This is a genomic window from Streptomyces sp. 5K101 (assembly GCF_046506645.1).
Lineage (GTDB): Bacteria > Actinomycetota > Actinomycetes > Streptomycetales > Streptomycetaceae > Streptomyces.
Genome location: NZ_JBKFFO010000015.1, coordinates 1 through 112,669 on the forward strand (window position 1 = coordinate 1; position 112,669 = coordinate 112,669).

The 112,669-nt window shown below is 71.8% G+C and carries 102 protein-coding genes and 2 pseudogenes (1 of these 104 cut by a window edge); 64 read left to right on the forward strand and 40 right to left on the reverse strand.

Annotated features, from left to right (window positions below):
• Positions 1-321 precede the first annotated feature (321 nt).
• The 5 genes from ACLB9X_RS25845 to ACLB9X_RS25865 all read right to left on the reverse strand — a co-directional run bounded on the left by ACLB9X_RS25845 (position 322) and on the right by ACLB9X_RS25865 (position 7,478).
• Positions 322-1,998: an HNH endonuclease gene (locus tag ACLB9X_RS25845; protein ID WP_410362797.1), complete on the reverse strand. Its 1,677-nt coding sequence runs from the start codon at positions 1,996-1,998 to the stop codon at positions 322-324.
• Between the two features lie 1,093 nt (positions 1,999-3,091).
• Positions 3,092-3,643, reverse strand: a complete 552-nt coding sequence (locus tag ACLB9X_RS25850) for an ATP-binding protein (protein WP_410362798.1) — start codon at positions 3,641-3,643, stop codon at positions 3,092-3,094.
• Between the two features lie 550 nt (positions 3,644-4,193).
• A complete protein-coding gene (locus ACLB9X_RS25855) occupies positions 4,194-4,604 on the reverse strand; it encodes a DUF779 domain-containing protein (RefSeq protein WP_410362799.1) in 411 nt (136 codons plus the stop codon).
• Positions 4,604-6,121 (reverse strand): aldehyde dehydrogenase, encoded by a 1,518-nt coding sequence (gene adh / locus ACLB9X_RS25860; RefSeq protein ID WP_410362800.1) that lies wholly within the window; start codon positions 6,119-6,121, stop codon positions 4,604-4,606. The genes ACLB9X_RS25855 and adh overlap by 1 nt, the downstream gene beginning before the upstream one ends.
• Before the next feature lie 118 nt (positions 6,122-6,239).
• Positions 6,240-7,478: a transcriptional regulator gene (locus tag ACLB9X_RS25865; protein WP_410362801.1), complete on the reverse strand. Its 1,239-nt coding sequence runs from the start codon at positions 7,476-7,478 to the stop codon at positions 6,240-6,242.
• A gap of 234 nt (positions 7,479-7,712) precedes the next feature.
• Here ACLB9X_RS25865 and ACLB9X_RS25870 point away from each other — a divergent pair, with 234 nt between their 5' ends.
• Genes ACLB9X_RS25870 through ACLB9X_RS25880 form a run of 3 tightly spaced genes read left to right on the forward strand, consistent with a single transcriptional unit; the run spans position 7,713 to position 11,038 of the window.
• A complete protein-coding gene (locus ACLB9X_RS25870) occupies positions 7,713-8,987 on the forward strand; it encodes an iron-containing alcohol dehydrogenase (RefSeq protein WP_410362802.1) in 1,275 nt (424 codons plus the stop codon).
• Positions 8,988-8,997: 10 nt separating this feature from the next.
• Entirely contained in the window at positions 8,998-10,383 is a 1,386-nt protein-coding gene (locus ACLB9X_RS25875) for a MadS family sensor histidine kinase (RefSeq protein ID WP_410362803.1), read from the forward strand.
• Positions 10,373-11,038, forward strand: coding sequence for a MadR family response regulator transcription factor (locus tag ACLB9X_RS25880; protein ID WP_410362804.1), 666 nt, complete (start codon positions 10,373-10,375; stop codon positions 11,036-11,038). Before ACLB9X_RS25875 ends, ACLB9X_RS25880 begins: the two co-directional genes overlap by 11 nt.
• 57 nt (positions 11,039-11,095) lie before the next feature.
• Here ACLB9X_RS25880 and ACLB9X_RS25885 read toward each other — a convergent pair whose 3' ends face one another.
• From ACLB9X_RS25885 to mdo, 5 genes are all read right to left on the reverse strand, one after another.
• Positions 11,096-11,776, reverse strand: coding sequence for a GPR1/FUN34/YaaH family transporter (locus tag ACLB9X_RS25885; protein ID WP_410362805.1), 681 nt, complete (start codon positions 11,774-11,776; stop codon positions 11,096-11,098).
• A 77-nt stretch (positions 11,777-11,853) separates the two neighbouring features.
• Positions 11,854-12,819 carry a mycofactocin oligosaccharide methyltransferase MftM gene (gene mftM / locus ACLB9X_RS25890; RefSeq protein ID WP_410362806.1) on the reverse strand — a complete coding sequence of 322 codons (966 nt, stop codon included), beginning with the start codon at positions 12,817-12,819 and terminating at the stop codon, positions 11,854-11,856.
• Between the two features lie 34 nt (positions 12,820-12,853).
• Positions 12,854-14,389: a VWA domain-containing protein gene (locus ACLB9X_RS25895; RefSeq protein ID WP_410362807.1), complete on the reverse strand. Its 1,536-nt coding sequence runs from the start codon at positions 14,387-14,389 to the stop codon at positions 12,854-12,856.
• Positions 14,390-14,420: 31 nt separating this feature from the next.
• Positions 14,421-15,626: an AAA family ATPase gene (locus ACLB9X_RS25900; RefSeq protein ID WP_410362808.1), complete on the reverse strand. Its 1,206-nt coding sequence runs from the start codon at positions 15,624-15,626 to the stop codon at positions 14,421-14,423.
• A gap of 74 nt (positions 15,627-15,700) precedes the next feature.
• Positions 15,701-16,993 (reverse strand): NDMA-dependent methanol dehydrogenase, encoded by a 1,293-nt coding sequence (gene mdo / locus ACLB9X_RS25905; protein ID WP_410362809.1) that lies wholly within the window; start codon positions 16,991-16,993, stop codon positions 15,701-15,703.
• 384 nt (positions 16,994-17,377) lie between these two features.
• Between mdo and mftA the strand changes: the two genes are divergently transcribed.
• From mftA to ACLB9X_RS25955, 10 genes are all read left to right on the forward strand, one after another.
• Entirely contained in the window at positions 17,378-17,503 is a 126-nt protein-coding gene (gene mftA, locus ACLB9X_RS25910) for a mycofactocin precursor MftA (RefSeq protein ID WP_410362810.1), read from the forward strand.
• 13 nt (positions 17,504-17,516) lie between these two features.
• A complete protein-coding gene (gene mftB / locus ACLB9X_RS25915; protein WP_410362811.1) occupies positions 17,517-17,834 on the forward strand; it encodes a mycofactocin biosynthesis chaperone MftB in 318 nt (105 codons plus the stop codon).
• Positions 17,831-19,045, forward strand: coding sequence for a mycofactocin radical SAM maturase (gene mftC, locus ACLB9X_RS25920; protein ID WP_410362812.1), 1,215 nt, complete (start codon positions 17,831-17,833; stop codon positions 19,043-19,045). The genes mftB and mftC overlap by 4 nt, the downstream gene beginning before the upstream one ends.
• Positions 19,046-19,097: 52 nt before the next feature.
• Positions 19,098-20,270 (forward strand): pre-mycofactocin synthase MftD, encoded by a 1,173-nt coding sequence (gene mftD, locus ACLB9X_RS25925; RefSeq protein WP_410362813.1) that lies wholly within the window; start codon positions 19,098-19,100, stop codon positions 20,268-20,270.
• Between the two features lies 1 nt (position 20,271).
• Positions 20,272-21,051 (forward strand): mycofactocin biosynthesis peptidyl-dipeptidase MftE, encoded by a 780-nt coding sequence (mftE, locus tag ACLB9X_RS25930; protein WP_410362814.1) that lies wholly within the window; start codon positions 20,272-20,274, stop codon positions 21,049-21,051.
• The gene (locus ACLB9X_RS25935; protein WP_410362815.1) at positions 21,048-21,833 is read left to right on the forward strand and encodes a mycofactocin-coupled SDR family oxidoreductase; all 786 of its coding nucleotides are present in this window, start codon (positions 21,048-21,050) and stop codon (positions 21,831-21,833) included. Before mftE ends, ACLB9X_RS25935 begins: the two co-directional genes overlap by 4 nt.
• The gene (gene mftF / locus ACLB9X_RS25940) at positions 21,830-23,386 is read left to right on the forward strand and encodes a mycofactocin biosynthesis glycosyltransferase MftF (RefSeq protein ID WP_410362816.1); all 1,557 of its coding nucleotides are present in this window, start codon (positions 21,830-21,832) and stop codon (positions 23,384-23,386) included. Before ACLB9X_RS25935 ends, mftF begins: the two co-directional genes overlap by 4 nt.
• Positions 23,387-23,472: 86 nt before the next feature.
• Complete coding sequence (gene acs, locus ACLB9X_RS25945; protein WP_410362817.1) at positions 23,473-25,368, forward strand: acetate--CoA ligase; 1,896 nt, start codon at positions 23,473-23,475, stop codon at positions 25,366-25,368.
• Positions 25,369-25,408: 40 nt separating this feature from the next.
• Positions 25,409-26,083, forward strand: a complete 675-nt coding sequence (locus ACLB9X_RS25950) for an SDR family NAD(P)-dependent oxidoreductase (RefSeq protein WP_410362818.1) — start codon at positions 25,409-25,411, stop codon at positions 26,081-26,083.
• A gap of 140 nt (positions 26,084-26,223) precedes the next feature.
• Entirely contained in the window at positions 26,224-26,775 is a 552-nt protein-coding gene (locus ACLB9X_RS25955; RefSeq protein WP_410362819.1) for an adenylate kinase, read from the forward strand.
• A gap of 195 nt (positions 26,776-26,970) precedes the next feature.
• Here the strand turns inward: ACLB9X_RS25955 and ACLB9X_RS25960 are convergent, their stop codons facing one another.
• Positions 26,971-27,318 carry a hypothetical protein gene (locus ACLB9X_RS25960; protein ID WP_410362820.1) on the reverse strand — a complete coding sequence of 116 codons (348 nt, stop codon included), beginning with the start codon at positions 27,316-27,318 and terminating at the stop codon, positions 26,971-26,973.
• 1,026 nt (positions 27,319-28,344) lie between these two features.
• Here ACLB9X_RS25960 and ACLB9X_RS25965 point away from each other — a divergent pair.
• Complete coding sequence (locus ACLB9X_RS25965; protein WP_410362821.1) at positions 28,345-29,115, forward strand: ArsR/SmtB family transcription factor; 771 nt, start codon at positions 28,345-28,347, stop codon at positions 29,113-29,115.
• A 197-nt stretch (positions 29,116-29,312) separates the two neighbouring features.
• Complete coding sequence (locus ACLB9X_RS25970; protein ID WP_410362822.1) at positions 29,313-29,801, forward strand: YbaK/EbsC family protein; 489 nt, start codon at positions 29,313-29,315, stop codon at positions 29,799-29,801.
• On the opposite strand, the gene ACLB9X_RS25975 is transcribed toward ACLB9X_RS25970, so the two are convergent.
• From ACLB9X_RS25975 to ACLB9X_RS25990, 4 genes and pseudogenes are all read right to left on the reverse strand, one after another.
• Positions 29,790-30,407: a LysE family translocator gene (locus ACLB9X_RS25975; protein WP_410362927.1), complete on the reverse strand. Its 618-nt coding sequence runs from the start codon at positions 30,405-30,407 to the stop codon at positions 29,790-29,792. The two genes, ACLB9X_RS25970 and ACLB9X_RS25975, sit on opposite strands and share 12 nt — an antisense overlap.
• 150 nt (positions 30,408-30,557) lie before the next feature.
• Positions 30,558-30,698: pseudogene (locus tag ACLB9X_RS25980) on the reverse strand (2OG-Fe dioxygenase family protein); the annotation flags it as partial.
• 116 nt (positions 30,699-30,814) lie between these two features.
• Positions 30,815-31,240, reverse strand: a pseudogene (locus ACLB9X_RS25985) (2OG-Fe dioxygenase family protein); the annotation flags it as partial.
• 213 nt (positions 31,241-31,453) lie between these two features.
• Complete coding sequence (locus ACLB9X_RS25990) at positions 31,454-33,994, reverse strand: polysaccharide lyase family 8 super-sandwich domain-containing protein (protein WP_410362823.1); 2,541 nt, start codon at positions 33,992-33,994, stop codon at positions 31,454-31,456.
• Between the two features lie 775 nt (positions 33,995-34,769).
• Here ACLB9X_RS25990 and ACLB9X_RS25995 point away from each other — a divergent pair.
• The 9 genes from ACLB9X_RS25995 to ACLB9X_RS26035 all read left to right on the forward strand — a co-directional run bounded on the left by ACLB9X_RS25995 (position 34,770) and on the right by ACLB9X_RS26035 (position 44,212).
• Entirely contained in the window at positions 34,770-35,306 is a 537-nt protein-coding gene (locus ACLB9X_RS25995) for a hypothetical protein (protein ID WP_410362824.1), read from the forward strand.
• 324 nt (positions 35,307-35,630) lie between these two features.
• Entirely contained in the window at positions 35,631-36,854 is a 1,224-nt protein-coding gene (locus ACLB9X_RS26000) for a 3-deoxy-7-phosphoheptulonate synthase (protein WP_410362825.1), read from the forward strand.
• 218 nt (positions 36,855-37,072) lie between these two features.
• Positions 37,073-37,858 (forward strand): 2,3-dihydro-2,3-dihydroxybenzoate dehydrogenase, encoded by a 786-nt coding sequence (locus ACLB9X_RS26005; protein ID WP_410362826.1) that lies wholly within the window; start codon positions 37,073-37,075, stop codon positions 37,856-37,858.
• Between the two features lie 36 nt (positions 37,859-37,894).
• Entirely contained in the window at positions 37,895-38,554 is a 660-nt protein-coding gene (locus tag ACLB9X_RS26010; protein ID WP_410362827.1) for an isochorismatase family protein, read from the forward strand.
• Entirely contained in the window at positions 38,551-40,434 is a 1,884-nt protein-coding gene (locus ACLB9X_RS26015) for an anthranilate synthase family protein (protein ID WP_410362828.1), read from the forward strand. Before ACLB9X_RS26010 ends, ACLB9X_RS26015 begins: the two co-directional genes overlap by 4 nt.
• Positions 40,435-40,618: 184 nt before the next feature.
• Complete coding sequence (locus ACLB9X_RS26020) at positions 40,619-40,951, forward strand: hypothetical protein (protein ID WP_410362829.1); 333 nt, start codon at positions 40,619-40,621, stop codon at positions 40,949-40,951.
• Positions 40,935-41,498: a shikimate kinase gene (locus ACLB9X_RS26025; RefSeq protein WP_410362830.1), complete on the forward strand. Its 564-nt coding sequence runs from the start codon at positions 40,935-40,937 to the stop codon at positions 41,496-41,498. The genes ACLB9X_RS26020 and ACLB9X_RS26025 overlap by 17 nt, the downstream gene beginning before the upstream one ends.
• A 5-nt stretch (positions 41,499-41,503) precedes the next feature.
• The gene (locus ACLB9X_RS26030) at positions 41,504-42,613 is read left to right on the forward strand and encodes a 3-dehydroquinate synthase family protein (RefSeq protein WP_410362928.1); all 1,110 of its coding nucleotides are present in this window, start codon (positions 41,504-41,506) and stop codon (positions 42,611-42,613) included.
• A gap of 399 nt (positions 42,614-43,012) precedes the next feature.
• Positions 43,013-44,212, forward strand: coding sequence for an IS701 family transposase (locus ACLB9X_RS26035; protein ID WP_410362831.1), 1,200 nt, complete (start codon positions 43,013-43,015; stop codon positions 44,210-44,212).
• 189 nt (positions 44,213-44,401) lie between these two features.
• On the opposite strand, the gene ACLB9X_RS26040 is transcribed toward ACLB9X_RS26035, so the two are convergent.
• The gene (locus tag ACLB9X_RS26040) at positions 44,402-45,283 is read right to left on the reverse strand and encodes a shikimate dehydrogenase (RefSeq protein WP_410362832.1); all 882 of its coding nucleotides are present in this window, start codon (positions 45,281-45,283) and stop codon (positions 44,402-44,404) included.
• Between the two features lie 422 nt (positions 45,284-45,705).
• Between ACLB9X_RS26040 and wrbA the strand changes: the two genes are divergently transcribed.
• The 9 genes from wrbA to ACLB9X_RS26085 all read left to right on the forward strand — a co-directional run bounded on the left by wrbA (position 45,706) and on the right by ACLB9X_RS26085 (position 57,318).
• Positions 45,706-46,323, forward strand: coding sequence for an NAD(P)H:quinone oxidoreductase (wrbA, locus tag ACLB9X_RS26045; protein WP_410362833.1), 618 nt, complete (start codon positions 45,706-45,708; stop codon positions 46,321-46,323).
• Between the two features lie 914 nt (positions 46,324-47,237).
• Positions 47,238-47,981, forward strand: a complete 744-nt coding sequence (locus ACLB9X_RS26050; protein WP_410362834.1) for an SDR family NAD(P)-dependent oxidoreductase — start codon at positions 47,238-47,240, stop codon at positions 47,979-47,981.
• The gene (gene aroA, locus ACLB9X_RS26055) at positions 47,981-49,243 is read left to right on the forward strand and encodes a 3-phosphoshikimate 1-carboxyvinyltransferase (RefSeq protein ID WP_410362835.1); all 1,263 of its coding nucleotides are present in this window, start codon (positions 47,981-47,983) and stop codon (positions 49,241-49,243) included. Before ACLB9X_RS26050 ends, aroA begins: the two co-directional genes overlap by 1 nt.
• 170 nt (positions 49,244-49,413) lie before the next feature.
• Entirely contained in the window at positions 49,414-50,628 is a 1,215-nt protein-coding gene (locus tag ACLB9X_RS26060; RefSeq protein WP_410362836.1) for a 3-hydroxybenzoate 6-monooxygenase, read from the forward strand.
• A 2-nt stretch (positions 50,629-50,630) separates the two neighbouring features.
• Positions 50,631-51,815 (forward strand): chorismate synthase, encoded by a 1,185-nt coding sequence (gene aroC, locus ACLB9X_RS26065; protein ID WP_410362837.1) that lies wholly within the window; start codon positions 50,631-50,633, stop codon positions 51,813-51,815.
• A 746-nt stretch (positions 51,816-52,561) separates the two neighbouring features.
• On the forward strand, positions 52,562-53,650 hold the full coding sequence (locus ACLB9X_RS26070) for an LLM class flavin-dependent oxidoreductase (RefSeq protein WP_410362838.1): 1,089 nt from the start codon (positions 52,562-52,564) through the stop codon (positions 53,648-53,650).
• A gap of 296 nt (positions 53,651-53,946) precedes the next feature.
• Positions 53,947-54,693, forward strand: coding sequence for a DsbA family protein (locus ACLB9X_RS26075; RefSeq protein WP_410362839.1), 747 nt, complete (start codon positions 53,947-53,949; stop codon positions 54,691-54,693).
• 139 nt (positions 54,694-54,832) lie between these two features.
• Entirely contained in the window at positions 54,833-55,930 is a 1,098-nt protein-coding gene (locus tag ACLB9X_RS26080) for a phenazine antibiotic biosynthesis protein (protein ID WP_410362841.1), read from the forward strand.
• On the forward strand, positions 55,930-57,318 hold the full coding sequence (locus ACLB9X_RS26085; protein WP_410362842.1) for an aldehyde dehydrogenase family protein: 1,389 nt from the start codon (positions 55,930-55,932) through the stop codon (positions 57,316-57,318). Before ACLB9X_RS26080 ends, ACLB9X_RS26085 begins: the two co-directional genes overlap by 1 nt.
• Before the next feature lie 95 nt (positions 57,319-57,413).
• On the opposite strand, the gene ACLB9X_RS26090 is transcribed toward ACLB9X_RS26085, so the two are convergent.
• Positions 57,414-58,325, reverse strand: coding sequence for a ScbA/BarX family gamma-butyrolactone biosynthesis protein (locus tag ACLB9X_RS26090; protein WP_410362843.1), 912 nt, complete (start codon positions 58,323-58,325; stop codon positions 57,414-57,416).
• 224 nt (positions 58,326-58,549) lie between these two features.
• Here ACLB9X_RS26090 and ACLB9X_RS26095 point away from each other — a divergent pair, with 224 nt between their 5' ends.
• Complete coding sequence (locus ACLB9X_RS26095) at positions 58,550-59,236, forward strand: ScbR family autoregulator-binding transcription factor (protein WP_410362844.1); 687 nt, start codon at positions 58,550-58,552, stop codon at positions 59,234-59,236.
• Positions 59,237-59,449: 213 nt separating this feature from the next.
• Positions 59,450-60,214 (forward strand): SDR family oxidoreductase, encoded by a 765-nt coding sequence (locus tag ACLB9X_RS26100; protein ID WP_410362845.1) that lies wholly within the window; start codon positions 59,450-59,452, stop codon positions 60,212-60,214.
• A 57-nt stretch (positions 60,215-60,271) separates the two neighbouring features.
• On the opposite strand, the gene ACLB9X_RS26105 is transcribed toward ACLB9X_RS26100, so the two are convergent.
• The gene (locus ACLB9X_RS26105; RefSeq protein WP_410362846.1) at positions 60,272-60,991 is read right to left on the reverse strand and encodes a ScbR family autoregulator-binding transcription factor; all 720 of its coding nucleotides are present in this window, start codon (positions 60,989-60,991) and stop codon (positions 60,272-60,274) included.
• Positions 60,992-61,275: 284 nt separating this feature from the next.
• On the opposite strand from ACLB9X_RS26105, the gene ACLB9X_RS26110 reads away from it, so the two are divergent.
• On the forward strand, positions 61,276-62,184 hold the full coding sequence (locus tag ACLB9X_RS26110) for a zinc-binding alcohol dehydrogenase family protein (RefSeq protein WP_410362847.1): 909 nt from the start codon (positions 61,276-61,278) through the stop codon (positions 62,182-62,184).
• A 620-nt stretch (positions 62,185-62,804) separates the two neighbouring features.
• On the opposite strand, the gene ACLB9X_RS26115 is transcribed toward ACLB9X_RS26110, so the two are convergent.
• Together ACLB9X_RS26115 and ACLB9X_RS26120 are read right to left on the reverse strand one after the other, a co-directional pair.
• Positions 62,805-64,463 carry a bifunctional 3'-5' exonuclease/DNA polymerase gene (locus ACLB9X_RS26115; protein ID WP_410362848.1) on the reverse strand — a complete coding sequence of 553 codons (1,659 nt, stop codon included), beginning with the start codon at positions 64,461-64,463 and terminating at the stop codon, positions 62,805-62,807.
• 48 nt (positions 64,464-64,511) lie between these two features.
• A complete protein-coding gene (locus tag ACLB9X_RS26120) occupies positions 64,512-65,072 on the reverse strand; it encodes a sugar O-acetyltransferase (RefSeq protein ID WP_410362849.1) in 561 nt (186 codons plus the stop codon).
• A gap of 112 nt (positions 65,073-65,184) precedes the next feature.
• Between ACLB9X_RS26120 and ACLB9X_RS26125 the strand changes: the two genes are divergently transcribed.
• The 3 genes from ACLB9X_RS26125 to ACLB9X_RS26135 all read left to right on the forward strand — a co-directional run bounded on the left by ACLB9X_RS26125 (position 65,185) and on the right by ACLB9X_RS26135 (position 69,138).
• Positions 65,185-65,853, forward strand: a complete 669-nt coding sequence (locus tag ACLB9X_RS26125; protein WP_410362850.1) for a lipoprotein — start codon at positions 65,185-65,187, stop codon at positions 65,851-65,853.
• Positions 65,854-66,014: 161 nt separating this feature from the next.
• The gene (locus tag ACLB9X_RS26130; protein WP_410362851.1) at positions 66,015-67,817 is read left to right on the forward strand and encodes a SpoIIE family protein phosphatase; all 1,803 of its coding nucleotides are present in this window, start codon (positions 66,015-66,017) and stop codon (positions 67,815-67,817) included.
• Between the two features lie 190 nt (positions 67,818-68,007).
• A complete protein-coding gene (locus tag ACLB9X_RS26135; protein WP_410362929.1) occupies positions 68,008-69,138 on the forward strand; it encodes a DUF2786 domain-containing protein in 1,131 nt (376 codons plus the stop codon).
• Between the two features lie 41 nt (positions 69,139-69,179).
• Here ACLB9X_RS26135 and ACLB9X_RS26140 read toward each other — a convergent pair whose 3' ends face one another.
• The 4 genes from ACLB9X_RS26140 to ACLB9X_RS26155 form a co-directional block, all read right to left on the reverse strand.
• Positions 69,180-69,830, reverse strand: a complete 651-nt coding sequence (locus ACLB9X_RS26140; RefSeq protein ID WP_410362852.1) for a lactate utilization protein C — start codon at positions 69,828-69,830, stop codon at positions 69,180-69,182.
• A complete protein-coding gene (locus ACLB9X_RS26145) occupies positions 69,827-71,464 on the reverse strand; it encodes a lactate utilization protein B (protein WP_410362853.1) in 1,638 nt (545 codons plus the stop codon). The genes ACLB9X_RS26140 and ACLB9X_RS26145 overlap by 4 nt, the downstream gene beginning before the upstream one ends.
• Complete coding sequence (locus tag ACLB9X_RS26150; RefSeq protein ID WP_410362854.1) at positions 71,461-72,228, reverse strand: (Fe-S)-binding protein; 768 nt, start codon at positions 72,226-72,228, stop codon at positions 71,461-71,463. The genes ACLB9X_RS26145 and ACLB9X_RS26150 overlap by 4 nt, the downstream gene beginning before the upstream one ends.
• 132 nt (positions 72,229-72,360) lie before the next feature.
• A complete protein-coding gene (locus tag ACLB9X_RS26155) occupies positions 72,361-73,095 on the reverse strand; it encodes a FadR/GntR family transcriptional regulator (protein WP_410362855.1) in 735 nt (244 codons plus the stop codon).
• A gap of 178 nt (positions 73,096-73,273) precedes the next feature.
• Here ACLB9X_RS26155 and ACLB9X_RS26160 point away from each other — a divergent pair, with 178 nt between their 5' ends.
• Entirely contained in the window at positions 73,274-75,358 is a 2,085-nt protein-coding gene (locus ACLB9X_RS26160) for an FUSC family protein (RefSeq protein WP_410362856.1), read from the forward strand.
• A gap of 130 nt (positions 75,359-75,488) precedes the next feature.
• On the opposite strand, the gene ACLB9X_RS26165 is transcribed toward ACLB9X_RS26160, so the two are convergent.
• The 3 genes from ACLB9X_RS26165 to rpmB form a co-directional block, all read right to left on the reverse strand.
• The gene (locus ACLB9X_RS26165; protein ID WP_410362857.1) at positions 75,489-75,962 is read right to left on the reverse strand and encodes a hypothetical protein; all 474 of its coding nucleotides are present in this window, start codon (positions 75,960-75,962) and stop codon (positions 75,489-75,491) included.
• A 68-nt stretch (positions 75,963-76,030) separates the two neighbouring features.
• Complete coding sequence (gene rpsN / locus ACLB9X_RS26170) at positions 76,031-76,336, reverse strand: 30S ribosomal protein S14 (protein ID WP_410362858.1); 306 nt, start codon at positions 76,334-76,336, stop codon at positions 76,031-76,033.
• Positions 76,336-76,572 (reverse strand): 50S ribosomal protein L28, encoded by a 237-nt coding sequence (rpmB, locus tag ACLB9X_RS26175; RefSeq protein WP_410362859.1) that lies wholly within the window; start codon positions 76,570-76,572, stop codon positions 76,336-76,338. The genes rpsN and rpmB overlap by 1 nt, the downstream gene beginning before the upstream one ends.
• 72 nt (positions 76,573-76,644) lie before the next feature.
• Between rpmB and rpmG the strand changes: the two genes are divergently transcribed.
• The 5 genes from rpmG to ACLB9X_RS26200 all read left to right on the forward strand — a co-directional run bounded on the left by rpmG (position 76,645) and on the right by ACLB9X_RS26200 (position 78,861).
• Positions 76,645-76,809, forward strand: coding sequence for a 50S ribosomal protein L33 (gene rpmG / locus ACLB9X_RS26180; RefSeq protein WP_100568502.1), 165 nt, complete (start codon positions 76,645-76,647; stop codon positions 76,807-76,809).
• 3 nt (positions 76,810-76,812) lie between these two features.
• Positions 76,813-77,067, forward strand: a complete 255-nt coding sequence (locus tag ACLB9X_RS26185; RefSeq protein WP_410362860.1) for a type B 50S ribosomal protein L31 — start codon at positions 76,813-76,815, stop codon at positions 77,065-77,067.
• Positions 77,067-78,200: a GTP-binding protein gene (locus ACLB9X_RS26190; RefSeq protein ID WP_410362861.1), complete on the forward strand. Its 1,134-nt coding sequence runs from the start codon at positions 77,067-77,069 to the stop codon at positions 78,198-78,200. Before ACLB9X_RS26185 ends, ACLB9X_RS26190 begins: the two co-directional genes overlap by 1 nt.
• A gap of 1 nt (position 78,201) precedes the next feature.
• Complete coding sequence (rpsR, locus tag ACLB9X_RS26195; RefSeq protein WP_410362862.1) at positions 78,202-78,444, forward strand: 30S ribosomal protein S18; 243 nt, start codon at positions 78,202-78,204, stop codon at positions 78,442-78,444.
• Positions 78,445-78,624: 180 nt separating this feature from the next.
• Positions 78,625-78,861, forward strand: coding sequence for a DUF397 domain-containing protein (locus ACLB9X_RS26200; protein WP_215185943.1), 237 nt, complete (start codon positions 78,625-78,627; stop codon positions 78,859-78,861).
• An 81-nt stretch (positions 78,862-78,942) separates the two neighbouring features.
• On the opposite strand, the gene ACLB9X_RS26205 is transcribed toward ACLB9X_RS26200, so the two are convergent.
• The gene (locus ACLB9X_RS26205) at positions 78,943-79,437 is read right to left on the reverse strand and encodes an ATP-binding protein (protein WP_410362863.1); all 495 of its coding nucleotides are present in this window, start codon (positions 79,435-79,437) and stop codon (positions 78,943-78,945) included.
• 324 nt (positions 79,438-79,761) lie between these two features.
• On the opposite strand from ACLB9X_RS26205, the gene ACLB9X_RS26210 reads away from it, so the two are divergent.
• The 5 genes from ACLB9X_RS26210 to ACLB9X_RS26230 all read left to right on the forward strand — a co-directional run bounded on the left by ACLB9X_RS26210 (position 79,762) and on the right by ACLB9X_RS26230 (position 83,835).
• Positions 79,762-80,664, forward strand: a complete 903-nt coding sequence (locus ACLB9X_RS26210) for a helix-turn-helix domain-containing protein (RefSeq protein WP_410362864.1) — start codon at positions 79,762-79,764, stop codon at positions 80,662-80,664.
• Positions 80,665-80,755: 91 nt separating this feature from the next.
• Positions 80,756-82,213 carry an aldehyde dehydrogenase family protein gene (locus ACLB9X_RS26215; RefSeq protein ID WP_410362865.1) on the forward strand — a complete coding sequence of 486 codons (1,458 nt, stop codon included), beginning with the start codon at positions 80,756-80,758 and terminating at the stop codon, positions 82,211-82,213.
• A 112-nt stretch (positions 82,214-82,325) separates the two neighbouring features.
• A complete protein-coding gene (locus ACLB9X_RS26220; RefSeq protein WP_410362866.1) occupies positions 82,326-82,877 on the forward strand; it encodes a DinB family protein in 552 nt (183 codons plus the stop codon).
• Positions 82,878-82,919: 42 nt separating this feature from the next.
• Positions 82,920-83,138 (forward strand): hypothetical protein, encoded by a 219-nt coding sequence (locus ACLB9X_RS26225; protein WP_410362867.1) that lies wholly within the window; start codon positions 82,920-82,922, stop codon positions 83,136-83,138.
• Positions 83,139-83,193: 55 nt separating this feature from the next.
• Positions 83,194-83,835 (forward strand): PadR family transcriptional regulator, encoded by a 642-nt coding sequence (locus ACLB9X_RS26230; RefSeq protein ID WP_410362868.1) that lies wholly within the window; start codon positions 83,194-83,196, stop codon positions 83,833-83,835.
• Positions 83,836-83,844: 9 nt separating this feature from the next.
• On the opposite strand, the gene ACLB9X_RS26235 is transcribed toward ACLB9X_RS26230, so the two are convergent.
• A complete protein-coding gene (locus ACLB9X_RS26235) occupies positions 83,845-85,263 on the reverse strand; it encodes a glutamate decarboxylase (RefSeq protein WP_410362869.1) in 1,419 nt (472 codons plus the stop codon).
• Between the two features lie 85 nt (positions 85,264-85,348).
• On the opposite strand from ACLB9X_RS26235, the gene ACLB9X_RS26240 reads away from it, so the two are divergent.
• Entirely contained in the window at positions 85,349-86,107 is a 759-nt protein-coding gene (locus ACLB9X_RS26240; protein WP_410362870.1) for a MerR family transcriptional regulator, read from the forward strand.
• 202 nt (positions 86,108-86,309) lie between these two features.
• The gene (locus ACLB9X_RS26245) at positions 86,310-87,002 is read left to right on the forward strand and encodes a DedA family protein (protein WP_410362871.1); all 693 of its coding nucleotides are present in this window, start codon (positions 86,310-86,312) and stop codon (positions 87,000-87,002) included.
• A gap of 260 nt (positions 87,003-87,262) precedes the next feature.
• Here ACLB9X_RS26245 and ACLB9X_RS26250 read toward each other — a convergent pair whose 3' ends face one another.
• Both ACLB9X_RS26250 and ACLB9X_RS26255 read right to left on the reverse strand, forming a co-directional pair.
• Positions 87,263-88,930, reverse strand: coding sequence for a threonine/serine exporter ThrE family protein (locus ACLB9X_RS26250; RefSeq protein ID WP_410362872.1), 1,668 nt, complete (start codon positions 88,928-88,930; stop codon positions 87,263-87,265).
• Positions 88,931-89,069: 139 nt separating this feature from the next.
• Positions 89,070-89,564: an inorganic diphosphatase gene (locus tag ACLB9X_RS26255; RefSeq protein WP_017949744.1), complete on the reverse strand. Its 495-nt coding sequence runs from the start codon at positions 89,562-89,564 to the stop codon at positions 89,070-89,072.
• Between the two features lie 67 nt (positions 89,565-89,631).
• On the opposite strand from ACLB9X_RS26255, the gene dacB reads away from it, so the two are divergent.
• The 6 genes from dacB (at position 89,632) to folE (ending at position 97,250) form a co-directional block, all read left to right on the forward strand.
• Positions 89,632-91,086 (forward strand): D-alanyl-D-alanine carboxypeptidase/D-alanyl-D-alanine-endopeptidase, encoded by a 1,455-nt coding sequence (dacB, locus tag ACLB9X_RS26260; RefSeq protein ID WP_410362873.1) that lies wholly within the window; start codon positions 89,632-89,634, stop codon positions 91,084-91,086.
• 237 nt (positions 91,087-91,323) lie between these two features.
• Positions 91,324-92,478 (forward strand): zinc-dependent metalloprotease, encoded by a 1,155-nt coding sequence (locus ACLB9X_RS26265; RefSeq protein ID WP_410362874.1) that lies wholly within the window; start codon positions 91,324-91,326, stop codon positions 92,476-92,478.
• Between the two features lie 210 nt (positions 92,479-92,688).
• Positions 92,689-93,732 (forward strand): tRNA lysidine(34) synthetase TilS, encoded by a 1,044-nt coding sequence (gene tilS, locus ACLB9X_RS26270; protein WP_410362875.1) that lies wholly within the window; start codon positions 92,689-92,691, stop codon positions 93,730-93,732.
• 40 nt (positions 93,733-93,772) lie between these two features.
• Positions 93,773-94,312: a hypoxanthine phosphoribosyltransferase gene (hpt, locus tag ACLB9X_RS26275; protein ID WP_410362930.1), complete on the forward strand. Its 540-nt coding sequence runs from the start codon at positions 93,773-93,775 to the stop codon at positions 94,310-94,312.
• A gap of 187 nt (positions 94,313-94,499) precedes the next feature.
• The gene (gene ftsH, locus ACLB9X_RS26280) at positions 94,500-96,533 is read left to right on the forward strand and encodes an ATP-dependent zinc metalloprotease FtsH (RefSeq protein WP_410362876.1); all 2,034 of its coding nucleotides are present in this window, start codon (positions 94,500-94,502) and stop codon (positions 96,531-96,533) included.
• Between the two features lie 111 nt (positions 96,534-96,644).
• Entirely contained in the window at positions 96,645-97,250 is a 606-nt protein-coding gene (gene folE, locus ACLB9X_RS26285) for a GTP cyclohydrolase I FolE (RefSeq protein WP_410362877.1), read from the forward strand.
• A gap of 25 nt (positions 97,251-97,275) precedes the next feature.
• Here folE and ACLB9X_RS26290 read toward each other — a convergent pair whose 3' ends face one another.
• The 6 genes from ACLB9X_RS26290 to ACLB9X_RS26315 form a co-directional block, all read right to left on the reverse strand.
• Entirely contained in the window at positions 97,276-97,764 is a 489-nt protein-coding gene (locus tag ACLB9X_RS26290) for a DUF3180 domain-containing protein (RefSeq protein WP_410362878.1), read from the reverse strand.
• A 100-nt stretch (positions 97,765-97,864) separates the two neighbouring features.
• Positions 97,865-98,623: a 2-amino-4-hydroxy-6-hydroxymethyldihydropteridine diphosphokinase gene (gene folK / locus ACLB9X_RS26295; RefSeq protein WP_410362879.1), complete on the reverse strand. Its 759-nt coding sequence runs from the start codon at positions 98,621-98,623 to the stop codon at positions 97,865-97,867.
• Entirely contained in the window at positions 98,509-98,868 is a 360-nt protein-coding gene (folB, locus tag ACLB9X_RS26300; protein WP_410362880.1) for a dihydroneopterin aldolase, read from the reverse strand. Before folB ends, folK begins: the two co-directional genes overlap by 115 nt.
• Before the next feature lie 196 nt (positions 98,869-99,064).
• Positions 99,065-99,511, reverse strand: a complete 447-nt coding sequence (locus ACLB9X_RS26305; protein WP_410362881.1) for a nuclear transport factor 2 family protein — start codon at positions 99,509-99,511, stop codon at positions 99,065-99,067.
• A complete protein-coding gene (folP, locus tag ACLB9X_RS26310) occupies positions 99,508-100,365 on the reverse strand; it encodes a dihydropteroate synthase (protein WP_410362882.1) in 858 nt (285 codons plus the stop codon). Before folP ends, ACLB9X_RS26305 begins: the two co-directional genes overlap by 4 nt.
• A gap of 667 nt (positions 100,366-101,032) precedes the next feature.
• Positions 101,033-102,889: a phosphatidylglycerol lysyltransferase domain-containing protein gene (locus tag ACLB9X_RS26315; RefSeq protein WP_410362883.1), complete on the reverse strand. Its 1,857-nt coding sequence runs from the start codon at positions 102,887-102,889 to the stop codon at positions 101,033-101,035.
• A 188-nt stretch (positions 102,890-103,077) separates the two neighbouring features.
• Between ACLB9X_RS26315 and ACLB9X_RS26320 the strand changes: the two genes are divergently transcribed.
• Complete coding sequence (locus tag ACLB9X_RS26320) at positions 103,078-104,187, forward strand: alpha/beta hydrolase (protein ID WP_410362884.1); 1,110 nt, start codon at positions 103,078-103,080, stop codon at positions 104,185-104,187.
• A gap of 33 nt (positions 104,188-104,220) precedes the next feature.
• Here ACLB9X_RS26320 and ACLB9X_RS26325 read toward each other — a convergent pair whose 3' ends face one another.
• Positions 104,221-105,390, reverse strand: a complete 1,170-nt coding sequence (locus ACLB9X_RS26325) for an ABC transporter ATP-binding protein (RefSeq protein ID WP_410362885.1) — start codon at positions 105,388-105,390, stop codon at positions 104,221-104,223.
• A gap of 161 nt (positions 105,391-105,551) precedes the next feature.
• On the opposite strand from ACLB9X_RS26325, the gene ACLB9X_RS26330 reads away from it, so the two are divergent.
• The 4 genes from ACLB9X_RS26330 (at position 105,552) to ACLB9X_RS26345 (ending at position 109,168) form a co-directional block, all read left to right on the forward strand.
• Positions 105,552-106,250, forward strand: coding sequence for an ABC transporter permease (locus ACLB9X_RS26330; RefSeq protein WP_410362886.1), 699 nt, complete (start codon positions 105,552-105,554; stop codon positions 106,248-106,250).
• Positions 106,250-106,933 carry an ABC transporter permease gene (locus ACLB9X_RS26335; RefSeq protein WP_410362887.1) on the forward strand — a complete coding sequence of 228 codons (684 nt, stop codon included), beginning with the start codon at positions 106,250-106,252 and terminating at the stop codon, positions 106,931-106,933. Before ACLB9X_RS26330 ends, ACLB9X_RS26335 begins: the two co-directional genes overlap by 1 nt.
• 112 nt (positions 106,934-107,045) lie before the next feature.
• Positions 107,046-108,023 carry a glycine betaine ABC transporter substrate-binding protein gene (locus tag ACLB9X_RS26340; RefSeq protein WP_410362888.1) on the forward strand — a complete coding sequence of 326 codons (978 nt, stop codon included), beginning with the start codon at positions 107,046-107,048 and terminating at the stop codon, positions 108,021-108,023.
• A gap of 83 nt (positions 108,024-108,106) precedes the next feature.
• Positions 108,107-109,168: a hypothetical protein gene (locus ACLB9X_RS26345; RefSeq protein WP_410362889.1), complete on the forward strand. Its 1,062-nt coding sequence runs from the start codon at positions 108,107-108,109 to the stop codon at positions 109,166-109,168.
• Between the two features lie 54 nt (positions 109,169-109,222).
• Here ACLB9X_RS26345 and ACLB9X_RS26350 read toward each other — a convergent pair whose 3' ends face one another.
• Together ACLB9X_RS26350 and ACLB9X_RS26355 are read right to left on the reverse strand one after the other, a co-directional pair.
• Positions 109,223-110,365: an NADH-quinone oxidoreductase subunit D gene (locus tag ACLB9X_RS26350; protein WP_410362890.1), complete on the reverse strand. Its 1,143-nt coding sequence runs from the start codon at positions 110,363-110,365 to the stop codon at positions 109,223-109,225.
• Positions 110,362-111,396 (reverse strand): SAM-dependent methyltransferase, encoded by a 1,035-nt coding sequence (locus tag ACLB9X_RS26355; RefSeq protein ID WP_410362931.1) that lies wholly within the window; start codon positions 111,394-111,396, stop codon positions 110,362-110,364. Before ACLB9X_RS26355 ends, ACLB9X_RS26350 begins: the two co-directional genes overlap by 4 nt.
• Positions 111,397-111,483: 87 nt before the next feature.
• On the opposite strand from ACLB9X_RS26355, the gene ACLB9X_RS26360 reads away from it, so the two are divergent.
• A protein-coding gene (locus tag ACLB9X_RS26360) for a sensor histidine kinase (protein WP_410362891.1) crosses the window boundary here: on the forward strand, positions 111,484-112,669 show its 5' portion. Its footprint extends 14 nt past the window's final position; 1,186 of the gene's 1,200 nt are visible here — the first part of the coding sequence; it begins with the start codon at positions 111,484-111,486; the stop codon falls past the right edge of the window.

Here is a 112,669-nt window from a genome sequence, read left to right on the forward strand (position 1 = left end):
CACCCGACTCCACGGTGAGATAGGGCACGTCCCGCCCGCCGAATACGAAGCCAACCACTACCTGAGCGCCACGAAAGCCCAGGTCACAACCAACATCTGAGATCTCTACCGAACCCGGAACGGTTCACTACCGAACCCGGAACGGTTCAGGAAGCCTGTGGGCCATGCGTGGGCCAACGCTTTTGTTGCTCCCAGTGCTTGACGCATCGGTGCAGGTCAGAGCACTGCTTTTCCTGAACCCGCGACGCTCTTGAAAGCCGCTCCCGTCGTGCTTCGGTGCCTGCCCCTGGACTGTACGGGGCAGGCACCGAAGCAGGTGCGTCACTTGAGCTTCGCCTCATGAAGGCGGCGCGCAGTAACGGCGAGGAGGCGTCGAAGCTTCTCTCTGTTCTCGCCGTAGGTCTTGAGGGCGTGGCAATTCGGGCATAGAGCGATCATGTTCCAGGGGACGTCGGGTCCGCCTTTGGCCAGGTCCTTAACGTGGTCGACCTGCAGGATGGGCAGGCCGGCTGTGGTTCGCTCGGTGGGGTGGCCGGCGCACTCAGGGCTTTCGCATCTGTTCTGGCAGCGCTTGATGACTGCTGCCCTCGCGCTGGGGTCGCGGACGTACTTGTCGGCCAGCGTGGGCTTCTTCATCTTGGCCCGACGTTCGGCGTTCGCTTCTGCCTTCTGCGCCAAGCGCCTGTACGCGTCCTCGTCGCTCTCTCCGGTGTCGGGCGCTTCGGGATCGACGTCGCTGGGGCGGTAGTCGCCCGTTTCGTCGTGCAGCTCGCCCGTATCAATCTCCAGTGCCTCAAGAACCTCAAGGGGCCAGGTTCCGCGGTCCGGGGAGGGGACGGGCGCAAGCACCCAGAGGAACTCGCGGCGAGGCTGCTTGTCAGCTCCGGTGCCCCAGCGCAGCCGGCGTTGCACGATCACAGCCCAGGTTTCGAAGCTGAACTGTCCCTGGAACGGCTTGTGCCAGTAACGCAGCGGGCGGCCAGCGCTCTGATGCTCGGCCATGAGCTCATTGCCATCAGTGAGCTTCTGGTCACCCGAAAGACCGTCGCCGACATAGGCGATCCAGTTTGTATCCGGGATGCGTCCGTCGGCGTAGGGTCCCTTGTCGTCCGAAAAGACGCTCAAGATGCCGTCGGCGAGGCAGCCGATCCCAGCCATCTTCTGTCCGCCGTAGGTGCGCCAGATGGCCTCGCGGTCTTTGAAGGTTTCCCCGAGTCGAGGCCGCAGAGCATCCGGCCACCTGCCGGCGAGTAGCTCGTGGAGGCCGAAGTCTTCCAACAAGCCTGCCGGAAGGGGATGGAAGTAGCGGAGGATCAGCCCTGCCGCCGCTGAGGCTGCGGCATCAGGGTGCGAGCGGAGCAGGTTGTAATCGTCCTCGCGCAGGCCGCCAGAGGGGTCGACGCCGTTCAGAGATTCCAGAGTGGGGCGCCGCCCTCGACTGGTCAGGGTGAGTGCCTGTCCCTGCTCAATGGTCCAGAGCTCATCGCGGGTGAGTGCCCAGAACGGGTAACGGGTTCCGTCCGCACCGTCTTCGACCTGGCCGTACTTCACCATGAGCGGCGCGACGGCATCACGGGTGGCCGACCATGGCTGCATGCGGGGGGCTCCGGCCACGGCCTGCCCGATTGCCCAGAGCAGAAGAACGGGGCGGTGCAGGGCAGGGCCCGGTGCACGACGGGCCGGCCGGACATCTCCCACCCGCCGGTGGAAGGACTTGGGGGTCTCTACGACTGTGAAGCCCTCTCGCCTCAACCAAGCCACTGCGTGCTTGAGGCCACCACTGAGCCCTGGGGAAGAGGGCTTGAGCGCTACGCCGAAGTCGTACTTGTGGGCGACGCCGGCTATCGCTTTCGAGTCGTACAGATTCCCCTCGTGCTCAAGGAGATAGGTGGCCGCGGGCTGGAAGCCGTAGGTGTCCCGGAACGCCTCCGGGCCGAGCCGGTCATACTCTGCAATCGCCTGCAGGATGCCTGCACGAGTGATCTCAGACGGTGCCATGGCCGACACCGTAGGGCAGGCCACTGACAACGAGCCCTGGATGCCTCGTCCAGGGCACCGCCGACGGCTCATCCCGCCCGTTGCGCAGGTCTCAGTTCTGGTCTCACTCGCCACTGAATCCGTGGGCGTCCGAGGCGGTGTTGATGAGTCTGCAGACGCCGATCTCCAGCGAAGATGGGTCGTTGACGGACCAGCCCAGACGGTCTCGGAACTGGATCGGACAACTCGTAATGCGTAGGTCTCGGGTTCGAATCCCGAAGGCGGCTCTCGTGGAACCCCAGGTCAGGCCTCTGACCTGGGGTTCTCTATTATTCATGCTGCTTCGTCCGGCAGAGTTGCGGCTGTTGGCCTGCGCAGCCGTAATACGTAGGTCAGAGGTTTGATGGCGATGCCGATCCATCGTGTGGGTGTGCGGGAACGCCCCTGAACTGCTGTTTTCGTGGATCGGCTGATGTGTGGTCACTTCCAACGGTTGATGGCATGCGCGAGGGGAGCGTATCGGTGCACCGGTAGTGCCGCAGACAGTGTGGGCGGCGGGCGGTCGAGCGGGTTGACCCGACCGTGCTCGGATTGTCGATGCCGGACAGCCTGAGACGAGGCCGCCGATCTCCGAAGGGGCGCGTCGACCTGAGATGTGTCCGGCGTGAGCGTGGTGGTTGTGTCCGGAGGGAGCGCGGACTGTGTGCGGTCGCTGTCAGGGGCTCGACTCTCCTGGGCTCCGCTCGGTAAATGCCATCTGGCCTGCGGAAATGCGGTTCTAGAGGACGTTTTCGTGCCCATTCGTGGGCGCATCGGCGCCCACCAGGGAGTGGGGGAGCCGAGTGATTCCCAGGGGTTTGCCTGATTGTGTCTCCTCCGGGGATCCCCTGAGCCTCGGGGGAGATGAGGCGGGCGCAGGGCGCCTCTGCAGCAAGCCTGCGGCGGTATAAGTGTGGGGCTGTACAGTCGACGGCGGCCGGTGGATGCGCTCCAGGCGGTACGTCAGAGCGCGCACGCCGAGCGAGAGGCGGCGGCAGGCTCGGCGGCGACGCAGCGGTGGTCGAAGCACGCGGTGAGGCATGTCCCAGAGGACATGGCGGCCGGCGCGGGCCGCTCACGCAGCGGCTGCGTCGGAGCGGAGGACGACGTTGACCCGTCGGCCGCGGGTGTCCTGGTGGACATGGGTCTCGTGGGCGAGAAGCGCGACGAGGTCCAGTCCCCGGCCGTGCTCGTCGGGGTCCTGACTGCGAGGCGGCCGGGGCTCGGTGTCGTCACCGGAGTCGGTCACCGAGATCCGCAGGGCGCCGGCGGTCAGGGACAGACGGAGGGTCATGTCGCTGCGCCCGTGTTGGGCGGCGTTGGCGGCGAGTTCGCCGATGATGAGTTCCACGACGTCGCTTTCGGTGTCCGGAATGCCCCAGTGGGCCAGCACGGCGGCCGCGGAGCGGCGGGCGATGGGCACCCAGGGCACCTCGGCGGGAAGCGCCAGAATGGCGTCGTGAGTGTCGACAAGCTCGGAACTGGAGGGCGTGGTTCCAGGCTGCGGCGCGAGGGCGACGACCTCGTCCCCGGGCTCGGGCACCTTGTGCAGGGGCGGGACGGCGCGAGGGACGTGGCCGGCCTCGAAAGCCGGGGGCCGCTCCACGGCCAGAGTTGTGGTCTTCATCGTCGTGCCCTGTGACTGGAGGGGACTGGGGAGCGGTAGGGGGCGGACCTGTGCCCGGCGACCGGGATCGTGCGCAACGGGGGGAACGGCGTCGCCGCGCCACGGGCTGTCGGTCGTCCCCGCGTCGGCGTTCTCCGGCGCCGGCACTCCGGCGTGGACAGGGCCGGTGTCAGCCACGCGCGACCAAGGCACCACCGTGGGATTCCCGGGCTTCATCGCGGTGGCTATCGGGCACCCGTGGTCTGGAGAGGTCCCGCCGGGAACGGAACGCGGTTCCGAATGCGCCCCGCTGGTGAGGGGCTTGGCGAAACCCTGAGCGGAAGTGGTCCTCATGACGTGACCTCCTTCGGTGCCTTACGACCGACGCTATGCGGTGCTGTCACCGCCCGTAACTAAGCGGAGGGGCGGACCGCCCCCCTCCTTCTGGAGGGGCGGCACCCCACGGTGTGGCTGGGGGAAACGGGCAGCGGGGCCGGGCGCCGAAGCGCCCGGCCCCCCCTTGCCACCGCCTGCGCCGGCGCGGTGGCCGTCGGATGGCCGTTCAGTTCGCCTACGTGTGGACGGTCGCCTCTGCCCCGGTCGGCAGGGGCGGCTCCGCCTCGATGCGCTCCCACTCCTCGTCGGTGAGGGTCCGGGAACGGAGCAGGAAGCGCACGCCCTCGGGTGCTTCGAGGGAGAAGCCGCTTCCCCGGCCCGGGACCACGTCGACGGTGAGGTGGGTGTGCCGCCAGTACGCGTACTGGTCGGCACTCATCCAGAAGGGGGTGTCGCCGGCGACCTGGCCCAGGAGCACGTCCTGGGCGCCGACCCGGAACTCGCCGCGCGGGTAGCACATCGGGGCGCTGCCGTCGCAGCAACCGCCGGACTGGTGGAACATCACCGGTCCATGACGGTCCGTCAGGCGCCGCACCAGGTCCTCGGCGGCCTCGGTCAGCTCGACCCGCCCGGTGCGGGCGTCCATCAGAAGAACCCGAGCTTCTGCGCCGAGTACGACACCAGCAGGTTCTTCGTCTGCTGGTAGTGGTCGAGCATCATCTTGTGGGTCTCGCGGCCGATGCCGGACTTCTTGTAGCCGCCGAAGGCCGCGTGCGCCGGGTAGGCGTGGTAGCAGTTGGTCCAGACCCGGCCCGCCTTGATCTCCCGGCCCAGGCGGTAGGCGGTGTTGGCCTCCCGCGTCCACACGCCGGCGCCCAGGCCGTACATCGTGTCGTTGGCGATCTTCAGGGCCTCGTCGACCGAGTCGTATGTCGTGACGGACACCACCGGGCCGAAGATCTCCTCCTGGAAGATCCGCATGTCGTTGGTGCCGCGGAAGATCGTCGGCTCGATGTAGTAGCCGCCCTCCAGACCGCCGACCGAACGGGGGCCGCCGCCGGTGAGAAGTTCGGCGCCCTCCTGCTTGCCGATGTCGATGTAGGAGAGGATCTTCTCGTACTGGTCGTTACTGGCCTGGGCGCCGATCATGGTCGCCGGATCCAGCGGGTCGCCGCTGACGATGGCCCTGGTGCGTTCGACGCAGCGGGCCATGAACTCGTCGTAGATCGACGAGTGGATCAGCGCGCGGGACGGGCAGGTGCACACCTCGCCCTGGTTGAGCGCGAACATCACGAAGCCCTCGACGGCCTTGTCCAGGAAGTCGTCGTCGGCGGCCATGACGTCGGGCAGGAAGATGTTCGGGCTCTTGCCGCCCAGCTCCAGCGTGACGGGAATGATGTTCTCGCTCGCGTACTGCATGATCAGCCGGCCCGTCGTGGTCTCGCCGGTGAACGCCACCTTGGCGATGCGCGGGCTGGAGGCGAGCGGCTTGCCCGCCTCGACGCCGAAGCCGTTGACGACGTTGAGCACGCCCGGCGGGAGCAGATCCGCGATCAGCTCGATCACGTACAGGAGGCTGACCGGGGTCTGCTCGGCCGGCTTGATGACCACGCAGTTGCCCGCGGCCAGGGCCGGTGCGAGCTTCCAGGCGGCCATCAGGATCGGGAAGTTCCACGGGATGATCTGACCGACCACGCCGAGCGGCTCGTGGAAGTGGTAGGCGACGGTCTCGGCGTCGATCTCGGCGATGGAGCCCTCCTGGGCGCGCACCACCCCCGCGAAGTAGCGGAAGTGGTCGATTGCCAGGGGGATGTCGGCGGCCAGCGTCTCGCGCACCGGCTTGCCGTTCTCCCAGGTCTCGGCGACCGCGATCTTCTGGAGGTTCTGCTCCAGCCGGTCGGCGATCTGGTTGAGGATGTTCGCCCGCTCCGTTGTGGAGGTGCGGCTCCACTTTCCGGCGGCGGCGTGTGCGGCGTCGAGGGCGAGTTCGACGTCCGCCGCGGAGGAGCGGGCCACCTCGCAGAACACCTTGCCGGTCACGGGCGACGAGTTCTCGAAGTAGCGGCCCTCGACGGGGGCCACCCAGTCGCCACCGATGAAGTTGTCGTACCGGCGGGCGAAGTTGACGATGCTGCCTTCGGTTCCTGGCTGCGCGTACACCATGGCGGCTCTCCTCGGTGGATGGCGAGTGCGGTCCTACGACGGCCCGTGCCGTCGTGGTGCTTCGCACTGTCCTCCCGCGAGGTTGGCGTCAGGTTGGTGGGCCGTCCGCCTGTGGAGTTCAGTCGCGCAGGGCGGTGTTGAGCCGCCCCGCGGCGATGGCGCGGCGGGCGTCCCGTGGGTCCAGCAGCCGTATCGCGTGCTCGTGCACCTCGGCGTCGTACAGGGACCGCTCCCCGTACCGCAGGGCGTCCTCGGGGCGGGTGCTCGCCAGCACCGCCTCGCGGACGGCCACCTCCAGGTGGGTGCGCCATTCCTCGATCCCCGGTGCCTCGGAACGGGGAAGGAGCGGACCGCGGTAGTGCTGGAGGGCGGTCGCCGTGTCGCCCCGCTCCAGGGCGCGCAGCACGTCGACCGCGTCGCAGGAGACCGGGGCGGTCAGCGCGTACCGGCGGGTGGCGACGCCGCCTCCGAGGGCCCGGCGCAGGTGTGAGATCTCCGCCTTGAACGTGGACGCGGTGACGGGGCGGTCGCCGTACAGGGCCTCGCGCAGGCGGTCCGGCGTGAAGCCCTCCGGTTCGAGCGCGAGGAGGGTGAGGATCTCCAGCTGGCGCGGACGCAGGAGCAACGGGGTGTTGTCGCGTACCGCCTTCTCCGTGCCCAGGCAGGTCAGTCGAACAAGGGGGGACTCTGCGCCGTGCCGGTCGGGCAGCCCGGCTCGGAGCCCGGCCTCGATGGCGGACACCAGACCACGGACCGTGGACATGGCCAGCGGGTGCGAGCGGTCCCAGGTGGTGGACAGGTCCAGCACGCCGAGGACGCGGCCGTCCGGGCCGTGGACGGGCGCGCAGTAGCAGACCCAGCCGTGCAGCGCCGTGACCAGGTGCTCGGCGGAGAACACCGTGCTGGGGCGTCCGGTGCGCAGGGCGAGGGAGAGGGCGTTGGTGCCCATGGCCGGCTCGTCCCACCGCCCGCCGGGCGCGAAGTTGACCTGTTCCGCCCGTCGGCGCATGGTGCGGCCACCGCAGGTCCACAGGATGGTGCCGGACTCGTCGGTGACCGCGGTGACGAAGCCGGCGTCGTCGGCGACGCTGTGCAGTTCGTCAGCCAGGTTCTCGACGGGGCGACGCAGGGGCGAGCCGCCCCAGCGGTGGTGCACGGCACCGTCGTCGGAGACCGGGGCGCTGTCGCGGCCCGGATCCACGCTGGCCAGAGAGCGCACCCAGGAGTCGGCCACTTCCGGACGCAGCGTCGCGCCGACGCCGGACGGGTGGCTGACAGCCTTCAGCCGCGGCACCAGGCGGGACCACTCGCCCTCCAGCGTCGCTCTGCGCTGCCGGAGGTCACTGCTCTGTGACATCTGCTTCCCCTGCCGTCGAACGGGGATGACCGTGAGTGTTCCAGGAGAACCTCGCCCGGTGCACCTGACCGGTCGGGCAGGCCACCCCCGTCCGGTGGGACAGGTGCTGTGGCCGGGGTGGTCCACCTAGCTTGGTTCTTGGTTCGACGACAGTGTTATCAGCCAATCAAGCGGTAAAATCAAGGCTGCGTGAGCATTTCGCGGCTCACGCCCCACCGGGACCCGGGAGGTCGCATGTCGCTCATGCCCGGCGCCATGGTGACCGGTGGTAGTGGTCCGAGTGCCGACTGGAGCCGTGACGAGTGCCAGTGCGAGCTGGTGGGGCCGCAGACGGCGGGCACCGACGCCGCCCGCCAGTCGGCCCGGCTGGCCAAATTCCATGTGCCCGAAGTTGTGTTCGGGCCCGGTTCACTGACCGAGCTCGGGCACTGTGCGCTGCGGCTCGGCGGCCGAAGGCCCTTCCTGGTCACCGACCCCGGGCTGATCGAGGCCGGCTGGGTGGACGAGGCGGTCGCTCATCTCAGGCGTGTGGGGCTGCGTCCCGTGGTGTGGCACGAGGTCACGCCGAACCCGAAGGACCACGAGATCGAGGCGGGTTTCGGGCAGTACGCGGAGAGCGGCTGCGACGTGATCGTCGGAGTCGGCGGCGGCTCCGTGATCGACGCGGCCAAGGGTGTGGCGATCCTGTCCTCCAACGGCGGGCGCATTCTCGACTACGAGGGTGTCGACCGGGTCGTCCAGCCGATCCCGCCCACCGTGATGGTGCCGTCCACCTCGGGCACGGGCGCCGACGTGTCGCAGTTCGCGATCGTCACCGACACCACCGAGCACGTGAAGGTCACCATCGTCAGCCGGACGCTCGTTCCCGAGATCTCGGTGATCGACCCGCGTCTGCTGATCACCATGCCGGACTGGCTCAACGCGGCTACCGGCCTGGACGCACTCACACACGCCATCGAGGCGTTCGTGTCCCGGGCCCACAACCCGCTGACCGACATCCACGCACTGCACGCGGTGAAGCTGATCACCGGCAACCTGGTGCGCACCCAGGTCCACCCGAAGGACTTCGGCGCACGCCTCGCCATGGCCCAGGCCGCGCTGGAGGCCGGAATGGCCTTCACCAACGCGATCCTTGGCGCCACGCACGCCATGAGTCACCAGGTCGGCGGCCTGCTCGACGCCCCGCACGGCGTCGTCAACGGCGTCCTGCTGCCGCACGTCATCCGGTTCAACGCCCAGGTGTGGCCGGAGCGTTTCGTCGCGCTCGGCGAAGCAGCCGGCCTACCGGTCGCGGGCGTGCCGCCGTACGAAGTGGCGATGCGCCTCGCCGAGCTGGTGCGCGCGCTGGCCGACGATGTCGGCGTGCCCAAGGGGCTGGCGAGCCTCGGTGTCGCGGAGGCCGACGTGCCCGTGCTGTCCCGCACCACGCTGAAGGACGCCTGCATGGCCACCAACCCCCGGGGCGCCGACGTGCACGACGTCGAAGTGCTGTTCCGCGAGGCACTGTGAGGCGATCGGCGTGAGTGTCCCGGACCGGTCACCGCAGTCAGCCGATTTGGGGGTGCTGACCGGGCTGCGGTCGGGCAAGCGGTCGTACTACCCGGCGTACGTACGCTCCACCGAGCGGCTGGAGCACACGGTGGAGGCCCTGGACGGCATCTCACGGGCGCTGGTGCGCACGGCGGAGGGTCCGCGCGCGCTGGTCGAGGCGGTCGTGCGCACCGCGGCCGAGCACCTGCAGGCGCGCTGGCTGCTGCTGGCCGTGGCCGACGGCGCGCTGCGGGCGGCCCGCCCCAGGTTCCTGCTGTACGCCGACGACGTGCTGATCGACGACGCGACCCGGCTGCCGGCCGAGGTGCGCGGCCACCTGGAGATCCTGCGCACCCGGCCGTGGGAGGCGGCTACGGCCGTCGGCGGCGACGGATGCGTGCGGGCGGCGATGACCCTGGACGAGGAACCGGTCGGCGGGATCGCCGCCCGGCCCGGCGCCGGGGTCGAGGTCGCCGACACCGATCTGGCGATCCTGCGGGTCCTCGCCAACCAGGCCGCCGTGGCGCTGCACAACACGTACCTCTTCCACGCGGCGACGACCCTGCGAGGGCGGACCGAGGAGCTGTCCGAGGCGGCCGAGCGGCAGGCCCGGGACCTGGCCGCGCGCAATGCGGAGCTGGCCGAGACGCAGGCGCGGCTCCTGGACGCGATGCAGCGGCAGGCCCTGGACGACGAACGCCACCGCATCGCTCGCGAACTGCACGACAGCGTCAGCCAGTACGTGCTCAGCGCGGGCATGGCGATGGAGGTGTGCCGGGCCGAGCTGGAGGGCCTGGGCGGAGAGGCGGCGGACATCGCCGGACGGCTCGCCGACGCCAAGGACCTCAACCGGCAGGCCGTGGAACGGCTGCGCGCCGCGATCTACGCGCTCCACCACACCTCCCACGAGCCGCCCGGGCCACTGCCGGTCATGCTGGAGCGGCTGTCCACCGTGCACCTGACCACCGCCCTGGACGTCCGCGTCCGCGTCGAGGGCACCCCGGTCCCGCTGCCGCCGCGCGCCGAGCAGTCCGTCCTCCGGCTGACCGGGGAGGCGTTGTTCAACTCCGCCACGCACGGCAGGGCGGGCCGGGCCCTGGTGCGGCTGCGGTATCTGCCGGACGCCGTAGTGCTCTGCGTGTCCGACGACGGCATCGGCGACCCCGCCCATCTGCGGCGGGTGCTCCAGCTTTCCCGGGAGACCGACCTGTCGGGTCGTCACCGGGGGCTCGCGAACATGCTCGCCAGGGCCGAGGAACTCGGCGGCAGACTGACCATCCGCCGCTCGGGCATGGGCGGAATCCTGCTGCGGGTCGACATGCCGCTGCCGGTGCGCCTCGACGACGTCGATCGGGAGACAGCCGATGACCACTGAACAGCACGCCGCGGCGCCCACCGACGCGGTGCGGATCGTCCTGGTCGACGACCATGCGATCGTCCGGCACGGGCTGCGGTCGATCCTGGAGCGAGAGGGCGACCTGGAGGTCGTCGGCGAGGCGAGCACGGCCGCCGAGGCCGAGGCGGTGGTCGAGCGGGTACGTCCGTCGATCGTGCTCCTGGACCTGAAACTCTCCACCGGGGCCGACACCGAAGGGCTGGACCTGTGCGCCAGACTGACGGAGCGTCACCCCGCACTCGCGGTGCTCGTCCTCACCACGTTCCTGGACGACGCCCTGGTCGTGGAGGCCATTCACCACGGCGCTCGCGGCTACGTCGTCAAGGACGTGGACACCACCGAACTCCTGCGCTCCATCCGCTCCGTGGCCCGTAACGAGAGCGCCTTCGACTCGCACGCCGCGGCGGCCATGGTCCGGTCCATGAGGGTGCAGCCCGACCTGCCCCGCTTCACCGAACGGGAGCTGAAAGTACTGCAGTTGCTCGCCCACGGGCTGAGCAACCGGGAGATCGGCGGGCAGCTGTACATCTCCGAGACCACGGTGAAGTTCCACGTCCGCAACATCATGCGCAAGATGGACGCGAGCAGCCGCGCGGAGGTCGTGTACGAGGCGACCAAGCTGGGCGTGATCTGAGCGCACGAGTGTGCCGGGGCCGGCAACCGCTTCACCGGCCCCGGCACACCCGCCGTGTCAACCGCCCAGGGCGGGGCGGCCGAGCGGCAGTCCCCGGCCTCCGGTGGCCAGCGAGGTCACATGGAGGAAGAGGTAGACACCGACCGCGACGAAGGCGAAGACGGCGTATCCGCCCGCGACCCGCAGCCCGGCCGAGCCGCTCAGGGTGGCGAACAGCACCAGTGCGAGCGCCACGTCGATCAGGGTGAACAGGACGCTGAAGGCGGCCGGCAGCCGCAGTGTGCCCAGTGTCAGCAGGACGACGGTGACCAGCCAGGCGATCAGGAACAGCGCCTGCGTCCTGGTCGCGGCGGCAGGCGGGATACCGAACCAGCCGTGCACGAGCCCGAGGACGAGCAGCGCGTAGCTGAGCCAGAAGCCGGTGAACACGCCGAAGATGGCCGCGACGGCGTTCTGCCCGAGCGCGGCGGCCCAGAGCGCGGCGATCAGCTGGCCGATCCCGGTGGCCGCGAGGATCACGGCGACCGGTGCCGCGGCGGCGGTCGCCGGGACGTAGCCGACCAGTGTCAGGCCGAGTGCGATCGAACCCACGATGAACGTGGGCACGCCGATCAGTGCCGGATCTCCGGCCTGCGGCCCGGAGGCCGGTTCCGGGCGGGGCTTGGCGTGGGCGGCGGCCGCGGGAACGGTGCCCGTCGGATCCTTCTCCGACAGCGGGTCCTTCTCCGAGAGGGCCATGAAACGCTCCTTTGCGTCGTGGTGCTTGTTCATCGGATCGGCGCAGTCTTCGGAGCCGGACCTGTGAAGGCCCGGCGTCAGTCGTGATCGAGTACGAGCCAGCCACCGTGGAAGGAGTCGACCCGGAACGGGCAGCCCGTGCGGCGGCCCAGCTCGGTGAGCTGGTCGTGGCCGAAGCAGCGGACGTGGCCGAAGGCCGCGGTCGGCTCGTCCTCGTACGGGACGGCCACCACGACCCGCCGCCGCGCGAGCCGCAGCGCCTCGCGTACGACCGCCTCGCCGTGCGCCGGCTCCAGATGCTCCAGCACGTGGATGACGGTGACGGTGTCCACCGCGCGGTCCGGCAGCGGCACACGTGCGGCGTCGCAGGCCAGCGTGTCCACCCGCAGCCCCCGCGCGCGGGCCACACGGTCCAGGAGCCGCATGGTGCCCCGCGCCAGGTCCGAGGCGATCACCGGGCTCCGCCGCGGGCCGGGAGAAGGGCCCGGCGGGCCTGGCGGTTCGTCGCGCTCGGCGAGAAGCAGGGGCAGGAAGCCGAAGCAGGAGCCCATGTCGAGCACCGGGCCCTCGGTGACCAGGTCCAAGGTCCGGAGGTAGACAGGGGCGAACCCCGCGATCGAGGAGTGCTCGACGTGCTCCGGTGCGTGCCGGCGCTCCCGGATCCGGGTCAGCGTGTTGTCGTAGAACGTGGTCCAGGCGGGAAGCGGCCCGTCCACGCAGGAGCGCACCACTCCGGTGAAGACCCGCTCGAAGATGTCATTGCCGGACAGCCAGCCCGGGGCGAACAACTCTTCGGCCAGCAGGCCCGCCAGGTCGTTGTCCAGCCGTTCGGGGCGCAGCCAGTGGCCGAGTTCGACGCGGCGGCCGCGCCGCCGCAGGATGAAGTGCTCGGTGCGGACGATCGGTTCGGGGGACGCGTCGCGGCCGTGGGGGCTCTCGCGGACGACGCGGACCAGGTGATCGGTGTAGGTGCCGGGCGGGTTCGGCGCCAGGGGGTCGATACGGCGCGCCGCGACGGCGATCCGGAGGCTGGGGACGCTCATGACGGCGGCTCCGTGTGCCGGTGGGTGACGGTGCTCATCGCCCTGTCGCCTCCGCCGCCATCCGGTAGGCAGTGCGCTCCAGCCCGGCCAGGTCCGCGACCACCTGCACGCGGTCGCAGTACTCGGCGTAGCGCGGCAGGTCGCAGGCGCCCAGGCCCCAGGAGTACCGGGGTTCGGGAGTCAGCCAGACCGTCTCCCGCACCCTGCGGGTGATCTCCTCGAAGGCGGCGGTCCTCGGGTCGTTGCCGTTGCCGCGTCCGTCGCCCAGAACCAGCAGGGTCGTACGTCTGCCGAGGGCGGCGGCGTGGTCGGCCAGCAGGAGCTCGAACGTCCGCCCGTAGTCGGAGCCCGCGTCCGTGTCGAGCAGGCCGCCCGCGGGAAGTCCGTCGAAGACCAGGCCGAGGGCCCGTTCCAGGGGGTGTTCTGCGAACAGCTCGGTGATCTCGGTGGGCTCGTCGACGAAGGCGAAGGAGCGGACCTGCCCGAACAGCGCCTGCAGTCCGTGCACCAGATGCAGAGTGAAACGCGCGGTGGCCCGGACCGACAGAGAGACGTCCACCAGGACCACCAGCCGTGGCCGGTCCTCGGCGCGGGTGACGGTGACCGGCCGGAACGGTACGCCGTCGTAGCGCATGTTGCGGCGCATGGTGCGGCCGGGATGGACGCGCCCACGCGCAGTAGCACGTTTGCGGCAGGTCAGCGCTCCGCTCAGGGACCGGCCCACTCGCCGCAGCGCCTCCTCCAGCTGCGTCCGCTCGTCCTCGTCGACCGCTTCGACGCGGGCGTGTTCGGCGATCCGTCCGAACTCCACGGCCAGTGACCGCAGTTCGGCCAGCCGGTCCAGGTGGCGCCTGAGCAGTTCGGGCAGGTTCTCGATGACACCGGCCAACCGGCGTCGCAAGGCGCCGAGTTCCGCGTCGTCCGGGTCGTCGGACTCGTCCGTCAGCCAGCCGAGCAGGGCATCCTGCTGGGCGACGGTCAGCTCCGTGTCGACCCGGTGCCCGGCCGCCGCGGCGAGCTGCCCGGGAACGTTCGCGCCGTGCAGCCGCTCGGTCTCCAGCTGGACGGACGGGCCGGTGTCACGGCCGTCGGTGCCACCGTCCTTGGACAGCACGATCTCGTCGGTCATCGCGGCCAGGTCGATCTTGTTGGCCTCCTGGTGGAGGTTGTAGCGCTGGGCCAGGTCCTGCTGGTCGAAGAAGTCCCGGATGTCGGAGGGTTTGCCGTGACTGTGGCCCTGCTGCGGTGTCTCGGAGGGCTCGTCGGAGACGGTGAACGACTCCAGTTCACCGGTGTCCGACAGGTCGTCGTGCTCGTGGCCGTGGCCATGGCCGTCGGGATCCGGGCCGACCGGGCGCAGCGAGAAGAACGCGGAGAACAGCTCGTCGAACAGTTCCTCGTCGCGGCGGTCCTTGACCAGTGTCATACGCAGCGCTTCGCGCAGCGTCGCGCGCCCGCCGAGCACGCCGGGCTGAGCGGCGGCGCGCATCGCGTCCATGGCTTCCGAGACCGACACACGCATTCCGAACAGCCGCAGCACGCGCACGAATCGGTGCACACCGGCTTCCATTTCCCGCCTCCTGAGTTGTCGGGTTCGCCTGTCAGTCCGCGCGACGGCGCGAGATCGCCGCGAAGGCGCGGGCGCCCTGACCGCCGCCGGCTGCGGTGCGCTGCGTGGGGCCGGGACCGGGTGCGCCGTAGTAGCCCTCGTCGTGCCGGCCCTGCCGGTCCATGGCTTCGCGCACCTGGCGCCCGTCCACCTCAGTGCTGTGCCCGTGCCCCGGACCGTGGTGGTGATGAGGGCCGTGGCCACCGTGGTGGTGCCCGTGACCGTCGTGGTGGAGGTTCGGTTCCGGCAGCGTGCGGTTGGGGTCGACGAGGCGCGGCAGCTCGCTCAGGGCCCGGTGCAGGTCGCGCTCGTACTTGAGCACGACGTTGGCCGTGTCGGCGAGCACCGCCGGGTCGAGTTCGTCGACGCCGAGGACGGCGAGGGTGCGGGCCCAGTCGACAGTCTCGGAGATGCTGGGGTTCTTGCGCAGTCGCAGCTCGCGCAGGCCCCGCACCACCTCCACGAGATGCCGGGCGGCGGCCTCCGGCAGCCCCGTGTCCTTGGCGCGCAGGATCTCCAACTCGCGCTCGGCGTCGGGGTAGTCGAGGAAGAGATGCAGGCAGCGGCGCTTGAGCGCGGCGGACAGATCGCGCGTGTTGTTGGAGGTCAGGACGACGTACGGGGGGATCTTCGCGGTGTAAGTGCCGATCTCCGGTACCGACACCTGGTACTCGGCCAGGCACTCAAGGAGGACCGCCTCCAGGGCCTCGTCGGCCCGGTCGACCTCGTCGATCAGCAGGACCGCGGGCTGCTCGCCGCGCACGGCGTCCAGCAGGGGGCGGGGCGCCAGGAACCGGTCGGAGAAGAAGACGCTGTCCTGCTCCTCGATCCGCTGTACCGCGGAGGCCAGGTCGGGCGCGTCGGCGGTGAGGTCGCCGATCTTGTCCCGCAGCATCTGGGTGTAGAGCAGCTGCTTGCCGTAGTCCCACTCGTACAGGGCCCGGCTCTCGTCCTGGCCCTCGTAGCACTGCAGGCGAAGCAGTCGGCGGCCGGTGGCGGCGGCGAGCGCCTTGGCGAGCTCGGTCTTGCCGACGCCGGCCGGGCCCTCCAGGAGCACCGGTTTCTCCAGGCGGGTGAGCAGGAACACGGTCGTGGCGAGGCGGCGGTCGGTGATGTAGCCGTGGGCGGCGAACCGCTCGGCGACGTCGTCGACCGAGCCGAACGCGGGATGCGGGGGATTCTGGGGTGTGGCGGACACGGTTCCTCCGTCCGATAGGGCGGGAGCGGGGGGCGACGTCCCAGTGCTGCCCCCCGCTCCCGGGCACGGGGTGCTCAGCCGAGCAGGTCGTCCAGGTCGCCGTTCATGCAGTGCTCGACGACAGGGCGGACGGTGTCGAACGTGCATTCCTTGGCGTTGCCCGGGGTGCAGGCGTCGCCGAGGACGTGGTTCGTGATGCGGTCGACGTCGGCTGCGTCGCCCTTGATGACCTTGGCCTGCTCGTAGAACTTCGTCGGACCCTGACCGAGCCGGTTCTTCGAGTACGTGTCCTGCTGGACGTCGACGAACTTCTCTGGGATGCCGACGTCCCGCAGCAGCCGGATGCCCGCCGCGAGCGCGGCCTCGGCCGCCTGGACCTTGGTCATGCCGTGCGTGTCGACACCCATCGCCTCGGCGATGTCCGCGAACCGCTCGTAGTGCGCGGGCATGTTGAACGCCCACACGCGGGGCAGCGCGATGGCATTGTTGAGGCCGTGGTGGGTGTCGTAGAAGGCGCTGACCGCGTGCGAGATGGAGTGGATGATGCCCAGGCCGCCGGAGTTGAACGCCTGCGCGGCGATGTACTGCGCGTACATCATGCCCTCGCGGCCGGCCAGGTCCTGGCCGTTCCACACCGCCTGCCGCAGGTGCCGTGCGGTCAGCCGGATCGCGTGCAGCGCGTTGCCCAGCGAGGGCTGGAAGTTGAGCCGCGACACGTACGGCTCGGAGGCGTGCGCCAGGACGTCGAAGCCGCACTGGGCGGTGTAGTCCAGCGGGCAGTCGTAGTAGAGCGTCGGGTCGTCGATGGCGAGAGTGGCCACCGACGCGTCGTCGAACGCCACGTACTTGTGCGGGTTGTCGGGGTCGGTCGTGGTGTCGGTGATGACATACGCCCACGAGGTCTCCGACCCCGTGCCCGCCGTCGTCGACACCGCGATGTGCGGCGGGTTCTTCGGGTTCTCCGACTTGTTGAAGCCCTCGAAGTCATTGACGTTGCGGCCGTCGTGGGCGACCGAGATACGGGCGCCCTTGCACGCGTCGTGCGAGGAGCCGCCGCCGATGGAGACGAACGAGTCGCACTTGTTCTCCTGGTACAGCGCCACGGAGTCCATGACGTTGTAGTCCTTGGGGTTCGACTCGACCTTGTCGTACAGCACGACCTCCAAGCCGTGGTACTTCATCGACTCGACGATCTTGTGCACGGTGTCGCTGCCGCGCAGCCCGGTTGTCATCACCAGGGTGCGCTTGAAGCCCAGTTTCTTGGCCTCCGGGCCGATCAGCTCGTGCGCGCCCGGCCCCATGAGGGCGCGGGGGAACGGGTGGAATTCCTTGATCGGGAACGGCTTGAGAAGTTCTTCGACCTGCATGATCGCGACTGTCCTCTCCGCGCGGTCGAGCCGCGCGTCCTGCGTCGACTGCTCCTTGGGCCCTGCCGACAGGGCCCACCGGCGGCGCAGATGTCCGGGTGGAGCACGGACGTGCCGGGAGTGGCGTGATTCACCCTCGGGGACCGGGCGGCGGGGCGATACCGGCCGCCCGGACGGCAGGCGGGAGCGGACGAAGGGGGCGCGCCCCGTCCGATCGGGCAGGGCGGCGGTGCGGGAGGGGCGCACCTGTCCGATCGGTCAGGGCGAGGGCGGCCCGAAGCAGGGCGTGAGCTGGGACGGACCTCGCCTAGCGTCGATGGTGTCCGGTCACCGCACGGCGGTACCGGAATTGCTCCAACTCCCCACCGCACCCGGAGGTTTGCCATGCAGGACGAGATCCGCACCGCCGCGCAGGACGACGACACCGTGGGCGCCGCCGCGGCCTGGGAGCTGACGGAGGAGCTCCTCGTCGAGGAGGTCTCCATCGACGGCATGTGCGGCGTCTACTAGAGAGCCCGTGCCGATGGCCCCGATGCCCGTGCCCGCCTCGACCGACGCGGCACTCGACGTGACGCGCCCCTACCGGCTCAGCCCCGGCGTCGCGCTGCGCCCCGAGCCCTTCGGGGCGCTCGCGTACCACTTCGGCAACCGCCGCCTGTCGTTCCTGAAGGCGCCGGAACTGGTCGAACTGGTCCGGGGGCTGGACCGGTACCCCAGCGTCCAGGACGCCCTGGCCGGCGTTCCCGACGCCCGGCGCGCCGCCTTCCTGCGCGCGCTGGCGTCCCTGGCCGCCGCCGACATGATCATCCCCCAGCGCAGTGGAACCGGAGCGCCGCGATGACCGTCCTTCACGATCCCCCGCAGACCGAGCGCGTGCCCGCCCTCGTCGAGCAGTTCAAGGGCGGCCTGCACGCTCCCATCTGCCTGACCTGGGAGTGGACCTACGGCTGCAACCTCTCCTGCGCGCACTGCCTGTCCTCGTCCGGGCGGCGCGACCCGCTGGAGCTGACCACCGACGAGATCAAGTCGGTGATCGACGAACTCCAGCGCATGCAGGTCTTCTACGTCAACGTCGGCGGCGGCGAGCCTACGGTCCGCCCCGACTTCTGGGAACTGCTGGACTACGCGATCGCCCACCAGGTCGGCGTGAAGTTCTCCACCAACGGACTGCGGCTCACTCCCGAGCGCGCCCGGCGTCTGGCGGCCACCGACTACGTAGACGTGCAGATCTCCCTCGACGGCGCCACTCGCGATGTCAACGACGCGGTCCGCGGACGGGGTTCGTACGACATGGCGGTGCGCGCCATGGAGAACCTCGCCGAGGCGGGATTCGAGGACTTCAAGATCTCAGTGGTGATGACCCGTCAGAACGTGCCGCAGCTGGACGACTTCGCGGCGATCGCCGACCGGTACGGCGCCCAGCTGCGGATCACCCGGCTACGGCCCTCGGGGCGCGGCGCGGACGTGTGGGACGAACTGCACCCCACCGCCGAGCAGCAGCGCGAGATCTACACCTGGCTCGTCGGCCAGGGCGAGAAGGTGCTGACCGGGGACTCCTTCTTCCACCTCAACGCGCTGGGCTCGGCGCCGATCCCGGGCCTCAACCTGTGCGGGGCGGGACGGGTGGTCTGCCTCATCGACCCGGTCGGCGACGTGTACGCCTGCCCGTTCGCCATCCACGACGCGTTCAAGGCGGGCAACGTCCGTTCGCCCGGCGGCTTCGAGCGCGTCTGGCGGGACTCCGAACTCTTCGCCGACCTGCGCCGACCCGCATCCGGGGGCGCGTGCGCGAGCTGCTCGGCGTACGACGTCTGCCAGGGCGGCTGCATGGCCGCGAAATTCTTCACGGGCCTGCCGCTGGACGGCCCGGACCCCGAGTGCGTCAAGGGGCACGGCGAGACGGCGCTGCGATCCGGGGGCCGCTCCGCTGTGCCGCCCCAGGGCAAGGACCATTCGCACCGGACTGTGCCCCTCGGCATGCCCGCCGTGCGGACCAGCCGTCCGGACCGCCTGTGCGACGAGAGCCCGCTGGCCGGCATGGAACAGCCGTGACCAGCTGTACAGCCCCGCCCCGCAGCCGAGACGACGAAAGAAGAGGATGGTCATGAGCGGATGGTTCGAGACGGTCTCCGAAGCCCAGCGACGGGCCTGCAAGAGGCTGCCGAAATCCGTCTACAGCGCGCTGCTCGCAGGCTCCGAGAAGGGTGTGTCCTACGACGACAACACCACCGCGTTCGCCGAGCTGGGGTTCGCGCCGCACGTGGCCGGCCTGTCGGCCAAGCGCCATCAGACGACGACGGTCATGGGCGAGCAGATCTCCCTGCCGGTGATCATCTCGCCGACCGGAGTGCAGGCGGTGCACCCCGACGGCGAGGTGGCCGTCGCCCGCGCGGCGGCGGCCCGGGGCACGGCGATGGGGCTGAGTTCGTTCGCGAGCAAGTCGCTGGGGGATGTCGTGGCGGCGAATCCGCAGACGTTCTTCCAGATGTACTGGATGGGCTCCAAGGACGCGATGGCACGCAGGATCGACGCCGCCCGCGAGGCCGGCGCCAAGGGACTGATCGTCACCCTCGACTGGTCGTTCTCGCACGGCCGTGACTGGGGCAGCCCGAAGATCCCCGAACGGCTGGACCTCAAGGCGATGACCCGGTTCGCGCCCGAGGCGCTGGCACGCCCGCGCTGGCTGTGGGACTTCGCGAAGTCCCGCCGGCTCCCGGACCTGACCGCGCCCAACCTCGCCGAGCCGGGCGGGGACGCCCCGACGTTCTTCGGGGCGTACGGCGAATGGATGCAGACGCCGCCGCCCTCGTGGGACGACGTGCGCTGGCTGCGCGACCAGTGGGACGGGCCGTTCCTGCTCAAGGGCGTCTGCCGGGTGGACGACGCCCGGCGAGCGGTCGACGCCGGGGTCACCGCGATCTCGGTGTCCAACCACGGCGGCAACAACCTCGACGGGACCCCGGCGGCGATCCGCGCCCTGCCGGCCGTCGTGGAGGCGGTGGGCGACCGGGTCGAGATCCTGCTCGACGGCGGCGTCCGCCGGGGCAGCGACGTGGTCAAGGCCCTCGCGCTGGGCGCGCGGGCCGTGATGATCGGCCGCGCGTATCTGTGGGGCCTTGCGGCGGGCGGCCAGACCGGTGTGGAGAACGTGCTCGACATCCTTCGCGGTGGCATCGACTCCGCGCTGCTGGGGCTCGGCCGCTCCTCCGTCCAGGAACTGACCCCCGACGACGTGTTGGTACCTCCGGGATTCACCCGGGTGCTGGGAGCGGACTGAAGTGGCCGTCCCCGCCGCCGTACCTCCCGAGCCCGAACGCCTGGCGGACCTGGCCTGGCCCGGACTCACCGGCCGCCGCCCCCTGGTGCTGCTGCCGCTCGGCTCCTGCGAACAGCACGGACCCCACCTTCCGCTGGACACCGACGCTGCGGTGGCCGCCGCGGTCGCCGAGCGCGCCGCGGCCTGGCTGCGCGGCGAGGTGGACCTGGTCGTCGCGCCGGTCCAGCCCTACGGGGCCAGCGGCGAGCACGAGGGCTTCCCCGGCACGGTGTCCATCGGTCACACCGCGCTGCGCCTCATGATCACCGAGATCGGCCGTTCGCTGCTGCGGTGGGCGGGCCGTCTCCTCGTGGTCAACGGCCATGGCGGCAACCTGACGAGCCTGGCCGACGCGGTGACCGGGCTGCGCGACGAGGGCTGGGAGGCCGCCTGGTGGCCCTGTGCCCCGCTGGGCGCCGACGCGCATGCCGGGCGGGCCGAGACCTCCATGATGCTGCGGCTGCGGCACGCGACCGTGCGCGCCGAGCAGGCGGTCGCGGGCCCCACCGACCCCGTCCATCTGCTGATGGACCGGCTGATCACCGAGTCGGTGCGCGGCGTCAGCCCCTCCGGCGTCCTCGGCGACCCCGCCGGAGCCGGCGCCGCCGAGGGCGAGCTGCTCCTCTGCCGCATGGCGGACGACCTCGCCGACGACATCCGCGCCTGGCGGGTCTCCGAACACGGCCGGCTCGGGACACCCGGGTACCGGCCAGTCAGCGCCCGGGCGGGAGCCGGGCGATGACCGGCCGCCGGGTCGCCGTCGTCACCGGTGCCGCCCGCGGCATCGGCGCCGCGACCGTACGGCGACTGGCCCGGGACGGCTGGTGCGTCGTCGCCGTGGACTCCTGCGCCGACGACCCCGACGTGCCCTATCCGCTGGCGACGCCCGGTCAACTGGCCGTGCTGGGCCGGGAGTACCCCATGGTCCACACGGTCCGGGCGGACGTGCGGGACGAGGGCGCGCTGCGGGCGGCGGTCGAGACGGCCGAGACCGTGTTCGGCGGTCTGGACGCGGCGGTGGCCGCGGCGGCCGTCATGCTCGGCGGCCGCCCGGTGTGGGAGCAGAGCGACGCCCAGTGGCGGACCCTGCTCGACGTCGACGTCATGGGTGTGGCCCACCTTGCGCGCGCCGCCGTACCCGCGCTGCTGCGCAGGCCCCTGCCCCGGCACGGCCGCTTCGTCGCCCTCGCCTCGGCCGCCGCGCACCGCGGGCTGTGGGGCCTGGGCGCCTACTGCGCGGCCAAGCACGCGGTGGTCGGCCTGGTGCGCGCTCTCGCCTGCGACCTGCGGGACACCGGGGTGAACGCGGTCGCCGTCTCCCCGGGCTCGACCCGGACCGACATGCTGCGGGCCACCGCCGGCCTGTACGGGCTGCCCGACGTCGAGCAGCTCGCCGAGCGGCAGCTCACCGGGCGTCCCCTGAACCCCGAGGAGGTGGCCGATGTGGTGGCCTGGGCCTGCTCGGCCGCGTCCTTCGCCGTGACCGGTTCGGTCCTGCGCGCGGACGGAGGGTTCACCGCATGAACCCCACGACCTGGCTCGTACGACACGACCGTCCCGTCCCGCCGGATCCCGGGCTGCCGTTGCCGCCGGACGCCCGGCTGCCCGACGGCTTCACCGTCGAGCTCGGCGCCGACACCCACCGCTCGCGCGACGGACGGCTCATGCTCGGCGGCTCGCCGCCCCGGCTGCTGCGGCTGGGGGCCACGGCCGCCCGCCTGCTGGACGGGGGCGGATTCACCGTCACCGGCCCGGCGAGCGCCGCGCTCGCCCGCCGCCTCCTGGACGCCGGAGCGGTACACCCGCGCCCGGCCCCCGCGCGGGTGGCCGACAGCACGATCGTCGTCCCCGTACGCGACCGCGCCGACCAGCTGGACCGGCTGCTGGCCGCCCTGCGGACTGACCCGGACACCGTGCACCTGCCGCTGCTGGTGGTGGACGACGGTTCCAGGGACCCGGCAGCCCTGGCCGCAGTGGCCCTCCGGCACGCCGCACGGCTGCTCGTCCACTCCTCCAACCTCGGCCCCGCCGCCGCCCGCAACACCGGACTGTGCCAGGCCCGCACCCCGTACGTGGCGTTCGTCGACTCCGATGTCGTGCCCGAGCCCGGCTGGCTCGCGCTCCTGCTGGCCCAGTTCGCCGACCCGATGCTGGCGCTCGCCGCGCCCCGGGTGGTCGCCCTGCCGGTGCCGGGGCCACGGCCCCTGGACCGGTACGAGGAGGTCCGCTCCCCGCTCGACATGGGCGCGCGGGAGGGACCGGTCGTCCCGCTGACCAAGCTGTCGTACGTCCCGAGCGCGACCGTCGTCGTCCGCCGCTCCGCCGTAGGTGCCGGCTTCGCTCCCGGTATGCGGGTGGGCGAGGACGTGGATCTGACCATGCGGCTGCACGAGGCCGGCTGGCGGCTGCGGTACGTTCCCGCCGCGCGCGTGGCCCACCGGCACCGCACCCACCTCTATGGGTGGCTGTCCCAACGGGCCGGCTACGGCACCGCCGCCGCCGACCTCGCGCTGCGGCACCCCGGGCAGGTGCCACCGCTGTACGCCGCCCCCTGGTCGCTGACCGCCTGCGCGCTGCTGCTGCGCGGCAGGCCCGTACCGGCCGCCGCCGCACTGGCCGCGACCGGGGCGGCCGCGGTACGGGTGGCCCGGCGCATGCCCGACGCCGACAACCCCGCCAAGGCGGGAGCGCTGCTGTCGCTGGCCGCGCTGTACGGCACCGCCGAGCAACTGCTCCGCTGCGCCACCCGCCACCACTGGCCGGTCACCCTGGCGGTCGCCGTCACGAGCCGCCGGGCGCGCTACGTCCTCGCCGCCGCGGCCCTCGCCGAGGGCCTCGCCGACCACCATCGCTCGGGCAGCTCGCTCGGACCGCTCACACACACGGCGATCCGCCGCCTCGACGACCTCGCCTACGGCTGGGGCGTGTGGCAGGGAGCCCTGCGTCACCGCACCACCGCGCCGCTGCTCCCGCGCATCGCCTCGCTCTCGGCGTGGCTGCGCTCACCCACCCAACTTGAGCCCCGGTCCGCCGACCAGGTTCGCCAACCTCGCACCAACCCTCACCGGCCACTGTGAAACGCCTGGTGACGGGCGCGCCGTACTCCCCCTCCCCTCACGGCGCGCCCGTCACCGGCACCCGCACCTTCCCTGGAGGATCTCCCATGCCGCCGCGCTCCGCTGACGACCTCGCTTCTGGCACGCCACCCATCGAACGCCTGGCATTCTGGGCGAAGCAGTCCCGGCACCTGACCTGGATGAGGCCGTGGGACCGCGTCCTGGACTGGTCGAACGCGCCGTTCGCCCGCTGGTTCACCGGTGGCAGGCTGAACGTGGCATACAACTGCGTCGACCGCCATGTCGAGGCCGGCCACGGCGACCAGGTCGCCTTCCACTGGGAGGGAGAGCCCGGCGACACCCGCACGATCACCTACGCCGATCTGAAGCGTGAGGTGTGCCGGACGGCCAACGCCCTGCTCTCCCTGGGCCTCCGGGCCGGTGACCGGGTGGCCATCCAGCTGCCCATGATCCCCGAAGCGGTGTTCGCGATGCTGGCCTGTGCCCGGCTGGGCCTCCCGCACAGCGTGGTGTTCGGCGGTTTCTCCCCGGCAGCCCTGCAGTCGCGGATCGAGGACGCCGAGGCCCGCCTGCTGATCACCTCCGACGGCCAGTACCGCCGGGGCCGGGCGGAGCCGCTGAAGGCGAACACCGACGAGGCGATCCGGAACACCCCCGGCGTCGAGCACGTCGTGGTGGTGCGGCGCACCGGCATCGACGTGCCGTGGACCGAGGGCCGCGACCTGTGGTGGCACGACCTGGTCGACGCCCAGCCCGACCACCACGCCCCGGAGTCGTTCGACGCCGAGCACCCGCTGTTCATCCTCTACACGTCCGGTACGACGGGCAGCCCGAAGGGCATCCTGCACACCTCCGGTGGCTACCTCACCCAGGCCGCGTACACCCACCGCACGGTCTTCGGCCTCGACCCCGACATCGACGTCTACTGGTGCACCGCCGACATCGGCTGGATCACCGGGCACTCGTACGTCGTCTACGGTCCGCTCGCCAACCGCGCCACGTCGGTCCTGTACGAGGGCACCCCCAACACCCCGCACGAGGGACGGCACTTCGAGATCATCGAGAGGTACGGGGTCTCCGTCTACTACACTGCGCCCACCCTCGTCCGCACGTTCATGAAGTGGGGCGAGCACATCCCGGCCCGCTACGACCTGTCCTCGATTGGCGTGCTCGGCAGCGTCGGAGAGCCCATCAACCCCGAGGCGTGGCGCTGGTACCGCAAGCACATCGGCGGCGACCGGGCCCCGGTGGTCGACACCTGGTGGCAGACCGAGACCGGCGCGATCATGATCGCCCCGCTGCCGGACGGGCCGCCCGCCAAGCCGGGCTCCGCGCAGACCCCGCTGCCCGGTATCTCCGCCAAGGTGGTCGACGACCAGGGCGAGGAGGTCGGCAAGGGCGAGAGTGGCTATCTGGTGCTCGACGAGCCGTGGCCCTCCATGCTGCGCGGAGTCTGGGGCGACGAGAGCCGGTACCGCGACACCTACTGGTCCCGCTTCGCCCATCGCGGCTACTACTTCGCCGGCGACGGTGCCCGCTACGACGAGGACGGCGACATCTGGCTGCTGGGCCGCGTCGACGACGTCATGAACGTCTCCGGGCACCGGATCTCCACCGCCGAGGTCGAGTCCGCGCTCGTTTCGCACCCCGCGGTGGCCGAGGCCGCGGTCGTCGGCGCGACGGACCCGACCACCGGGCAGGCCATCGTCGGCTTCGTCATCCTGCGCGGTGATGCGGCGGGAGAGGACGTCGCCGCGGCGCTGCGCGCGCACGTCGCCCAGGAGATAGGCCCCATCGCCAAGCCCCGTCAGATCATCGTGGTCCCGGAGCTGCCCAAGACCCGATCCGGGAAGATCATGCGCCGGCTGCTGCGCGACGTCGCGGAGAACCGTGAGGTCGGCGACGTCACCACGCTCGCCGACACGTCCGTGATGGACCTGATCCGCATTGATGCCGCCGACGGACCCCAGCAGACCGGCTGACCGGCGGCCACGAGGCGAACACGAGAGAAGGGAAGCGGAGATGGGACGGAATGCACCGCTGTCCGGCCGGGTTGTGCTCCTGACCGGAGCGGACGGCCCCGCCGAGGCGATGACGAGGAGACTGCTCTCGCAGGGTGCCCGGGTGGCGCTGGCCGGCGCCGTCGCCGCGAGCGCCGGTCTCGCGACGGCGCCCGGAAGCCGTGTACTGGCCCTGCCCTGCAACCTGGACAGCCCCGCTGAGACCGGGCGGGTGGTGGACACGGTCATCGACCGCTTCGGCCGCCTCGACCACCTGGTCAACCTCGTCGCGACCCGGACCTGCCCGGTCCCGCTGATGGAACTGGATCCCCTTTCCCTGAGCCACACCCTGCAACGGGACCTCGTGATGCCGCTCGCCTGGACCCAACGTGCCTACTGGCGCTGGATGGCAGCCCACGGCGGGTCGGTGGTCAACGTGGTGGCGAACGCGGTCCGCGACCACCCCCAGGACACTGTCCTGGCCGGTCTGACCGAGCTCACCGAATGGCTGGCGGCCGAACTCACCCCCCAAGTCGATGTACACACCCTCGTCCCGAACCCGGCGTTCGCCACCGCCGCGTACCAGGCGGGGATCACTGATGTCCTGCCCGACGTACTGACCCGCCGTGGCAATCGCATCCGGGGGCCCGTGCTCGTCCTGACCGAGGAGTGCGTCGACCCGCCCCGTGCCGCGTGACGACGGACGGGCGGGGAAGCCGGCGCACCCGACACACCACGACGTCACCTGATCATCCGCATCCGACGGCGCGCGACGCCGTCGCCACAACCATGCGCGCAAGTCCAGCGCGCACTCGACCGGAAGGCATGCGTCCACCGATGCGACTCGTCCTCATCGGCCCGCCTGGAGCAGGCAAGGGCACACAAGCCGCGATACTCGGCAAGAGACTCGAGGTCCCCCACATCTCCACCGGAGACCTGTTCCGCGAACACGTCGAGCGCCGCACAGCCCTCGGGCGGGATGCCAAGCGCTACCTCGACGCAGGCGAACTGGTACCCGACCACGTCACCGGCGGCATGGTCCGTGAACGCTTGGCGGAACCGGACGCGCAGCGCGGCTTCCTCCTCGACGGCTTCCCCCGCACCGTACGGCAGGCACACACACTCGCTCGCATACTGACCGCCGACAACCGTGAGCTCGACGCGGTCCTGGAGTTCACGGCACCCGAGGACGTGGTGGTCGAGCGGCTTCTCAGCCGCGGCCGGTCAGACGACACGGAGGAGGTCGTTCGGCACCGGCAGCGGGTCTACCGGGACCAGACAGCTCCCCTTCTCGCCCACTACGCCGACATCCGGCTGACGGTCCCTGCCGTCGGGCCGGTGGAGGAGATCGCCGACCGGGTATGGAGCTGCCTGCCGGGCGCGGCATGACGTCCGTGCGGTGAGCCGGTCTGGCCGGACAGCGCATTCCTCCCGGGATTCTCCTGCTATTGGCTGGCATTACCCTGCTATGACGTCGCGCTCGACTGGTGACAGTGGACCGCCAGGCTGTGGCCTCAGGGCCGGTACCTGCCATGGAGGGGACGTACAGCGTCGTGGCCGTCGCGGCCCCACTGGTCGTGCAATTCATCGAGGCTGGCAGGCGGCTTCGGAGCCGGGGGACGGGAGCTGGCGCAGAGGCAGAGGAGGGCGGTGAGGTGGGATGCGTGGGTGGGGCCAGGGGACGGCGGAACAGACCGTCCGGTCCGTACCTGCCAACCAGGGATATTCGCGCTGTCTCGCAGAGTCAGAGGAGGCGGCGTAGTCGAAGCGGGCCTGGTTGGTCTTGGGGTCGCGTGCCTCGACGAGTGTCACGGAGCTGGTGACGACGCGGATGTCCTCGGCCTCGGCGGCGGCCAGCCACTCGGTGAGCTCGGGTGTGCGGCGTACGAGTTTGGACAGGCCCTCGCAGTCCAGCACGAGGGTGCCGCTCACGCGGCGTCCGCCGAGCCGGCCGTGTCGCCGGCTCGCCCGCCGGCCGGGCCGGGATCGTCGCCGCCCGCTGGCACGAGGCGCAGCGTCACGCTCACAGGCCGAGGCCGCCCGTCAGGTCCTACGCCTCTCCTTCAGGTGGTCGCCGAGCAAACCCTCGCACCGTCCTCGACGGCTTCGCGGCCCTTCAGTCGAAGGAGCACGTGGGCCGGATCCTCGCCCGTTCACCGCCGTCCCCGACCGCATCCTTGCCGAAGCCCGCGGCCACAAACCCCACCAGCTCCAGGGGAGCAGCATTCGTTACTCGCAGGTAACTGGGGCTTGCGAGGCGACGCTTGGCGTGTCAAGATCTTTTCCGCAGTGTGCTGGGAACCCTGACCGATTCGGATCCGGTCTGCATCTTCTGGCGCACGTTGAGGCCTTCCCGACCAGTTGGCCTGCCCTTCCGGGGAGCGCGCTGCGCTGACGGTGCCCCAACAGGGCTTTTTGGCGGGATTAAATGCATGAGCGCATCTTCATGGCCATGGCGACCGCTGGCGTTGACGAGCGCGCATCCAGCACCGTGTGCGAACAACTGGACCCGCTACTCGAAGAAGCGCGCCGGGCGGCATTTCAGTTGAATCAAAGCGAATTAACTTACTCTTTACAAAGAAGTGTGTCGTCTCAGTACTCGAACAATTGGTTGCGAATCCAACCCCGGAACGGCGACCCTGTATCCCGACTGGAACCCGCCGTTTGCGGGGGCCGAACAACGGGGGTACACATGATTGAGGTTTCGCTGCGTCAATTTGAACGCGGGGCGGTACGGATCGCCAGCAGCTCTCTGTAAGAGACGTTCGGCAGCATCGGATTGCTCTCGTCGCATCACGGTCTCGCTCCCTGGCCCACACCAACTGGGCCAAGGCGGCGCGTCGTTCGTTGAACCGGACCGGTACGAACCTTCCGGGCTGGCTCGTCCACCTCTACCGTGCCTGCGGCGGAACGCTTCCCTCATTTCTTTCCGTCTTACCGTCCTCGACCAAGGGTGACTTGGGAGAGGGAACAGCGTTACTGCGAGCCGTTTCCCCGCCCCGCGTCCAAGCGGAACTGGAACAGCGGTTTCCGCAGGGAATTCCCGACGAAGTACGCGCGCTCCATTCGGACCCGGAAGCGCGAATCGCGGAGCTCTGTGATTTCCTCCCCGCATACTGGCGGGCCGCACTGGCCCCTTTCGCAGCTCCGCTGCGGGCCGCGACGGAGGAGGAGATCCTGCTGCGTGCCCGGATCCTGGCCACCCAGGGCCCGGATACGCTGTTCGGCACCCTGCACGGTCGGCTCTCGCGGCGCAGCGACGTCCTCCGGCTGGATGTCGGCACCATGCGCATCACCGTGCCCGACGTCTCCCAACTGGTCATTGTGCCCCTGCTGTTCGGTCGTGGTGCATCCTTCTTCGCCTCGGCGCCCGACGGCTCGGTGGCCCTGTCCTACCAGGCCAAGGGCGCCGCCGTACTCGTCGGAGACGCGCCGCCGGACCGGCGGGCGGATGCGCCCGCACGTGGAGACCGACTGGAGATCCTGCTCGGCCGCAGTCGGGCCGGCGTGGTCCGTGGTCTCGTCGTGCCCACCACCACCTCGGCCCTGGCCGCGACACTCGGCCTCGCGCCGAGCACCGTCTCCGAGCACCTCACCTCTTTGGTGGCGGCCGGCCTGGTGCAGCGTCGCCGGGCGGGCCTCCGGGTGCTCTATGAACTGGACGGCCCCGGCGCCGCGTTGGTCGAGTATCTGGACAACCGACGCAACCTGGCGGCAGAGCGCGGGTAGCCCTGCTGCCCCTGGCAGGATGGGGCCGCGCAACCCTGGGACGGGGCGGGCCGCATCCCCTGGGCCGGGCGGGACCAGGTGGCCTGGATATGCGAAGGCCCTGCCGGACCAGGAGACCGCGCGTCCGGACCCGCTCCACCGCCTTCTCGTCCTCAAACGCTGAGCCCTGAAAGCCCCTTGCGACAGGAGGATCTCTAATGACTGCGGACGACACCTACGGGAAGCTGCTCGCCCTGCTCGACGAACACGGCGCCGCCTACCGGGTGATCGAGCACGCTCCCGAAGGCGGCACCGAGGCGGTGAGCCGGCTTCGCGGCCACGAGCTTGCCCAGGCCGCCAAGTGCATCATCGTGATGGTGAAGATCGGCAAGAAGGAGAAGCGCTTCGCGCTGGTCGTCGTGCCGGGGGACAAGCGGATCGACCTGTCGGCGGTGAAGGCGCTGTACGGCGGCACCTACGCCTCCTTCGCCTCCCCGGACATCGCCGAGGAGCTCGCGGCCTCGCCGAGCGGGACCATCCTCCCCATCTCGTTCGACGAACGGCTGGAGCTGTTCGTCGATCCCGGCCTGCTGGCCCACCCGGAGTTCTTCTTCAACGCGGCGCGGCTCGACCGCTCGATCGCCCTCTCGACCGAGGACTACCGGAGCATCGCCGAGCCCCGCATCGAGCCGGTGTCACTGGACTGACGGGGTCAGCGCCAGGGCCATGCCGAGGCCGACGAGGACCGTGCCGATCACCTTGTTGAGCACGGTCTGCCGGCGCAGCAGCCGGGCGCGCAGGCTCTGGTTGGAGAAGAAGAGCGCGGCCAGACCGAACCAGACCAGGTGCGCGAACGACATGAAGAGGCCGTAGCCGATCTGCTGGACGACGGGGGTGTCGGCGCTCACGACCTGGGTGTAGGTGCTGAGCACGAACAGCATCGTCTTGGGGTTGAGGGCGTTCGTGAGGAACCCGGTGCGCAGCGCCCCCGCCTTCGACAGGCCGCCGTCCCCCGACAGGTCGATCTCCACCTGTGCCCTGGTGACGAACGTCTTGTACCCGATGAACACCAGGTATGCGGCTCCGACCAGCTTCATTGCCGTGAAAAGCGCCGGAGACCGGGACACCAGCAGTCCCACGCCGAGCATCGTGTACGTGACGTGGACGAGAACACCCAGCGATATACCGACCGCCGCGAGTATTCCCGCGGTCCGGCCGTACAAATAGCTGTTGCGGACGGTCATCGCGAAGTCCGCTCCAGGGCTGATGACAGCCAGAATGGTAATGACCGCTACGGCGATGATCTGACCCATTTTCCCGTTTTCTCGCTCTGTGGCGCCGGGTGAGGGACGTCGAAACGAAACGCCCCTCACCCGCCCCGGACGCCAGGGCTTGTGACGGTACGTGATCACCAGTACGTCGCGCGAGGCAGGAGTCCCGGAGTCCAACTGCTCGATGGGTGACACGCCGTGGAAGACCCGCTCGTCGTTGACGAGTGCCAGGTCGAGCGGGTCGGTCAGGGTGAACTTCTCCAGCGGTTCCTGCTCCAGGTTGAAGACGGTGCTCTCGCCGCCGATGGCGTTGGACCGCCCGACCATGGCCATGAGGACGAAGGTGACGCCGTCCCGGTGGACGCCCTCGGGTGTGGGCTTGCCGACCTCTTCGCCGTCGAGACCTCGATGCGGAACCGGTGGACCTCGATGTGCCAGGCGGAGTAGGGGGCGAGCCGGCCGAAGATGTCGCAGCCCAGGGTGACGAGGCTGTCCATGGTGCTGCCACGCAGGATCTGCTCCTCGAACGGCTCGTAGTGCCGGGCGACGCCGCCGTTGAGGTTGTTGAAGTCCACCGTCTGGTAGTGCGGTCGGTGGGTCTCGACGCGGTAGTCGTTGCTCGCCCGGGGTGCGGCCAGCGTGGCGTGCCTGCGACGGCGGTAGCGGCCGCCGTCGGCCATGTATCCGTCGAGCGGCATCCTGTTCCAACTGTCGCGGAACGCGTCCAGGTCGGCGAGTGCGTTTTCGGACCGCTGCGACAGAAGATTCTTCACCCTGCCGCCGGCGACCAGGTCGTAACTCCTGGCGGAGAGTGATTCGCAGCTTTCCTCGACTCCGGCTACGTACTGCGCAGACATTTTTCCCCTCGGGTCCATGATCGCTGCCGTGTTCGATCATGGAATTTCCCTGCGCCGGTGTCAACAGATCTGTGATCTATTCCCTATTCCTCGGGAAGGAATGGGGAAGAACGCGGTGTTTCGGTTCTGGCCGAATCTCTAGAAGTTCATTTTCTCGGTGATTGAATTGGGGCGTGGCCGCGCATTACCTCGGCGGAGCAGTAGCAGGGCACGATTCCGTCCGACCGCCCTTCACCGCCGCAGCGTCGCCCCGAAGCTGCGGCCGTACGCCTGGTGCGTCGTCACCTCGACGCGGGTGCCGCAGGGGGTCGGGGTGACCCGGACCCCGTGGTCCGCGTCGACCGGTCGCAGGGGGCGGCCGCGGAGTGTGAGGGTGATCGTCCGGCGTTCGGTCGTCGGGTCGGAGACCGCGAGGGCCGTCGTGCCGCCCGGGGACCTGCGCAGGAGCACCGAGGCCGGGCCGTCGATCACGAGGCGTTCCACGTGGTGGGTGCCCGGGGTGAAGGTGTTCGCGGCGACGAGGCCCAAGTGCGCGTGTTTCACCGCCTGCGCCTGGGGCGTGTTGGTCAGGACGGTCAGCGGACCTCGTGCGTAGGAGGCCGCCTGGCGGGCGGTGGCGTGGGGGAGGACGGCGTAGGCCATGGCCGTGGGCGGGCCCGCTGCGGGCAGGTCGAGCGAGAGCGTGAAGACCCGCTTCGTCACCGGAGCCGCCGGGTTCGCCTGGCGGACCACGCGGCGGCTGCGGGTGACCGTCTCCAGGGTCGCCGTGGGGTCGGGGCCGTCGAGGAGGGCGTAGCCGACCGCGGTGCCGCGGGTGGTGTTGGCGTACCGCAGCCAGGCCAGGGGCGCCGTGCCGGTGCCCGACCACGGGCTGCCGTCGCGGAGGCCGCCGGTGAGGGCGACGGTGTCCGACGGCGCCGCGATCCGGGCGTCGACCGTGGTCGTCACCGCCCGGCCCGCCGGGTCGCCCACGCCCGCCGCGAGCACCACGATCTCGTCGTCGAGCAGGAACCACGACTTCGTCGCGCGGGCGCCGCGATAGGCCACGAAGTCGTCGGGGAGGGCGCCGGCCTGCTTCGCGGTCCACGGGACGTCGTCGGCCAGGACCATGCCGGCCGCGCCGTAGGCGCCGAGCCGGGCGCCGCCCGAGAAGGGGTGCGTGGCGCGGGGGAAGTAGACGTAGGTGTTCTGCGACTGCGACGACGCGGTGAATCCGCGGGCCGGGTTGTCGTACCAGAGGCCGCCGTAGAGTTCGGGGACCGTACGGCGGGCCTCCACGGGGGCGGTGACGCCGGCGAGGCGGTAGGGGGAGACGGCCGTGTAGTAGTCGACGCCGTACGCCTGCGTCTGGTCCTCGCCCGAGAGGTAGAGGTAGTGGGCGCCGTCGCCGTGGAACCAGGGCATCAGGTTCTCGCCGTTCATGTACTCGTACTTGCTGATGCGAGCCGAACTGCGCGCGAGGGCGAAGGCGTAGCCGGGCCGGCGGTGGACGGTCCGGTCCATGGCGTTGAAGGCGGTGTGGTGGACGGCTGGGGTCAGGTCCCTCGCGGGGACGGGTGAGGCGAGGATGTCCGCGTGGCGGGCGATGCTGACCGGCGACACGAAACCCGCGGGGTTCAGGGGCGACTTCGACGACCGGTGGATGTGCTTGACGTAGGCCGCGAGCGCGGCGGCGTCGGCTCCGGTGGCGTAGGAGGAGAGGTCGACGACGGCCTCGACGACGGCGGCGGCGTCGCTGTAGCCGGTCGTGGTCCGGGAGACCCCGCGGCCCTTGACGATCTCCATCATCCAACCCTCGAAGATCACCGGGGCGAAGCCGTCGGCGACCCAGCGCCGCACGGTGCCGGTGAAGTCCTCGCCGGGGGCGTAGGCCGTGCCGTCGAGGATCTTGACGGTCTGGACGACACGGGTCAGCAGGCCCTTGCCGTACGAGCCCGTGTAGGCGACGGAGGCGTGCTGGACGAAGGAGCCGTCCGCGTAGAACCCGTCGGTGACGCCGTGCCGCAGGTCGTACGGGTCGATCGTGGCGAAGACGGTCAGCTGGTCGGCGACGGCCTTGCGGATGCGGGCGTCGTCGCCGAGGACGGCGCCCTGGAGGATCCGGTTCGTCGTGATGTCGGCCAGGTTGGCACCGGTGTGGAACCGCGAGTCGAGGTCGACGTCGCCGTCCTTGCCGTTGCGCAGATAGGCGTCCATGGAGGCGACGTAGGCGGCCGGGAGACCGGGGGCGAGAGCCGCGATGTCGTCCTTGAGCAGGACGAGGATCCTGCTGACGTGGGTGGAGATGCCGATCTCCCACGTGAACCAGTTGCCGTAGTAGCCCTTCGACTGGTCGCCGTAGTACGCCTCGTGCAGGTGGACCAGGCCGTCGACCACCCGCCGCCGCACCACCGGGTCGTCCCGCAGGTCCGAGGCGGCGGGGCCGGGGGTGCAGGTGGCGAGCGCGATCTCGTACAGGTACTGGAACGACCTGTTCAGGTTCGGGTCGCTCGTGCCGAGCGGGACGCCCTTGAAGAGCTCGCCGGGTCCGGCGTCGTCCATGGCGGTGAGCCGGGCGCGGGCCGTCGACTCGATGGAGGCGAGTTTCGGGGCGACCTCCGGGCGGGCGTTGGACTCGGCGGTGCCGGCGAACACGGCGGTGGTGTTGCGGAGCAGTGCGGCGTGGTCGGATCCGGAGGACGTGCGGGGCGCGGCCGCCGCCCGGGACTGTCCCGCGGCCGGCACGGCCACCGCGGGGAACAGGGACAACAGGGCGCGACGCGAAAGATGCACCTGGGCTCCAGGGTCAGCCGGGAAAGCGCTTGCCGCGCATCCAAGCAACGGCGACCACCCCTGTCAACGACAGCGGCGGCCCCCTGTCCACGGTAGGCCGTCGTGGGCGTCGCGCGGGGCACCGTCCAGGTTCAGGGGCGGGCCGGCCGTGAGATCAGCGTGGCTTCCATCACCGCCGGGTCGGAATGACGATTCCGCTTCCGCGGCCGGGAGACGGTCGAACGGACGAGAGCCCCGGCACCCGAGGTGCCGGGGCTCTCTCTGTCCGCGAATCCGGCCGCGGCGGCGACACTCCCCCGAGTGTGGTTTCCCCACGCCGAGCACCAGCGGGCCGGATCCGATGAACCGATCCAAACAGCCCTCTCCAACAGATCGCTAACATGGGCCCGACGCCCACGGACGGGCGGTACGGGGAGGAAGACGATGCGGTTCGGCTTCCCCAGCGCCCTGGGGCGCGCGATCGCCCCGGGGGCGCGCGGCCGGCCCGCGCGCCTGGGCATATGACAAGGTCGGCCGCCGTGTCTTGTCCGCGGCGCGCGGGACCCGGCAGAGTCGCTGCGCACCAAGCACGGCCTGAGTTCCGTGGGCGGGTCGGGGGCCTGACCGACCAGGCTCTTCGAGGATGCCGGTCCTCCTCGCCAACGCGCCTCGCTCCACAGTATGTTGATGGTTCGTCACCGATTGTGGCCGCGGGGTCCGGTCGCCCTCCGGCGGCGCCGGGCTCCGGTACGTCCGGCAGCCGCCGCGCGTCACGGGGAAGAAGAACATGATGCGGATGGAAGAGAGCACGGTCCGGCTGCCGCTCAACGAGGCGGCGTGGATCCGCGCCGTACGGACGGACCCGGTCGCCGTGGCGCTGGAGTCGGCCGGGTACGACGTGTCCGTCGACGCGCTGGACGCCGAGGTCGGCCCGGCGCCCGAATGGGCGGTCACCGACGAGGAGGACGGCGGCGAGGGCGGACTCGGCCTGCGGCTGGGCCTCGGCTACCGGATCGGCGGCACCCTGCTGTGCACGGCACGGGTCTGGCTGCCGCGGGCGGTGTCCGTGCCGCAGGTCCCGGCCCTGTGGCCGCTGTGCCGCTGGGAGGAGCCGCTCCAGCTGGTCGACGACCTGCGCTGCCGGATGCCGTACGCCCAGGAGCGGGCCCGCTTCGGGCTGCGCGACCAGGTGCCGGTGCTCGAACTGGAGCGCACCGGTGTGACGCTCACGGGCCGCATCACCGACCAGATGCTCCTGGTGCTGCCGGCCGACCGGGTCGTGCTCGGCCAGGGCGCGCTGCGCATGCGCCGCACCACGGTGCAGGCGGCCTGACCCCACCCCGCTGCCGGCGAAAAATACCGCCCGCCCTCTTTCTCGAAGGAAAAAGGACGGGCGGCTTTTTTGTGCCCGCGCGACCTGACCAGGTACTGCCCATACTTTCTGGATTCGCCGTCACCTGACAGAAAAAGGGGCCGACTTTGTCGTGAAAATGCGGCGTCTGCGTCACGTGACGAAGTGCGCAGGTCGGTTTTGACCCATCAAATTCCCGCCCCGAGACTCGACTTGGGGTTCGATTCTCGGAAATCCGGGACGGGATGGGAGTCGATAACCCGGAGCCGTAGCAACGATGGGGAATTCTCACGATGGAGGTCCTGGGTGACGAGTCATACAATCTCGGAAAGGCCGACCGGATTCGGAGAAGCGCTTCCTGAGAGCGAAACCCGGCGCTGGCGAAGGCTGCCGGCTCTGCAGCAGCCCGAATGGGAGGACGCCGAGGCCGCTGCCCGGGCCGCGCGCGAGCTCTCCCTGCGACCACCACTCGTCGCGGTGGAGGAGATACGGACCCTCGGCTATCTGCTGGCAGAGGTGGCCGAGGGGCTGCTCCAGGTGGTCCAGGCGGGCGACTGCGCCGAGGACCCGCTCGAATGCCAACCCGAGTACGTCATACGCAAGACGGCGCTGCTGGACGCCCTCGCCGGCGTCATGTCGCTGAACTCGCTGCGTCCGGTCCTTCAGGTGGGCCGGATGGCGGGGCAGTTCGGCAAGCCGCGCTCCAGCTCGACCGAGGTCGTCGGCGGGGTCGAACTGCCGGTCTACCGCGGCCACCTGGTCAACAGCCCGGAGGCCGACCCGGAACTGCGCAGGCCCGACCCGGGCCGGCTGCTGTCCGGGCACGACGCGGCGGCGACGGCGATGGACGCGCTGCGGTCGCGTTCCGTGCGGTCGCTCTCGCCGGTCGACGCACCGGTCTGGACGAGCCACGAGGCGCTGGTGCTCGACTATGAGCTGCCGCAGCTGCGCCGTGACGAGGAGGGCCGCCTGGTCCTCACCTCGACGCACTGGCCGTGGATCGGCGACCGGACCCGGCAGCTGGACGGCGCGCATGTCGACCTGCTGGCCTCCGTCGCCAACCCGGTGGCGTGCAAGGTCGGCCCGAGCATGGACCGCGACGGGCTGCTCGCGCTGTGCGAACGGCTCGACCCGGACCGTATGCCGGGCCGGCTGACGCTCATCTCCCGGATGGGCGCCGACCGGGTCGCGGAGCGGCTGCCCGAGTTCGTCCACGCGGTGCGGGAGGCCGGGCACCCGGTCATCTGGCTGTGCGACCCGATGCACGGCAACACGTTCGGTTCGTCCGACGGCTTCAAGACCCGCCTCGTCACCACGGTGATCCGTGAGGTGGAGGAGTTCCAGAAGGCCGTCACCGACGCCGGCGGCACGGCGGGCGGACTGCATCTGGAGACCACGCCCGACGCGGTCTCCGAGTGCGTCCACGACGCCTCGCTGCTGGACCGGGTCGGGGACAAGTACACGAGCCTGTGCGACCCGCGGCTCAATCCCCGCCAGGCCCTGGAAGTCGCCGCCGCCTGGCGCGTCTAGGCGAACGGCACGAGGAACGGCGCGACCCGCACGACGTGACGGAACCGGCCGAAACGCCTCACGGAAAACCGCACGGGTCCTTTCTCCGTGCGGCAGCCACACCCGTACATCCGCAGCAGGAAATGGCGGCGAGCCGCCGGGATTTCGTGGTGCGGCAATACAGCCCACCGGAATCCCGGCGGCTTCGGCCGCCGCAATCCCCGAGCTTTGGGACCACGATGAATGTCGACAAGACGGAAAAGAAGGTAGCCCTCGTCACCGGTGCGGCCGGTGGCATCGGCGAAGCAGTGGTGCGTGCTCTGGCGGCCGACGGCGCCGCGGTCGCCATGGTCGACCGGAATCTGGAGCCACTGGAGGAACTGGCCAAGGAACTGCGCGCAGTGGGGCAGGTGGCGGAGGCCTATCCCGCGGATGTCACGAACAGCGCCGACGTCGATGCCGTGGTGGACGCGGTCGAGCAGCAGCTCGGCGGCATCCAGTACCTGGTGAACGGCGCCGGCGTGCTCCGCCTCGGCAAGGCGAAGGCGCTCACCGACCAGGACTGGGCCACGACCTTCGCGGTGAACACCAGCGGCGTGTTCTTCATGTCCCGCGCGGTCGTCAACCGCATGGTCGAGCGCGGCTCCGGCGCGATCGTGACGATCGCCTCCAACGCCGCCGGCACGGCCCGCGTGGACATGTCCGCGTACTCCGCGTCCAAGGCCGCGTCCACCATGTTCACCAAGGTTCTCGGCCTCGAGGTGGCGCGGTACGGGATCCGCTGCAACGTGGTGGCGCCCGGTTCCACCGACACCCCGATGCTGACCTCCCTGTGGGACGACGGCAGCGCGGCGCGCTCCTCGATCGACGGCGTACCCGGCGCCTTCCGCGTCGGCATCCCGATGGGACGGCTGGCCCAGCCCTCGCACATCGCCGACGCCGTGCTGTTCCTCCTGTCCGACCGGGCATCGCACATCACCATGCACGACCTCACCGTGGACGGCGGTGCCTCGCTCGGCCACTGACCGCCCCGTACCCACCAGCCGAGAGGAAGATCCCGGATGGCTCTGCCCACGATCAGCCCCTATCCGATGCCCGGTCAGGGGGACATGCCGGAGAACATCGCGCAGTGGAGCGTGGACCCGAGACGAGCGGTCCTGCTGATCCACGACATGCAGAAGTACTTCCTGCGGCCGTTCCCGGCCGGGGAGTCACCGGTGACCGACCTGGTCCGCAACGCCACCGCCCTGCGGGAGCGCTGTGCGGAGCTCGGCATCCCGGTGACGTACACCGCCCAGCCGGGCGGCATGACCGACGAGGAGCGCGGCCTGCTCAAGGACTTCTGGGGTCCCGGCATGACCGTCGAGCCCGAGCACAAGAAGGTCGTCGACGGACTCGTCCCCGCCGCGGGGGACAGCGTCTTCACCAAGTGGCGCTACAGCGCCTTCTTCCGCACCGGGCTGCTCGACCTGCTGCGCGGCAGCGGACGCGACCAGCTCATCGTCTGCGGTGTGTACGCGCACGTCGGCGTCCTCATGACGACCACGGACGCCTTCACCCACGACATCCAGCCCTTCCTGGTGGGCGACGCCATCGCCGACTTCTCGCTCGAGTACCACCGGATGGCGCTGGAGTACGCGGCGCAGCGCTGCGCCATGACCGTGACCACCAAGACCGTGCTGGACCAGCTGGCTCCGGCACAGAGCCGAGGGACGCGATGACCGACCACGGACTTCTGGATCTGGTCCTCGCCGCGGACCCGCCCCCCTTCGCCCTGCTGCACCGTCCCGAGGCGGCCGGTGCCGACCGGGTCGACGTGATCGTCGGAGACCTGTCCACGCCGGCGGTCCTCGCGGACGTGCCCTCCAGCGGCGGTGTCCGGACGGCCGGCACGGGCCGCGCCGAGCACGAGGTGCTGGTCGTCGTCCCGTACCGGCAGATCACCGAGCGCGGTTACGCGGCGGCCGACGACGGCGCCCCGCTGATCACCCTGTCCGTGCGCGACCAGGACTCGGTGACCCTGGGCGAGGTGCTGAACCGGCTGCCGGACCGGCCGATCGCGGTGTCGGACGGCCGCTTCGACGTCGGCGACGACGCCTACGCGCAGACCGTGCGGGAGATCCTCGCCGACGAGATCGGCACCGGCGAGGGCGCCAACTTCGTCATCCGCAGGTCGTTCGTCGCCGACATCGGCGACTGGTCGCCGACCGCCGCGCTGACCTTCTTCCGGCGGCTGCTCGAGGGCGAGCGCGGCGCCTACTGGACATTCGTCGTGCACACCGGCGACCGCACGTTCGTCGGTGCCAGCCCCGAGCGGCACGTGAGCCTGCACGGCGGCACCGCGGTGATGAACCCGATCAGCGGCACCTACCGCTACCCCCCGACCGGGCCGACGCTGGAGGGCGTGACCGCCTTCCTCGCCGACCCCAAGGAGGCCGACGAGCTCTACATGGTGGTCGACGAAGAGCTCAAGATGATGGCCGGGATCTGCGACGGCGGCGGGCGCGTGGTGGGCCCCTACCTCAAGGAGATGGCCCGCCTCGCGCACACGGAGTACTTCATCGAGGGCCACAGCACCCGTGACCCGCGCGAGATCCTGCGCGAGACCATGTTCGCCCCGACGGTCACCGGCAGCCCGCTTCAGAGCGCGGCGAAGGTCATCGCCAAGTACGAGCCCCAGGGCCGCGGTTACTACAGCGGCGTGCTGGCCCTCATCGGCCGGGACGCGCAGGGCGGCCCGACCCTGGACTCGGCCATCATGATCAGGACGGCGGAGATCTCCGCCGCCGGACAGGTCACCATCGGCGTGGGCGCCACCCTGGTCAGGGACTCCAAGCCCGAGTCCGAGGTGGCCGAGACGCGGGCCAAGGCGTCCGGGCTGCTCGCCGCGCTCGGCGCGAGCGAGTCCGGGCTCGCCCGGCACCCCGACGTCCTGGCCGCGCTGGACCAGCGCAACCGGTCGATCTCCGCGTACTGGCTCCAGGAGCCGGGCGCACGCCACCGCACGGTACCCGCGCTGGCCGGCCGGAAGGTCCTCGTCGTGGACGCCGAGGACACCTTCACCGGCATGCTGGCGCACCAACTGCGGTCGCTCGGCATGGAGGTGACGGTCCGGCGCTTCGACCAGGAGTACACCTTCGAGGGCTGCGACCTGGTCGTGCTCGGGCCCGGCCCCGGCGATCCGCGCGACGTGGACCACCCGAAGATCGCCCACCTGCACGGCGCGACCCGCGAAGTGCTGGCGCGGGGCATCCCGTTCCTCTCGGTGTGCCTGAGCCACCAGGTGCTCAGCACCGTCCTGGGGCTCGACCTGGTCCGCAGGGACAGGCCCAACCAGGGCGTACAGCGGAAGATCGACCTGTTCGGCAGGCCCGAACAGGTGGGCTTCTACAACACCTTCGCCGCCCGCAGCGCCACCGACACCGTGCACTCCGAGCTCATCGGGGGACCCGTGGGAGTGAGCCGCGACGCGGTGACCGGAGAGGTGCACGGACTGCGCGGACCGGGCTTCCGCTCGGTGCAGTTCCACCCGGAATCGATCCTGACCGAGGACGGTGTGCGGATCATCAGCGATCTGCTCACGCCCCTGACGGCCGACTGATCCAGGGGCGTTCCCGCCCCGGTCGGCCCGCCGGTCCGGCACCATCCCCCGCCGCCGGACCGGCACGGACGGCAGGCCGCGGATGCGGTGTCCCCTCGCCCTGGCACCGCGCCCCGGCCGCCGCCTCCGCAGACCGCACAACAGACCCGACACAGGCGGGTGTTCACCGTCGAGGAGGACAGCCATGCATGCCGTAGTCGTCTGGTGGGAGCTCGCGGGCACCGGCCGCACCATCGCCGAGCTGCGCGACTTCCTCCGGGACGAGGCCGTGGACCGGTTCGCGGCCGTACCCGGACTGGTGCTCAAGACCTGGATCTCCGACGAGGCCGGCGAGCGCTGGGGAGCGATCTTCCTGTGGGAGTCCGCCGAGGCGGCCGCCCAGCCGATCCCCACCCGCGCGGCCGAGATCATCGGGGCACCGCCCGGACACCGCCACGCCTTCGACGTGGAGGCCACCGTGCAGGGTGTGCACACCCTGGACTCCCTCTCCGGACACGGCCTTGCCTTCGCGTCCTGAGCGCCGGCCCGCCGCCGTGCTGATCGGAGCGCCCGGCGCGGGGAAGACCACGGTGGGGCGGCTGCTCGCGGGCCTGCTCGGCGTCGGCTTCCGGGACACGGACGCCGACCTGGAGGCGGCGGCCGGCACCGCGATCCCCGACATCCTGTACCGCACGGGCGAGGCGCACTTCCGGCTGCTGGAGCGGGCGGCGGTGCACCGCGCGCTCGCGCGGCACGCCGGCGTACTCGCGCTCGGCGGGGGATCCGTCCTGGACGCCTCCGTCCAGCAGGCGCTGCGCTCGCACACGGTGGTCCATCTCGCCGTGCCGCTGGAGCAGTTGCTCGACCGGATCGGGGACGCGGCGAGCCGCCCGCTGCTGGCCGACGACCCGGGCGGCCGGCTGCGGACCGCGCTCGGCGTCCGCACTCCGATCTACCGCAGACTGGCCCGCCACACCGTGACGGTGGCTCCCGGGGAGCGCCCCGACGAGGTGGCCGGCCGGATCGCCGCCCTGTTGCCGGGCAGGCCCCAAGGGGCCTTCCCACGAGCGAAGGAGCCCGTGTGAGCACCATGTTCCCAGGTCTCGTGCCCGCCTCTCCCGAAGCGCTCGGCGGGCGTCATCCGCTGCGCGTGCGGGCGGGCGGTGAGCGGCCGTACGACGTCCTGATCGGTCAGAAGGCCGCCTCCGCGGTGATCAGCCTGCTCCCGGAGAAGGCGAGGACCGTCGCCCTCGTCCACGACGAGTCCCTCAGCTGTCAGGTGCGGTCGATCCGCGCGGCGCTGGACGCCGACGGCCGCCGTGTCGCCGTGCTGCAGATCCCGCAGGGCGAGGCGGCCAAGCAGATCGGCGTCCTGGCGGGCGTGTGGTCCCGCTTCGCCGCGGCGGGGATCACCGGCGCCGACGCCGTCGTCGCCTTCGGCGGCGGCGCGACGCTGGACCTCGCCGGCTTCGCCGCGGCGACCTGGCGGCGCGGCGTGCCGCTGATCCTGGTGCCGACGACGCTACTCGGCATGGTCGACGCGGCCGTCGGCGGCGCCGCCGGCATCAACGTGCCCGAAGGCCGGGAACTGGTCGGCGTCTGCCGTCCGCCCGCCGGAGTGGTCTGCGATCCGGACCTGCTCGCAACGGTGCCGGAGGGAGGCCATCTCGGCGGCCTCGCCGAGCTGATCAAGGCGGGCTTCGTCGGGGACCCCGTGATCCTGGACCTCATCGCCGCCGATCCGGCGCGCGCCGCCCGTCCGGCCGGCTGCGACGCCGCCGGTCTGATCGAGCGCGCGGTACGGGTCAAGACCGCCGCCCTCGACCGGCCGGACGGCGAGGCGGCCTGGAGCCTCGAGTACGGGCACACCCTGGCCCGCGCGATCGAGCGCGTGGGTCACTACCGCGTACCGCCGGGGCACGCCCTGGCCGTTGGCATGGTCTTCGCCGCCGAACTGGCCCGCCTCGCGGACCGGCTGGACGACGCGTCGGTGGAACGCCACCGCGAGGTCCTCGCCGCCGTGGGGCTGCCCACGTCCCACCCGCGTGAGGCGTGGGCCGCGCTGCGGGAGGTCCTGACGGCCGGTTCCGGGGACGCGGCCGCGCCGCTGGTCGTGCTCGACGCCATCGGCAGGCCGGGTCTGCTGCACGACCCGGAGGGCGTGCTGCAGGACGAGGCGTACCGCCGGATCGGGTCCTGAGCCGTGCGCAGGCCGCCCGACCGCCGTCCCCCGGACCGCCGCCCTCCCGCAGGCGGCCGGCGCAGGCACAGCGCGCGCGGTACGTAAGCACCCGGTCGCGACTTTCCGGTGTCCGACTACTGACAAAAAACCGACCATCTCCCTTGTTTGTGAGCCCCGAGAGGTGCCCCTGCCGGCCGACGTCTCGGGGCTTCCATCTGCCCCTTCACGGTTACTGACGCCCTTTCATCTGCATATGCCACGGGCTTGCTCAGCTGACCTGACGGAGTGTGCTTGGCCTGTTTCGAATAAAAACCGACTGCGTGGTTTGGTATGGTGGTCGAGTTGGCCAGGTCTGGCACTTCGCGCGGCGAGCCGTGCGGTTCGGCCGACCAGGTCACATCCAGGGAAGGGGGCCCTGTGGAAGGGACCAAGGACAGGGAAGGACGACCGGACATCGCTTGGGGCGATGTCGACGACGACTTCGTGACCGAGTTCTCGAAGCGCATGCTCACGTCACTGCCGCGCCGGGACCAGCGTGAGCGCGGCGAGTGGTACATCTCCGGACTGCTCTCGATCCCCGGGCGCAAGTCCATGCGGTCCATCGCGTCGGTGATCGGTGGCGGCGCGGCCGAACAGCGCCTGCACCACTTCATCAGCAAGTCCTCGTGGGACTGGCTCGCGGTGCGCAGAACACTGGCCGGCCACCTGGACAGGACGCTGCTGCCGCAGGCCTGGGTGGCCCGGCCGATGTACGTGGTCAAGACCGGCGAGCACACGGTGGGGGTGGAGGAGTCCTTCGTGCCGCAGCTCGGACGGGTCGTCAACAGCCAGAAGTCGTACGGCGTCTGGCTGGCCAACGAGGAGCAGAGCGCGCCCATCAACTGGCGGCTGATCCTTCCCGCGGACTGGCTGCAGGACAAGGAGAGGCGCAAGCGCGCGGAGATACCCGAGGGCGAGGGCGAGGCCGATCCCGGCGCCGTCGCCCTGCACGCCGTGCTGGAACCGCTGCGCGCCTGGGGGCTTCGCTGCCGTCCGGTGGTGATGGACGCGCGCGAGCACGAGGCCACGCTGCTCGCACGGAACTTCGCGCGCAAGGGCGTTCCGTTCGTCCTGCGCATCAGCGGCACGACGTTGCTGGTGCCCAGCGAGGCGCTGTCCACCGGCCACGGCGAACGCAAGCTCCAAGCCCAGCAGTTGATCGAGTGGGTGAAGAAGGCGTCCCGGCAGGTCGGGTGGGTCGATCCGCACAGCTCGATCAACCGCTCGGCACTCGTGACCGGTACGCGGGTCAGCCTGCCCGCCCCGGGCGGCGGGCTGCCGCTGCAACTGGCGGGCGCCTGGTCGGGATGGGAGCGGCAGCCGGGGGAGCTGTGGCTGACCAACCTGGTCGAGGCCCCGCCCGCCGTGCTGCTGAGGCTCGGCAGGCTCACCGAACGGGTCGAGCGCGACTTCGCCGAGATCAGCACGCGCGTCGGCGTCCGGGACTTCGAGGGCCGTACGTTCGGCGGCTGGCACCGGCATGTCACGCTCAGCTCCGTGGCGCACGCCATCGTGGTGCTCTCGGCCGCACGCGTCCAGGAGGAGCGCACCGCACGCAGTCTGATCCGCTCCGCCTGAGAGAGCGGGGTCCGACGGCCCCGTTGCCGGCCCGCGGCGTTCCCCGCGCTGCGGCTCCGGCGTGCTCCGGGCACGGCAGCAGGCGCCGGCGGCCGGAAAGAGGCGCGAGGGCTCGCGCTCCGGTGGCCGGGAGCCGCACCGCTCCCGAAGCCGGCCGTACGCCGCAGGTCCCGTGCGAGAGACGGCGGCCTAGGCGGCCCGGAGACCGATCTCCGCCCGCACCGCGCGGCGCATCTCCTCCACCGGCACGTCCGAACGGCCGGTCATCAACTCGACCTGCCGCGCAGCCTGGTGCAGCAGCATCGCGTGCCCGCCGACCGCCCGCGCCCCGCCGAAGCGGGCGGCCCTCGCGAGCCGCGTCGGCCAGTCGGCGTACACGACGTCGAAGACGTCGGCGCCGCTGCGCGCGATCGCCCCGGCGTACGGATCCGCCGCGCCGGCCGGCAGCGTGGACAGCACGAGGCGCGCGCCGTCGAGTGCGTCGCCCAGCTCGTCGAACGAGTGGTAGCGCACAGCCACCCCGAGCCGGGTGGCGGCCGCGCACACCTGCCCGCCGCGGCTGCGTTCGCGTACGACGACAGGGGTGTCGGTCTGGCCGAGCTCCTTCAGCGCCGCCAGCGCCGAGCACGCGGTCGCCCCGCCGCCCAGGATCACGGCGTCGGGCCGGCCGTCGCCGCCCAGGCCCTCCTCGCGCAGCGCAGCGACGATGCCGTGGACGTCGGTGTTGTCGCCGTACCGCCGGCCGTCGCGCAGGATCACCGTGTTCGCGCCGCCGACGTCCAGCGCCAGCGGCGTCACCTCGTCGACGAGCGGCAGCACCGTGCGCTTCAGCGGCATGGTCAGGGACAGGCCCGCCCACGAGCCGTCGAGCGAGTCGAGCAGCGCGGGGAGCCGCCGTTCGTCGCACTCCATGGCCGCGTACGACCAGTCCAGGCCGAGGGCGGCGTAGGCGGCGCGGTGCAGGACGGGGGAGAGGGAGTGCGCGATGGGCGACCCCAGGACGGCCGCGCGCGTTCCGGCCCTGGGCACGGGGCCTGTGGATCGCCGTGGATGGAAGCGAGCGTTGCTCATCTCGTGGCTCCTTGTCGGATCGGCCGGGCGGAAGACGGCGGCGGCGCGGCCGTGGGCGCGCCGGATCCGGGCGATCACAAGGTCAACGGCCGCGGGGGGAACCACCCGGCGGTCGAGTTCCGGGGGTGTACGAGCACTTCCGGGAGGCGGGAGCGACCGCACGGATTGCCGGCTTCCGTTATCTGGGACAGGGTGACGCCTGCCGCAAGGGAGCGTGTATCCAGCACCCGATACTTCGTCAGATGACGACGTCGGGTCCGGTGTGCCGTCTTGACAGGGTCAGGACGCCTGCGCGGCCGTGGCCCCGGCCGTACACGTGACGAAATCGCCGCGAATCGATTGAGAGCTCAAGAATCCTGCGGGAGGGTCAGGTGCGGTTCCGAACCGTCCATGCCCCGCATTCCGACAAGGAGCGCACCACCGTGACGAACGTCGCAGTCATTTACTACTCGTCCACCGGCAACGTCCACAAGCTCGCCCTGGCCGCCGCCGAGTCGGCGGAGAAGGCGGGCGCCGAGGTCCGGCTGCGCCAGGTGGCCGAGCTCGCTCCGGAGGCCGCCATCGCCTCCAACCCGGCCTGGTCCGCGCACCGCGAGGCCACGAAGGACATCGCGGTGGCGAGCCTGGAAGACCTCGAGTGGGCCGACGTCATCCTCTTCGGCACGCCGACCCGTTACGGCCTGCCGGCCGCCCAGCTCAAGCAGTTCATCGACACCACGGGCGGCATCTGGGCCAAGGGCAAGCTGGTGAACAAGGTCGTCTCCTCGTTCACCTCGACCTCGCAGACCCACGGCGGCCAGGAGAGCACGATCCTCGCGCTGAACAACACCTTCTACCACTGGGGCGCCATCATCGTTCCGCCCGGCTACGCGGACGGCATCCAGTTCGACATCAAGAACGGCAACCCGTACGGCGCCAGCCACGTGGGCTACAACAACGAGGTCCCCGGCGCGGAGAACCTGGCGGCGGTCGAGTTCCAGGCGCGTCGCGCGGTGGAGATCGGCACGGCGCTGAAGCGCGGCCTCGAGGCCGCGGCCTGATTTCGCGGGGGGCCGCGCCCCCGCACCCCCACGCCCTCCGGGGCGCGGGCCCTCCGCTTCCCGGGGCCCCGCCCCTCCGGGCCACGCGCCCCGGCCCCTGTGCCCCCGGGTCCCCGGGGCACGGGCCCGGGGCTCCTGCCGTCCTTGGGACGGGCCGGCTTCTCCGGCTGCGCCGGGGCGGCTCGACCGGAGGTCGCGCACAGGTGACGCCCAGGGGCCGTCGGCGTCCGGATCGGCCCGATGGGCTCCCGGCCTCGGCCGTCTGACGGGCCATCGGCCCGGCCGGGGCCTTTGCCTTCGGCGGGCCTTCCGGCCCCGACGGACGCGGCCTCGGCCCTCGGACGGTCTTCCGGCCGGCCGGTTCCCGGGCCTCCGGCCACGGCCCCAGCAGGCCTCCGGCCTCGGCTCGTCATCGACCTGCGCGGCCGCGAACAGCTCGTGACCTCGCGCCAACTCGCCCAGGCCGGGGCCTTTGCCCTCGGCGGGTCCGGCCCCGACGGACGCGGGCCACGGCGTACCACGACCCCGACGCCGGCGCGCCGGTGCCGCAGACCTTCGCCGACCGGGCCCGGCCGGCCGCGCAGCCTGCTCTGGGGCAGGAGGTGCGCCGGCTGAGCGTCACCGGGGCCCGGTTCTGACGCAGGGCGGCTACGAGCCCCGCATTCCTTTCCACGGGTCGTCCCCGGAAAGCGAATGTGGGGCTTTCGCATGGCCAGGGGCATATCCCGTCAACTGACGAAGTAGCCGGGCGCGCATTGATCGGTGGCCACGGCGCGGCGCAGAGTGAGCAGGACTCCAGAGGGATTCGTATCGCGTTCTTGCGAACGGAATGAATTACTCGCGGTGATCCATCGTCGGAACCCATTTCCCGTCCGCCGAGCACCGCCCTTCAGCCCGCTACCAGGAGAATCCTGATGACAGCACGATTCACCGGCAAGGTCGCACTCGTCACCGGCGGCGGTTCCGGCACCGGCAGAGCGACCGCGCTGGCCTTCGCCAGGGAGGGCGCCACCGTGGTGGTCGCCGGGCGGGAACCCCGGGACCTGACGGACACCGTCGCCCTGATCGAGAAGGAGTGCGGCACCGCCGACGCGGTCATGGCCGACGTGACGCACGCACTGGACGTCATCCGGCTCGTGAAGACGACGGTGGAACGCCACGGCGGACTGCACATCGCGTTCAACAACGCCTGTTGGGTGCCCCACCCCCATATGATCGCGGAGACCTGCGAAGCCGTATGGGGTGAAGTCCTTTCCACCAATCTCACCGGCGTCTGGCTGCTGATGAAGCACGAGATCGCCCATATGCGGAAACACGGCGGCGGTGTGATCGTCAATCACTCCACGAATGTGAGCGTGAACGGCCGCCGGCTCGGATTCGGCGCCTACGCCTCGACGAAAGCGGCGCTGTCCGCGCTCACCCGCACCGCCGCGCAGGAACACATCGGCGACGGCATCCGGATCAACTCGATCAGCCCCGGCGACGTGGAGGCCACCAACGGCCGGGCCGAGTGGGAGGAGCACGTGAAGACGTCGGCCCCGGCCGGCCGGGTCGCGCGCACCGAGGAGATCGCCGACACCGTCGCGTGGCTCGCGAGCCCCGAGTCGAGGTTCGTCGTCGGACACGACCTGGTGCTGGACGGCGGAGTGACCCTCTGATGTCCCCGATACGCGCGGCTCGTGTCCCGGGGTCCAAGTCGCTGACCAACCGGGCCCTGCTGCTGGCCGCCGCCGCCGAGGGGACGAGCGTCCTGACCGCCCCTCTGGTCAGCGACGACACGGCCGCCTTCCGCGAGGCGCTCACCGCCCTGGGCGTCGACGTCGCCGTGCGCGACGACCGCTGGACGGTGACCGGACTCGGCCGCGCGCCGCGGACCGGGGCGGCTGTCTGGTGCGCCGACGCGGGCACGGCGGCACGTTTCCTCCCGGTCCTCGCGGCCGCGGGCGAGGGGGAGTTCCACTTCGACGGCTCCGACCAGCTGCGGGCCCGGCCGCTCGGCCCGCTCACCCGCGCCCTTGTCGAACTGGGCGCCCGCGTGGAGACGGGCGAGGGCGGCGGACTGCCGCTGCGCGTCACCGCGCGCGGCCTCGCGGGCGGAGAGATCGCGCTGGACTCCTCCGTCAGCAGCCAGTACCTCACGGGCCTGCTGCTCTCGGCGCCGCTGATGCGCGAGCCGCTGACCGTCGCCGCCCACGGCCTGGTCAGCCGCCCGTACATCGACATGACGACGGCGGTGATGCGCCGGTTCGGGGCCGAGGTCGGGATCGATGCCGATGGCCGGCTGCGGGTGGAGCGCGGGGGCTACACCGGCACCGTGCTGCGCATCGAGCCGGACGCCTCCACCGCCTCGTACCTCTTCGCCGCCGCCGCGGTCACGGGCACCTCCGTCACCGTGCCCCACCTGGGCAAGGACAGCCTGCAGGGTGACCTGCGGTTCGCCGAGGTGCTGGCCCGCACCGGCGCCGAGGTCGAGATCGGCGCGGAGGCCACCACGGTGGCCGGCACGGGACGGCTGCGCGGCGGCTTCGACGTCGACATGGGCGACATCTCGGACACCTTCATGACCCTGGCGGCCGTGGCCCCGCTCGCCGACGGTCCGATCACCGTCCACGGCATCCGCCACGCGCGCTTCAAGGAGTCCGACCGGATCACCGCGATCGCGGCGAACCTGCGCGCGGGTGGGATCCGGGTCGAGGAGGGCGAGGACCGGATCACGGTCCACCCCGGACGGATGGCGCCGACCGAGATCGCCTGCCATCGCGACCACCGCATCGCCATGGCCTTCTCTGTCCTCGGGCTGCGCACGCCCGGGATCACCCTCGACGACCCGGGCTGCGTGGCCAAGACGTTCCCCGGCTTCCACGAAGAGCTGTCGAGGCTCTTCGGGCCGCAGGCCGGCTTCTCCCCGCCGGCCGACTGAGGAGCACCGAGCAGCACCGCGCAGTACGGAGCAGCACCGACCAGCACCGACCAGCACGGAGAGCACGGAGCAGCACCGGGCGGCACGCGCGCGGCACGGCCCGTACGGCATCGCACGGCACAGCAGCGCCCAACGACCAGCAGACACACGTAGCGAGAAATGAGAGCGAGATGTCGGACATCATCATTGCGGGCGGCGGGATCGGCGGTCTGGCGGCGGCCCTGAGCATCTCCCGGCGGGGCCACCGGGTCACCGTCCTGGAGGCCCGCGACACCTTCACCGAGATCGGCGCCGGCATCCAGCTCGGCCCGAACGCCTTCCAGGCCCTGGACCAGCTCGGCGTCGGTGACGAGGTCCGCGCCCGCGCCGTGCACATCGACGAACTGCGCTTCATGGACGGCACCACGGGCGAGAAGGTCGCCTCCATGCCGCTCACCGGCGACTACCGCCGCCGCTTCGGCAACCCGTACGCCGTCGTCCACCGCATCGACCTCTACGCTCCGCTGCTGGCGGCGTGCCGCACCGTCGACACGATCGAGCTGCGCACCAATGCGTCGGTGGTGAGCTACGAGCAGAACGACGGCGTCGTCACCGTGCGCCTCACCTCCGGCGAGGAGGTCACCGGCGCGGCGCTCATCGGCGCCGACGGCATCAACTCCTTCGTCCGCAAGAAGCTCGTCGGCGACGGTTTCCCCCGCGTGTCCGGGCACACGATCTACCGCTCGGTGATCCCGATGGAGCAGGTCCCCGAGGACCTGCGCTGGAACACCGTCGCGCTGTGGGCCGGGCCCAAGTGGCACTTCGTCCACTACCCCATCGGCGGGGGCAAGTTCCTCAACCTGGCCGCCACCCGCGACGACGGCGCGACGAAGGCCGTCCTCGGCGAACCCGTCGCCAAGGACCACGTGCTCGGCGAGTTCCCCGAGCTGGGCGACACCGCGCGGCGCCTGCTGGACCTCGGCGAGGACTGGCGCAGCTGGGTCCTGTGCGACCGCGACCCGGTCGACACCTGGGCCGACGGCCGGGTCGTGCTCGTCGGCGACGCCGCCCACCCGATGCTCCAGTACGCGGCCCAGGGCGCCTGCCAGGCGGTCGAGGACGCGGTCGTGCTCGGCGAGCTGATCGGCACCGAGGCGTCCGAGTTCGAGGTGAACTTCCAGAAGTTCAACGCCGAGCGCCGCGAGCGCACGGCCGCGACCCAGCTCCTGGCGCGCGAGATGGGCCGGCAGCTGTACCACCCGGCGGGCGAGGCGGCCAAGGAGCGCAACGCGATGCTGGCCTCCCTCAGCGCCGAGGACATGTACGACAAGGTCGCGTGGCTGCACGGCAGCAAGGTCGGCGTCGCCGGCCACGTCGCCCCGCCCGTGCCCGCCGGACTGGTCTGATCATGGGTGGTCTGCGCTGGCTCACCGCGGGTGAGTCGCACGGCCCGGCGCTGGTCGCGACGCTGGAGGGGCTGCCCGCCGGTGTGCCGGTCACCACGGAGGTGGTGGCCGACGCGCTGGCGCGGCGGCGCCTCGGGTACGGCCGCGGCGCGCGGATGAAGTTCGAGCGGGACGAGGTGACCTTCCTCGGCGGCGTCCGGCACGGCCTGACCCAGGGCGGGCCGGTCGCCGTCATGGTCGGCAACACCGAGTGGCCCAAGTGGGAGCAGGTGATGTCGGCGGACCCGGTCGATCCGGAGATCCTGGCGGGCCTCGCCCGCAACGCCCCGCTGACCCGTCCGCGGCCCGGTCACGCCGACCTGGCCGGCATGCAGAAGTACGGCTTCGACGACGCGCGCCCGGTGCTGGAGCGGGCGAGCGCCCGGGAGACCGCGGCGCGCGTCGCGCTCGGCGCGGTCGCCCGTGCGTTCCTCGCCGGGACGGCCGGGATCGAGATCCTGTCCCACGTCGTGGAGTTGGGCGCCGCGCGGACGCCGTCCGGGCTGCTGCCCGTCCCCGGCGACGTGGAGCGGCTGGACGCCGACCCGGTGCGCTGCCTGGACGCGGCCGGGAGCAGGGCGATGGTCGCGGAGATCGACCAGGCCCACAAGGACGGCGACACGCTCGGCGGCGTCGTGGAGGTGCTGGCGTACGGGGTGCCGGTGGGCCTCGGCAGCCACGTCCACTGGGACCGGCGCCTGGACGCGCGGCTGGCCGCCGCGCTGATGGGCGTGCAGGCGATCAAGGGCGTCGAGGTGGGCGACGGGTTCGAGCTGGCCCGGGTGCCCGGCTCCAAGGCGCACGACGAGATCGTGGCCACGGAGGAGGGTGTGCGGCGCACGTCGCGCCGTTCGGGCGGCACTGAGGGCGGCATGTCGACGGGCGAGGTGCTGCGGGTGCGGGCGGCGATGAAGCCGATCGCGACCGTGCCGCGGGCGCTCGCCACGTTCGACGTCCGCACCGGTGAGCCGGCGCAGGCGCACCACCAGCGCTCCGACGTGTGCGCGGTGCCCGCCGCCGGGATCGTCGCGGAGGCGATGGTCGCGCTGGTGCTCGCGGACGCCGTCGTCGAGAAGTTCGGCGGCGACAGCGTCGCCGAGACCCGCCGCAACGTCGACTCGTACCTCGCCGCGCTGGCCGTCCGCTGACGGTTGCCGCCGGTCGTGGCGCGCCGCGGATGCCGGCGGCCATGCGCCACGTCCGCCGCGGACGGCGGCGGCCAACGGTCGTGGCGCGCCTGATGCCGGGGGCCAACCGCCGTGGTCCGCCGAGGATGGTGGCGGCCAGCGGCCTGGGCGCGGCTGGATGCCGACGGCCAACGATGGTGGGGTGCCTCATGGCGGCGGCCCACCGCCATGGTCCGCCGCGGATGCCGGCGGCCATGCGCCACGGTCGGCCGCGGATGCCCGCGGCCCAACGGCCTCGGCGCGCCGCGGATGCCGGCGGCCATGCGCCACGTCCGCCGCGGACGGCGGCGGCCAACGGTCGTGGCGCGCCTGATGCCGGGGGCCAACCGCCGTGGTCCGCTGCGGATGACGACGGCCAACGTCCTCGGGGCGGCTGGATGCCGGCGGCCAACCGCCTTGGGGCGCCCCGGACCTGACGGAGTAGCGGTGCAGCGGTTCGGCGTGGGGACCCGCGAGGGAACACTGGGCGCCGTGAGGCAGGCGGCGGAGGGAGGGCGACGAGCCCTTCCTCCCGCGGGGACCCGTACCGGCGGGCCGGCCACCGCACGGGCCGGCGGCCGGGTGCATGCGGCACGCGGCGCCGACCCGGCCCGACCCGGGAGGCCGGAGGAACCCGGCCCGGAGGCCGGAAAACACGGCCCGGGCCGCCGGAGGAACCGTGTCACCGGGCTGCCGGGACCGGCGGTGGCGGAGAGGGGATGGACAGCATGCAGTTCGGCATATTCAGCATCGGGGACGTGGGCAGGGACCCGCACACCGGCCGCACGCCCAGCGAGCACGAGCGCATCAAGGCGATGGTGGCGCTCGCGGAGAAGGCCGAGGAGATCGGCCTGGACGTGTTCGCCACCGGCGAGCACCACAACCCGCCGTTCGTACCGTCGTCCCCGACGACGCTGCTCGGCCACATCGCCGCGCGGACGCGGCGGATCATCCTGTCCACGGCGACCACGCTGGTCACCACCAACGACCCGGTGAAGATCGCCGAGGACTACGCGATGCTCCAGCACCTCGCGGACGGCCGGGTCGACCTGATGATGGGCCGCGGCAACACGGCACCCGTGTACCCGTGGTTCGGCAAGGACATCCGGCAGGGCATCCCGCTCGCCGTCGAGAACTACGCGCTGCTGCGCCGGCTGTGGCGCGAGGAGACGGTGGACTGGGAGGGCCGGTTCCGTACGCCGCTGCAGGGCTTCACGGCGACGCCCCGGCCGCTGGACGGGGTGCCGCCGTTCGTCTGGCACGGCTCCATCCGCTCCCCGGAGATCGCCGAACAGGCCGCGTACTACGGCGACGGCTTCTTCGCGAACCACATCTTCTGGCCCAAGGACCATTTCGTCCGGCTGGTCAATCTGTACCGGGAGCGTTACGCGCACCACGGGCACGGCGCGCCCGAGCAGGCGATCGTGGGACTCGGCGGCCAGTTCTTCCTGCGGCGGAATTCCCAGGACGCGGTCCGGGAATTCCGCCCCTACTTCGACAATGCCCCGCTGTACGGCGGCGCGGGTCTGGAAGATTTCATGGAGCAGACACCGCTGAGCGTCGGCTCCCCGCAGGAGGTCATCGACAAGACCCTGGGATTCCGCGAGACGTTCGGCGACTACCAGCGGCAGCTGTTCATCGTCGACGCGCACGCGATTCCGTTGAAGACCGCGCTGGAACAGCTGGACCTGTTCGGCGAGGAGGTACTCCCGGTGCTCCGCAAGGAGTTCGCGTCGGGCCGCGCCGCCGACGTGCCGGCCGGGCCGACGCACGCGGTGCGGGTTGCCCACCGGTACCGGGAGCGCGCCGCGCGCTGAGCCGCGACGCCGGTACGTGAAGAGGGGCCCGCCGTCCACCCGGTGGGCCCCTCTTGCCTGGTCGGCGCGGGGAGAGCTGACGAAGTCCCCGGTGTGCGCTGCGCGCCGGGGCGTGCCGCCGGTCACACTGACGGTGCCGCGCCACGGCCGACGGTGGTGGTCTGCCCGGCCCCGGGGGGTGTCCGGCGGACCTCGGCCGGGGCCACGACGCTCCCCCGGACGCCGCGTCCTGTCCGGCCCTGATCCGCCGGACACCCCCTGAGGCACGGCCCGGACTCCAGGAAAGAGGACCCCTGATGAACCCCTTGGCCGACGCCCGGGCCCTGCCCGTGACGGCGGACGACGCGCTCTTCTCCTCCGACACCCGCACCGTGACCGTCTGGTCGGACATCGGCTGTCCCTGGGCCACCCTGGCCCTGCACACGCTGCACGCGACCGCCGAGCGCCGCGGCGACGACCTCGTCGTGGACCACCGGGTGTTCCCGCTGGAGCTGTTCAACAGCCAGTCCACGCCGAAGCCGATCATCGACGCCGAGGTGGTCGCGATCGGCGCCAAGGTGCCCGCGCTGGGCTGGCGCCTGTGGACCTCGGCCGAGTACACCTACCCGGTGACGACCCTGCCGGCGATGGAGGCCGTCCAGGCGGCCAAGGACCCGGCCGTCGGCGGGCTGCGCGCGTCCGACCAGCTCGACACCGCGCTGCGCCACGCCTTCTACGGCGAGGGCCGCTGCATCAGCCTCACGGCCGAGATACTCGCCGTCGCCGCCGCGTGCCCGCTCGTCGACGAGAAGGCCCTCGCCTCGGCCGTCGAACGGGGCGAGGGACGCGCCGCGGTGTACCGCGACTGGGCGGTGGCGCGGGGCCCGCGGGTCCAGGGCAGCCCGCACCTGTTCACGGCGGCCGGCGTCGACGTGCACAATCCCGGCGCCGACTTCCGGTGGACGGCCGACCCGCAGCAGGGCGGCTTCCCCGACTTCCGCGCCTACTCGGCGGACTGGGCGGACGGCATCCTCGATTCCGTTTCCCTTTCCACGCAGGAATAATGACGTTCCGTCAATTCAGTTCGCCGGTCACATGACAGAGTAAATCGGCCGTCTTTGCGGGGTCGATGCGCGGGCATTTGAATGATGAGGACAAGGTGACTTGTTCTTGCTCTTGTTGTTTCCCGAAGGGAGCACATCGGTGTCCGCCATCGATCCCATTCTCGAGCTGCCGTACGGTGTCACGCCGGACCCGGACGAATTCCTTCGCGCGGCACTCCGCTGGCATTTCTCGCCGGAGACCGGTTCGCCGTTCTGGCTGGCCCAGGCGCAGAAGCTGGAGTTCGACCCCATTGCCGATGTGCGCGGGTTCCACGACCTCAAGCTGTTCCCGAACGTGGCCAAGTCCCTGCGCGAGGTCCGCGCGGAGGAACTGATCCCCCGGGGCTACGGCCCCCGCCCGAAGGTCGTCGGCGTCTTCGACAGCGGCGGCACGACGGGCGCGCCGAAGCGCGTGGTCATGCTCCAGGAGTGGCTGGAGATGCTGATCGCGCACAGCAGCGCGCAGCTCGACGCCCACGGCGTGCCGCACGACGTGAACTGGCTGCTGTCGATCCCGTCCGGCCCGCACATGGTCGGCGCGACATTCCAGCAGCTGGTGGCGGCCCGCGGCGGCCTGTCGTTCACGATCGACGTGGACCCGCGCTGGGTGAAGAAGATCATCGCCCGTGGTGCCGACACCGAGGCCGACCTCTACACCGACCACCTGGTCGACCAGCTCTCGCACACGCTGGCCTCCCAGGACATCGGCGTCCTGATGCTGACGCCGCCGGTGCTGGAGCGGCTGAGCCGGCGCGACGATCTCGTCGAGCTGGTCCGCAAGAAGGTCAAGGCGATCATGTGGGTCGGCACCCAGCTCGACCCCGACACCCGCCACCTGTACCGCACCGAGCTGTACCCGGGCATCGCGCTCTACAGCGGCTTCGGCAACACGATGACCCTCGGCCACGTCAGCGAGCGCCCCGGTCTGAGCGACGACGAGCCGTGCGTCTACGACCCGTTCTCGCCGTACATGACGTACAACGTGATCGACCTGGAGGCCCGCAGGCCCGTCGAGTACGGCGAGCGCGGCCGGGTCGTCATGAACTACGTCGGCAAGAGCCTGTTCCTGCCGAACAACCTGGAGCGGGACTTCGCCACCCGTATCCGCCCGCTGGAGGGCCAGGTCGGCGACTCGGTCGCGGACATCGCACCGGTGCGCGAGTTCGACGACGAGAAGGTCATCGAGGGGGTCTACTGATGACCGCCGAACCGGTCGCCCTCGACGCGCTCGGCCCGAACGGGCCCTATCGGTCCCGCAAGCGGCTCACCGTCTCCGACCTGGCCGGTGCCCCCGCCGCCGCACTGAGCCTCGTCCCCGCGCTGTTCGTCTCCCGTGCCATGGCCGCGCTGCGCACGGCGCGCCCGCTGCCGCACGAACAGCGGCTCGCCGCCCTCTCCCGCGCGGGCCGCATCTTCCGCAAGCAGGAGGTCGGGGGGCTGTCGTACGCGGAGTACGAGCGGACCGTCTCGCGCATCTGCGGTGTGCCGCTGCAGGCCGTACGGTCGGCGGCCGACGAGATCGCCGACTCCGCCGAGCGCGTGCTGACCCCGTCGTACAACGCCCGCCCCACGGGCGCCGTCTCCGACTGGCGCGACCCGCTGACCCGTACCGGCCGCGCCGTGTGGACGCGGCGCGGCGAGGTGCTCGCGGTCAACGCCGCGGGCAACCACCCGGCGCCGCACGCCCTGTGGCTGGAGGCACTGGCACTCGGCTACCGGGTCGCCGTACGGCCCTCGCGCCGCGAGCCGTTCACCCCCCACCGGCTGGTGCTCGCGCTGCGGGCCGCGGGCTTCGGCGACGACCAGGTCGTCCTGCTGCCCACGGACCACTCGGTCGCGGACGAGGTCATGGCCGGCGCCGACCTGAGCGTCAGCTACGGCGGTGACGACGTGGTCCGCAAGTACGCGGCCGACACGACGGTGCTCGCCCAGGGCCCCGGGCGCTCCAAGATCCTCGTCACCGCGGACGCCGACTGGCGCGAGCACCTGGACACGATCGTCGACTCGGTGGCCCACCACGGCGGCGTCAAGTGCGTCAATACGACCGCCGTGTTCGTCGAGGGCGACCCGGCACCGCTCGCCGCGGCGCTCGCCGAGCGGCTGGCCGCGCTGCCGTCGCTGCCGCCCGAGGACGAGAAGGCCGTCCTGCCCGTGCAGCCGGCCGAGACCGCGCGGAATCTCGAGCGCTACCTCCTCGCGCAGGCCGCCGGGACCACCGCGCACCTCGGCGGGGACGGCATTGTCGAGGAACTGCCGGACGGCAGTGCCGTGCTGCGGCCCGCCGTGCACGAACTCGCCGGCACCGAAGGCGGTCAGCACCGCGTCGAACTCCCCTTCCCGTGCGTGTGGGTGGCGCCGTGGAGCGCCGCCGACGGCATCGCGTCGCTGCGCGAGACCCTCGTGCTCGGCGTGATCACCGGGGACGTGGGGGCGCACGCCGACCTCGTCGACGCGCTGGTGGAGGACCCGACCATCTGCAACGTCCACCTGGGGGACCACCCGACCCACTGGATGGACCGCAGTGTGCCGCACGACGGCTACCTGGGCGAGTTCCTGATGCGCACCAAGACCGTCATCCGCGGCTGACGAGCGTCGCCCCCCACAGGCCGGAGGCCCTGTCCACACCCCGGACAGGGCCTCCTCCTCGCGTCGGTCACGTACGGGACCGACGGATCGTGCTCCTACCACTCGCCCACGGCGGGCGGCCAGTTGACGCAGGACGTGAGGACGCAGCGGAAGGTGAGCTCACCGTGCTGGACCCCGGTCACCTCGATCGCCCTGCTGCCGGGGAGCGCGCCCTGTGTGTCGCGCGCCTCGATCCAGCAGGGGGCGTCGAACTCCACGTACTTCGTGGGCACGATGGAGGTCGACGTCGGCACGAAGCCCTCGGGCCCCGCGTGGGCGAACGCCGCCTGGTGGGCGGCCTCGACGAGGACCAGACCCGGCACGTGGTCGACCGGGTGGTCCAGCAGGGCCAGGTGCCCGGTGTCGCCGCGCAGTTCCCACCGGCTGGGCACGTCGCTGGGCGCGAGCGTCACCTCGTCCTCGGCGCGCCGGCCGACGAGCGCCGGAGCGACGGGGGCCGGTGCACCGCCCGGCCGGGCGGAGGCGTACGCTCCGCGCAGCCGTCCGTACACGTTCGCCGGCACCCAGCTGAACGCGGCGCTGCAGGTCACGAAGATGGTGCCGTCGTGCGAGAACACGAAGTGCATGTCCAGGCTGCGGCGTCCGGACGGGACGCACCGGACGTCGATCTCGACGGCGTCCATGATCAGGTCCACCGTGGGGTAGGCGGGATCCGAGGAGTACTGGAGCTTGTTCATGAGGTACTGGTCGGCGGTGGGGGTCTCGAACCCCGCGTGCGCCAGCAGCAGACCGGCCTGACGGATGGTCTGCGCCACGAGCATTTCGTTGTGCCGTGCCCGGGGTGCCGGGGCGAAGAACCCGTGTGCCACCGTCCAGTCGGCGGAGAGGTGGAATCGGTCCTCGCCCAGTCGCGTCCACGACGTGATCAGGATGTCGTCCTCGGCGACGCGGTGCACGAACTTCGGCGTGATCGGTCCGCTCGGCCGGGCGCCGACCGTGGAGACCACCGCGGAGGCCGGCGACGAAACCGACCGGCGGATCTTGCGCGTGGTCCTTTTTCGGGCATGGATGGACAACTGAGACATAGAACCCCCCAGGCTCGTAGACCTTCTACGTGGGAACGGCCGTCCGTTCCCCTGCTAAGATACGGACTGCCCGGTTTGTTTTGTCAATCGATCCGCGGCAAACTCAAGAAGAACTTGAAAGCGAACGGGAAGTGAGAGGAGGCCTGATGGCACGTCAGGAACGCGCGACCAGGACTCGCGCGACCATCCTTGAGGCAGCCGCCACCGTCTTCGCGGAGCGGGGCTACGAGGCCGCGACCATCGCGGACATCCTGGCCCGCGCCGACGTGACGAAGGGCGCGCTGTACTTCCACTTCTCGTCCAAGGAAGACCTGGCCAGAGGGGTCCTCGCCTACGCGGTGACCACCGAGGGCGTCCCCGAGCAGCCGTCCAAGCTCCAGGAAGTCGTGGACGTCAGCATGGTGCTGGCCTACCGGCTGCCCCGCGAGGTCGTCCTGCGCGCGGCCGCACGTCTCGCCGCCGACCAGAGCTCGCGGGACCTCTTCGGAGCCCCGTACAGCGAGTGGACGGAACTGGTCGCGAGCCTGCTCAGCCAGGCCAAGGCGCAGGGCGAACTGCTTCCGCACGTGCTGCCCGAGGAGACGGCCGGCATCCTCGTCGGCGCCTTCACCGGCCTCTCGCTCACCTCGCAGGCCTCGTCCGACATCTCGTGTCTGGAGCGCCAGGTTGGCCTGATGTACGACCACATGCTGCCCGCCATCGCCGTCCCTGGGATCCTCGGCCGGCTGGACACCAGGCCCGACCGCGGCGCCCGGGTATCCGCCCGGGCCGCCGAGGGGGACGGCGAGGAGGGCGCGGCACTGGCGGCCGGGGTGGGTGCCGCAGGCGCCTAGGACGTCCGGCGGAACGTCCGGTGGAGCCTTGCCGCAGGGTCTTCCGGCGCAGCTTTCGGCTAGGAATGTGCCGCATGGCCTTCCGGCGGAACTTCCGGTAGGACCTTCCGGCAGGGCCTTCCGGCAGGGCCTTCGGGTGGGCGGCACGTCCGCCGGACGGCCGCCGCATCATCACGCGCGACAATCGATCACTTCGAAGGGGAGGGCGGTCGCATGACTGCTTCGGGTGCAAGGACAGCGCTGGTCACGGGGGCGAGCAGGGGGATCGGCCGCGGCATAGCGCAGCGGCTGGCGAGGGACGGTTTCCTCGTCGCGGTCCACTACGGGAGCAACGACGCGGCCGCGAAGGAGACGGTCGAGTCGATCATCGCCGAGGGCGGGCGGGCCTTCGCCGTGCGCGCCGATCTGGCCGCCGGCGACGGCGTGGCCGCGCTCTACGAGGGCTTCGGCGAGGGCATGGCGGCGCAAGGCACGGAGCCGGGGCTCGACGTCCTGGTCAACAACGCCGCGCTCGGGCCGACGGCAAGGATCCACGAGGTGACCGAGGCCGACTTCGACCTGCTCTTCGCGGTGAACGTCAAGGCGCCGTTCTTCCTGGTCCAGCGCGGTCTCGGGCTGCTGCGCGACGGCGGGCGCGTGGTCAACATCTCCTCGGGCGTGACCCGGATCGCGTTCCCCGACGCCATCGCGTACTCGATGACCAAGGGCGCCGTGGACACCTTCACCCTGGCCCTCGCCAAGGAGCTCGCCGGACGCGGGATCACCGTGAACACCGTGGCGCCCGGCTTCGTCGAGACGGACATGAACGCGCCCCTGCGCTCCACCCCGGAGGGCGCCGCCTTCCTGGAGGGCTTCTCCGCCTTCGGCCGCATCGGGCAGCCGGCCGACATCGCGGACGTCGTGGGCTTCCTGGCCTCCGAGGAGTCCCGCTGGGTCACCGGGCAGTACATCGACGCCACGGGCGGCTCACGGCTCTGACGCGGGGCCTGAAGGCCGTCTCACGGTCTTACGGGGCAGGGGCGGGCGGCCGCGGGCTCAGGGCTCCGCCGAGCAGGGCCCCAGCGGGCACAGCTCGCCGTCCTGGCCGTCCCGGGTGCGGGAGCCGTCCGCCATCAGCACCGGCAGGTGCCTGGCGGCGGCGACCTCCGGCAGCACCAGCTCCCAGATCCGGCTGAGCCACGCGCGGGGCGGCTCGGGAGGATCGTCGGCACCCTGCGGAGGCACGAGTTCGGCCAGGACGCCGTGGTCGCGCACGGTCGTCTCCAGACCTGACATCAGGTACGCCACGAGTACGGCGACCGTGTGGACGTTCGCATCAGGGATCAGGGACCCGTCGGTCCGGGCGTGGCGCAGCAGCCGGCGTACGGCCTCCGCCCAGGTTGCGTTCCAGTGGCGCGGCAGGTCGGCGCTCGCGGGACGCTCCCTGGCCAGCCGGGCTCCCGCCCGCGCGACGGGGTCCCTCTCCAGCAGGGCGGCGAGCTCGTGCGTGATGTCGATGACGGACTGCAGGGCCGGGCCGGGGCGGCGGCGCACGTCGTCGACGACGCTCCGGGCGGCGAGGTGGGCGGACTCCTGGACGGCGTCCGCGAGTTCGTCCTTGGAGGCGAAGTGGAACGACAGCGCGCCCTTGGACACACCGGCGGCCTCACTGATCCGGGTGAGCGAGGAGCGCTCGTAGCCGACCTCGTCGAAGGTCAGGGCCGCCGCGCGGATCAAGGATCGTCGGGTCTGTTCCGCCCGCTCCTGCTTGGCCACCGCCGCCACCCCTTCCTCGCGATCCGCAATACGAGGGACATCTCCCACCACAGAAACCTACCATGCGGTTTCTTTACTGGCCCTTGGTGTGCGGGGTCCGACTGGATTTCGCTCTCATTGGCCTCTGAAACTACCCCGAACCGGGAGGTGGGGGCCGTCCCAAGGGCCAGACATTGTCATCTGTGCGCGTGTGCGTGAAGAAAGAAACCGTTTAGTCGGTTGTTTATACCGGCCCGGGCCGCGTCGACGGACGGGCACACCGGACAGAAGGGGGAGATTCGAGAGTGCGTGCGATCCAGTTCAGCCGATTCGGCGGTCCCGAGGTGCTGGAGGCCGTTGAGGTGCCCGATCCCGTCCCGGGACCGGGCGAGTTGTTGATCAGGGTGGAGGCGGCCGGCGTGAACTACGCCGACACCCTCGTCGTCGACGGCTCCTACGCCGTAGCGGAATCGCTGCCGCGCATCCCGGGCAGCGAAGTCGTCGGCCGCACCGAGGACGGCCGCCGGGTGCTCGCCCGGGTGGCGAACGGGTACGCCGGGTTGGCCGTCGCCAAGGAGTCGGCCGTCATCGGGATACCGGACGTACTCGACGCGGGACAGGCGCTGGCCCTGCTGATGCAGGGCCTGACCGCGTGGCACCTGCTGAAGTCGGCGGCCCGCCTCCAGCCGGGCGAGACGGTGGTCGTGCACGCGGCGGGCGGGGGCGTGGGCAGCCTCGCCGTGCAACTCGCGCGGATATTCGGCGCGGGCCGGGTGCTGGCCCAGGCGTCGACGCCCGAGAAGCGCGAACTGGCCCTGACGCTGGGGGCGGACGCGGTGGCGGAGTACCCGCTCGCGGAGCGCGCGGACGTGGTCCTGGACGCGACGGGCGGGGAGCTGTTCGAGCAGGCGCTGGCGTCCCTCGCGGACTTCGGCCGGCTGGTGACGTACGGGGACGCGCGGGGGGAGGGGCTGCCGCCCGTGGACCCGGCGCGGCTGTCGCGCCTGAACGCGGCGGTGGTCGGCTTCTGGCTCCGCCCGACGCTGGCGCGGCCCGGGGCGGTGGCGGGCCCGCTGACGGAGATGCTTCGCCTGGTGTCGGAGGGACGCCTGGTGCCGGTGACGTCGCCGCCGTACGGGCTCGGCGAGGCCCGCCGCGCCTTCGAGGACCTGCGGGCGCGGCGCACGACGGGCAAGGTGCTGCTGCGTCCGTGACGCGGCCCGTGCCACGGGGTGGTGGCCGGGGCTCTGCCCCGGGCCCCGCCGGGTTTCGCCCGGTCTGCGGGCGCGGCGCGCTTGGCTCGGTCTGCCAGGGCGGTGCGGCGCACGGGGTGTTGGCCGGGTACGATGCCTCGGCCGGGTTGCCGGGGCTCCGCGTCCCCGGGCCCCGCGCCTCAATCTCCCCCTACGGCCTGGCGGCCGTGGGAGGTGCCCCCAGCGGGGCTGGTTTTGCCCGGTCCGCGGCCGCACCCCCGGCGGGGTTGGGTTGGCCCGGTTCGCCGGCGCAGCCCCGGGCCCCGCCGGGTTTCGCCCGGTCCGCGGGCGCGGCGCACTTGGCTCGGTCTGCCAGGGCGGCGCGGTCCACCAGGGCGGCCGGGTAGCCGGGGCGCCGCCCCGGACCCCGCGCCTCAATCGCCGGCAAGGCTGGTTTGTCCGGTCCGCGCCCGCAGTCCCCGGGCGGGGCTGGGTTTTGCCCAGGTCCGTCGGCGCAGCCCCCCAGGGGCTGGTTTTGCCCGGTCCGCGGGCGCAGCCCCGGATTGGCCCGGTCCGCGGGCGCGGCGCGCTTGGCCGGGCCGACCAAGCGCGGCGCGCTCCCGCGCGACACGCCCCCGGTCCTACTTCGCGTCCGCGTAGCGCTCCACCACCGCCACCGTGAACGGGAAGCGGACCGGGGTGTCGCCGAAGGTGAGGCGGCCCGCGAGGGCGGCCGCCTCGCGGATCGCGTGGGTCACCGCTTCCGTCTCCTCCACCGGGCAGTGCACGATCACCTCGTCGTGCTGGAAGAACACCAGCTCCGCCCGCATCCCCGCCGTCGACCGCCGCAGCGCCGCCAGCATCAGCAGGGCCCAGTCCGCGGCGCTGCCCTGCACCACGAAGTTCCTCGTGAAGCGGCCCCGCGCGCGGGCGTCCGAGGAGGAGACGCGGCCGCGGTCCCCGTCGTCCTCCTGCGGAATGCCCGCCTCCTCCGTACCCGCCGCCTCGGCCCCCGGGCTCGTCCGGCCGAGCCAGGTGCGGACGCGGCGGCCCTCCTCGCCCGCCTTCGCCGCCTCGTCCACGTACGCCACGGCCCGCGGGAACCGGCGCCGCAGGGCCGCCAGGTTCTTCAGGCCGTCGCCCGACGTCTGCCCGTAGATCGCGCCGAGCAGCGCGAGCTTCGCGTGCGCGCGGTCGCCGGAGAACGCGCGGTCGGACAGCGCGGTGTACAGGTCGCCGTCGTGACCGGCGACCTCCATCAGCCCCCGGTCACGGGAGATCGCGGCCAGCACCCGCGGCTCCATCTGGTCCGCGTCGGCCACCACCAGCCGCCAGCCCTCGTCCGCGACCACCGCGCGCCGGATCACCTTGGGGATCTGCAGCGCCCCGCCGCCATTGGCCGTCCACCGCCCCGACACGGTGCCGCCGGGCTGGTACTCCGGCCGGAACCGTCCGTCGCACACCCAGTCCTGGAGCCAGCTCCAGCCGTGCGCGGTCCAGATGCGGTACAGCTTCTTGTACCGCAGAAGCGGCTCGACCGCCGGATGGTCGATCTCCGCCAGCTCCCAGCGGCGGGTCGACCGCACCTTGATCCCGGCCCCGGCGAACGCCTTCACCACGTCCGCCGGCAGATCGGGCCGCACCCGCCGGCCGAACGCCGCCGACACCTGGTCCGCCAGCTCCGCGAGGCGGCGCGGCTCGCCGCCGCCCGCGTACCGCTCGCCGAGCAGTTCGTGCAGGACCTCGCGGTGCACGTCGGCCCGCCACGGCAGGCCCGCCCGGTGCATCTCGGCGGCCACCAGCATCCCCGCCGACTCGGCGGCGGTCAGCAGCCGCATCCTGTCCGGGTGTTCGCAGGCCTCGTGGCGCCTGAGCTGACCGGCGTAGACCTCGAGCAGCGCCTCCAGCGGCAGGGGCACCGGCTGTGGCTCGAACAGCGGGGCCTGCGAGCCCGGCACGGCCGCGCGCACCGGGGGATCGGGGGGCACGGGCGCGTTCCGCAGGCGGGCCCACGCGGCCGCCGCCGAGCGCGGCTCGCCCAGCCGCCCCTCGTGGCCGAGCAGCAGCAGCTCCGCGTCCTCGATGTCGTAGCACCGGTCGACCCTGACGCCCGCCGCGAGCAGCCGGGGATAGATCTCCGCCGTGGACCGCCACACCCACCGGCCCACGCCGGGCCGGGAGCGGACCGCCTCGACCAGGTCCGGCTCGGTGACGACCGGCCCCGCGGGCAGGCCGTCGGGGCCGAGGGGCACGAGCCGTGCCCCGTCCCCGTCCGCCGCCACGGCCCACCGCTCGCTCACGGGTTCGAGTGTGGCAGCAGGGTCGGACACTGCGCCGCAGCGCCGCGGTCAGCCCGTGAGGCGGCGCACGACACGGGCCGGGCTGCCGACCGCGAGCACCCCGGCCGGCAGGTCCCTGGTGACGACGGACCCCGCGCCCACGACGGTGTTCTCGCCGATCGTCACCCCGGGGCAGACGATCACCCCGCCGCCCAGCCACACGTTGTCGCCCACGGTCACCGGGTCCGCCCGCTCCCATCCGGCGCGGCGGCGTTCGGCGTCCAGCTCGTGGGTGGGCGTGAGGAGCTGGACGTTCGGACCGATCTGCACGTCGGCCCCGATCGTGATGGGGGCGGCGTCCAGGAGGACGGCGTTGAAGTTGACGAACGTCCGGTCGCCGATACGGATGTTGTAGCCGTAGTCGCACCGGAACGGCGGCCGGACGCGCACCTTCCGGCCCAGGCCGCCGAGCAGTTCGGCGAGGATCCGCTCCCGGTCGGCGGGCGCCGCGCCGCCGCCGGCGTTGTACGCGGCACACAGCGCGAAGCGCCGCTCGGTGTCCGCCGCCAGTTCGGGGTCGTCGGGCAGGTACCACTCGCCCGCCAGCATCCGGTCCTTGTTGACACCCATGCGCGGTCCGCCCCTCGGCTCCGGTCGTCGCCTCCGTACGATTGATCCTTACTACGCGGCCGGTCATGGCCGCGAGCACTTTCACAGGGTGGGGACTTCGGTGCGAGAAGTGATGCGGGGACGTGCGCGCCGCGCGGCCGTCACGGCGGCGACGGCGGTCCTGGCGCTGGGCGCGGTGACCGGCTGCTCGTCGAAGCCGGAACCGGAGCCGCAGCCGGCGGCGGCGGACACCAAGGCCGGGGCGGGGAGCACCGCGACGCCCGCCGCCGCGGGCTCCGTGCAGAAGGGGGCCACGATCGGCGGCCCCGGCTCACCGTGCCCGATGCCGGTCACCTTCGACGTCGCGGCCCGCTGGAAGCCCGAAGCGGTCGAGAGCGGCGGTGCGGACGACGAGCTCGGCGCTCTCCTGCGGCAGGGTCCCGTGACGCTCGTCTGCGAGATCGACGCGAAGCCCGCCGGGAACATCGGCTTCCTCCGCGTCTGGGCGGGCGGCACGGCGGGGGACGACGCCCGTGAGGCGCTGCGGGCGTTCGTCGCGGACGCGGCGAAGAGCCGCGAGAAGGAGGCGTACACCGCCACGAAGGCGGGCGGGCTGGACGCCGTCGAGGTCACGTACCTCAACACCGACGAGTTCCTCGACGAGCCGAAGAAGGAGCGCGCCTTCGCCGTGACGACGCCCAAGGGCGTCGTGGTCGTGGACCTCGGCGGACTCGACAGCCGGGAACACGAGGAGATGCTCCCGGCGTACGAGCTGGCCAGGAAGAGCCTGCGCACCGGCTGACGTCCCTGCCCGGGGTCGTTTCTGTCATGGCGCTGCCACAGTCGGCCCCTTCGCCGTACGCTGACGACCGCCGGGCGGCCGTGCCATCCGGCAAGCGGGGCTGTCCCTGACGGGGGACACTGTGGACCAGGGCGCGGGCGACGTGACGGGAGGCCGAAACGGTGAACGGCGGCAGCCGCAAACGGCGCCTGACCAGCCGGATATCGTCGGGAGGCGGCGCGTCGGCCCACCGCTCCGGCGCGGCGGGTCCGCGTTTCCGCCGAGGCAGGGGCCTTGTGCCGCCCGACCAGTTCACCACCCGCAGCAGGCTCGCCTGGCTGAACTCCGCCACCTCCAGGATCGGTACGACCTTGGACCTGGAACGCACCGCGCAGGAACTCGCCGAGTTCACCGTGCCCCGCTTCGCCGACGGAGCCGCCGTCGACATCCTCGAGAGCGTCCTGCGCGGGGACGAGGGAAGCCGGTGGACCCGTACGGGCATCCCCGCCATGCGGGCTACGGCGCTGTGCGCCATCGAGGAGCTCTCCTCGCTCGAACCGACACCGGTGGGGGAGGTCTTCGACCACACCGAGTCGCCGCACGAGACGCTGCTGCACCGGTACTGCCTCCGGCAGGGCAAGCCGGTCCTCCTGAGCCGCATGAACGACGACGACTACGTGCGCGTCGCGCCCACCGCGAGCGCGGCCGTCAAGATGCGCGCCGCGGGGGTGCGCAGCTATCTGGCCGTGCCGCTGATCGCCCGCGGGGTGCTGCTCGGCACCGCCGACTTCGTACGCGGGCCCGGCACACCGCCGTTCTCCTCCACGGACCTCGCCCTCGCCGAACAACTCGCCTCCAAGGCCGCCGTCTTCATCGACAACGCCCGCCTGTACGGGCGCGAGCGCGAGCACGTCGTCTCCCTGCAGCGCAGCCTCCTGCCCCGCGCGACCCCGCTCACCCCCGGCCTGCGGGTGCATCCCGAGTACGCGCCCTCCACCGGCGGTCACGGCGTGGGCGGCGACTGGTACGACGTCATGGCCCTGCCCGGCGGACGCACGGCCCTCATGGTCGGCGACGTCATGGGGCACGGCCTGCCCGCGGCCGCCACGATGGGTCGGCTGCGGGCGGTCGCGCGGACGCTGATGACCCTGGACATGGCCCCCGAGCGGGTCCTCGCCCGGCTCGATCTGGCCACCCGCGACCTGGAGGACGAACAGGTCGCCACCTGCCTGTGCGCGGTCTACGACCCGGCCGACTCCAGCTACACGCTGGCCAGCGCGGGGCATCTGCCGCCCCTGCTGCTCGACGGGCCGGGCTCGGCCACTTTCGTGGACGTGCCGGCCGGGGCGCCGCTCGGGGCGGGGGTGATCCCGTACGACCCGGTGCGGCTGAAGGTGCCCGAGGGCAGCGGGCTGGTGCTGTACACGGACGGACTCGTCAAGTCCCGGACCGAGGACATGGACGTCCAGTTGGAGCGGCTGCGCACCTCGGCGCTCGGTCTCGGTCCCGGCGTGCTGGAGGCGGGCCGCCTGCTGGACTGCGCGCCGGCCAGTGCCGCCGCCCGGTTCGACGAGGCCGTGCTGCTCGTCGCCGCGGGCTCCGCGGTCCCGCGCACGGACCTGCGGGTGTGGGAGCTGCCGAAGGACGGCCGGGCGGCGTCGGTCGCCCGCGGGCTCGTCACCGGCCAGCTCTCCGCCTGGGGCCTCGGCGAGCTCGCCGACGTCTGCGAACTCGTCGTCTCCGAACTGGTCGGCAACGCGCTGCGCTACGGGAACGGCCCCGGCCGGCTGCGGCTGCTGCGCGGCGAACGCCTCACCGTGGAGGTCTCCGACACCGGCCCGGACCTGCCCCAGATCCAGCACGCGGACCTCAGCGACGAGGGCGGCCGGGGACTCCAGCTGATCAACATGCTCTGCCGCAGCTGGGGTTCGTGCCGCACGGACACGGGCAAGGTGGTGTGGGCGGAGCAGAACATCGCCCTGTAGCGGTCCGCGGGCGGGGTCGTGCGTTTCCAGCCCGTCCGGCGTTTGAGGACACGCCCGCAGGGCGTGCCGTGCCACCGGGGCCGGCCGGGCCGGATGCCTCGGCCGGGTTGCCGGGGCTCTGCCCCGGCGGCGTCGGGCCCGCCCCGGGTCGCCACCGGCCCCGGTGGGGCAGGCACCGCCCCGTGACACCATCGGGTGTGTGAACACGGTCGAGAACGCGCTGGCCGCGGCGCTGTACGCGGACGGCGACGAGTCGCTGGACACCGCCGCCTCCCTGCTCGCCGCCGACCCGACCGCCGACGCGGAACTGCGGCGGCGCGGCGAGGAGTTGCTGCGCCGGGCCTGGGAGCGCGGCTGGCAGCCCGCCGACGTCGTACGCCTGGTCCGGCGCGACCTCGACGACGCCCACGAGCGCCTGGCCGCCGGTCTGGTCACCGCCGAGTCGCTGACCTACGGCGACCGGCTCGCCCCGCGCTGGCGAACCCAGCTCGCCGACCTCGCCGACCACGAGCCGTACCGGGCCGACCGGTTCACGCACGCGACCTCCGTCCTGGAGCTGTACCGCCTGCTCGCGCGTCTCCCGGGGATCGAGCCCGTCGCGCCGCCGCCGGGCGCGCCCTTGACGGCGGCCGCCTCCCCGCACGAGCCGCGCATGCTCACCCGGGTGCGCGCCCTGCTGGCCAAGGCGGAGGCGACGGGCTACCCCGAAGAGGCCGAGGCGCTCACCGCGAAGGCCCAGGAGCTGATGGCCCGCCACAGCATCGACGAGGCCGTCCTCGCCCACGGCGCGCACAGCAAGGACGCGCCGTCCGCCTGCCGCATCGGCGTGGACGCCCCGTACGAGACGGCCAAGGCCGTCCTGCTCGACGCGGTCGCCTCCGCGAACCGCTGCCGCGCGGTCTGGAACAGCGCCTTCGGCTTCAGCACCGTCGTGGGCTTCGAGGGCGATCTCGAAGCGGTCGAACTGCTCTACACCTCGCTGCTCGTCCAGGGCGCCGGGGCCATGACGAAGGCGGAGTCCGCGCAGCGCGCGGGCGGGCGCCGGCGCACGAAGACCTTCCGGCAGTCGTTCTGGACAGCGTACGCCTCCCGCCTGGGCGAGCATCTGACGGCGGTGGCCGAGGAACAGGTCACCGCGGACCTGCTCCCGGTCCTGGCCACCCGCGAGGTGGCGGTCGCGGACCACGCGGACCGGATGTTCCCGCAGACGACCAGGACCCGGGTCCGCGGCGCGACGGACCTCGAGGGCTGGCGCGACGGCACGTCGGCGGCCGACCGGGCCCGGCGGGAGCCGCACTCCCACCGCAAGCCACTGCGCTAGCGGGACGCCGCCTCCCTGGCGGCCCGACCGCGTCGTACGCCTCAGACGTCGGTGCGGACGATCACGTCCAGCGCGCGCGGACCGTGGACGCCCTCCACGCGCTCCAGTTCGATGTCGGAGGTGGCCGACGGGCCGCTGATCAGCGTGGTCGGCCGGCCCGGCACGAGCCGTGCGACGGCGTCGGGCACGCCCGTCTCCACCGTGGACAGGTCGACCACGCACACATGGAGGTCCGGTACGAGGGACAGCGCCCGGCGGCCCTGGTCCGGCGAACCGTCCAGGAAGATCGTGCCGGTCTCCGCACAGGCGACGGCGGACGCCGTGACCACCCCGTCCAGCGTGTCCAGTCCGGCCGCCGGCACGTCGGCGGCATCGACGCGCACCTCGCCGTCGTGGCCGGTCAGCCAGCCCGGGTCGAGGCCCGCCGGCACGCCGATCACGCGGGCACCCCGCTCGCGCAGGACGCGGGCGACGACCTCGGCGGTGCGATCGGCCGTGCAGGGGTGGACCCGCGCCCGGTAGTCGATCAGCCGGTCGGTGAAGAGGGCCAGGCGCTCCCCGTCGGGCAGGGTGCGACCGGTGCGGTAGTCCCGGGGCACCGTCACCTCGCGCCGGGGCGCGAGCGCGAGGGCGTCGCGGACCCGGCCGAGCACGATGTCGCGGGCCGACGGCCCGGCGGCCGGTGCGCTCACTGGTCCTCCTCGTGGTCGACGGGACCGGCGGACTGCTGCCGTTCCCCTTCGGGGGTGACCGGACCGGCAGACCGACGCCGCTCCCCTTCGTGGTCGACGGGACCGGCGGACCGCTCGCGTTCCCCTTCGCGGGCCGCCTCGCGCAGCGCCTCGCCGCCCTCCCGTGAGGCGAACCAGGCACGGAACGTCTGCCGCGGCGGGGCCGGTGTGTCCCGGCTGTCGCTCCAGCCGGAGAACGGCGGCGGCAGGCGCCGGATCGTGCCGTCCCGGCCGGCGGCCACCCGGCCGAGCCGGGCCGCCCGCTGTGCGGCCGTGTACAGCTTCGGCCGCTTCATCACGGCCGCCGCCGCCTTCATCGCCGACCGCTCCCCGCCGCCCCGCGTCTGCTCGGTCTTCTGGTGGCGCAGCTCGACCAGCAGCGACGGGATGTCGATCTTCACGGGGCAGGCGTCGAAGCACGCGCCGCAGAGGCTGGAGGCGTACGGCAACGAGGCGTTCGGGTCGTTCTCGGCGGCGTGCATCCCGGCGAGCTGCGGGGTGAGCACCGCGCCGATCGGGCCCGGATAGGTCGATCCGTAGGCGTGGCCGCCGACGCGCTCGTACACCGGGCAGACGTTCAGACAGGCCGAGCAGCGGATGCAGTTGAGCGCCTCGCGGCCGGTCGGGTCGGCGAGCGCCGCGGTGCGCCCGTTGTCGAGGAGGACGAGATGGAAGTCCTGCGGCCCGTCGCCCTCGGTCACACCCGTCCACAGCGAGGTGTACGGGTTCATCCGCTCACCGGTCGAGGAGCGCGGCAGCAACTGCAGGAAGACCTCCAGCTGCTGATGGCGTGGCAGAACCTTCTCGATGCCCATGACGGTGATCAGCGTCTCGGGCAGGGTCAGGCACATCCGGCCGTTGCCCTCGGACTCGACGACGCACAGCGTGCCGGTCTCGGCGATGCCGAAGTTGGCGCCGGACACGGCCACCTTGGTGGTCATGAACTTGTGCCGCAGGTACGCACGGGCGGCGGCCGCCAGGTGCTCGGGCACGGAGTCGAGGTCCGGGTCGACGCCCGGGATCTCCCGCAGGAAGATGTCGCGGATCTCGTCGCGGTTGCGGTGGATCGCGGGGACCAGGATGTGCGAGGGCCGGTCGTGGCCGAGCTGCACGATCAGCTCGGCGAGGTCCGTCTCCCAGGCGGTGACGCCCTCGTCCGCCAGGTGCTCGTTGAGGCCGATCTCCTGCGTGGCCATCGACTTGACCTTGATGATCTCGTCGCTGCCGGCCGCCTTGACCAGGCGGGTGACGATCGCGTTGGCCTCGGCGCCGTCGCGTGCCCAGTGGACGGTGCCGCCGCGTTCGGTGACCTTCCGCTCCAGCTCCTCCAGCAGCTCCGGGAGCCGGTTCATGGTGTCGGTCTTGATCGCGGAGCCCGCGTCGCGCAGCTGCTCCCAGTCGGGCAGTTCACCGGTGACGGCGAGCCGCTTGGCGCGGATGGTGCGGGTGGCTCTGCCGAGGTTGCGGCGCAGCTGCGCGTTGTTCAGCTCGCCCTCGGCCGCCTCGGGGAACGGGGCGTCGCCGCGCAGGTTCCCGGCCCCGTAGGGGACGCGCGGCGGCCTGGCGGGCATGCCGAGGAAGGTGCTGGTGCTCATCGTGCGGCCTCCGTCGGGGCGTACGGAGCCGTGCGGGTGGCGGCGAGGATCTGGGCGAGGTGCAGCGTGCGGGTACCCGCTCCGGTACGGGAGAGCCCGCCGCCGATGTGCATCAGGCACGACGAGTCGCCGGCGGTGCAGACGTCTGCGCCGGTCGCGACGACGTGGCGCATCTTGTCCTGGAGCATGGCGGTGGAGGTCCCGGCGTTCTTCAGGGCGAACGTCCCGCCGAAGCCGCAGCACGCGTCGGCCTCCGGCAGCTCCACGAGGTCGATGTGCTCCACCGCGCGCAGCAGCCGCAGCGGCTTGTCCCCGACGCGCAGCATCCGCAGTGAGTGACAGGTGGGGTGGTAGGTGACGCGGTGCGGGAAGTACGCGCCCACGTCCGTGACGCCGAGCACGTCCACGAGCAGCTCGGACAGCTCGTACGTCTTCGCCTTCACCCCGGCGACCGCCGTGACGAGCGCCGCGTCGCCGTACCGCCGGGCGACGATCTCGTGCTGGTGGCGCACGGATCCGGCGCACGAACCGGAGGGCATGACCACGGCGTCGACCGAGGAGTCGCCGAACTGGTCGGCGAAGTTCCGTACCAGCGGGAGCGGTTCGCGCTGGTACCCGGTGTTGATGTGCATCTGGCCGCAACAGGTCTGCTCGGGCGGGAAGACGATCTCGTGGCCGAGGCGGGCGAGCAGGAGGGCGGTCGAGCGCACGGCGTCGGGGAAGAGGGTGTCTCCCAGGCACGTGGCGAAGAGTCCGATGCGCATGGAGCGAGCCTCCCGGTGGGATCAGTACGGTCCGACCATACGGACGACCGGCCGCCCACGCTACAGACCGTCCATTATGTGGTCGGACCATACTTCCCGCGATCCGGCGTCCCGCCTCCGGGCGCGTCGGGCTCAGGCCCCGGGAGCGGTGTCGTCGACCAGGGTCCCGTGGAACCCGCGGATGTGCCGCTCGGCGAGATCGGCGGCAGCCCCGCCCTCGCCCTCCCGCACCAGCCGCAGCAGCTCCGTGTGCTCGGCGTTGAGCGCCGCGGCCGTGGCGGGCCAGTCCTCCACCGACTCCAGGGCACGCAGGATCAGCGGGCGCACCGACTCGCGCACGGCGGCGGTGAGGGTGGAGGTCAGGCGGTTGCCCGAGCTGCGGGCGATCAGGACGTGGAAGCGGGTGTCCAGGTCGTTGAACTCCGCCGCGCCGATGTCCGCCGCGCGGAGCCGCGACAGGATCTCCTCCGCCTCCGCCAGCTCCTCCGGCGAGGCGTGCCGCGCCGCCGCCTCGAAACTGGAGCGCTCCAGGACGACCCGGGCCTCCAGCACGTCCTCCAGGGTGTAGCTGCCGAGAGCGAAGTGCAGCCGCAGCAGCCGGCCGAGCGCGTCGTCCGGGTTGCGCACCATCCGGGCCCCCGAGTCCGGGCCGCGCCCGACGTTGGCGGTCAGCACCCCGACCGTCTCCAGCACCCGGAGGGCCTCCCGCAGCGCGGACCGGCTGACCCCGAGCGCCGGAGCCAGCTCCCGCTCGGGCGGCAGCCTGTCGCCGGCCCTGAGATCGCCGGAGAGCACCCGCTCCTCGATGCTCTCCAGCACCAGCTCGTGCGTGCGGGACTGCCGCACGGGGCGCCACTCGGCAGTCATCGGATGCTCCTCGGCTCGGGCCACACGGTCGGACCCACCACGCTATGTCACGCCCGTCGTGTGGTCTCGTGTGGTCCGACCCGCTCCCGCTCGGGCCACGCCCCGGCCGTGTGCCCCTGCGCGACCCACACGTCTCCTGGGTGACCGGAATGCCGGTGAAGACCGATACGCTCGGGCCATGAGCTGGCTCAGGGCCCTGAAGGAGACCGCGCGTTCGGGCCTGAAGGTCGAGCGGAAGCGGCTCGAACCGCTCATCGCCCTCCGCGCCGCCGCCGGGCTCGCCCTCGTCGCCGGGACGAGCCTGGTGCTGTTCGGGCCGCTCGTCGCGGTGAGTTCCGCGTTCGGCGCGTTCCAGGCCGCGATCGCCACCTTCCAGCGCAGTTGGCGTCCGCGGCCGGTGCTCGCCCTGATCTCGGGCGCGACGCTCGCCGTCTCGACGTTCGTCGGTTACCTCACCGCAGCGCACATCGCGCTCTTCGTCGTGCTCGTCGCCCTGTGGACGTTCGGCGCGGGGCTGGCCTGGACAGCCGGACCCACCGCCGGGATCATCGCGCTGTCCAACGTCGCGATCATGCTGGTCACGGTCACCCTCCCGACCTCGGTCGCCGGCGCGGCCGGCCACGCGGCGGTGATCGCCGTCGGCGGCGTCGTCCAGGCGGCGCTGGTCGTGCTGTTCCCCGTACGCCGCTGGGGCGCGCAGCGCGACGCGCTCGCCGACGCGCTGTCGGCGGAGGCCGGCTACGCCCGCCGGCTGCGGCAGGACCCGACCGTGCCGTTCGACCCGGCGCCGCTGATGCACGCCCGTGGGGCCGCGGCCGTCACCGAGCGCGAGGCGCGGCGCCGCCCCGCGGAGCTGCACGGCACCCGGGGCATCGCGGAGCGCATCCGCCCCGTGCTCGCGTCCCTCGCCGACCCGGCCGTCGGCGTCCCCGCCGAGGGCCGGGAACGCGACCGGGTGCGCGAACTCCTCGACGCCGCCGGGTCCGTGCTGGACGCCGCGGCCCGCGCCGTACGCCATGGGGACCCGGTGAAGGTCGCCCCGGCCGCACTCGCCGCGCTGCGGACGCCCGACACCGGGGCCGTCCTCACGGGGCCGCCCCGGCGCGCCGCCATACGGCTCGCCGCGCTGCTCGACGACGTCCTCGAGACCGCGCAGGGCGCGGGCACGGGCGATGCCGACGCCGTGCCGCACCGGCGGCGGCCCCCGCTCTGGGCCCTGCTCCCGGGCGCCCTGCGCGCGATGCGCGCCGAACTGCGCCCCGGCTCCCCGATCCTGCGCCACGCGCTGCGCGTCTCCGTGGTCGCCGCAGTCGGCTACCTGCTGGGCGCGGCGCTTCCGTTCGGCCACGGGTACTGGGCCCCGCTGACCTCCGTGATGGTGATGCGGCCCGACTTCTCGCAGACGTACGCCCGTTCCGTCGCCCGCTTCGGCGGCACGCTGGTCGGCGTCGGCGCGGCGACCGCCGTCGTCCAGGCTCTCCACCCCGATGTGTACGCCGGCGCCGCCATGGCGGTCGTGTGCGCCTTCGGCATGTACCTCGTCATGAGCACCGGGTACGCGGCGGCCAGCGTCTTCATCTCCGCCTACGTCGTCTTCCTGCTCGGCATGGGCGGCGAGGACTGGGCCCAGACCGTGCCGGAACGCGTCCTGCTCACCCTGCTCGGCGGGGTGCTCGCGATGATCGCGTACGCCGTGTACCCGGCCTGGGAGACCCCGCGGCTGCGCACCAGGCTCGCCGACTGGCTGGCTGCCGACGGGCGTTACGCCGCCGCCGTCGTCGACTGCTACGCCCGTCCCGTCGACCGCGACCGGACCGCGGTGCGCGAGGCGCTGCTCGCCGCCCGCGACGCGCGCATCGCCTGGCGCGAGGCGGCGGAGAAGGCACGTCACGAACCCGTACGCCACCGGGGCCTGTCCCGTGCCGCGGCCGAGAGCGCCGCAGAGGCGCTGGCCCAGGCGGGACGCGTCGCCATGCTGATGGAGGCCCACATCCCCGAACGCGGCGCACCGCCGGTCCCGGCGGCCACCGACCTGGCCCGCGCGCTGCGCACGGCGACGGGACAGGCGGGCAAGGCGGTCCGGGACCGCAGGGCGCCGGACTGGGGCCCGGTCCGCGACGTGCTGGCGTCCTGGCAGACGCCACCGGCCGAGGGCGTACCCGACGCCGTCCTGCACAGCGCGGCGACGATGCTCCTCGCCGCGCTCCAGGACGTCTCCGAGTCCCTGACCGACGAAGCCCCCCGACCCCACGAGCCTCGGTAGACCATCGACCCACGGCTCGCCGAACCCGGCGTCCGGTACGCCGGCGCGCCGGGCCGGGCAGCCCGGCCCGGCACCCCGGCCGACCCCGCCGAGGCCGGCGGTCCCGCCGGCCCCCGCGGAGTCCCGTGCGTCAGGGGGTCGGTACGCCCGTCGGCAGGCCGCCCGGTACCTCGCCCGCGGTGCTCTTCTTCAGCGTGTCCTTCTTGCCCGTCGCCCAGGAGATGACCAGCGTCGTCCCGTCGTTGGACTCGACCGAGCCCGTCGTGCGGTCCGTGTTCCCGTCCGCGCACTTCAGCGACAGCATCAGCTTGTCCGTGTCCGCGCCCTGCACGTCTCCGGTGCAGGCGTGGCCGTCGGCGAGCAGCGCCGCCTTGCCCTGCGTGACGGACAGGGCGACCGGCTTGCCGTCGCTGATGCCCGTCCACGTGCCCTCGACGTCCCGGGGCCTGCCTTCGCCGCCGCCGGTGGCGCCGGACTCGGTGGGCGCGGCCGACGCCTTGTCGCCGCCGCCGTTGTCGTCGCTCTCACTGCTGCCGCAGCCGGTCAGGGCGAGGGCGGCGACGAGGCCGGCCGCGGCGGCCGACATGCGTACGAGCTTGTGCACGGGTCTGTCCCCCTGCGGCCACGGGCCAACCCGCCCGCGGACCTGGTTGGTTGCAAGACCGCGCCAAGCTACCAGGACGACTTGCGCACCCCGGGCAGGAAACCGGCGTGGGCGTGCTCACGCATCCGGACCCTGGACAGCCCGAACTTCCGCAGGTGGCCGCGCGGCCGTCCGTCCACGCTGTCGCGGTTGCGCACCCGGGTCGCGCTGGCGTCCCGCGGCTGACGCCGCAACTCGTCCTGCGCGGCGGCGCGTTCGGCGTCGCTGCTGGAGGGCCGGCGGATGATCTCCTTCAGTTCCGCCCGGCGCTCTGCGTACCGCTCGACGACGGTCCTGCGGTGCTCGTTGCGGGCGACCTTGCTCTTCTTCGCCATCAGACCTTCACCCCCCGGGCGCGGATGCGGGCCACGGCTGCCTCGATGCCGATGGTGTCGATCGTCTTGACGGCGCGGGCGCTGAGCGTCAGCCGCACGTGGCGCCCCTCGCCCGGCAGCCAGTAGCGCTTGCGCTGGACGTTGGGGTCGAAGCGGCGCGAGGTGCGCCGGTGGGAGTGGGAGATCCGGTTGCCGAAACCGGGCTCGGCCCCGGTCAGCATGCAGTGGGCGGACATGGGTGATGCACCTCTCGTCGTCTGAGCCGCAGGCTCATTTGGTAATGGAAACCATTTCCATATACTACCTGCATGGCTCGCAACGAACTCCGCCCGGTCGTCAAGCTCCGCTCCACCGCGGGCACCGGCTACACCTACGTCACCCGCAAGAACCGCCGTAACGACCCCGACCGCCTGACGCTGCGCAAGTACGACCCGGTCGCCGGCCGGCACGTCGACTTCCGAGAGGAGCGCTGACCCATGAAGCCCGGCATCCACCCGCCGTACGCCCCCGTCGTCTTCCGCGACAAGGTCGCGAACTTCGCGATCCTCACGCGCTCGACCGCCACCAGCGACAAGACGATCGAGTGGGAGGACGGCAACACCTATCCGGTCATCGACGTCGAGATCTCCTCGGCGAGCCACCCCTTCTACACGGGACAGGCGCGCGTCCTCGACACCGCCGGACGTGTCGAGCGCTTCGAGCGCCGCTACGGCCGGCGCGAGGCCCGTTGATGCTGCCCGTCGCGATCGTCGCCGGGCTGCACGCCGACGCCCGCCGCGAGACCGTGGAGCGGCTGCTCGTCTCGGTGCCGGGCAGCGTCGCGCTCCACCACGACCTGTCCACGGCGGAGCGCGGCACCGTCGTGCGCACGGTGCGCGACGCGTTCCGTGTCCGCGACACCGGCGAGACGCCGCTGGTCGACGACTGCGCCTGCTGCGCGCTGCGCGAGGACCTGGTGCCCGAGCTGGTCCGGCTCGCCGACGACGGGGCGACCCGCCTCGCGATCGTCGAGCTGTGGGACTCCGTGGAGCCCAAGGCCATGGCCGAGGTGGTCGCCGCGCACGGCGGCGAGCGGCTTGCCGTCACCTCGGTGATGTGCGCCGTCGACCCGGCGCTGCTCCTGCCCTGCCTCGGCAACGGCGACGACCTCGCCGAGGCGGGGCTCGCCGCCGCCGCGACGGACCAGCGCACGATCGCGGACACCTGGGCGCGCCAGCTGGAGTACGCGCCCGTGCTCGCCGTGGTCGAGAGCGAGGACGCCGACGAGGAGGACCGCGCGCTGCTGACCCAGCTGCACCCGACCGCCCGCCGCGTCGCCGTCGGCTCGGACGAACTGGCCGCCGCGGCCGTGGCGGGCTTCGACGTGGAGGCGGCCGCCGCCGCCCAGCACCCCGCCTGCGCGCTGCTGCCGCAGGAGGCGGACGAGTGCGGTGTGACCACCTACGTCTGGCACCGCACACGCCCCTTCCACCCGGGGCGGCTGTACGCGGCCCTGGAGGACCTGACCTGCGCGGCCGCCCGCAGCCGCGGCCGGTTCTGGCTCGCCGACCGGCCGGACACCCTGCTGGCCTGGGACGCCGCCGGCGGCGCGCTGTGCGTCGAGAGCGCGGGCCCCTGGCTCGCCTCACTGCCGGACGCCGCCTGGGAGATGGTGCCGCCGGTACGCCGGGCGGCCGCGGCGCTGGACTGGCACCCCGAACACGGGGACTGCTGCCAGCACCTGGTCTTCACCTCGCCGGGCCTCGACCGCGACGGCCTGGAACTGCTCCTCGAATCCTGTCTGCTGACCGACGCCGAGTACGCCGCGGGCCGCGAGGCCTGGAAGCGGCTGCCGCCCGCCTTCGACTCCCTCCTGGAGGTCTGACATGTCCCCCCGCCGCACCGACGGACGCAAGCCCCTCAAGGCCCGGCCCAATCCCCTGGACCAGGCCGGCATCACCTACATCGACTACAAGGACACCGATCTGCTGCGGAAGTTCATCTCCGACCGCGGCAAGATCCGCAGCCGCCGGGTGACCCGGGTGACCGCTCAGCAGCAGCGGCTGCTGACCCGTGCGATCAAGAACGCCCGGGAAATGGCCCTGCTGCCGTACTCGTCGACGCGTTGAGCCCACCGCCCGCCGCACGCGTGCGACGGGTAGCGAGGGGTTCGTGCCAGGGGTTGCGTAGTCGCAAGAACACTACCCGTGCACGTGCATCTGCCAGTGCATGCGCCCATGCATCGGCATATGAACACAGCTATGATCCCGGATAGTTGACACCTGCACCGTGTACCCCGGGAGCGACTTGTGCACCACGTCTACAACGGCATGGCCGCCACGGAGCTTCAGGGAGTCGTCTGGCAGAAGAGCAGACACAGCAACTCCCAGGGCTCCTGCGTGGAGTTCGCCAAGCTGCCCGGCGGCGATGTGGCGATGCGCAACTCGCGGCACCCGGACGGTCCCGCACTTGTGTACACGCCCGCGGAGATAGAAGCGTTGCTTCTCGGGGTCAAGGACGGGGAATTCGACCACCTGGTCGCGTGAGGCGCCTGGACGTGTGAGAGGCGCCCGGTCGTACGAGAGGCGGGGCGGGCCGGCCCCCGATCCGGCCCGCCCCCCGTGAGGTCAGCCCAGACGGAACAGCGCCCAGACGACCTTGCCGCGCAGCGAACCGGCGAGCGGGTGCCAGCCCCAGCCGTCGCTGAAGGAATCGACGAGAAACAGACCGCGCCCCGACTCCGCCGAGAAATCCTCCTCGGACTCCCGGGCCGTGGGCCCGTCGTAGCTGGGATCGCGCACCGCGCACACCAGCCGGCCCGTCCAGCGCATCAGATGCAGCCGCACCGACGGCTCCGTGTCGATGTCGCGCGGTGCCGTGCCGGAGGGCAGCGCGTGCCGCAGCGCGTTGGTCACGAGCTCGGAGACGACCAGGGCGACGTCGTCGAAGCGGTCGTTCAGATCCCACTGACCGAGCGTGGACCGGGTGAACTGGCGTGCGCCGCGCACCGCTTCGTAACGGGCCGGCAGAGCGCAGGAGACGGAACTGGAGACGGCCGAGGGATCGATCGGCGGAAGGCCCTGCCGTAACGGCTCGAGCATGGTCGATCCATTCGTCCCCATGCGAGGCACTCCCGGAAATCGCGGCTGTGACGCTACAACACGAACGAGCACGCAGGTGCGCGAGCTCCATGGTTCCGAATGGGCTCGGCAGATGCAAGGGAAGATGCACGTGCACGCGCCGGTCCTGTCCGGACCCGTGCCGGTTCTTGCTCATTTCTTCCGCGGGTCCCTTCCGCTCCTTGGTCACCGCCTTCTCATTTCCGTAACCGGACGAGTACGGGCTGAAGCGTTTTGGTGGCAGAATCCGGCTCTTGGGTTCGGGGGGACCCTCGTGGAGGATCGGTGTGGCGCCGAACGGCGCGGAGATTGGGGAGGGTTGCGATCGTGGCGGCAGGCGAGGCGGCGGCGTCGTGGGGACACCCCGGCGGCGAGGGTCCGGGCGGAGGCTCGGTGGTGCGGCGCATCCTGCTGGGCTCCCAGCTCAGAAGGCTGAGGGAGTCCCGCGGCATCACCCGGGAGGCCGCGGGATACTCCATCCGCGCGTCCGAATCCAAGATCAGCCGCATGGAACTGGGCCGGGTGAGCTTCAAGGCGCGGGACGTCGAGGACCTCCTCACGCTCTACGGGGTGGCCGACGAGACCGAGCGCCGCTCCCTCCTCGGCCTCGCCAAGGAGGCCAACGTCGCCGGATGGTGGCACAGCTACGGCGACGTGCTGCCCGGCTGGTTCCAGACGTACATCGGCCTCGAAGGAGCCGCCTCCCTCATCCGCATCTACGAGGTGCAGTTCGTGCACGGGCTGCTGCAGACCGAGTCGTACGCGCACGCCGTCGTCGCCCGCGGCATGCCCGACGCCCCCGCGGCCGAGATCGACCGCCGTGTCGCCCTGCGGCTGGAGCGCCAGAAGGCTCTCGTCTCCGAGCACGCCCCCCGGCTCCACGTGGTGCTCGACGAGGCGGCGCTGCGCCGGCCCTACGGCGACCGCGCGGTGATGCAGGCGCAGCTGCGGCATCTCATCGAGGTCTCCGAGCAGCCGAACATCACGCTGCAGGTGATGCCGTTCAGTTTCGGCGGGCACGCGGGCGAGAGCGGCGCGTTCACGATGCTGCGCTTCCCCGAGTCGGACCTCTCCGACGTCGTCTACCTGGAGCAGCTGACGAGCGCCCTCTACCTGGACAAGCGCGAGGAAGTGGCCCAGTACGAGCGGGTGATGACGCGGCTCGAGGAGGACAGTCCGGACGCCGCGGAGACCCGCGACCTTCTCCGAGGCCTTCTTCAACTCACGTGAAACACAAGTACGATGACGTCACATCAGACCCGGGCCACTTGACTTCCGTGCTTCTGTCGGCCATCGCCGCGTATGCCTCTGGAGCGATCACATGTCCTTCTTCAGTGAACTGGCACTTCAGTACATAGACGGCGAGTGGAGGCCGGGCAGCGGCTCCTGGGACATCATCGACTTCAACCCGTTCGACGGCGAGAAGCTGGCGTCCGTCACGGTGGCCACCGCGGACGAGGTCGACCAGGCGTACCGCGCCGCCGAGCGCGCGCAGGAAGCCTGGGCCGAGACCAACCCGTACACCCGCCGGCAGGTCTTCGAGCGCGCCCTGCGGATCATCGAGGACCGCGAGAAGGAGATCACCGAGACGATCATCGCGGAGCTCGGCGGCACGCATCTGAAGGCGGCCTTCGAGCTGCACCTCGCCAAGGAGTTCCTGCGCGAGGCGATCCAACTCGCCCTGCGTCCCGAGGGCCGCATCCTGCCCTCGCCGGTCGACGGCAAGGAGAACAGGGTCTACCGCGTCCCGGTCGGCGTCGTCGGCGTCATCAGCCCGTTCAACTTCCCGTTCCTGCTCTCGATCAAGTCGGTCGCCCCGGCGCTCGCGCTCGGCAACGCCGTCGTCCTCAAGCCGCACCAGAACACCCCGATCTGCGGCGGTTCCCTGGTCGCCAAGGTCTTCGAGGACGCGGGCCTGCCCGCCGGCCTGCTGAACGTGGTGATCACCGACATAGCCGAGATAGGCGACGCCCTGCTGGAGCACCCGGTCCCCAAGGCCATCTCCTTCACCGGCTCCGACAAGGTGGGCCGCCACGTCGCCACCGTCTGCGCGGCCAACTTCAAGCACGCCATCCTCGAACTGGGCGGCAACAGCGCGCTGATCGTCCTCGACGACGCCGACATCGACTACGCGGTCGACGCCGCGGTCTTCAGCCGCTACGTGCACCAGGGCCAGGTCTGCATGGCGGCCAACCGCATCCTGGTCGACCGCTCGGTGCAGCAGGAGTTCACCGAGAAGTTCGTCGCCAAGGTGAAGACGCTGAAGGTGGGTGACCCCGCCGACCCGACGACCCACATCGGCCCGCTGATCAACGCCTCGCAGGCCGACGCCGTCACCTCGATCGTCGAGCAGACCGTCGAGGCGGGCGCGACCGCGCTGCTCCACGGTACGAGCGACGGCACCCTGGTCGGGCCCTCCGTCCTCACCGACCTGCCGGCCGACTCGCCCGTGCTGGTTCAGGAGATCTTCGGCCCGGTCGCCCTGGTGATCCCGTTCGACGGGGAGGACGAGGCGGTACGGATCGCCAACGACACCCCGTACGGCCTCAGCGGCGCCGTGCACACGGGCGATGTCGAGCGCGGTGTCCGGCTCGCCAAGCGGGTGCGCACCGGCATGATCCACATCAACGACGGCACGGTGCACGACGAGCCGATCGTGCCCTTCGGGGGCGAGAAGCACTCCGGTGTCGGGCGGCTGAACGGCGACTCGATGCTCGACGCGTTCACCACCCAGAAGTGGATCTCGGTACAGCACGGCCGCTCGCGATTCCCCTTCTGACATTTTCGCGTGCCGCGGCCCATTGAGGACAGGATCTGTCCTCAATGGGCCGTAGCGTGAGGGGTGTCGACAGGGGAGAGGCCCTCTCCCCGCGGACCGGAAGGCGGACACCATGGTCACTCACGTTCCCGCTGAGGCGCACGGCGACGAGCGCGGCGCGCTGCTGAGCTTCGTCGAGGCGCAGCGCGGCGCCATCCGGCGCTCCGTGCTCGGGCTGAGCGAGGAGCAGGCCGCGGGCCGCCCGAGCGCCAGCGAACTCTCGCTGTCGGGACTGCTCAAGCACGTCGCCGAGGTGGAGCTCACCTGGCTGCGGATGGCGCAGCAGCAGCCGAACGAGCGGCAGCGCTCGAAGGAGACATGGAGCGACAGCTTCCGTCTCGTGGACGGCGAGACGATCGAATCGGCGCTGGCCTTCTGGGCGTCGGTCTCGAAGGAGACCGAGGAGTTCATCCGCTCGGTGCCGAGCCTGGACGACACCTTCCCGCTGCCGCCCGCGCCCTGGTTCCCGAAGGACGGCCGGGTTTCGATGCGCTGGCTGATGCTGCACCTGGTGGAGGAGATCGGCCGGCACGCCGGCCACGCCGACATCATCCGCGAGTCCCTGGACGGCAAGGGCGCCTTCGACCTGGTGGCCCTGGCACAGGGCGGCGGCCCGGGGGCGTAGCCCCGACATGTGCCCGCCGCCGCGTCGGCACACCCTGGAAGCATGGCCAATGACGAGAGGACCCGGATCGTCGTCCACGCCGTCACGCCCGCCGATCCGCCGTTCCGCCTGGTGGAGATCAACGGCATCGTGGCCGGCACCGCCCATGACCTGCTGGACGTGGTCCACCTGGCGCACCAGGCCGGTCTGCCCCACGTCGACCTCGACGATCCCGGAGTCGTGCGGTGGGTCGGCGGCGGCAAGTACAAGTGGAGGCCCTGACCGGCGGACCGGGGCGCCCGCGTAGCCTGGTCAATCCTGAACAGGAGGGACGCGGATGTCGGCGATCCGGCTGCTGGTCCTTGGGGCCGTGCGCCAGCACGGGCGGGCGCACGGCTACCAGGTCCGCAACGACCTGGAGTACTGGGGCGCGCACGAGTGGTCGAACGCCAAGCCGGGATCGATCTACCACGCGCTCAAGCACATGGCCAAGCAGGGGCTGCTGCACGCGCACGAGACGGCGCCGTCGACCGCGGGCGGCCCGCCGCGTACCGAGTACGAGATCACCGACACGGGCACCGAGGAGTACTTCGCCCTCCTGCGCGCCTCCCTGACCGCCTACGACCAGAAGCCGGACGTGCTCTCGGCAGCGCTCGGCTTCATCGTGGACCTGCCGCGCGCCGAGGCGGTGGACCTGCTCCGGCAGCGGGTGCGCAGCATCGAGGAGTGGCGGTCGTCGGTCACGGACTACTACACGCCCGAGGAGGGGCCCCAGTCCCTCGGCCACATCGGCGAGATCATGAACCTGTGGGTGACGCAGGCCGACTCCGGCGCCGAGTGGACGCGGGGCCTGATCGCGCGGATCGAGTCGGGCGCGTACACGTTCGCGGGGGAGGGCGCCCCGTTCGTCGGCGTCCTCGCCGAGGGCGAGGAGAACCCGTACGCGACGGGTGAGCACCACGAGGGCGACGCGCACTGAGGCCGCCCCTCAGTGGTGGAACGACGTCGCCTTCGCCGTGTCCTTGCGCAGCGGCCCCGCCTGCGCCCGCAGCTCCGGCAGCAGCATCCGCAGATCCTCCAGCAGCAGCTCCGCCAGGTCCGCGGAGAAGCCGTTGCGGCACACCACCCGCAGCACCGACAGGTCCTCCCGGTTCGGCGGGAAGGTGTACGCGGGCACCAGCCAGCCGCGCTCCCGCAGCCGCCGCGACACGTCGAACACGTCGAAGCGCGTGACATCGGGCGCCGTCGTGAACGCGAACACCGGCAGCTCGTCCCCGTGCGTCAGGAGCCGGAAGTCGCCCAGCTCCCCGATCCGCCGCGCGAGCCCGCGCGCGACGTCCCGCGCCGCCTGCTGCACGGCCCGGTAGCCCTCCCGCCCCAGCCGCAGGAACGTGTAGTACTGCGCGACCACCTGCGCGCCCGGCCGGGAGAAGTTGAGCGCGAAGGTCGGCATGTCGCCGCCCAGGTAGTTGACCCGGAAGACCAGCTCCTCGGGCAGCTCGGCCGGCGAGCGCCACAGCGCCCAGCCCACCCCCGGGTAGACCAGGCCGTACTTGTGCCCGGAGGTGTTGATCGAGGACACCCGCGGCAGCCGGAAGTCCCAGACCAGCTTCTCGTCGAGGAACGGCGCCACCATCGCCCCGGACGCGCCGTCGACGTGGACGGGCACGTCGAGGCCCGTGCGCTCCTGGAGCGCGTCCAGCGCGGCGCAGACCTCGGCGACGGGCTCGTAGGACCCGTCGAAGGTCGAGCCCAGGACGGCGACGACCCCGATGGTGTTCTCGTCGCACAGCGCGGCCGCCGCCTCAGGATCGAGGTGGAAGCGGTCGCCGTCCATCGGCACCTGCCGCGCCTCCACCTCCCAGAAGGTGCAGAACTTGTCCCAGCAGACCTGCACGTTCGCGCCCATCACCAGATTGGGCCGGGCGCCCGCCGCATACCGGTCGGCGTTCCGCGTCGCCCAGCGCCGCTTGAGCGCCATCCCCGCGAGCATGCACGCCTCGCTCGAACCGGTCGTCGAGCACCCCACGGCCGCGGCCGGGTCCGGGGCGTGCCACAGGTCCGCGAGCATCGCCACGCAGCGGCGTTCCAGCTCCGCGGTACGGGGGTACTCGTCCTTGTCGATCATGTTCTTGTCCCGGCACTCGCCCATCAGCACCCCGGCCTGGGGCTCCATCCAGGTCGTGACGAAGGTGGCGAGGTTGAGCCGGGAGTTCCCGTCGAGCATCAGCTCGTCGTGCACGAGCTGGTACGCGGTGGAGGGAGGTAGCGGGCCGTCCGGGAGGCGGTGCGTGGGCGGGGCCGCGATCATGCCGCCGACCGGATCCGCCGCCCCGTAGAACGGGTTCAGCGACAGCCTGCGCCGTTCCGGTCCGCCGTCACCGGAGGCGCCCTGGTGGAGTGCCATGGGACTCAGGCTCACCCGGGCTTGCACCTCACGCAACGTGAGGCAGCAGCCTGGGACGCGTCACGGAACGAAGGAGCGGAAGGCAATGAGCTACTCCGTGGGACAGGTCGCCCGTTTCGCCGGCGTCACGGTGCGCACCCTGCACCACTACGACGAGATCGGCCTGCTCAGTCCGAGTGGGCGCAGCCACGCGGGGCACCGGCGGTACGACGACGCCGACCTGGACCGGCTGCAACGGATCCTGTTCTACCGGGAGCTCGGCTTCCCGCTCGACGAGGTGGCGGCACTCCTCGACGACCCGGACGCGGACCCGCAGGCCCACCTGCGGCGGCAGCACGCGCTGCTGACCGTCCGGATCGCCAGGCTGAAGGAGATGGCGGCCGCCGTTGAGCGAGCCATGGAGGCGAAGAAGATGGGCATCAACCTCACGCCCGAGGAGAAGTTCGAAGTCTTCGGGGACTTCGACCCCGACGAGTACGCGGAGGAGGTCGAACAGCGCTGGGGCGGCACCGACGCGTACCAGGAGTCGGCGCGGCGTACCGCGTCGTACACCAAGGAGGACTGGCAGCGGATCCAGGCCGAGGCCGAGGACATCACCCGGCGCTTCGTGGCGCTGATGGAGGCCGGTGCGGAGCCGGCGTCCGAGGCCGCGACGGACGTCGCGGAGGAGCACCGGCTGTGGATCTGCCGCAACCACTACGAGTGCACCCACGAGATGCACACCTGCCTGGCGGAGATGTACGTCTCCGACGAGCGCTTCACCCGCAACATCGACAAGGCGAAGCCGGGCCTGGCCGCCTACGAGCGCGAGGCGATCCTCGCCAACGCCGCGCGGCGCGCCTGATCGGGTCGCCGGCCGGCCACCGGGCCGTCGCCCACCGGCCATGTGCCCCGGCCGGGACTTTGTCCCGACTGGGGCACAGTGCATCCTGGGCGGGCCGGTGGAACGCGGCGGGGAGCCGGTCCGTTGATAGCTTTGGCCCGTCCCCGCACGCCGTACGCCGCTCGGCGCATCGCCCGACTACCGATTCAGGAGCCCGGACCTCGTGAACACCCTTGCGCTCGGACCGAGCTGGCTCGACCCGGACTATCTGATCACCACCTTCGGGCTGATCGGTGTCCTGGTCATCGTCTTCGCCGAGTCCGGCCTGCTGATCGGCTTCTTCCTGCCGGGCGACTCGCTGCTGTTCACCACGGGTCTGCTGGTGACGACCGATGTCATCAAGCAGCCGCTGTGGGTGGTCTGCACCCTCGTCGTGCTGGCCGCGATCATCGGCGACCAGGTCGGCTATCTCTTCGGCCGCAAGGTCGGCCCGGCCCTCTTCAAGCGCCCCGACTCCAAGCTCTTCAAGCAGGAGAACGTGGAGAAGGCGCACGAGTTCTTCGAGAAGTACGGCCCGAAGTCGCTGGTCCTGGCCCGCTTCGTGCCCATCGTGCGCACGTTCACGCCGATCATCGCCGGCGTGAGCCGGATGAACTACCGCTCGTTCATCACGTTCAACATCGTCGGCGGCGTGCTGTGGGGCGCCGGCGTGACGCTGCTCGGCGCCGCGCTGGGCAAGGTCGAGTTCGTCCACAAGAACATCGAGGCGATCCTGATCCTGATCGTGCTGATCTCGGTGCTCCCGATCGTGATCGAGTTCCTGCGGGCCCGCTCCAAGAACAAGAGGGAGGCCGCCGCCTCCCCCGCCCCCACCGAACCCCCGTCCTCCGCCCGCGGTCGCCACGCCAAGCGCTGACCGGGCCGCAGCCCGGCGGGGGCGTTGGGCCCGGCGTCCCGGGCGGCCACGCCACGTGCTGAGCCCGATGTCCGGCCGCCCCCAGCCCGGGCCTGGAACCCTGGGCCACCGGGGCCTTGAGCCCGGTACCCGGGCCTCCATGCCAGGCGCTGACCGGCTGCCTGGGGCGGAGCGCCTCAGCGCCCGCTGCGCTGACCCCGGTGCCCTGGGCTCCCACGCCGAGCGCTGACCGGGTGCCCCCGCCTGCCCGATTCCCGGCGTCAGAAGCCGCGTGTGCGTTTGGCCGCGCGGCGGGCGCCCGGGGTTTCCGCGCCCGGGAGGCCCGCGACTCCCGGGAACCGCAGGAAGAGCCGGGAGATCTCCGCACCCAGGTTCACCCCGATCGCGATGGCCAGCGCCAGCGCCGCCGCCTTACTGAGTGAGGCGAGCCCCGTGTTCAGCTCACCCCGGGCGATCGACAGCAGACCGAAGTAGGTGGCGCTGCCCGGCAGCAGCGGCCCGATCGCCGCCGTGACGTACGGCAGGGCCGACGCGAAGCGGTAGCGGGAGAGCATCTGGCCGAACAGGCCCACCAGCCCCGCCGCGGCGGCCGTCGCGGCGACCGGCGAGACGTCGGCGGTGTCGGCGAGGGCCGCGTAGACCACCCACGCCACCCCGCCGTTGAGGGTCGCCAGCCACACCGTGTTGCGCTCCTGCTGGAGCATCACGGCGAAGCACAGGGACAGCATCATCGCCGCCAGCGTCTGGACCACCGGGCGCTCCACCGAGTGGATCGCCGTCTCCGGCTGAAGCCCCGCGTCGAGCGCGAAGCCCAGGTACAGCACGCTCAGCACGCCGACGACGATCCCGACCACCAGGTAGCCCACCTCCAGCAGACGGGCCGCGGCCGTGATGTAGAAGCCGGTCAGACCGTCCTGCACACCGGCGACGAGCGCCCGCCCCGGGATCAGCGCGAACAGCCCACCGGTGATCACCGCCGACGCCCGCACCTCCAGCGGCGACAGCGTCAGCGCCACGCCCACCGCGGCGGGCGGCATCGCCGCCGCCACGAACTGGTAGAACTCGGGCAGTCCGCGCCCGGCCGCCAGCCAGGCCAGCCGGTCGCCCAGCATCGCGCCGACCGCGGCCGCCAGGAACACCATCAGATCGCCGCCGACCAGCACCGACGCCGCACCGGCCAGTACGCCGCCGGCCAGGGTGAGCGCCCAGCCGGGGTACGGGTGCCGGTTCCTGCGGATCTCCGCCAGCCGCCGGTACGCCTCCTCCAGCGTGACGTCCGACGCGTCGACGCTGATGTCGTGGACCAGCCGGTAGACCGCCGCGAGCCGGGTGTAGTCGGTGCCCCGCCGCCGCACCGTGCGGTTGGCCGTCACGGGATCGTCGACGAGGGACGGCTGATACGTGATCGACAACAGCGTGAAGGTGACGGTCGGCTCACAGCGGTCCAGGCCGTACGCGTGCGTGATCGCGAACATCGCCGCCTCGACGTCCTCGGCCCCCTCGCCGCCCGCGAGCAGCAGCTCGCCGATGCGCAGCGTCAGGTCGAGCACGCGCGGCACGGCAGGGCCGCCCTCCTCCGGCCGGTGCACGGTCTCCGGCACGGGCCGCTCGCCCACGGGCATCCGCAGCATGGCCCGCATCCGGTCCTGCCAGGGCGCGTCCTTGGTGAGCCGTACGACGGGGACGCCGTGCGCGGGGGTGAAGGCCGGCGGGGAGCTCCTGGCGGTGTACGTGCTCGGCGGGGCGAACACCGACCCCTCCGGCTCAGGCGGAGGTTCCGGCAGGAGCCCTTCGGGGACCGCGAACTCCGAGCTCGGGTGGTCCTCCTCCGGCGCTGTCGGCTGCTCCACCCCCGCGGGCGGAGCAAAGGCGCTGCGCGCCTCGTCGGACTGAGGCTTCCGGTCTTCCGGACCCTCGGGCTCCGCCATATCTCGCCGTCCTCGCTCCCTCTCGTACCAGCCCTGTGTCCGGCCTTTCTGCCCAGTATGGGCACCGTCATGGGGTGCTACGCGACGCGGGCGGGACACCGAGGTGTCCCGCCCGCGTCAGGGGTTCGTGCCGGCGGCGTCAGTGCGCGCCGCCCTGCGCCTCGAGGCGCTTGAAGGAGGCCTCGATCTCGGCCTCGGCCTCGGCGCGGCCGACCCAGTTGGCGCCCTCGACGGACTTGCCGGGCTCCAGGTCCTTGTACACCTCGAAGAAGTGCTGGATCTCCAGGCGGTCGAACTCGGACACGTGGTGGATGTCGCGCAGGTGCTCCACGCGCGGGTCGGACGCCGGCACGCACAGCAGCTTGTCGTCGCCGCCCGCCTCGTCCGTCATCCGGAACATGCCGATCGCGCGGCACTTGATCAGGCAGCCGGGGAAGGTGGGCTCGTCGAGGATGACCAGCGCGTCCAGCGGGTCGCCGTCCTCGCCGAGGGTGTTCTCGACGAAGCCGTAGTCCGCCGGGTAGCTGGTCGAGGTGAAGAGTCGACGGTCCAGGCGGATCCGACCGGTCTCGTGGTCCACCTCGTACTTGTTCCGCGAACCCTTCGGGATCTCGATGGTGACGTCGAACTCCACGGGTGGCTCCTCCATGATCAAGCAATAGCAAGACGTGATTGACGGTGATTAAGTGTCCCTCACGCACATGGGTGATCGCGAAAGGGGCTGGTGCGGGGTGCCGAAGGTCAGGACGTGGCAGCTCGCAGCGGGCGCCGCCGTTGCCGGCCTCGCCCTCGCCGCCGGGGCGGTGGCGGCGGCCGGACCCTGGGACTCGGGCCAGCGTAAGGCCGAGAGGCAGTGGGCGGTGGCCCACGGGCGTACGGGTGGCGTACATCACGGGCCCGCGCCGCAGCGCCCCGCCCCCGCGCCCAGCGCCCCGGTCGTGCTCGCCGCCGTCGGCGGCCCGCGGCCCGTGTCCGCGAAGGACGCCACGCAGGACGCCGCGAAGGAGCCTGCGCCCGCTCCGGCCGACCTCGCGAAGACCCTTGGACCGCTGCTCCGCGCCCCGGGCCTCGGCCCGTCGCCGACGGCCTGCGTCGTCGACCTCGGCACGGGGAAGCGGTTGTACGGGAAGGGGGCGACGGCCCCCATGACCCCCGCGTCCACCGTGAAGATCGCCACGGCCGCCGCCGCACTGACCGCGCTCGGACCCGACCACCGCATACCCACCACGGTCGTCGCGACCGCAGAGGCCAAGGAGATCACCCTCGTCGGCGGCGGTGACGCCACCCTCGACCGGGGCGGTCTGGCCACCCTCGCCGACCGCACGGCCCGCGCCCTGCGCGACCGCGGCGCCGGCACCGTCCGCCTCGCCCACGACACCTCGCTCTACGCGGGCCCCCTCCTGCACCGCATCGGCCCCAACGACAACATCGCCCCGGTCAGCGCCCTGATGGTCGACCAGGGGCGGAACGATCCGATGAGCACCGGCGCCGCCACCCGCACCGCCGACCCGGCCGGCGAGGCCGCCCGTGTCTTCGCCACGATGCTGGAGGAGCGGGGCGTGCACGTGAGCGGCGTCGTGCGCCCCGGCCGGGCGCCCGCCAAGGCCGTCCCGCTCGCGCAGGTCCTCTCCGAACCCCTCTCCGCGGTCGTCGAGCGCATGCTGACCAGCAGCGACAACGACATAGCCGAGTCGCTCGCGCGGCAGACCGCCATAGCCACCGGGGAGAAGGCGGACTTCGCCGGTGCCGGGCGGGCCGTGACCGGGCAGCTGCGCCGTCTCCAGCTGCCGCTGGCCGGGGCCCGGTTCGCCGACGGCAGCGGCCTCGACCGGCGGGACAAGGTCTCCGCCGCGTTCCTGACCGCGCTGCTCGCCCGCTCCGGCGACCCGGCGCACCCCGAACTGCGCCCGGTCCTGACCGGCCTCCCCGTCGCGGGTTTCACGGGCACCCTGGAGAACCGCTACGCCCCGTCGTCGGCCGGCTCCGGCCTCGTCCGCGCCAAGACGGGCACGCTCAGCGGGGTCAACGCCCTCGCCGGCACCGTCGTCACCCCGGGCGGCCGCCTCCTCGGCTTCGCCTTCCTCGCCGACGGCACACCCTCACGTGGCACGGCACAGCACGCCCTCGACCGCCTGGCGTCGTCCCTCGCGAAGTAGTCCTCCGGCCTCACGAGCCCTGGCACCACTCCAGCCGGCGCGGAAGCCCCTCACCCCGTAGCCCCCTGTCCCGAGAGGCGCCCCCTCCTTCGCACCCGTGACCGGCGACCGCGGGTGCGGCCGCGGTGGGCGGCCCGGGGCAGGCAGGCGGACCGCGGTCCGGCGCGGCCCGGGGCGGGGTCGGCGAGGCAGCGCGACACCTGCACGTCCCGGGGGTCGAGAACGTACGGTTGACGCATGACGAGCATCGGTGGTGCCGAGATGGTCGACTGGAACCTCGCCGCGGCGACTGCGACCCGCTTCGTGCGGCCCGGTCCCGACGTCAGCCGCGACGAGGCGCGAGCCGTCGTCGCCGAGCTGCGCCGGCACGCCAAGGCCTCCGAGGAGCACGTGCGCGGCTTCACCGCGATGATTCCCGCGGGCTCGCAGCCGCAGGACACCCCCGTCCTCGTCGTGGACCGGGCCGGCTGGATCAAGGCGAACGTCGCGGGCTTCCGCGAACTGCTGCGCCCCCTGCTGGACAAGATGCAGGAGCGCCGCTCCGGCACCCCCGGCGGCGCGGTGCTGGGCGCGGTCGGCGGCAAGGTGACCGGCGTCGAGCTCGGGATGCTGCTGTCGTTCCTCGCCTCGCGGGTCCTCGGGCAGTACGAGACCTTCGCCCCCGCCACCCGCGACCTGCCGGCCGGCGACCCGGCCGACCCGAACGGCAACGGCGGCGGCAGGCTGCTCCTCGTCGCCCCCAACATCGTCCATGTCGAGCGCGAGCTGGACGTCGAGCCGCACGACTTCCGGCTGTGGGTCTGCCTCCACGAGGAGACCCACCGCACCCAGTTCACCGGCGTGCCGTGGCTGCGCGACCATCTCGAGGGCGAGATCCAGTCATTCCTGGGCGAGACCGAGATGGACCCGATGACCGTTCTGGAGCGGTTCCGGGAGGCCGCCCAGTCGCTTGTGGGAGCCCGCCCCGAGGGCGAGGACGACGAAGGCGGCCACTCCATCGTCGAACTGGTCCAGACACCCGCCCAGCGCGAGATCCTCGGCCGGCTGACCGCCGTCATGTCCCTGCTGGAGGGCCACGCGGACTACGTGATGGACGGCGTCGGACCGGACGTGGTGCCCTCCGTGACCGAGATCCGGGAGAAGTTCCAGCAGCGCAGGGCCCGCGGCGCGAGCCGCCTCGACGTCGCGCTGCGCAAACTCCTCGGCCTGGACGCCAAGCTGCGGCAGTACCGCGACGGCGAGCGCTTCGTACGCTCCGTGGTGGACCAGGTGGGAATGGACGGGTTCAACCGAGTCTGGACGTCCCCGAACACGCTCCCGACCAAGGCGGAGATCGCCAAACCGGCGGACTGGGTCGCGCGGGTGCACCGCAAGGCCGAGGGAGCACCGTAGAGCAGAGTCGTGAACGACGGTTCCGTGACGGCAGACGAGCGCCCCTCCAATCACCCATCCGAGGGACCGTGGGCGTTGGGCAGGCGTGCAATGCTCGGATATTGACTCGGTTCTGTCACCATCGATGCACTCTGAGTGACTGATCTCCCGTCGCTCTCGTTCCTCTCGGACCGAGACACCCCCTCCCGAACTTCACGAAGGGCACCGGACATGGGTCCCCATCCTGCGGTCGCGGCGATACGCCTGGCGGTCCGCCGCGTACTCCACGAAGTCCTCACACAGCACGCAGAACACACCGAGCGCGCCGACACCACCGAAGCCGCCGCCCGCGCCACGCGAGAGCGCCCGCTCGTCCTCGTCGCCTGCTCCGGCGGCGCCGACTCCATGGCGCTCGCCTCCGCCCTCGCCTTCGAGGCCCCCAAACTCTCGGTCCGCGCCGGCGGCATCACCGTCGACCACGGCCTCCAGGACGGATCCGCGCAGCGCGCGGCCGACGTCGTCGCCCGCCTCACCGCCATGAACCTCGACCCCGTCGAGGCCGTCGCCGTGCACGTCGGCCGCGGGGGAGGGCCCGAGGCCGCCGCCCGGGACGCCCGGTACGCCGCGCTCGACGAGGCCGCCGAACGACTCGGCGCCTCGGCCGTGCTGCTCGGCCACACCCGGGACGACCAGGCGGAAACCGTTCTGCTCGGCCTCGCCCGCGGCTCCGGCATCCGCTCGCTGTCCGGTATGGCCCCCGTCTCGGGGCCGCAGGGCCGCTACCGCCGCCCCTTCCTGCACATCGACCGCCAGACCGCCCGCAAGGCCTGCATGGTCCAGTCGCTGCCGGTCTGGGACGACCCGCACAACGCCGACCCGGCCTACACCCGCTCCCGGCTGCGCCACGAGGGCCTGCCCGCCCTGGAGAAGGCGCTCGGCAAAGGCGTCGTCGAAGCCCTCGCCCGTACCGCGAGTCTCTCCCGCGACGACGCCGACGCGCTCGACAGCTGGGCCGCCGACGCGGCCGACCGGGTACGGGACGAGAGCGGCGCCCTGGAGTGCGCCAAGCTGTTCGCCCTGCCCCCCGCCGTCCGGCGCCGGGTGCTGCGCCGGGCCGCCATCGAGGCCGGTGCCCCGGCCGGTTCCCTGTTCGCCCGGCACGTCGAAGAGGTCGACCGGCTGATCACCGGCTGGCGCGGTCAGCGGGCCATCAATCTGCCCGGGCGGGTGGAGGCACGTCGCCAGGGTGGCAGACTGGTCATTCGGCAAGGCTGAACCGCCGAGACAGAAAGCGACGCGGGTGAACGAGAAGGACATGGGCAACGACCTTCAGTCGGTGCTCATCACCAAGGAAGAGATCGACGCCAAGCTCGCCGAGCTTGCTGCCAAGATCGACGCGGAGTACGCGGGCAAGGACCTGCTCATCGTCGGTGTCCTCAAGGGCGCCGTGATGGTGATGGCGGACCTGGCGCGTGCGCTCGCCACCCCCGTCACGATGGACTGGATGGCCGTGTCCTCGTACGGCGCGGGCACGCAGTCCTCCGGCGTCGTCCGGATCCTCAAGGACCTGGACACCGACATCAAGGGCAAGCACGTCCTGATCGTCGAGGACATCATCGACTCGGGTCTGACCCTGTCGTGGCTGCTGAGCAACCTCGGCTCGCGCGAGCCGGCCTCCCTGGAGGTCTGCACGCTGCTGAGGAAGCCGGACGCCGCGAAGGTCGCGATCGACGTGAAGTGGATCGGCTTCGACATCCCGAACGAGTTCGTCGTCGGTTACGGCCTGGACTACGCGGAGAAGTACCGCAATCTCCCCTTCGTCGGCACGCTCGCGCCGCACGTCTACGGGGGCTGAGGCACCGGCGCGTCACGGGGAACCCAGGCCGCCTTTCCGCCGTTGGAGCAAGGGAAGGCGGGTCTCCGGTGACAATGCTGAGGTACCGTCCGAAGAACAGTTGTCTTTTCTCATAGCAGTCTCTTAGCAAGTCTCACAGCAGCATTTACCTACGGGCAGGAGGGACGGAGCGTTCCGCTCCGTATGGATGGACGTGAAGCGATACTTCCGTGGGCCGGTCATGTGGATCGTGCTGGCCGTCCTCGCCGTGGTCGTGCTGATGCAGGTCGTCGGCTCGTCCGGCGGCTACAAGACGGTGGACACCGGCGAGGTCGTCCAGGCGATCGACAAGAACCAGGTCAAGCAGGCAAAGCTGACCACTGGCGACGAGCAGATCATCAAGATCGAGCTCAAGAAGGGCCAGAAGGTCGACGGCGGCACCAAGGTGCAGGCCAGCTACATCGGCACCCAAGGCGCCGACCTGGCCGACAAGCTGCAGGAGAAGTTCGAGGCCGGTGAGATCGAGGAGGGCTACACGGTCTCGCCGTCGAAGCAGAGCCCGTTCGTCTCGGTGCTGCTCTCGCTCCTGCCCTTCGTCCTGATCGTCCTGGTCTTCCTCTTCCTGATGAACCAGATGCAGGGCGGCGGCTCCCGAGTGATGAACTTCGGGAAGTCCAAGGCCAAGCTCATCACCAAGGACACCCCCAAGACGACCTTCGCCGACGTGGCCGGGTCCGACGAGGCGGTCGAGGAGCTCCACGAGATCAAGGAGTTCCTCCAGGAGCCCGCCAAGTTCCAGGCCGTCGGCGCCAAGATCCCCAAGGGCGTGCTGCTCTACGGCCCGCCCGGCACCGGCAAGACGCTGCTCGCGCGCGCAGTCGCGGGCGAGGCGGGCGTCCCGTTCTACTCGATCTCCGGTTCCGACTTCGTCGAGATGTTTGTCGGTGTCGGCGCCTCCCGTGTCCGGGACCTGTTCGAGCAGGCCAAGGCGAACGCCCCGGCGATCGTCTTCGTCGACGAGATCGACGCAGTCGGCCGGCACCGCGGTGCGGGCCTCGGCGGCGGCCACGACGAGCGCGAGCAGACGCTGAACCAGCTGCTCGTCGAGATGGACGGCTTCGACGTGAAGGGCGGCGTCATCCTGATCGCCGCCACCAACCGCCCGGACATCCTCGACCCGGCGCTGCTGCGTCCGGGCCGCTTCGACCGGCAGATCGCCGTCGACCGTCCCGACATGCAGGGCCGGCTGGAGATCCTCAAGGTCCACCAGAAGGGCAAGCCGGTCGCACCCGACGTCGACCTGTCCGCCGTGGCCCGCCGTACGCCGGGCTTCACCGGCGCCGACCTGTCGAACGTGCTGAACGAAGCCGCGCTGCTCACCGCGCGCAGCGACAAGAAGCTCATCGACAACCACATGCTGGACGAGGCGATCGACCGCGTCGTGGCGGGCCCGCAGAAGCGGACCCGGATCATGTCCGACAAGGAGAAGAAGATCACCGCGTACCACGAGGGCGGACACGCCCTGGTCGCGGCGGCCTCCCCGAACTCCGACCCGGTCCACAAGATCACGATCCTGTCCCGCGGCCGGGCCCTCGGCTACACGATGGTGCTCCCGGACGAGGACAAGTACTCCACCACGCGCAACGAGATGCTCGACCAGCTGGCGTACATGCTGGGCGGCCGCGCGGCCGAGGAGCTCGTCTTCCACGACCCGACCACGGGCGCGGCGAACGACATCGAGAAGGCCACGGCCACGGCCCGCGCGATGGTCACGCAGTACGGCATGACCGAGCGCCTCGGCGCGATCAAGTTCGGCGGCGACAACTCCGAGCCCTTCCTGGGCCGCGAGATGGCGCACCAGCGCGACTACTCGGAAGAGGTCGCGGCGCTCGTCGACGAAGAGGTCAAGAAGCTCATCGAGACCGCGCACAACGAGGCCTGGGAGATCCTCGTCGAGAACCGCGACGTCCTCGACAACCTGGTCCTCCAGCTGCTGGAGAAGGAGACCCTCGGCAAGGAGGAGATCGCGGAGATCTTCGCCCCGATCGTGAAGCGTCCGGCGCGCCCGGCGTGGACCGGCTCCTCCCGCCGTACGCCCTCCACCCGCCCGCCGGTGCTCTCTCCCAAGGAGCTCGCCCTGACGAACGGTGCCAACGGCAGCACGCCGACGGTCGCGGACGTCACCAAGGCGGTCCCGGCGGAGACCGTCGAGGCGGTCCCCGAGGAGCGCCCGGAGGCCTGAGCCCCCGGCTCGGCGCCGCCCCGGAATGAATGCCGCGTCCCCCAGGTTCTAGCCTGGGGGACGCGGCATTTCCACGTGTCCGCGGCCCGAGCAAGAGGAACGAGGCACCAAATGACCGACCCGGTGACGCTGGACGGCGAGCGCGCGATCGCCGAGTTCGACGAGAAGCGGGCGGAGAACGCCGTACGCGAGCTGCTGCTGGCGGTGGGCGAGGACCCGGACCGCGAGGGACTCCAGGAGACGCCGGCGCGGGTGGCGCGGGCGTACAAGGAGATCTTCGCCGGGCTCTGGCAGCGCCCGGAGGACGTGCTGACGACCACGTTCGATCTCGGCCACGACGAAATGGTCCTCGTCAAGGACATCGAGGTGTACTCGACCTGTGAGCATCATCTGGTGCCGTTCCGGGGAGTGGCGCACGTCGGCTACATCCCCTCGACGACCGGGAAGATCACCGGTCTGTCCAAGCTGGCCCGGCTGGTCGACGTCTACGCCCGCCGCCCGCAGGTCCAGGAGCGGATGACCACCCAGATAGCCGACTCGCTGATGGACATCCTGGAGCCGCGCGGCGTGATCGTCGTCGTCGAATGCGAGCACATGTGCATGTCGATGCGCGGCATCCGCAAGCCCGGAGCCAAGACGATCACCTCGGCGGTGCGCGGTCAGCTGCGGGACGCCGCGACGCGCAACGAGGCGATGAGCCTGATTATGGCGCACTGACGGCTCCCGCCGCAGGCGCCGCGGATCACAGCGCCCGGGCCGCCTGGTCGGTGTCGTCGTCGCCGTCCTCGGGGAGCCTGCAGACGCGCTCCAGGAACATCGCGGCCGCGATCACGGCGATGCCCGCCAGCACCGCGAACCCGGCGTAGATCGCCTGGTCGCGGCGGGCGGGCATGTCGAGCGAGCCGAGCAGGAACACGCCCGTGCCGCCGTACATCCCGCTCACCAGCGCCGCGACCAGCGCGCTCGCCTGGCCGAAGACCACGGCCCGCGCCGCCATCAGCGGTTCGACGCCCTTGGCGCCCGGGCGGCGCTCGCGCTGCGCCTTCAGCCGGGCGCGCAGCGACAGGGCCGTGGCGGCGAGAACGGTGGCGATCACTCCGAGCACGATGGGCGCCGCCAACGGGACGCTGGGCAGGGTGCCCAGCGAGTCCCACAGGCGGGCGCCGCCCCAGGAGAGGACCCCTGCCGCGGCGAAGAGTCCGGCCAGCACACCGAGCCGTAGTTGCTTCACCGCTGAAAGCCGCCCTTCACCTGTCGTGTCGTACGGGCCGTCCGGCATGTCGCCCCGTACCGGACCCGCCGCGCGCGATCGTCCCGTACGAGCCTAACGACTACTCGGGCAGCCGCAGTTCCAGATCGGCCCGGGGCTGGACGCCGGCGACGCCGATGCCCGCGAGCAGCTCGGCGACCGGGCCGCGGCCCGGCAGCTGCGCCTCGGGCTGGACGTCGTGCCACGGGGCGAGCACGAAGGCGCGCTGGTGGGCGCGCGGGTGGGGGAGGGTGAGCACCGGGTCGTCGGAGACGACGTCCGCGTACGCCACGATGTCGACGTCGATCGTGCGCGGGCCCCAGCGCTCGTCGCGGACGCGGTCGAACGCCTCCTCGATGGCCTGACCGCGCTCCAGGAGCGACGACGGCGGCAGGGTCGTCTTGATCACGACCACCGCGTTGAAGTAGGACGGCTGGCTGCCGGGCTCGACGCCCCAGGGCTCCGTCTCGTACACCGGGGAGACCGCCTTGACCCGCAGGCCGGGGGTGTCCTCGAGGGCGTCGATCGCGCCCTGGAGGGTCTCCAGGCGGTTGCCCAGGTTGGAGCCGAGCGAGATCACCGCCTGTTTCGGGTTGGACAGGGTGATGTCGGCGGCGTCCACCTGGGCCACCACGGCGGTGGGCACCGGCTGCACCGTGGGGTCGCCGTGCAGGGAGCCGCGTGCGGCTCCCTGGGGGGCGACATCCGGGTGACGGGTGGGCCTGGTCATACGCGGCTCCGGGTGATCGTGATGGTCACGTCGTCGAAGGGCACCGTGATCGGGGCGTCCGGCTTGTGCACCACCACCTCGACCTGCTCGACCCCGTCGTGCTTCAGACACTGCTGGGCGATGCGCTCGGCCAGCGTCTCGATCAGGTCGACGGGCTCGCCCTCGACGACCGCCACGACCTCCTCCGCCACCACGCCGTAGTGCACGGTCTTCGCCAGGTCGTCGTCGGCCGCCGCCAGGCGGGTGTCCAGGCCGAGCACCAGGTCGACGATGAAGGTCTGGCCCTCCTCCCGCTCCCGGGGGAAGACGCCGTGGTGCCCGCGGGCCTTGAGGCCGCGCAGCGCGACACGATCCACGCGAATCACTCCTGCTTTCTGTACTGGCGGGATGCGGGCTCCCGGCCACGTGCGGGTGGCGCGGTACCCGCATTCGAATCTACCTGCGAGCACCGACACGCCATGCCCACGGGTCCCGGGGGAACCGCGTGGGCGTGGGGTAGCCGCGTATACCCGGGGGAGGCAGTCACGAACCTCCTGTGGGGCGCTTACCCACTTACGAGGGGCTGTCCTCGTCCTCCTCGCCCTCGGTTTCCGTCAGTACGGGGGAACCGTGATGTGACCAGATCTTCCAACCGTCGGATGTGCGGCGGAACACATTGGTGGCGACGACCAGCTGGCCGACGAGCGGGCCGAGCTCGCCCGCCTCCTCGGCGGGACCGCCGCTGAGGATGTTCTCGGTGCAGGTGACGAGCGCCGTGTCGCCGGCCACGCTCACCTTCACGTCGGTCAGGAAGAACTGGATGTACTCGGTGTTCGCCATGATCAGCGCGTACGAGCGCAGGACCTCGCCGCGGCCCGAGAGGACGGGCCAGCCGGGGTGGACGCACGAGATGTCCTCGTCCATCCAGAGCGCGGACAGCTCCTCGAAGTCGCCCTGCTCCATCGCCTCGTAGAAGGCGGTGTTGGCCTTCTCGACCAGCTCGGTGTCGGTAGGGCTCACCGGGCGCCCTCGACGGCGCGTGCGACGCGCACGGCGTCGGCCGTGGCGCGCACCTCGTGGACCCGTACGGCCCAGGCACCCTCGTGGGCGGCGATGGCGGAGACGGCGGCGGTGGCCGCGTCGCGTTCCCTGGCGGGCGGCGTCGCGCCCTCCTTGGCGAGCACCCGGCCGAGGAACCGCTTGCGGGAGGCGGCGACCAGGACGGGGCGGCCGAGGGCCCGCAGCTCGTCGAGATGGGCCACGAGCGCGAGGTCGTGCTCGGCCATCTTGGCGAAGCCGAGGCCGGGGTCGATGACGATACGCTCGGGCGCGATGCCGCCTGCGACGACCGCCTCCATGCGCTCTCGCAGTTCGGCGACCACCTCGGCGACGACGTCGCCGTACACCGCGCGGCTGTTCATGTCCTCGCTGAACCCGCGCCAGTGCATGACGACGAACGGGGAGCCGGTGTCGGCGACGGCGGGGACCATGCGGGGGTCGGCGAGACCGCCGCTGACGTCGTTGACCAGGACGGCGCCGGCGGCGATGGCCTGCTCGGCGACGGAGGCGCGCATGGTGTCGACGGAGACGACCACGCCCTCGGCGGCGAGCCCGAGGACGACCGGGACGACCCGGCGCAGCTCCTCGTCCTCGTCGACGCGGGTCGCTCCGGGCCTGGTGGACTCGCCGCCGACGTCGACCAGGTCGGCGCCCTCGGCGACCAGGTCGAGGCCGCGCTTGATCGCGGCCGTGGTGTCGAACCAGCGGCCTCCGTCGGAGAAGGAGTCGGGCGTCACATTGACGACCCCCATGACCGCACAGCGATCCCACTCCGGCAGGCCGTCGGCCGTACCCCGTCCGCGCAACGTACTCATGTGGCCAGCCTAGGGCCTGCCCCCTGAATCCCGACCGGCCGCCCGCGGGGCGGCGGGGGCGTCTCCGGGCCGCCCGGCCGGAGGCCGGCGCGAGGCCCGGCGGCGGGCGCGGCTCGGGCCCGTGAGGCGGTGCGCATCTTCAAGGTGGTCGGCGGGGTGGGGATAGGGGCCGGACCGGGTGCCGGGCGCTGCCGCTCGGCCGCCGGAGGCGGCGGGTTCCGGGCTCGGCCGCCCGATGCCCGATGCTTTCGGGCTCGGCCGCCCGATGCCCGATGCTTTCGGGCTCGGCCGCCAGGGTGGGGTGTCTCAGGCCGCCCGGCCGGAGGCTGGCGGAGGGCGCGGCCAGGGTCGGTCAGGCGGTGCGGTTCTTGTGGTGGTCGGTGGGGCAGGGCCCGGGCCGGTGGCCGCGCCCTGCACTGCTCGGCTGCCCAATGCCGGCCACGGCCGGGTGACTCCGGGGCCGGGGCCAGCGGCGGGCACGGCCAGGCGCGTTCCCGGGTCAGCCGCCTGGGGCTGGGCGCTGCCCCGGCTCCGCCGCCGGGTTGCATCCGAGCTGGCCGGCGGAGGCCGGGGCGTCTCCGAGCGCGGGCCCCGATGCCCGGTGCTTTGGGGCTTGGCCGCCCGGCGCCTCCCGGGCTGGGCCCGGCGGAGGCGCGGCCCCGGCCGGTCAGGCCGCGCGGGCTTCGGGGCGGTCGGTGGGGAGGGGGAGGTGGGCGCAGGGGCGCGGGGCGCGGGGCGGGCGGCGGCGGGCGAACGGGCGCGGCAGCGACAGATTCACGAAGCCCTCCGCCTGCATCGCGGCGAAGCCGATGCGCGGCAGCTCGCGGCTGCTGCGGAAGACGACGAAGCGCGGTTCCCAGCGCGGCCGGAACTTGGCGTTGAACTTGTACAGCGACTCGATCTGGAACCAGCGGGAGAGGAACACGAGCATCCCGCGCCACAGCCGCAGCACCGGGCCCGCCCCGATCTTCTCGCCGCGGGCCAGCGCCGAGCGGAACATGGCGAAATTGAGGGAGACCCGCTCGACGCCGAGGGCGGGAGCGGCCTGGAGGGCGGCGACGATGAGGAGCTCGTTCATGCCGGGATCGGCGGAGCGGTCACGGCGCATCAGCTCCAGGGACATGCCGTCGTCCCCCCAGGGAACGAAGTGGATAATCGCCTTCAGGTCGCCGTACGGCGCGTGCTCGTCCGCCTTGTGGGCGGTGGCGATCACGGCGTCGCCGTCGGCCGGGTCGCCGATCCGGCCGAGTGCCATCGAGAAGCCGCGCTCGGTGTCGGTGCCGCGCCAGTCGGCCGCGGCCCGGCGGATCCGTTCCAGTTCGTCGTCGGTGAGGTCACGGGCGCGCCGTACGCGGGTCTCGTAGCCGCCTCGTTCGATGCGCTTGACCATCTGGCGTACGTTCCGCATCGCGCGCCCGGCCAGGGAGAAATCCGCGACGTCCACCACCGCCTCGTCCCCCAGTTCCAGCGCGTCGAGCCCGGTCTCGCGGGTCCACACCTCGGCCCCGGTCTCCGAGCAGCCCATGACGGCGGGTGTCCAGGAGTGCGCCCTGGCCTCGTCCATGAAGCGCTCGATGGCGCCGGGCCAGGCCTCGACGTCGCCGATCGGGTCGCCGCTGGCCAGCATCACGCCGGAGACGACGCGGTAGCAGACGGCCGCCTTGCCGCTGGGCGAGAAGACGACGCCCTTGTCGCGGCGGAGCGCGAAGTGGCCGAGCGAGTCGCGGCCGCCGTGCGCGGCGAGCAGGGCGCGCAGCCGGCGCTCGTCGTCGGCGGTGAGCCGGGCGGCGGGGTGCTCGGGCCGGAAGGCGAGATAGATCGTGGTGACGGCGGTCAGCAGGCCGAGCGAGCCGAGCGAGTAGGCCACGGTCCACGGGACGTTGCCGGTCCAGGCGACGGGACCCTCAAAGCCGACCAGCCCGTACATGACGTGTTCGAGGCGGTCGGTGAGACTGGGGCTGCCGACGACCCTGCCCGGGTGGGCGCTGACGATCACCAGGCCGAGGCCGAGCGAACCGGCGCTCATCACCACGAAGTTGGCCAGTGCGCGCCAGCGGCTGCGCGGGTCGGGGAGGGCGGCGAACTCGTCCCGGTGGCGCAGCAGGAGGGCCAGCAGGCCCAGGGAGAGCAGGACGCCGACGATCGAGTGGCGGTAGACGAACTGGGCGACGGCACCGGCCGGCAGGAGGATCACCGCGGCTCGCCAGGCGCGCCGCTTGTGGCGTTTGATGCCGTGCGCGAGCAGGAGCAGCAGCACTCCGGTGCTGAGGGCGAGCGCGGCGGCGAACGGGCCGAGGGCGCCGGGCAGCACCTCGGCGAGGGTGTGCATCCGGCTGTGCCGGAACCGCGGGAAGACCCCGGCCGCGATGTCGATCAGGCCGATGAGGGTGCAGGCCGAGCCGACGAGCGCGGGCACCGCCTCGGGGCGGGGGCCGCGCAGGACGCGGCGTACCCGGTTCATCGCCCGATGCGCCGCCCGTTTCGGAACCAATGCTGATTTGTCCCCATCTACCGTTGCAGACATCGCTTCCCGTGACTTCGCGAGAGATCGTGCGTCCGGGCCCCAGGTCGGTCGGCCCCGGACGATGTGCGCTCTCTAGGACGGCACTTCCAGGAGGCGGGTTCATCCGCCGCCGGGAAATTCTCGGCGAACCGGCCCTGGCCGGGCGCGGATCACCGATGCCGGCCCGTAGCAGAAAGCGCACGCCACTCATGGGTCTGACCAGCAAAAAAGTCCTGGCCTTCGCCATAGCCGCAGCCGTGCTGCTGTTCGTCGCCACCGTGTGGCTATGGCCGAGGCTGGCCCGGCGGGGGCCGCGTCCGGTGGCCGGGCGGATCGGCCTGCTGCTCGCCACGCAGCTCGCGCTCTTCGCCGCCGTCGCCCTCGCGGCCAACAACTCCTTCCTCTTCTACGGCTCCTGGGCCGACCTCTTCGGGCAGGAACAGGAGACCGGCGTGGTCGAGGACCACACGGCGGGCAGCAGCATCGAGGTCGTCGAGAGGCGGGCGCCCGATGTGCCGGGCGGATCCCGCGCTGTGACCGGCGGGCAGATCCAGAAGGTCGTCGTGTCGGGGGCGACATCGGGGATCGACAGCCCCGCGTACGTGTACCTGCCGCCGGAGTACTTCCAGGAGAAGTACCGGGGGCGCACCTTCCCCGCGGCCGTGGTGCTCACCGGCTACCCGGGCACGGCCGAGAACCTGCTCAAGGGCCTCAAGTACCCCGCCACCGCCCACCGGTTGGCCGGGCAGGGACGGATGCAGCCGATGATCCTGGTGATGCTGCGGCCGACCGTCGCGCCGCCGCGGGACACCGAGTGCGTGGACGTGCCGGGCGGGCCGAAGGCCGAGACGTTCTTCGCGAAGGACCTGCCCAAGGCGGTCTCGGAGACCTACCGGGTCGGCACGGCCGCGCGGAACTGGGGCTTCATCGGCAACTCCACGGGCGGCTACTGCGCCTTGAAGATCGCGCTGCACCACCCCGGGCAGTTCGCGGCGGGCGCCGGCCTGTCCGCGTACTACGAGGCCGCGGAGGACCCGACGACGGGAGACCTCTTCCACGGCGACAACCGGGCGCGGCAGCGGGCCGACCTGCTGTGGAGCCTGGACCATCTGCCGCAGGGCAGGTCGTCGTTCCTCGTCACGACGTCCCGGCAGGGGGAAGGCAACCTGAAGGGGACCCTCGCCTTCATCGAGAAGGTGAAGGCGCCCGCGCGGGTGTCGTCGATCGTGCTCGACAGCGGCGGCCACAACTTCAATACGTGGCGGCGGGAGATCCCGCCGGCCCTGGAGTGGCTGAGCGGACGGCTCAGCGCGACGTGACCCCCGCGCGGCGCGCCAAGCGGCGCGCCGCGGTCAGGTCTTGTCCACGGACAGCGGCGGGACCGTGCCGATCGACTCCAGGGGGACGTCCGCCCGGGCGATGTCGTGGGCGTCCGCGTCGATCGAGCGGCGCAGCGCCTCGTGCAGCCGGGAGGGTGTCAGCACCCCCAGGAAGCGGCCGGTCTCCTCCTTGTCGATCACCGCGATCCAGCCCGCGTCGTGCTGGAGCATCGTGGCGAACGCCTGCTTGAGCGAGGCGCCGACCGGCAGCCACGCCTCCATGCGGCGGGCGTGCTCGCGCACCGAACCGCTGCGCCGCGCCTGTTCGGCGGAGATCCAGCCGTGCAGGTTGTCCTCTCCGTCCAGGACCACGGCCCAGCGCGAGCCGAGCTCACGGGGGAGCGGATCGTTCAGGTGCACCACGGGGGGCTGCTCCAGGTCGCCCTCCTCGATGGGGGTGACCGAGAGCCGCTTGAGCCCGCGGTCGGAGCCGACGAAGTCGGCCACGTAGTCGTTGGCGGGGGCGCCCAGCACGGTGGCGGGGGCGTCGAACTGCTCGATCCTGCCCTGGCCGTAGACGGCGATGCGGTCCCCGAGGCGTACGGCCTCCTCGATGTCGTGGGTGACGAACAGGACCGTCTTGCCCACCTGCGACTGGAGCCGGAGGAACTCGTTCTGCAGGTGCTCGCGCACCACCGGGTCGACCGCGCCGAAGGGCTCGTCCATCAGCAGCACGGGCGGGTCGGCGGCGAGGGCGCGGGCGACGCCGACGCGCTGGCGCTGGCCGCCGGACAGCTGCTCGGGGTAGCGGTCGCCGTAGAGCGACGGGTCGAGGCCGACGAGGTCGAGCAGTTCGGCGGCGCGCGCACGGGCCTTGGCGCGGCCGGTGCCGAGCAGGTGCGGGACGGTGGCCGTGTTGTCGAGAACGGTCCGGTGCGGGAAGAGGCCCACCTGCTGGATCACGTAGCCGATACGGCGCCGCAGTGCGACGGGATCGACGGTGGAGATGTCCTGTCCGTCCACGGAAATGCGGCCGCTGCTCGGTTCGATGAGGCGGTTGACCATCTTCATCGTGGTCGTCTTGCCGCAGCCCGACGGACCCACGAGCGTGACCAGTTCCCCCTCGGCGACCTCGAACGAGAGGTCGTCCACGGCGGTCGTGCCGTCGGCGTACCGCTTGGTGACGTTGTCGAAACGGATCATGGCTCCCCATTGTGACGGCGCATGCGTGAAGGCCATGGTGCTGCAAGGTGCCGGTCATCGGCCTTTGTCAGTGGCGGGGGTTAGGGTCGAATCCGTCGGCCATCGGCCGTCGGCAGTCCGCCGTCGGCATGGATCCGGGATCGCGGGGGATGTGGGGAGGGATGAGTACGGAGCGGGCCGCGGGCAGCTGCCTCGCGGCGAACGACTGGCTGTGCGCGGAGTATCTGCGCAGCCGCAGCGAGGAGCTGACGGACGCGACGGTCCAGCACATCTGGATCACCGTGGCCTCGGTGCTGATCGGCCTCGCCGTGGCGCTGCCTCTCGCGCTCCTCGTGCGCGCCCGGCCGCGGTTCGCCGGTCCGGTGCTCGGCCTGACGACCCTGCTCTACACGATCCCCTCGCTCGCGATGTTCTCGCTGCTGCTGCCCTTCTTCGGACTGTCCGCGGCGCTGGTCGTGACGGGCCTCGTGCTCTACTCCCTCACCATCCTCGTGCGGAACATCCTCGCGGGGCTCCAGGCAGTGCCCGCCGAGGCGCGCGAGGCCGCCCGCGGCATGGGGTACGGGCCGGTCCGCCTGCTGTGGGAGGTGGAACTGCCCCTGGCGCTGCCGGCGTTGATGGCGGGCGTGCGCATCGCCACGGTGTCGACGATCGCGCTGACCACGGTCGGCGCCCTCGTCGGCAAGGGCGGCCTGGGCAATCTCATCGACGACGGGGTGCAGACCACCTTCAAGGCGCAGGTGCTGACCGCGTCCGTGCTGTGCGTGCTGCTGGCGGCGCTCGCGGACCTGCTGCTGCTCGGAGCGCAGCGGCTGCTCACCCCCTGGACCCGGGTACGTGCGGCGGAGGCGAAGGTCTGATGGGTGTGCCGGCCGACGCGTGGACCTGGCTCACCACCGGGGCCAACTGGTCGGGCGAGAGCGGCGCCTGGCATCGGCTCGCCGAGCATGTGTACGTCAGCGGCACGGCGCTCGTCCTCGCCTGTGCGATCGCCCTCCCGGTGGCTCTGTGGCTGGGCCACATCGGCAGGGGCGGTGCCCTCGCGGTCAACATCTCGAACGCGGGCCGGGCGATCCCCGTCTTCGCCGTCCTCGCGCTGTTCATGCTCACGCCGCTGCGCAGCGCCGGCTATGTGCCGACGATCATCGCTCTGGTGCTGTTCGCCGTGCCCCCGCTGCTGACCAACGCGTACATCGGGATGCGGGAGGTGGACCGGGCGGTGGTCGAGGCCGCGCGCGGGATGGGCATGTCGGGCGGCCAGCTCTTCCTCCGCGTCGAACTGCCCCTGGCGTACCCGCTGCTGATGACCGGCCTGCGGTCGGCCGCCGTCCAGGTGGTGGCCACGGCGACGATCGCCTCGATGGTGGGCCAGGGCGGTCTGGGCCGGATCATCACCGCCGGCTTCGCCACGTACAACACCGCGCAGGTCGTCGCCGGTGCGCTGCTCGCGGCCGTGCTCGCGCTCCTTGTGGAGGGGCTGCTGGTCGCCGCCGACCGGCTGCTGAACCCGCTGCGCAAGGCGTCGGTGGCGGGGGCGGGCTGACGCGGCGGGGAGCGGATGGACCCTTTGGTGCGAAGTGCCGGTTTGTTTGACGTTTCGGTGTGTTCGAAGCGCCGGTGTGTCGGAAGTGTCGGTCGCAAGGACGGAGAGCCTGATGAGCAAGACCTCGCGCGTCGCGGGCGCGGTACTCGGTGTGGTGGCCCTCGCGGGTTCTCTCGCCGCGTGCGGCGGTGAAAGCCTGGAGCAGGAGAGGGACAGCGCCGCCTCGGCCGGCGGATCCGGGGAGAAGGGCACGCTCGTCGTGGGCGCGGCGGCCTTCACGGAGTCCAAGGTGCTCGCCGAGCTGTACGCCCAGCTGCTGGCCGACGCCGGATACAAGACGTCGGTCACCACTGTGAAGAACCGTGAGCTGTACGAACCGTCCCTGGAGAAGGGCGAGATCGACGTCGTACCGGAATACGCGGCCACCGTCGCGGAATTCCTCAACGCGAAGGTGAACGGGCCGAAGGCGCCGGAGGAGAAGCCTGTCGCCTCCAGCGATGTCGAGGCCACCGTCGCCGCACTCACCGAGCTCGCCGAGCCGCGGGGACTGAAGGTGCTCGACGCCGGTGCGGCAGTCGACCAGAACGCGTTCGCGGTCTCCCGGGAATTCGCCGAGAAGAACAAGCTCAAGACACTTTCGGACCTTGGGAAGTCGCAGCTGAAGGTGAAGATCGCGGCGGGCGACGAGTGCGAGGTCCGGCCTTTCTGCGCCCCCGGCCTGAAGAAGACGTACGGCATCGACGTCGTCGGCGTGGACCCCAAGGGTGTCGGGACGCCGCAGGCCAAGCAGGCCGTCAAGGACGGCGAGGACCAGCTCGTCCTGACCACCACGACCGACGCCACGCTGGACAGCTTCGGACTCGTCCTGCTGGAGGACGACAAGAAGCTCCAGAACGCCGACAACGTCCTTCCGCTGGTCAATGCGCGGGACGCCGGGGACAAGAAGATCGCCGAAGTCCTCGGTTCACTCACCGAGGTGCTGACCACCGCGGAACTCGCCGAGTTGAACCGCACGGTGGACGCCGAGCGGACGAAGCCCGAGGACGCCGCGAAGGACTATCTCGTGTCGAAGGGACTGATCGAGAAGTAGTGGCGCACCGGCCCGGAGTTCTCGACCAGAGATTTGCCGGGCCGACACCCCATTCCGTGCCTACGCACGGTAAATTTCGGGCCATGCCACGTGGACGCCACCGCCATTCCCCGCCCCTGCACAAACTGCTGCCGCCCTCGGCCGTGGCCGGAGCGTCGGTACTGTGCGCCGCCGGCGCGTGGTTCGTCGGGGACGCCGTCGTGCTGCGCACCCTGGTGGCGGCCGCCGCTGCCGCCGCCGTCACCGGTGCGGTCCTCATGCGCAACTGGGACCGGAGCGCCGGCCGCCAGGTCGCGGAGCTCGCGCGCGCCCGCGCGAGCGACCAGTGGAAGACCGAGGAGCGCATCGCCGAGCTCGAGGCGGACATCGAGGAGTCGCGCGAACTGCGCATGAAGCTCGATGCCAAGCTGCGCGCCAAGCGCGTCGAGCTGGCCGGGCTCCGCGGCGAACACGCCGCCCTGCTGCGGCGGTACGCGAACGCCGAGACGGAGCGGGCCAGCGCCCTGGAGGGCCGCAGGCAGCTCGCGATCGAGGCGGCAGCGCCCTCGAAGGCCCTGCCCCCGGCCGGTTCGACGCCCACCCCGGCCCTGTACCTGCGGGCCGCCAAGGCGCTGGACGAGCTGTCGCGCAACGCCGCGGCCCAGGAGGCCAGGCGCACCGTCGAAGAGGCACGCGCCCGGGACCTGGCCGAGCGTTCCCAGGAGGACGAACCGCAGGGGAAGCACGCGGCGGGCGCCGGGGCCGGGCAGCACGCCCGTCCGGCGTCCGCCCTGCCCGCGCGCCGTCCCGCGCCCGTCGCGTCGGCGATCGTCCCCTACGGCGCCGACCGTTCGCGCGCCAAGCGCCCCGAGGGTGGCTTCGACTTCTTCGGCACGGGAGCGGGCGCCGGGACGGTCTCCCCGCCGGCGGACTCTCCGGCGGACACGCAGTCCGCACAGCAGGGGCAGCCCACTCATCAGGGGCAGCCCGCACAGAAGGCGATCGAGGCCGTGCAGCACGAGGACCTGGCCGACGTGGTGGGCGAAGAGGCCCTCGCGGCCGTGCGCATGAAGGACACCCGCGCGATCGGCAAGGTCATCGACCTGACCGAGCACGACGAGACGGAGCAGCTGGACGTGGCGCCGCTGCGCAACGCCGTCTCGTAGCGCCGAGGGCGGGACCCGATCGGAAGGCCGCCCGTACAGGGCGGCCTTCCGCGTCTACTTGTCGATGTCGCCGACGACGAAGAACAGCGATCCCAGGATCGCCACCATGTCGGCGACGAGCGTCCCCGGCAGCAGGACGGACAGCGCCTGGATGTTGTTGTACGACGCCGAGCGGAGCTTGAGCCGGTAGGGGGTCTTCTCGCCCTTGGACACCAGGTAGTAGCCGTTGATGCCGAGCGGGTTCTCGGTCCAGGCGTAGGTGTGGCCCTCGGGCGCCTTGAGCACCTTGGGCAGGCGCTGGTTGATCGGGCCCGGCGGCAGCCCGGCGATCCGGTCGAGGCAGGCGTCCGCCAGGTCCAGCGCGTTGTGCGTCTGCTCCAGCAGCACCTCGAAGCGGGCCAGGCAGTCGCCGGCGGTGCGGGTGACGACCGTGAGGGTGTCCTGCAGCTCCCCGTACGCGAGGTACGGCTCGTCCCGGCGCAGGTCGAAGTCGACGCCCGAGGCCCGCGCGATGGGTCCGCTCACCCCGTACGCGTGCACGGCCTCCGCCGACAGGACGCCCACGCCGCGGGTGCGGCCGCGGAAGATCTCGTTGCCGAGGACGAGGCGGTCGTAGACGTCCATCCGCGAACGGACGTCGGCCACCGCGTGCCGGGCCCGGCCGAGCCAGCCCGCGGGCAGGTCCTCCTTGAGGCCGCCGACGCGGTTGAACATGTAGTGCATCCGGCCGCCGGAGATCTCCTCCATGACGTGCTGGAGCTCCTCCCGCTCGCGGAAGGCGTGGAACACCGGGGTGATTCCGCCCAGTTCGAGCGGATACGACCCGAGGAACATCAGGTGGTTGAGGACCCGGTTGAGCTCGGCGAGCAGCGTGCGGGTCCACACCGCGCGCTCCGGTACCTCCATGCCGAGCATGCGCTCGACGGCCATCACCACACCGAGCTCGTTGGAGAAGGCGGAGAGCCAGTCGTGGCGGTTGGCGAGCACCACGATCTGGCGGTAGTCGCGTGCCTCGAAGAGCTTCTCGGCGCCGCGGTGCATGTAGCCGACGACCGGCTCCGCGTGCCGGATGCGCTCGCCGTCCAGCACGAGGCGCAGCCGCAGCACACCGTGGGTGGAAGGATGCTGGGGACCGATGTTGAGCACCATGTCGGTGCTCTCCGCCGCTCCGCCGATGCCGACCGTGGTCTCCGTCATGCCAACCAGTCTGACAGAGGCCCCCCGGGCCGCCCCGGCCCGATCCGCCGCACCAGCCAGGCGAAGTCGCCGAGGCCGCCCCGCGCCGTCAGCTCCGCCGCCTCGCCGGTCCGCGACAGGGCGCGGACGTACGCCGCGGGGTCGGACGACGCCAGGGACAGCGGCGGCCGTCCGGCCGTGACGCCCAGCCGGTTCAGGGCCTCGCGCTGCGTCAGCAGCCGTGCCGCCGGCGTGGCGGCGGCGCACGCGTCCAGTGCCACATGGGCCGTGATGTCGCAGTTGCCGTCCGGGACCGGGCGCACCTCCCGTCCTTCCCGGAAGCCCGTCAGCGTGCCGAAGGGCGGTCGGGCGCCGGCCGTGTGCGCGTAGTCGACGGCCACCGCGAGACCCGACGCCACCCGGCCGGACGCCCGCGCCCACGCCTCGTCGCGCGGCCGGCCGATCTCCGCCCGGGAGCCCGGCTCCGTCAGCGGCCACCAGCGGGCCAGCCATTCGGCGTCGGCGCCGTCGACCTCGTCGCCGAGCCGCTCCTCGCCGGCGGCGTCCACCAGCACCCTGCGGACCACGCCGTGCTCGTCGGCCTCGGCGACGTCGACGGGGACGTTGTCCAGCCACTCGTTCGCGAACAGCAGCCCGTGCACCGCGTCCGGGGGCGTGTCCGTCCACGTGATGCGCGGATCGAGACCGGCGGGCCGCGCCGCCCGCTCCACGGCGCAGGCGCGCACCGGGTAGCCGGGCGGCAGCGCGGCCAGCACACCCGTGAGCAGTTCCCCGCGGCCCGCGCCCAGGTCCACGAGCGCGGGCTCGTCGATCCCGTACGCGTCCGCCACGTCGAGCAGCAGTCGGGCGACGGCCGAGGCGAACAGCGGGGAGGCGTGCACGGACGTACGGAAGTGGCCGGCCGGGCCTTCGGGCCGCAGGTAGAAGCCGTCCGGCCCGTACAGCGCGGCCTCGGTCGCGGCCCGCCAGCCGCGCAGGCCGGAGCCCGTTCCGGCGGGCCCGGCGGAGGTCTCATACGTCACGGGCACCAGTCTCCACCTTGCGGAGTACGCCTTCGGCTACCGGATCGCCCCTCCGGTTGACTCCGGCACCTATCTCGCTTGCTTACGCTTGGTCACGTGCAGCGCCTCTACGACTTCCTCCGCAGCCACCCGACGGGCGTCGACTGCTCCTGGGCCGTCGTGCTCTTCGGGGTCGCCATGGTGTGGGCTCTCCAGGAGCCCGTCGGCGTGGGGCCCCGGATCGCGGCGGTGGGGGTCGTCCTGGTGCTGGGCGTCGTGGTCGCGCTGCGCCGCCGGATGCCGGAGACGATGTTGGTCCTCGCGGCGCTCACGGGTGTCGCGCAGCTGGTGCTGGACGTCGAGGTCAACCCGGCCGACTTCGCCATGGTGGTCATCATCTACACGGTCGCCGCGCACGACGGCCCGCGCTGGGCCTCCCGGCTCGCCCTGGCCGGCGGCCTGTCGGCCGCCACGCTGGCGCAGATCCGCTGGCCCGCGGAGGAGCAGGGCACCCTCGGCCGGATCTTCGTCACCGTGGTCATGAGCCTGCCGTTCGCCCTCGCCTGGGTCCTCGGCGACTCGATACGCACCCGGCGCGCGTACTTCGCGCAGCTCGAGGAGCGGGCGACCCGGCTCGAGAAGGAGCGCGAGGCGCAGGCGAAGGTCGCGGTCGCGGCCGAACGCGCCCGCATCGCCCGCGAACTCCACGACGTCGTCGCCCACAACGTCTCCGTCATGGTCGTCCAGGCGGACGGCGCCGCCTATGTGCTCGACGCCGCGCCCGACCAGGCCAAGGAGGCGCTGGAGACCATCTCCTCCACCGGACGGCAGGCGCTCGCCGAGATGCGGCGGCTGCTCGGTGTGCTGCGCACCGGGGACGCCCCGGAGAGCGGCGAGTACGTCCCGCAGCCGGACGTCGAGCAGATCCAGGAACTGGTCGAGCAGGTCCGCGGTGCCGGACTGACCGTCGACTTCCGGATCGAGGGCACGCCGCGGCCGCTGCCGAGCGGCGTCGAGCTCACCGCGTACCGCATCGTGCAGGAAGCCCTCACCAACACCCGTAAGCACGGCGGCCCGGAGGCCGGCGCCAGCGTGCGGCTCGTCTACTTCGACGACGGGCTCGGCCTGCTCGTCGAGGACGACGGGCGCGGCTCGTCGCACGAGCTGTACGAGGACGGCGGCGCGGACGGCCGCGGTCACGGACTGATCGGCATGCGCGAGCGCGTCGGTATGGTCGGCGGCACGCTGGACGCCGGACCGCGGCCGGGCGGCGGATTCCGGATCAGTGCCCTGCTGCCGCTCA

What these genes read in the sequence shown, in the direction of transcription:
- ACLB9X_RS25845 (WP_410362797.1), bottom strand. Translation starts at nt 1,998, where the DNA reads ATGGCACCGTCTGAGATCACTCGTGCAGGCATCCTGCAGGCGATTGCA.
- ACLB9X_RS25850 (WP_410362798.1), bottom strand. Translation starts at nt 3,643, where the DNA reads ATGAAGACCACAACTCTGGCCGTGGAGCGGCCCCCGGCTTTCGAGGCC.
- ACLB9X_RS25855 (WP_410362799.1), bottom strand. Translation starts at nt 4,604, where the DNA reads ATGGACGCCCGCACCGGGCGGGTCGAGCTGACCGAGGCCGCCGAGGAC.
- adh (WP_410362800.1), bottom strand. Translation starts at nt 6,121, where the DNA reads ATGGTGTACGCGCAGCCAGGAACCGAAGGCAGCATCGTCAACTTCGCC.
- ACLB9X_RS25865 (WP_410362801.1), bottom strand. Translation starts at nt 7,478, where the DNA reads ATGTCACAGAGCAGTGACCTCCGGCAGCGCAGAGCGACGCTGGAGGGC.
- ACLB9X_RS25870 (WP_410362802.1), top strand. Translation starts at nt 7,713, where the DNA reads ATGTCGCTCATGCCCGGCGCCATGGTGACCGGTGGTAGTGGTCCGAGT.
- ACLB9X_RS25880 (WP_410362804.1), top strand. Translation starts at nt 10,373, where the DNA reads ATGACCACTGAACAGCACGCCGCGGCGCCCACCGACGCGGTGCGGATC.
- ACLB9X_RS25885 (WP_410362805.1), bottom strand. Translation starts at nt 11,776, where the DNA reads ATGGCCCTCTCGGAGAAGGACCCGCTGTCGGAGAAGGATCCGACGGGC.
- mftM (WP_410362806.1), bottom strand. Translation starts at nt 12,819, where the DNA reads ATGAGCGTCCCCAGCCTCCGGATCGCCGTCGCGGCGCGCCGTATCGAC.
- ACLB9X_RS25895 (WP_410362807.1), bottom strand. Translation starts at nt 14,389, where the DNA reads ATGGAAGCCGGTGTGCACCGATTCGTGCGCGTGCTGCGGCTGTTCGGA.
- mdo (WP_410362809.1), bottom strand. Translation starts at nt 16,993, where the DNA reads ATGCAGGTCGAAGAACTTCTCAAGCCGTTCCCGATCAAGGAATTCCAC.
- mftA (WP_410362810.1), top strand. Translation starts at nt 17,378, where the DNA reads ATGCAGGACGAGATCCGCACCGCCGCGCAGGACGACGACACCGTGGGC.
- mftB (WP_410362811.1), top strand. Translation starts at nt 17,517, where the DNA reads ATGGCCCCGATGCCCGTGCCCGCCTCGACCGACGCGGCACTCGACGTG.
- mftC (WP_410362812.1), top strand. Translation starts at nt 17,831, where the DNA reads ATGACCGTCCTTCACGATCCCCCGCAGACCGAGCGCGTGCCCGCCCTC.
- mftD (WP_410362813.1), top strand. Translation starts at nt 19,098, where the DNA reads ATGAGCGGATGGTTCGAGACGGTCTCCGAAGCCCAGCGACGGGCCTGC.
- ACLB9X_RS25935 (WP_410362815.1), top strand. Translation starts at nt 21,048, where the DNA reads ATGACCGGCCGCCGGGTCGCCGTCGTCACCGGTGCCGCCCGCGGCATC.
- mftF (WP_410362816.1), top strand. Translation starts at nt 21,830, where the DNA reads ATGAACCCCACGACCTGGCTCGTACGACACGACCGTCCCGTCCCGCCG.
- acs (WP_410362817.1), top strand. Translation starts at nt 23,473, where the DNA reads ATGCCGCCGCGCTCCGCTGACGACCTCGCTTCTGGCACGCCACCCATC.
- ACLB9X_RS25950 (WP_410362818.1), top strand. Translation starts at nt 25,409, where the DNA reads ATGGGACGGAATGCACCGCTGTCCGGCCGGGTTGTGCTCCTGACCGGA.
- ACLB9X_RS25955 (WP_410362819.1), top strand. Translation starts at nt 26,224, where the DNA reads ATGCGACTCGTCCTCATCGGCCCGCCTGGAGCAGGCAAGGGCACACAA.
- ACLB9X_RS25970 (WP_410362822.1), top strand. Translation starts at nt 29,313, where the DNA reads ATGACTGCGGACGACACCTACGGGAAGCTGCTCGCCCTGCTCGACGAA.
- ACLB9X_RS25975 (WP_410362927.1), bottom strand. Translation starts at nt 30,407, where the DNA reads ATGGGTCAGATCATCGCCGTAGCGGTCATTACCATTCTGGCTGTCATC.
- ACLB9X_RS25995 (WP_410362824.1), top strand. Translation starts at nt 34,770, where the DNA reads ATGGAAGAGAGCACGGTCCGGCTGCCGCTCAACGAGGCGGCGTGGATC.
- ACLB9X_RS26005 (WP_410362826.1), top strand. Translation starts at nt 37,073, where the DNA reads ATGAATGTCGACAAGACGGAAAAGAAGGTAGCCCTCGTCACCGGTGCG.
- ACLB9X_RS26010 (WP_410362827.1), top strand. Translation starts at nt 37,895, where the DNA reads ATGGCTCTGCCCACGATCAGCCCCTATCCGATGCCCGGTCAGGGGGAC.
- ACLB9X_RS26015 (WP_410362828.1), top strand. Translation starts at nt 38,551, where the DNA reads ATGACCGACCACGGACTTCTGGATCTGGTCCTCGCCGCGGACCCGCCC.
- ACLB9X_RS26020 (WP_410362829.1), top strand. Translation starts at nt 40,619, where the DNA reads ATGCATGCCGTAGTCGTCTGGTGGGAGCTCGCGGGCACCGGCCGCACC.
- ACLB9X_RS26030 (WP_410362928.1), top strand. Translation starts at nt 41,504, where the DNA reads ATGTTCCCAGGTCTCGTGCCCGCCTCTCCCGAAGCGCTCGGCGGGCGT.
- ACLB9X_RS26040 (WP_410362832.1), bottom strand. Translation starts at nt 45,283, where the DNA reads ATGAGCAACGCTCGCTTCCATCCACGGCGATCCACAGGCCCCGTGCCC.
- ACLB9X_RS26050 (WP_410362834.1), top strand. Translation starts at nt 47,238, where the DNA reads ATGACAGCACGATTCACCGGCAAGGTCGCACTCGTCACCGGCGGCGGT.
- aroA (WP_410362835.1), top strand. Translation starts at nt 47,981, where the DNA reads ATGTCCCCGATACGCGCGGCTCGTGTCCCGGGGTCCAAGTCGCTGACC.
- ACLB9X_RS26060 (WP_410362836.1), top strand. Translation starts at nt 49,414, where the DNA reads ATGTCGGACATCATCATTGCGGGCGGCGGGATCGGCGGTCTGGCGGCG.
- aroC (WP_410362837.1), top strand. Translation starts at nt 50,631, where the DNA reads ATGGGTGGTCTGCGCTGGCTCACCGCGGGTGAGTCGCACGGCCCGGCG.
- ACLB9X_RS26070 (WP_410362838.1), top strand. Translation starts at nt 52,562, where the DNA reads ATGCAGTTCGGCATATTCAGCATCGGGGACGTGGGCAGGGACCCGCAC.
- ACLB9X_RS26075 (WP_410362839.1), top strand. Translation starts at nt 53,947, where the DNA reads ATGAACCCCTTGGCCGACGCCCGGGCCCTGCCCGTGACGGCGGACGAC.
- ACLB9X_RS26085 (WP_410362842.1), top strand. Translation starts at nt 55,930, where the DNA reads ATGACCGCCGAACCGGTCGCCCTCGACGCGCTCGGCCCGAACGGGCCC.
- ACLB9X_RS26095 (WP_410362844.1), top strand. Translation starts at nt 58,550, where the DNA reads ATGGCACGTCAGGAACGCGCGACCAGGACTCGCGCGACCATCCTTGAG.
- ACLB9X_RS26100 (WP_410362845.1), top strand. Translation starts at nt 59,450, where the DNA reads ATGACTGCTTCGGGTGCAAGGACAGCGCTGGTCACGGGGGCGAGCAGG.
- ACLB9X_RS26120 (WP_410362849.1), bottom strand. Translation starts at nt 65,072, where the DNA reads ATGGGTGTCAACAAGGACCGGATGCTGGCGGGCGAGTGGTACCTGCCC.
- ACLB9X_RS26125 (WP_410362850.1), top strand. Translation starts at nt 65,185, where the DNA reads ATGCGGGGACGTGCGCGCCGCGCGGCCGTCACGGCGGCGACGGCGGTC.
- ACLB9X_RS26145 (WP_410362853.1), bottom strand. Translation starts at nt 71,464, where the DNA reads ATGAGCACCAGCACCTTCCTCGGCATGCCCGCCAGGCCGCCGCGCGTC.
- ACLB9X_RS26150 (WP_410362854.1), bottom strand. Translation starts at nt 72,228, where the DNA reads ATGCGCATCGGACTCTTCGCCACGTGCCTGGGAGACACCCTCTTCCCC.
- ACLB9X_RS26155 (WP_410362855.1), bottom strand. Translation starts at nt 73,095, where the DNA reads ATGACTGCCGAGTGGCGCCCCGTGCGGCAGTCCCGCACGCACGAGCTG.
- ACLB9X_RS26160 (WP_410362856.1), top strand. Translation starts at nt 73,274, where the DNA reads ATGAGCTGGCTCAGGGCCCTGAAGGAGACCGCGCGTTCGGGCCTGAAG.
- rpsN (WP_410362858.1), bottom strand. Translation starts at nt 76,336, where the DNA reads ATGGCGAAGAAGAGCAAGGTCGCCCGCAACGAGCACCGCAGGACCGTC.
- rpmB (WP_410362859.1), bottom strand. Translation starts at nt 76,572, where the DNA reads ATGTCCGCCCACTGCATGCTGACCGGGGCCGAGCCCGGTTTCGGCAAC.
- rpmG (WP_100568502.1), top strand. Translation starts at nt 76,645, where the DNA reads ATGGCTCGCAACGAACTCCGCCCGGTCGTCAAGCTCCGCTCCACCGCG.
- ACLB9X_RS26185 (WP_410362860.1), top strand. Translation starts at nt 76,813, where the DNA reads ATGAAGCCCGGCATCCACCCGCCGTACGCCCCCGTCGTCTTCCGCGAC.
- ACLB9X_RS26190 (WP_410362861.1), top strand. Translation starts at nt 77,067, where the DNA reads ATGCTGCCCGTCGCGATCGTCGCCGGGCTGCACGCCGACGCCCGCCGC.
- rpsR (WP_410362862.1), top strand. Translation starts at nt 78,202, where the DNA reads ATGTCCCCCCGCCGCACCGACGGACGCAAGCCCCTCAAGGCCCGGCCC.
- ACLB9X_RS26205 (WP_410362863.1), bottom strand. Translation starts at nt 79,437, where the DNA reads ATGGGGACGAATGGATCGACCATGCTCGAGCCGTTACGGCAGGGCCTT.
- ACLB9X_RS26215 (WP_410362865.1), top strand. Translation starts at nt 80,756, where the DNA reads ATGTCCTTCTTCAGTGAACTGGCACTTCAGTACATAGACGGCGAGTGG.
- ACLB9X_RS26220 (WP_410362866.1), top strand. Translation starts at nt 82,326, where the DNA reads ATGGTCACTCACGTTCCCGCTGAGGCGCACGGCGACGAGCGCGGCGCG.
- ACLB9X_RS26225 (WP_410362867.1), top strand. Translation starts at nt 82,920, where the DNA reads ATGGCCAATGACGAGAGGACCCGGATCGTCGTCCACGCCGTCACGCCC.
- ACLB9X_RS26230 (WP_410362868.1), top strand. Translation starts at nt 83,194, where the DNA reads ATGTCGGCGATCCGGCTGCTGGTCCTTGGGGCCGTGCGCCAGCACGGG.
- ACLB9X_RS26235 (WP_410362869.1), bottom strand. Translation starts at nt 85,263, where the DNA reads ATGGCACTCCACCAGGGCGCCTCCGGTGACGGCGGACCGGAACGGCGC.
- ACLB9X_RS26240 (WP_410362870.1), top strand. Translation starts at nt 85,349, where the DNA reads ATGAGCTACTCCGTGGGACAGGTCGCCCGTTTCGCCGGCGTCACGGTG.
- ACLB9X_RS26250 (WP_410362872.1), bottom strand. Translation starts at nt 88,930, where the DNA reads ATGGCGGAGCCCGAGGGTCCGGAAGACCGGAAGCCTCAGTCCGACGAG.
- dacB (WP_410362873.1), top strand. Translation starts at nt 89,632, where the DNA reads ATGGGTGATCGCGAAAGGGGCTGGTGCGGGGTGCCGAAGGTCAGGACG.
- ACLB9X_RS26265 (WP_410362874.1), top strand. Translation starts at nt 91,324, where the DNA reads ATGACGAGCATCGGTGGTGCCGAGATGGTCGACTGGAACCTCGCCGCG.
- tilS (WP_410362875.1), top strand. Translation starts at nt 92,689, where the DNA reads ATGGGTCCCCATCCTGCGGTCGCGGCGATACGCCTGGCGGTCCGCCGC.
- hpt (WP_410362930.1), top strand. Translation starts at nt 93,773, where the DNA reads ATGGGCAACGACCTTCAGTCGGTGCTCATCACCAAGGAAGAGATCGAC.
- ftsH (WP_410362876.1), top strand. Translation starts at nt 94,500, where the DNA reads ATGGACGTGAAGCGATACTTCCGTGGGCCGGTCATGTGGATCGTGCTG.
- folE (WP_410362877.1), top strand. Translation starts at nt 96,645, where the DNA reads ATGACCGACCCGGTGACGCTGGACGGCGAGCGCGCGATCGCCGAGTTC.
- folP (WP_410362882.1), bottom strand. Translation starts at nt 100,365, where the DNA reads ATGAGTACGTTGCGCGGACGGGGTACGGCCGACGGCCTGCCGGAGTGG.
- ACLB9X_RS26315 (WP_410362883.1), bottom strand. Translation starts at nt 102,889, where the DNA reads ATGTCTGCAACGGTAGATGGGGACAAATCAGCATTGGTTCCGAAACGG.
- ACLB9X_RS26320 (WP_410362884.1), top strand. Translation starts at nt 103,078, where the DNA reads ATGGGTCTGACCAGCAAAAAAGTCCTGGCCTTCGCCATAGCCGCAGCC.
- ACLB9X_RS26325 (WP_410362885.1), bottom strand. Translation starts at nt 105,390, where the DNA reads ATGATCCGTTTCGACAACGTCACCAAGCGGTACGCCGACGGCACGACC.
- ACLB9X_RS26330 (WP_410362886.1), top strand. Translation starts at nt 105,552, where the DNA reads ATGAGTACGGAGCGGGCCGCGGGCAGCTGCCTCGCGGCGAACGACTGG.
- ACLB9X_RS26335 (WP_410362887.1), top strand. Translation starts at nt 106,250, where the DNA reads ATGGGTGTGCCGGCCGACGCGTGGACCTGGCTCACCACCGGGGCCAAC.
- ACLB9X_RS26340 (WP_410362888.1), top strand. Translation starts at nt 107,046, where the DNA reads ATGAGCAAGACCTCGCGCGTCGCGGGCGCGGTACTCGGTGTGGTGGCC.
- ACLB9X_RS26345 (WP_410362889.1), top strand. Translation starts at nt 108,107, where the DNA reads ATGCCACGTGGACGCCACCGCCATTCCCCGCCCCTGCACAAACTGCTG.
- ACLB9X_RS26350 (WP_410362890.1), bottom strand. Translation starts at nt 110,365, where the DNA reads ATGACGGAGACCACGGTCGGCATCGGCGGAGCGGCGGAGAGCACCGAC.